Below are 109,591 nucleotides of genomic sequence, written 5' to 3' on the forward strand. Positions count from 1 at the left end.
GGTCACAACGATGACGTGCTGCCCTTCATTTCGATCCGCTTGTGGCAGCCCATCAGTGAGAATGAGACCGAAGTGTGCTCGTGGTTCGCGGTGGACTCCGCCGCACCCCCGCAGTACAAACAGGATTCCTACAAGGCGTATCTGATGTGTTTCGGTTCGACCGGCATGTTCGAACAAGACGACGTGGAGAACTGGGTGTCGCTGACCACCACCGCAGGCGGCTCGATGGCACGGCGGCTGCTGCTGAACAGCCGGATGGGCCTGCTCTCCGACGATCGCCCGGTGGTCGAGACGCTGCCCGCGGAGGCGTTTCACGGCCCGGGCCGCGCCCAGGTCGGCTACAACGAGTACAACCAGCGCGAGTTGCTCAAGCTGTGGGCCGACTATCTGCAGATGCCCCGGCCCGCCGTATCGACCGCGACGGTCTCGACATGAGCCCGGAATCATCAAGAAAAGCCTTGCCGTCGTTACCTTTTGATGACCCCCGGCATCTTCAGGCGCATCAGTTCCTGGTGGACGAGGCCTACCTGCTGGACGCCCAGGAGTACGAGGAGTGGCTGGAGACGCTGACCGACGATGTGCGCTACGTGATGCCGGTACGCGTCACGACCGCACGCGGCGCCGGGTTCGACACCTCGCCAGGGATGGCCCACTTCGACGAGGACAAGTACTCGCTGAGCCAGCGGGTCGCGCGGATGGGCACCGAGCACGTCTGGGCCGAGGACCCTCCGTCGCGGTTGCGCCACTTCATCACCAACGTCCGCACCTTCGCCTCCGACCCGGCAGAAGGGGTCGAACACCTGGTGGTCGAATCCGCCGAACTGCTGTTCCGCAGCCGCGGCGACGTCAACGAAAGCGCCCTGGTGTCCTGCGGTCGCGAAGACCTGTTGCGCTGGTGTGATGATCGATGGAAACTGGCCCGGCGCAGGATCATTGCCGACGAGTCGGTGTTACGGATGCAGAACCTGGCGGTGTTCCTATGAACGACGAACTCGAGCAGTTGATGGCGGGGGCGGTCGGCGAACCGCTCACGGTCGCAAACGAATTCACTGAAGTCGTGGTGCGCCGAGTCGACACCCGCAATGGATCAAGACTGCTGATCAGCGCGCCCAAGTCGGGGCGCTGGATCAGCCTGGACGCTCTAGAGGTGGAGGCGCTGACGTGGCAGAACCCCCGAACGATGGCGGCGATGGTGGGGAACTCCCCCGCGCCGTTGCTGCCCGACCCCGAAAACCCCCGGTAACCACCTGGTTGCACGGTAAACGTGCACTGGTCGTGGGCGGCGGATCCGGAATCGGACGGGCCGTCATCGAAGCCTTCCTCGCCGAGGGCGCCAGAGTTGCTGTGCTGGAACATGATCCCCAGAAGTGCGCCATGCTTCGGGAGCAGCTGCCCGAGCTTCGGGTGGTCGAAGGAGACGCCATCACCAGCGAGGCCAACCACCGTGCGGTCACCGCGGCGGTCGATTCCTTCGGTGGGCTCGACGTCCTGGTCAACTGCGTGGGGGTCTTCGACTTCTACAAGGGCGTAGCGGATCTCGAGGCCGACAGCCTTGCGGTCGCGTTCGACGAAATGTTCCGCACCAACGTGCTCAGCCATCTGCAGTCGGTCAAGGCGGCGGTTCCGGCGTTGCGGAACGGGACCGAACCGTCAATCGTTCTGACCGAGTCCGCGTCGTCGTACTACCCCGGTCGCGGCGGGGTGCTGTACGTGTCGTCGAAGTTCGCCGTACGCGGGCTGGTGGCGTCGTTGGCCCACGAGCTGGCGCCGCAGATCCGGGTCAACGGGGTGGCGCCGGGCGGCACGGTCAACACCGACCTGCGCGGCCTGACCAGCCTGGGGCTCAAGGACACTCGCCTCGACGACGCCCCCAACCGGGCGCGTGACATCGCCGCCCGCACGCCGTTGAACGTCGCGCTCAGCGGAGCAGACCACGCTTGGTCCTTCGTGTTCTTGGCCTCCGACCGGTCCCGAGGCATCACCGGTGAGACCATCCACCCGGACGGCGGATTCGGCGTCGGCACACCGAAAACCGAGCCCCGATGACCGACGAGCTGGACGACCAGCGCGCTGTGGTGGCCCTGGGCTGCCGGGTCGCCGCGGCCCGCGGTCTCGTCGACGGGCTGCTCGGCCATGTGAGTCTGCGCGTCGATGACGACCATCTCCTGGTCCGCTGCCGCAGCGACCCCGATACCGGCGTGGCTTTCACCCGGCCCAGCGACATCCGCCTCATCCGATTCGACGGCAGTGCAGGCGCCGACGGCGAACTCGACGGATACCGCGTGCCCAACGAACTGCCCATCCACGTCGAAACCATGCTGGCCGATTCGCAGCACCGGGCCGTCGCGCATCTGCACCCGCCGGCGGTCGTCGCCGCGGATCTCGCCGGCGTCACGATCCGGCCGATCTACGGGGCCTACGACATTCCCGGCGCCTGGCTCGCACGCGCCGGCGTGCCCGTATACGAACGCGCCGTGCTGATTCGCAGCAGCGCGCTGGGCAAGGAGATGGTGGCCGCGATGCGCGGCCGGCCGGTGGTGATCTGTCGCGGACACGGAATCACCAGTGCCGCAGCCACTGTGCCGCAGGCGGTGCTGCAGGCGATCAGCCTCGACGCCCTGGCCCGGATGTCGTTGCGAGTGCTGTCGGCCGGGGGCACGCTGCGCGATATCGACGACGCCGACTGGGCGGACCTGCCCGATCTGGGGCCCGCCTTCACCGCCGATGCGGCCTGGCGCCACGAAGTCGCCCGGCTGCGAACCGACTGAGCAGCAAGGTCACAAGTTCATATCTACCGGCCGACACCCGCCACATGTGCAACCAATCGCGGTGGCCGCGGGCTTAGCGTGCACACGTGACCGAACTGGACCGACGTCGGTTCCTGGTCGCGGTGGCAGCAACGGTCGCGGTCACTGGGATCTCGTGGTCCTCCGCTAACGGACCCAAGGAGACGGTGGCGCGCGCGGATGTTCTCGGATCCGCGCCCAACCCGGTCGCTCCCGTGCCGCCGAAGTTGTTGCCGCCACCGGGCCCGGCGTCACGTGTCCCGCTGCCCGGCGGCGCGGTCCTCAAACAGCTCCCCGGCGACGGCGATCTTTTGGCATGGACCGTCGATGACGGAGTCGATAGCGACGTGGTGCGGGCCTACACACAATTCGCCAAGGACAGCGGCGTGCGGCTCACCTATTTCGTGACTGGCGTCTTTCGCTCCTGGACGGAGAATGCCGCCTTGCTGCGACCGCTCGTTGAATCCGGGCAGATTCAGCTGGCCAACCACACCTGGACGCATCCGGACTTGACGAAACTGTCGCCGCGCCAAATCGCCGACGAACTGAAGAGCACTGACGTGTTTCTGCGGAATACCTACGGCGTGGACGGCGCGCCGTACTTCCGGCCGCCATACGGCCACCACAATGCCACGGTCGACGCGGTGGCCGCAGATCTGGGCTACCAGGTTCCCACGCTGTGGAACGGCGACCTGCGGGATTCTGCACTGCTTTCCGAAGACCAGATCGTCAGGATGGCCGACCAGTTCTTCACCCCGCAGAACATCGTGATCGGTCATCTCAACCACGCACCGGTCACCCACGTGTACGGGCAGCTGGTCGACATCATCCGGGCCCGCCGGCTGCGGACCGTCACGCTCAACGATGTCTTCCTGCGACCGGAGATCTCTTACCGGACATCGGAATCCGTCGGCTGAGGCGGCACCTCAGCCCAACTGATCGCCAATCTCCTTGGCCGCCTTGATAAGTACGGCCGCCACCGATGCGTGCTGCGCGCTGTCAAGCCGGTGGGTCGGCGCGGCGGCGTTGAGCGCGAGCCGTAGGCCGGGCGCGCGAGTAGGTATGGGCACCGCGACCGAAGCGACGCCTTCCTCGCTCTCCTCCCGGTTGATGGCGTAGCCCCGCTCGCGGATGCGCGAAAGCTCGGCCTCCAATTCGGCGCGGCTGCCGATGGAGGCAGCGGTGATGCGCTCCAACTGCTCCTGCGGCAGCAGCGCACGCAGTTCCGGTTGCGACAACTGGGCCAACATCACCTTGCCCGTCGAGGTGCAATGCGCGGGCATCGTGCGCCCCAGTCGGGAGACGACCCGGACCGCGGCCGGGCCCTCGACGGCGGCGACAAAGCGGACGTTGGCCCCGTCGAGCATCCCGACGTGAATCGTTTCCCGCAGCTGGTCGGACAGACTGCGCATGATCGGTGTGGCGGAGCCCTGAATGTCGATGCGGCTGAAGATCGCAAACGCCACACCGGTTAATGACGGGCCGGGCAGGTAGGCCTTGGACACCGGGTCCTGCCGGACGAACCCGCGGTAGGTCAGCATCGCCAGCAACCGGTGCGCGGTGGACGACGCCACTCCCAAATAGCGGGTCGCTTCGCTCAGCCGGATCTGCGGCTGCTCGCCCAGCAGGAGCAGCAGCTTGAGCGCGTTGTCGACCGATTCGATCGGATACTGCGGCGCAAGCGAATCGGCGGCCGGCTCGTTCGCGGCCTGCTTCTTCTTCTGCATGGGTTCACGGTAGTCAGTGGCTCGCCTCTGACGCTTGGAGTTTCGCCCACCGATAGTCGGCCTTGCCGGACGGTGACCGTTGCAGACGATCGCGGAAGATCACCGCCTTCGGCAGTTTGTAGCGCGCGAGATGGCGGGCGGCCTCGGCGATGATGCTGTCGGCCATTCCCTCCTGCGAAGCCTGTTCACCGTCGGCCAGCGCAACGATCGCGACGACTTCGTTTCCCCACCGGGCGCTGGGCCGGCCGGTCACCACGACGTCGTACACGGCGGGGTGCTCGGCGATCGCGGCCTCCACCTCTTCGGCGAAGATCTTCTCGCCACCGGAGTTGATCGTGACCGAATCGCGGCCCAGCAGCTCGATCTGGCCATCGGCGAACCAGCGGGCGCGATCGCCCGGCACGGAATGCCGGATCCCGTCGATGACCGGAAAGGTCCGCGCGGTCTTCTCCGGGTCGCCGAGGTAGCCCAGCGGTATCAGGCCCTGCTGGGCCAGCCAACCGATCTCGTCGTCGCCGGGCGACAAAATCCGGGTCATGTCCTCGCTGACCACGACCGCGCCCGGGTTCGGGGCGAACCGGCCGCTGGCGCCCTGCTGGCGACTGGAGGCCTGGATCATCTGGGCACCGGATTCCGACGAGCCGCCCGCGTCCAGGACCGTCAGGTGTGGCACGAGGTCGACAAATCGCTGCATGAGCGGTGCGCTCAGCGCGGCCCCGCCGGAGACCAGCACGAACAGCCCGGACAGGTCGTAATCACCGGACTCGAGTTCATCGGCCAACGGCCGCCCAAAGGCGTCGCCGACCATCGACAGCGACGTCACGCGTTCGCGGGCGGCCAAGGCCAACGCCTCGGCCGGATCGAAGTGGGTGGTCGTCGGCGGCATGACGAACGGCCGCCCACTACACAGGCTGATGAACGCCGCCCACTGCGCGGCGCCGTGCATCAGCGGCGCGAGTGTCATCGAGCCGGGCCCCTCGAGGCGCGATCGTTCGACGATCTCCTGCAGGCTCCCCACCGTCTCGCCGGTGCCCAACGTTCGCCCACCCATGGCGTTCACGTAGATGTCGTGCTGGCGCCACAGCACCGCCTTGGGCATCCCGGTGGTGCCGCCGGTGTAGAGGACGTAGAGGTCGTCGGGTGACAACGCGAGATCGAGCGGCTCATCGGACACCCCCCCGTCGTCAAAGGCCAGCAATTCCTCGTAACGCACCGCCCCGGGCAACGGATCGTTTCCGGACTCGTCGTCGACGTGGATCAGCCGCATCGGCGGCAGCTGAGATCTCTCCAGCGCCTCGGCGAGGGTCGGGGCGAACCGCGCCTGGTACATGACCGCTTCGGCGCCGGCATTGCCCAGCAGATAGACCAATTCGTCGGCAACGTAGCGATAGTTCACGTTGAACGGGGCCACCCGCGCCATGTACGCGCCGAGCATGCCCTCGAGGTACTCGTTGCCGTTGGCCATGTACAAGCCGAGGTGGCTCTGACCGGATTCGTGTGCCGCCAACTCGCGGCGTTCCCGGCGCGGGCCGAGTCCCCACGAGTGCAGCGCCCGGGCGAGCCGGCGGGCACGTGCATCAGTTTGCGAGAAGGTGAACCGTCGATGTCCAAATACGATGCAGTCGCGATCGGGGTTGGCTGCTGCCACCGCCGAGAACACTTGGGCGAGATTGAATTCCATTGACTCTCCTCATGCCGACCGGCCCGGCGACAGCCACGCTACAACAGCGTTTCAAGGCCGATGTCACGCATCAGAATTCGGATCGGGATTAGTCTCGGCATCGTGTACGGAGCTACTCGGGCCGAATACTCCAGGTACGTCGCCATCGGTGACAGCCAAACCGAAGGCCTTTGGGACGGCGACGAAACCACCGGCCTGTTGGGATTTGCCGACCGACTCGCCGTCATGCTCGATACGCTCTACCCCGGGTTGCAATATGCCAACCTCGCGGTCCGCGGCAAGAAGCTGGGCGACGTGCTCACCGAGCAAGTACCACCGACGCTCGCCATGAAGCCGGATCTGATCACGATATGCGTCGGGATGAACGACGTCATCCAGCCCGGACGACAGTTTCCCTGTGCGCTGGCCGAGCTCGATTACGTCTATGCGGCGCTGGCGAGATCGGGCGCGACGGTGGTAACCACGACGTTCCCGAACGTCGCGCAGTTCCTGCCGTTCGGCCGCATCGTGTCCAAACGGCTGGCCCGGATGAACAACGCAATCACCGTCGCCGCCGGGCGCTACGGGTTCCGGCTCATCGACCTGTACAACGCGGAGTCGATGCGCGACTGGGACACCTGGAGCTTCGACCGCGTACACGCCTCCCCCAAAGGCCATATCCTGTTCGCCGCCGCGGCCGCTGAAGCCCTCAATTTGCCTGACAGCAGCCATGATTGGGCCGCAGCGCATCCCAATCCGACACAGCTGTCAATTGCCCACGGCGGATACGGAAGGCTGCGCTGGACGCAGGACAATTTCTTCCCCTGGGTCTGGCGCCGGATGCGCGGCCTGTCCGCGGCCGACGGGCGATTTCCCAAACGCCCGGACTTGGAGCCCGTCCGCGCGCCGCACGACGCCGCGCCCACTGACGACATTGCGGCGCGGAGCCGGTATCAGTCAGGCATTCTTGACCCATGAACGTGGAGGCTTTGCTGCAGTCCATCCCGCCGCTGGCGGTCTACCTCGTGGTCGGGGGCGTGGTGGGGGTGGAAAGCCTGGGTGTGCCGCTTCCCGGCGAGATCGTTCTGGTGAGCGCGGCGCTGATGTCGTCTCATCACGACCTTGCCGTCAACCCGGTCGGTGTCGGTGTTGCCGCCGTGATCGGCGCGGTGATCGGCGATTCCATCGGCTATTCGATCGGGCGCCGCTTCGGCATGGGGCTCTTCGACAAGCTGGGCCAGCGCTTCCCGAAACACTTCGGTCCGGGGCACGTCATGCTGGCCGAGCGCCTGTTCGATCGCTGGGGAATTCGGGCGGTGTTCTTCGGACGCTTCATCGCACTGCTGCGGATATTCGCCGGTCCGCTGGCCGGCGCGCTGAAAATGCACTACCGGCGCTTCCTGGCGGCCAATGTGTCCGGTGCCATCTGCTGGGCGGGTGGCACGACCGCGCTGGTCTACTTCGCGGGGATGGCCGCCGAACGATGGTTGGAGCGGTTCTCCTGGATCGCACTCGTCATCGCCATCGTGGTCGGTCTGATCGCCGCAATCTTGCTGCGCGAGCGCACATCGCGTGCGATCGCCGAACTCGAGGCCGAACACCAGCGCAAAACCGGAACCACCGCGGCCGACGCCGCCTAACGACTCGGGCGGGCGGGCTAACCGGCCGCCTCCCCCATCTCCACGACCGCATCCGGCCGGTGTTGCTCGATCAGAGTCAGGGCCATCTTCTGGGCGCGCTGCGCGGCATTCAGGTCACCCACCGCCGCTAGCACGATGGCGCCTTTCATCAGGATGTGCCAGGACGAGGCGAAGTCCTCGACGTCGGTGAGTCCGGCCGCCAGGGCACGGCGGCGCACGATGTCGCGAACGTGGTCGATGTGCGCGATGCTCGCCTGTCCGGCGGGGTGGTCAGCGCCCAATTCGAGCAACACGTTGATGAACGAGCAGCCTTCGTAGCCGTCGCGGAGCTGAAACCAGTCGTGCATCACGTCGAAGATCGCCAGCAGCTGTTCCTCGGGTGTGGTGCCGCGCTGCTCCGACTGCGCCTCGATCAAGCCGTGGGTCCAGATCTCTTCGCGCCGCTGCAGGACGGCCAGCACGAGGTCGTTTTTGGTCGCGAAATGCCGGTACAGAGTTGCCTTGGCCACGGTGGCCCGGTCGATCACCTCATCGATGCCGACCGCATGTATCCCACGCCGGCTGAACAGGTCATATGCCGCATTCAAGATCCGCTCACGGGCAGACGGCGCGGCCGGCGCAATGTCGGAGGTTGCCATATTTCGCCTTACCGTACTCTTAGGCGCCCTAGGTAGACAGACCGCCCTGTCTCGTTATACAAATGAGGTTCGCAGTTCGAGAAAAGTCTGTCTTCAGATACCAGGACGGACATCCATCGCGGCGCCTGCGCGCCGGTCGATCAGGAGTCCACCATGAAGTCGATTGCCGAACCCGCTCCACCGATGTCAAGCCCGCGTCTGATGCTCAGCACGCGGCTGGTCTATGAACTCGGCGATCCGCACAGCACGCTGCGCGCGACCACCGATCGCCGCGGCCCGGCCGTGCTGATCTATGCGGGCGGCGAGATCGACGCCTGCAATGAGCACACCTGGCGCCACCTGGTCAGCGAGGCGGCCAACGTCGTCACCTCCCTCGGACCCTTGATCGTCGACGTCACCGGACTGGATTTCATGGCCTGCTGCGCGTTCGCGGTGCTGGCGGAGGAAGCAGAGAATCTCCGCCGTCGCGGGGTCGAACTGCGGCTGGTCAGCCGGCAGCCGGTCGTCGCCCGACTTGTCGATGCCTGCGGGCTCAGCGGCGTGCTGCCCATTTACCCGACCGCCGAGTCAGCCCTGGATCGGTAGCGACCTACCGTTGAGCCACGGTCGGCTGCACGGGTCGAAAGGTTGATTGGGCTGGATGCATCAGCTACCCACCTTCGGTGTCGAGGAGGAGTTTCTCCTTGTCGACCCCGAAACTGGCGAACCGGCCCCCTGCAATAGCGAGGTGGCCGCGGAGGCCAAGCGCCGTGGGACCACGCTGCAGCTGGAACTGAGCAGCTGCCAAGTCGAAACCACCTCCGGCGTTGCCGCGAGCAGCGCCGAACTCGGTGCCGAACTCGCACTGCTGCGGCGGACCGCGGCCCAAGCTGCCGAGGCCAGCGGGGTTCACCTGCTGGCGCTGGGGCTCCCGCCGGTCACGCCGCACGAGTTCCCGGTCACCGATACCGAGCGTTATCGGCGGATCGGTGCGCAGTTCGGGATGGTCGCGCACGAACAAGGCATCTGCGGCTGCCATGTGCATGTCGAGGTACCCGGCCGGGCGGCCGCGATCAAGGTCAGCAACTGGCTGCGACCGTGGCTGCCCTCTTTGCTTGCGTTGTCAGCGAATTCGGCGCTGTATCGCAATACCGACACCGGTTATGCGAGCTGGCGCAGCATCCTGTGGAGGCGCTGGCCGGCAGCCGGTGCGCCCCCGTTCTTCGCCTCACCGGAGCAGTACGACCGCACCGTGCGCATGCTGGTCGAAAGCGGGGTGATTCTGGATCAGAAGATGATCTATTGGGACGTGCGCCCGTCAGCGAATTTCCCGACGGTCGAGGTGCGGGTGGCCGACGTACCGGCGACCGTCGACGAAACGGTGCTGCTTGCCACCCTGATCAGGGCCGCGGTGATGACGGCGCTCGAAGCACACGGACGCGGCGACGACGGCGGGCGGCTGCCGCCGGCAGCACTGCGGGCGGCGTACTGGAAGGCCGCCCACGACGGACTGTCGGGGCACTTGCTCGACTCGCTGCCCGACCGCGGCGCGGTGCCCGCGCGTCAGCATTTGGATGCCCTGGTGCAACGGGTGCGCCCGGCACTGGATGCGCTCGGCGAATACGACCGCGTCACCGAAGAACTCGACCGCATCACGGCGCAGGGCAACGGGGCGATGCGGCAGCGCAAGGTATGGCAGGAGCGCGGCGACATGAGGGCCGTCATCGCCGATGCCGCGGCCGCCACGCGGGGCTGACTTGTTCGAAGTTCCGCGCTACACCGTGACCAGGCGATACAGCCCGATCAGGCCGACCACGATGATCGTGGCGCGCAACGTATTCGGCGACAGCCGGCGTCCGTAGCGCGCGCCTATCCATCCGCCGATCAGCGAGCCCGCCGCGATCAGTCCGGCCACCAGCCAACTGATCCGATCGAATGCCACCAACGTATAGCTAACCGCGGCAACAATATTCACCAATAGCGCCAGCAAATTTTTCGCGGCGTTCATGCGCTGCACCGACTCCGGCAGCAGCGCACCCATGACGCCGACCAGCAGGATGCCCTGTGCGGCGGTGAAGTAGCCGCCGTACACGCCAATGCCGAACGTGCCGATCACCAATACCGCCATCCGGGCCGGTGTGACGTGTTCTGGGGATCGCCCGGCCTTTTCGGCCCGTCGGCGCGCCCAGGACTGAATCCGCGGGCCGAGCAGCACCAGCAGCAGCGCCAGCACCAGCAACGCCGGCACAACCTTCACGAACACCGTTTCGGGCAAATGCAACAGCAGGAACGCGCCCAGCGCGGCGCCGACCAGCGAGGCCGGGATCTGCCAGCGCAATCGATCCCACTGACCACTCAGCTCGTCGCGATAACCCCAGCTACCCGACACGCTGCCCGCCACCAAACCGACCGCGTTGGACATGGTGGACGTGACGGGCGGATAGCCCAGGGCTACCAGGGTCGGGAACGTGATCAGGGTGCCAGATCCAACGAGTGCATTGATTGCGCCGGCGGCGAACCCGGCCAGCGTGATCCAAACCATATGGGAAGGCGACACTTCCAAAGACCTTAGTACGGTGTCAGTTTGCGCCAACAATCGCGCAGCTGAGCGGCTCTGCGTCAGGCGAGAGGCGCTTGCGGGCCGCGGTCTACGCCGGTGCGTAGCTTGACCGAGGCCGAATACGCGAGGCTGCGGAAATGCAGCACCGGGTCGTCGGAGGGTTCGATGCCGTCGGTCACCCGCATCGGGTCGAACACGACGATGTCGTCGCCGTGCTCGCGCTCGGCGTCGAGGCCGGTGATTTCCAGGGTGCCGACGGTGATCGTCTCCGCGCTCCGCCACGGCGCCGACGGGTCGATGGTCGAATCCTGTGGCCCGGCGATTTGTACGCGGTAGTCGAACCGGACCGGCCCTTGTACCAGCCGCGTATTCAGCTCGTCGGTGAGGAAGTCGGGGCTCACACCGTGGGCATCCGGTCCCGAGAGGTAGCTCTCACCCGCGGCTGGGATCAGGTGGTAGCGAACGAATCTGGAGTTGCCGTCTGCGCTGGTCCAGCGGAAAGCGTGCAGGCCGTGGTATTCGATGGTGGCGTAGCTGGCCGGCACCTTGTTCGCGTCGCGCAGCACCGGCAACGCACCGAGCAGTCGAGGATGCGTGACGAAGTATTTGGCCATGCGCAGCGGTGTCGTCGGCCCGGGTCGCATCGCCCTGAGCAGATCGACGAAGCCTTCCGGCCTGCTGGAGACGAACAGCCGGGCGGTCTGCGTCGACACATCGGTGGTGGACCCATCGGGCAGGGTGAACTTCACCGCCATCCCGCGTACTCCTGGCGAGCCGTCGGGCTGCGCGGGGTTCCCGGATCCGTTGGAGAAGCGGACCAGCGCCCGGACGTCTGTGCCGTCGAGATGTTTGGCCCGGGTGAGTTCCGCCCCATCGCGGGTGGCGGTGAACGTGCCCCGGTACAGCGTGCCTTTCGCGTGCAACGCCCGAGCGCCCGGTTGCGCTCCCCCGGTACCTCGAATCGCATCGATCGCGTCGTCAGGAGAAACAGGGCCGCCCATGGGCGAATCCTAAAGGCATCAATCAGGAAAACCGAAGAGTTTGACCACACCGTGATCGCGACCCGCCGTGTAGCCACCGTCAACGGCAATGGCCTGACCGCTGACGAACGAGGCATCAAGCGACAACAGGAAGGCCGCCATCGCGGCGACCTCCTCCGGTCGGCCGAGCCGTTGCAGGGCATGCGCCGCGGTGATCGACGCCAGCGGAGCTTCCATCCCCGGCAGGTCGAAGACATTTCGCGCCATCGGCGTATCGATGAAGCCGGGGCAGATCGCGTTCGCCCGGATGCCGCTGGGGCCGTAATCGAGAGCAATGTTCTTGGTGAGCAGCACGACACCGCCCTTGGCGGCGTTGTAGGAACTGCCGCCCGCGGTACCTTCCAGGCCCTCGATGCTGGCGACGGTCACGATCGACCCGCGCTCGCCGCCGGCCCTTTCTTGCTCGATCATCGCGGCCAGGGCGGCCTTGGCCACCAGGAACGTGCCGGTGAGGTTGATCCCAATCACCCGATCCCACTCCGCGCGGTCGAGCAGATGGACCGGGCCGCCCCCGGCGACGCCGGCGGCGTGGAAGACACCGTCCAGGCGACCGGCCACCGCCGCGAACACGGCGGCGACGGCGTCTTCGTCGCTCACGTCGGCCGTCACAAAATGGAAATTGGGACCCAGGTCGGGCGGGGAGGCCAGGTCGGCGCCGACGACGCTTCCGCCTTCGGCCAGCAGGCGCCGCGCGGTGGCAAGGCCGATACCCGACGCCGCGCCGGTCACGACGAACGTGCGAGAACGGGCACGATCAACGTCGACCATGTGAGTCCCTTCGTCATAGGGTTTGCTGAGCAATGGTTACACACGTTGTCAAAACGATTCTGCTAGGCCATGACTCCCAGTGTCGCACTACCATTTTGCCTGTGGAGCTACGTCACCTTCGTTATTTCGTAGCGGTCGCCGAAGAGCTGAATTTCGGTCGCGCCGCAAAGCGGTTATGCATTGCCGGACCGTCGCTTTCCCAGCAGATCAAGGTCCTCGAGCGGGATCTGCGGGTGCGATTATTCGATCGCGACCGTCGTTCTGTCACCCTGACAGCAACGGGTGCGGCGTTGCTTCCTTCGGCGCGCACGCTGCTGGATCAGGCGGATCAGTTGCGCCGGTCGGCAATCGGGCTATCGCTGGCCGAACCCGTGCGGGTCGGCTATGCGCAGTGGCTTCCCCCCGACTTGTCCGAACGGACCGCGGCCGTGGCAAAAATACACATCGACACGTGGGTGCTGCCGTCTCACGCCCAGGTCACCCGGGTCGCCGAGGGTGGAATCGATTTGGCGATCTGCGGGGCGCGGTCCTCCGACCTGGACAGGCATGGGCTGAACGCGCAGCTCATTGGCGCCGAACAGCTCTATGCGGTCAGCGTCGGCTCGGACACCTCCGCGGTTGATGCGGCCGACACGATCGTGCTGCTCGACGCCGACTCCGGCAGCTGGTTTTCCTGGAACCGGTACGGAGAGCAATTCGCCAGGGAGACCGGCGCTCGCACGGTGCGGATCAGCGACGGCGGTCTGGCCGCCCCGATGTTTTTCGAACACGTTCGCCGGCTGGGCCGGCCGGTGCTCGCCTCGCCCAGGGCCCAAACCGCGGCAATTCCAGCGGACCTGGTGCAGCGCCCAGTTGCCACACCCGCACCGTTCTGGACGTGGTCGCTGGTGTGGCGCCGCACCGAAAACCGCGAAACCGTGCGCGGGGTAATCGACGCGCTGACGCTCGGCGCCGAACTACCTGATCTTGACGAGGCTTGGCTGCCCTTCACCGACCCCTACCGATCGCGAATCACGCTGGCAAGTGCGTGATTACGCGGTTCACACCGTGGCGCTCATGCGCTCCGGTATGCCCAGCATCGACTTCCCGTAGACCTCATAGCCAACGGTCGCCTGCATGCCCGCGTGGCGTGCCATGGTGTTAGCGTCGCGCCAATATTGTTGCAGCAGGTTCGATTCCGCAAAGCTGCCGGCTCCGTGCGCATCGACCAGGATCGACAGCGCGTCGACGACCTGTTGGGCCGCATAACCAAGCCGGGCGCGGAATTCCGCACGGGCAGCGTAGCCGACGGTTCGCCCTTCGGCGGTGGAGGCATCGAGGGTGCCCGCCATGTCGTAGGCATGCAGCCGCGCGGTGCTGATTCGCGTCGCCGCCTCAGCGATACGTATTTGCAGCCCAACGGATTCGCGCTGCCGCGAAATCGTGGTACCGGCCAGCGGCTTGGTCTGCGCGCTGTCCACCACGAAGCGCAGCGCCGCGCGGCCAACGCCGAGCAGCGGACCCAGCGCCGGCACCATCAACGCCGGCGCCGACGGCAGCCGGTACAACGGCTCGTCGATCATCTGCGGCCAGTCTCCCTCGGCGATCGCGCCGAGGGAAACCGCCCGTTCGTCGGGGACGAAGACATCGTCCCCGATCCAGGTGTCACTGCCGGTTCCCCGCATACCGACAGTGCGCCAAGTGTTTTCCAGGGTCAGCTCAGCTGCCGGCACAGCGCACAGCATCGCCTCTTCCGGTTCGTCGGGCAGGATCGCGCCCACCAACGCCCAGTCGGCGTGATAGGCGCCCGATGCGTAGGGCCAACGCCCGGAGACGCTCAGCCCTCCTGGCACCCGCCGAGCCGTCCCGGGGTTGGTCGCCCCGGCGAACCGTGTGTCGGGGTTCGCGCCGAACATCTCCTCTTGGGCCTGCGGTGCGTACCGGGCGCCCAGCCAGCTTCCCGTCACCCCGATCACGACCAGCCAGGAGGCGGATGCGTCGGCCTCTGCCAGCGCTTCGCTCACCTCCAGCACGGTGCTGACGCCAACGGCGTACCCGCCGAACCGCTTGGGCGTCTGCAGCCGAAACAGGCCGGCCTCGGTGAGAGCCGCATTGACCGGGTCGGGTAGCCGGCGAAGTGATTCGCCTGCTGCGGCGTGCCGGCGCAAAAGCGGTTGCAAGGCGTGGGCTTGGGCGACAACTTCATCGTGTGTCGAGAGGTCGGATGCCAGGACACTACGACTCATCACAGCTGATCATTCGCCGTGCACTGTGGGTTTCGCTACGACCGGGTTGCTTCCACCATGGAGGCGTCAGCTCTCTGCGACAGGATGTGGACACGGTGGCTAGCCTTGGCTTGACTGAACCCGGGAACTTCCCCGGAGTTCGAGGAGCGGAGGAGTAATGCCACCAGCCGACCTCAGCACCGGCACAATGGAGACGCTCGTCGGAATGGTCGAGGAGCACGCCCAGCACCGGCCCGACGACATCGCGATCCACTTCGGTGAGCGGCACTGGTCGTGGGCGCAGTGGGCGTTGCGGATTCGTCAGGCGGCCGGAGCGCTGCGGGCCACCGGCCTGCAGCGTGGCCAGGTTGTGGCATTCCTGGACAAAAACCATCCCGGCTGTCTGGAAACCCTGCTGGCGGCCACCTCGATAGGCGTGGTGGCCACGATCGTCAACTGGCGGGTGATCGGAGACGAGCTCGTCCACGTGCTCAACGACAGCGGCGCACGCGTGCTTTTCGTCGGCGCCGAGCTGCAGCCCGCGGTCGAGGCGATCCGCGCGAAAGTTCCGGGCGTGGAGCGCGTCATCGTCGTGGGTGGCGCCGACGACGAATATGAACCCTTGCTCGCCGCCGCGTCACCGGTGGCCGTCGACCCCGACGTCGCCGACACCGATACTGCCCTGACGATCTACAGCTCGGGCACCACGGGACGTCCGAAAGGTGTTCTGCTGACCCAGCGTGCGCTGGTCAATCACATCGTGAACCTGTCTCCGCCGTTTCCGTTCTCTTCAGGGGACGCGAACTTGGTCGCGATGCCGCTCTTCCACGTCGGCGGTATCGCGTACGCGTTCTTCGGCATCCGGGCGGGCGTTCCCACGTTTTTGACTCGCGAGCCCGAGACCGCGACGCTGATCGGCGCCGTGAAAGCCGGTGCCACGCATGCCTTTTTGGTACCGCCGGTGATCGCCCGGTTTCTGGATGCCGGGGAGGCGGCAACCGGCGCGCTCTCGGGTCTGCGCTACCTGGTGTACGGGGCGGCTCCGATGCCGGTGCCGTTGCTGCAGCGCGCGCTTGCGGCCTGGCCCGAGATGAACTTCGTGCAGGTGTATGGGCAGACAGAGCTGTGTGGCGCGATCGCCGCGCTGGACGCCGAGGACCATCGCGATTCCAGCCGGCCCGAACTGCTGATGTCAGCCGGAAAAGCCGCGCAGGGCAACGAAATCCGGATTGTCGATCCCGAGTCGGGTGACAAGCTGCCCAGCGGCGAGCCCGGCGAGGTCTGGGTGCGCAGCAATCAGCGGATGATCGGCTATCTGAATCGCCCGGAGGCGACCGCCGACACCATCACCGGCGACGATTGGCTGCGCACCGGTGACATCGGGCGCCTCGACGCCGACGGCTACCTTTTCATCGAGGACCGGCTCAAGGACATGATCATCACCGGCGGCGAGAACGTGTACGGCCCCGAGGTGGAGAGCGTGCTCCTCGACCATCCCGGCATCGCCGACGCCGCGATCATCGGTGTGCCCGACGAGAAGTGGGGCGAATCGGTCAAGGCGATCGTGGTTGCCGGCACCGCAATGGAACCTGCCGAGGTCATCGAGTTCTGCCGCGAGCATCTGGCCGGTTACAAATGCCCGCGAACGGTCGATTTCGTGGACACGCTGCCCCGCAATGCGAGCGGCAAGATCCTGAAAAACCAGCTCCGTGAACCATATTGGAAGGATCGCGCCCGCAGGGTGTGAGACCGGCTTAACGAACCCCGACGAAAGGGCGATATGAGCAGGCCGTTCGAATCCATCAGCACCGGCGTCGCCGCCCATATCGGCAAGTACGCCGACGCGGTGCGCATACCTGCCGGCGCCGAGGTCATCTACACCTCGGGCACGCCCGGTCTGCGTGCCGATGGGACCCTGCCCACCGACTTCACCGAGGAAGCCATCCAGGCGTGGCGCAACGTCGAGGAGGCGCTGAGCCGGGCTGGAACGGTATTGGCCGACATCGTCAGCGTGCGGCAGTGGCTGATCGACGCGGCCGACATTCCCGCCTATGCCGCGGTGCGGTCGTCGGTGATCAGACATCAACCCGTGTTCATGCTCGCGGTGGTCCCGGCGCTGGTCTGGCCGGATATCCGGGTGGAAATCGAAGTCACCGCGATCCGCAGGCCGGCGATGTTATAGCCTGCTTTCGACCCGATATCGATTCTCCGCGAATGCAATCAGGGGCGACATGGGCGACGTAGTCGACGCGCAGCGACGAGACGGTTCGATCGCTGTGCTGGGTGGCCCCACCACAGTGATCGATATCGCGGGCCGCAGGATCGTGATGGACCCGACTTTCGATCCGCCCGGCCCCCATGACTACCTGACGAAGCTCACCGGTCCCGCGGTGAGCGCCAACGACCTGGGGCAGGTCGACGTGGTGCTGATCAGCCACGACCAACATCCCGACAACCTCGACGATGCCGGCCGTCAGCTAGCGCAGGCCGCACCGCTGATCGTCAGCCACCCCGGCGCGGCAGGCCGCTTCGGCCCCCCAGCGGTGGGGTTGCAGCCCTGGCAATCCTACTACCTGCCGGGCGGACCCGGACGCATTGCGGCACAAGCGGTTCCGGCCGTGCACGGTCCGGCCGACGGGATGCGCGACATGGAGGGCCACGTCAACTGCGAGGTAACGGGATTCGTGTTGTACGGACCCGGCCTGCCGACCATCTATCTCAGCGGCGACAACGCCTCGATGAGCGCGGTCGGCGAGGTGGCCGATCGTATCGGCGAAATCGACGTCGCGGTGCTGTTCGCGGGGGCCGCGAGCGTGCCGACCAAAGAGCGTGGGCGTCCGCTGACGCTGACCTCGGCGCGCGCGGCCGCGGCCGCCGAAGTCCTGGGCGCCAAGGTGGTGATACCGGCCCACGTCGACGGCTGGGCACACTTCAGCGAGGGCCCCAGTGAATTCGCCGCGGCATTCGACCAGGCGGGTATCAAGCGGGTGCTGCGCACCGCCGCACCCGGCGAGTGGATCGACCTGAGCTAGGCGGGCAACCGCATCACAGGCGTCCGGGTGTCCGCAACTCCGGATGCACCCAGTCGGGCGAGCGCCGCTCTTTGAACGCGCGGACCCCTTCGCGCGCCTCCGCGTCCGTCAGGCTGCTGGTCATGCCGATGCGGTCGTAGAGGCCGAGGTAGTTGTCGATGCTGGATTTGATGACGTTACGGGCGCGTGGTGCGGTTCGACAGCTCTGCGTAAGCAGGTCGCGGGCCACCTCGAGCAGACTTTCGTGCGGCACCAGCCTGGTCACCAGGCCCCAGTCGAGAGCTTCCTGGGCGGACAGCACCCGGCCGGTGAACATCAGGTCGCGGGTGCGTACCGGTCCGATGAGACGGACGAGCATCTGGCTGTAATAGGTATCGGCGTAGCCGCGGAACAGCTCGGGAACACGGAAGGTCGCGTGCTCGCTCACCACGGACACGTCGCTGCACAGCGCGATCTGCAGGCCGCCGCCCTGGCACAGCCCGTTGACGGCGGAGACGATCGGCTTGGCCGAGGTCCGCACGGCGTCGAACGGTGTGACGTCCATCCCCAGCGCGGCGCCGAAGGTGATCCAGTCGTCGACGCCTCCCCCGCCGGTCATGTCACCGCCGGGCGCGAAGACATCTCCGGTTCCGGTGATCAACAGCCCGGCCAGGCCGGGATCTCCGTTGACGAGGCCCACCGCATAACGGATTCCGAAGTACATCGCGGGTGTCATGGCGTTGCGCGCCTCGGGGCGGTCGATCGTGCACACCGCGATCGGTCCCTGACGCTCGAACGACAAATAGGGCGTGCCCAGCCAATCGCCCTCCGGGGGTCGGGGCGTGCTCTGCGGTGCCGGTGGGATCTGCGCCACGGGACTCCTTCCGGGTCGGCTCGCTACTGAAACTCTTACAGTATGTGCGAGGGCCGTTTTCCCTGAGCCTCCGCTACACAAAGGGCAGCGTGGCGGTCTCGAAGGTCTCCGATGAGTGCATGATCAGGTCGCGATGCTTGTCCTGCAGCGCGGTCGTGGCCTCGCTGACCGATTTGTCGCATTGCCAGCAGCGCGCGGTGAACTGGGGCTGATCCTCTTCATCCGGCCAGAATCGACGCGGGCCGATCTGAGCGCCAGGGTCATAGACGACCTGCTGATGTGGGGCTTCCTTGAGAATTCTGCCGACGGGATGGCTTTGCGGGCATTCGAGTTTCAGCGTGCCGATCCCTTCCTGGTTAACGCTCATCGTGCACTCCCTAAGGGTTTGGTCTCGCTCTCGTGCTCCCCCATTGTTGTCCTCAGGCGTTGGGCGTGAACGTGTAGGTCTCGCCGTGGGAGAGGTAGACGAATTTCGTGTTGGCCGACGAGGCCTCGGCGGCCTTCTGGAAGTCGTCCAGGCCCGACAGAAACACCGAGAAGTCGTTGTAGTGGATCGGGATCGCGGTGCGCGGTTTGGTGATCTCGACGGCCCTGACCCCTTGCTCGCCCGTCATCGTGACCACCGTGACCAGGAAGGTCGTGCCGCCGGTGTGAATCAGACCGAGGTCGATGTCGGGGTAGCGGCGCGGGATGTCCTCGAGGCTGTCGACCAGCATCGTGTCCCCGGTGATGTACAGGCGGTAAAGCTGCTCGCCGTTGCGGCTGAAGTCGAGCAAGTGGCCGTTGACCGGCATGAGCAGCTCGTTGACCGCCTCCTCGGCGGAGTGCTTGCCCGGCATCGCGGTGATCGTCAGCGTCGCGTCACCCTTGTGTACCTGCAGCGATTCCCAGGTGTCCAGCGGATGGCCCCGCTCGAAGCCGAGGGCGCCGAGCTTTCCCACCGCGTCGGCCGTCGAGACGATGGGCAGGTTCTTGTCGAGCTCCCGCGCGGCGACGTCGTCGAAATGATCGCCGTGGTAGTGCGACAACACGATCAGATCGATCGGGGGCAGGTCGGCGATCTGGCATGCCGGCTCGACCTCGCGGCGGGCCCAGATGCCATGCCCCAGAAAGACGTGCTCGCCCTTGTGCAGGAAGGCGGGATCGGTCAGCACCGTCAGCCCGCCGAACCGGATCAGTGTAGTGGCGTTGCCGATGAAGTAGACCTCGCCCTCGCTGAAATCTGCTGTCCCCGTGCTGGTTAGCTCTAAGGAAGTCATCCTGTCCTCTCCATCGCCCGGTGTGGCTTGGGATGTCGCAACTTCAGTCTGGGACAGATCGCCCGGAGTTGCTAGGGCTGAACTACTACAGGGCCGGCGTCTTCCATGCAATCAGCCGTCAACTGAGTATTTGTCGACGGTAGGCGGTCGGCGTCGTGGCCAGCCGCCGACGCGTCACGGCGGCCAGGTGCTGAGAACTGGCGAACCCGCATCGGTGCGCGATTTCGGTGACGCTGAGCGACGGGTTGGCCAGCAATTCGCATGCTCGTGCCAAGCGACGGTTCATCAACCAGCGATGCGGCGGCTGCCCCGTGCCGTGACGAAACAGATCCGCGAGGTGCGTCGTGGACAAACCCACCACCGCGGCCACATCGTCGAGACCGATATCGTCCGCCAGATGAGCTTCCAGGTAATCGATCGCGCTCCGCAGGCGCCAATCGCGATAGCCGGGGCCGCTTCTGCCGGCGAAGGCTTTTGACCCGGATACGCTGGAATGCCGCCGGACGAGGTGGATGACCAGTTGTTGGCCAAGGACGTCGGTCATCATGCGCGAACTGCCATCGCCGCGAGTCATCTCGCGAATGATCTGTCGGCAGATGGATTCCGCGAAGGGGTCCGGTGAGCCCATCGGATCAATCAGAGTCACCGTGTGAGCCCCGATCGCGCCGCTCTCCACGGCGATCCGTTCAACCATGACGTGCGGCACATACACGTGCAAGTAGGTGAACGGCTGTTCTGAAGTGAAGATCCCTCTCGGCTGCTCCTCGGCAACAACGAGATTCATATGAAAAGCGGGCAGGGCACGGGTCCATTTCAGGCGCCCGTCACCGAAGTAGGTGTGCTGGTGGCGTCCAGCGATCGCCATTCCGACGATGTCGGTGTCCTGATTTGCACAGTTCGTCAGCTCGTACAGCGACTTGTTCTGGAACCGCCAGATGGCCGCCGAAAGGCTTCCGCCCGACGCGGTGATGCGCCGTTCTGGTGCGAAACCCAGTGGAGCAGCGACGTCGTCAGCCGTCAAAACTCCCCGCGAGCTCATCACCACCTCCCGAGAGTGCGTCGGCCGACGCCATAACGGCGTGGATCAAGCATGCGTTGGGGATGACTCGCTCACCCCTGACATTGAGACGTCATTCCCACAATTAGCGCCACCGTCTCATTTCATGTGGTGGACATCACCCTTCGCTCCCGTGCAACTACACCCCACCGACCGGCAGCAATACGGCGCTGCTGCGTTCGATCCGCGTTTCACGCACACCGCCGGTCTTTCAGACACGTGGCGGTGTCCTGACTGCCATACACAGGACGTCGGCCGCGTGTCGACCAGCTTTATCTATCGAGGGGAGCAGGAATATGGCCGAATCTGGCCAAACGGCAGTAGTTCTCGGAGCAAGCATTGCCGGGCTGCTGGCGGCCCGCGTCCTGGCTGACTTCTACGGCACCGTCAAGGTGGTCGAACGTGACGTGTTGCCCGAGCAACCGGTGACCCGGCGCGGAGTGCCGCAAGGAGCTCTCCCCCACATGGCGGCAGTGGGTGGAATGCGGATCATGAGCGAGCTGTTTCCCGGTCTGCCCGAGGAGCTGCTCGCCGGTGGCGCGCGCGTCTGGAACGACGGTGACCTGTCTCGAGTATCAATGTCGTTCAGTGGCCACGTATTCCAGAACTTTGGCTCGATTCCCGATCCCGAGACCGTAGTTGTGTACTACGCGCACCGGACGTTTCTCGAGTGGAGTCTGCGCCGCAGGGTGCTTGCCATTCCCAACGTCGAGTTGCTGCAGGGCTACGACGCGGTGCGCTTGACGTCTACCCCGCAGAAGGACCGCGTGACCGGTATTGTGATGGCGCACCGCGAATCTGGTGCCCAGAGCATTGTCGCTGCCGATCTTGTTGTCGATGCCACCGGGCGTGGCTCACGGACACCGGTCTTTCTCGACCAGCTCGGCTACGGCCGTCCGCGAGTAGATGAACTGAAGGTGCACGTCACCTACGCCGGCCTGCCCGTCCGGATGCCGGCGGGCACGGTGCACGAAGTCGTCACCCTGGTCGGCCCAGCGCCCACCCGACCCCAAGCATTCGCGCTATTCGCCGGTGAGAACGACACCTACATGGTCGCGATGCAAACACTCGCGGGGCACAAAGTGCCCACTGACCATGCCGCACTGCTGGATTGCGTTGCCGACATGGCCCCCCCGCATGTGCTGGCTGCGCTACGACGCGCCGAGCCGCTCGCAGATGTCACCCAGTATCGGTTTCCGTCAAACCGGTGGCGGCGTTACGACAAATTGAAGCGCGTGCCCGGCGGCCTGATCGTCATGGGGGATGCACTGTGCAGCCTGAATCCTCTTTACGGGCACGGGATGTCAGTCGCCGCCATCGAAGCACTCATTCTTCGGGACTGCCTGCGGCAGGGAGACCGGAACCTGCCGCGGCGGTTCTTCCGCCGCTGCGCCACAAAGATTCGCGAGCCGTGGCGGGCCGCGCTGAGTGCGGACTTGGCGTTACCGCAGATCGCCGGAAAGCGAACGATGTCCGTACGAATCGGCAACGCGTATCTGGAGCGGGTGCTGAGCGCCGCCGAAAATGATCCAGTCCTGATCCAGCAATTCCTGCGAGTGATGCACCTGATCGACCCAGTCTCGAGCTTGTTCCGGCCTTCGACGATGTTGCGGGTATTCAGAAGCGATCCTTCGTCGAAGAGGTCTCCAAATGAGCTTTCCAGTAAGCAATTTCATGCAGACACCGTTAGCGCACACGACAGGAGGACCTAAATGAAGCGCAGCGAGAATGACACCTGGGATGTAGCCACGAGTGTGGGTGTGACGGCCACCATGGTCGCTTCAGTCAGGGCAGCGGCCAGCAGACAGCCGAATCCGATCATCAATGATCCGTTCGCCGAACCGTTGGTGCGCGCTGCCGGTGTCGGGATGTTCACCCGGCTGGCGAGCGGAGACCTCGAGTTCTCCGATATCGGGAGTGGTTGGTTCGTTGACTTTTTCGCTGTCCGCACCCGGTTCTTCGACGACTTCTTCCCTGAGGCGTCATCCGCGGGCATCCGGCAGGCGGTGATCGTGGCATCCGGGCTGGACTCGCGCGCCTACCGGCTGAAATGGCCCACCGGCAACGTCGTTTACGAGATCGATCAACCGGCGGTGATTGCGTTCAAGGATTCGACACTGTCCGGTCTTGGCGCGCTGCCCGCCACGGAACTGCGCTCAGTGAATACCGATTTGCGCCATGACTGGCCAACAGCATTGCGACAAACGGGTTTTGATGCCACCGCGCCCACAGCGTGGATGCTGGAGGGACTGATGATCGGCTATCTTCCCGCCGACGCGCAGAATCTCATGCTGGACCAGATCACCGCACTTAGTGCACCGGGCAGCCGGCTCATCGCCGACCACTTGCCACCTCGCTCCAAGTCCCTCGGCTCCCTGCTCCAGGCTGTCACACCGAGCTGGCGGCAGCACGGCCTCGACGTAGACTTCGGTGGCCTGACCTTTTCGCACGAAAACAATGACGCCGAAAAGCATCTGCAGGCCAGGGGATGGAGCATCACCTCCCGCAGTTTGACCGACCTCCTCAGCGCCGCCCGGGTGAAGGCCGGCGACATGGACACCGGCCCGAATGGAGCGGGAGCGATCAAATATCTGATCGCCAGTCGAAATGATCCTGATGGCTAGCAAAAGCAAGCTGCTTAGCCGGCTCTGGCTGCCCACACTGGTGTTCATCGTGGTCGTCGTGGCGGTCCTCACCATCAATGCCGCTCGCGGCATCTTCGGCTCGCAAGACCGCACTCAAAGCCCCGGCAACAAGTTCGCCATCGCCCAGTTCAATCCGAAGCGGATAAATTACGAGATCTTCGGCGATTTCGACGGATGGGGACGAGTCAGCTATTGGGACGTCAATTCCAAGCCGGTCGAAGTCGACCTGACCGCGTTGCCGTGGACACACACCGAAACGACCGTACTGACCACCGCCACAGCCGATATCACCGCGCAAGTGGCGGGCGGAAATGTCGGCTGCCGGATCACTGTTGACGGCCAGGTGCGGTCGGAACACACCGCCACGGGCGAGCACGCGGGCGTGTGGTGTCAGGTGCTCTCCGCATGACCGACACCATCAGCACCCAAAAGACGCAACGGCCGTTCTTCGCCAGGACGATCCGCAAGTTTTCGCTGTTGGTCGTGCTCGGGTGGATCGGACTCGTGGTCGTGATCAATGTGATCGTCCCGCAGCTCGAGCCGGTGACCAAAGCCAACCAACGCCCCCTGGTCCCGCTGGACGCCCCATCGGCGAAAGCCCTCATACACGTCGGAGAAGTATTCAAGGAATCCGACAGCAACAGCTTGGTGATGGTTGTCCTCGAGGGCACCCAGAAGCTGAATGAACAAGACCACGCGTTTTACGACGAGTTGGTCGCAAAACTGCAGCACGACAAGCACGTTCAATACGTCATGAACCTATGGGGCGAAGGAACGACTGCTGCGGGGGTGCAGAGCAATGACGGTAAGGCGTCTTACACACTGGTGCGAGTCGCCGGCAATCAAGGTTCGACGCAGTCAAACGAATCCATCGACGCGGTGCGAGATCTGATCTCGCACAACCAGACCCCGCAGGGACTGAAGGTTTACGTCTCGGGTTCGGCGCCCCTGTCGGCGGACATGGTCGAGGCGGGCAACAAGAGCATGTTCAAGATCATGTTCGTGACCATCGTCCTCATCACGACGATGCTGCTGATCGTCTATCGCTCGATGACCACCGCGTTGCTCATCCTGTTCATGGTGATGATGGAATTGAGCTGCGGGCGAGGCATCGTCTCCTTCCTCGTCTTTCACAAGTTCATCGGGACATCGGTGTACTCGTCGAACCTTCTGGTGTCCCTGATCCTCGGCGCGGGTACCGATTATGCGATCTTTTTGATCGGCCGCTACCACGAAGCACGCCACGCCGGCGAAGACCGGGAAACCGCTTACTATTCCGCCGTCAGCGGCGTGTCACACGTCATTCTCGGATCCGGAGTCGCGGTGGCCGGCGCGACGTTCTGCCTGAAATTCACCCGGCTCAATTACTTCAGCACCTGCGGCGTTCCCTGTGCCGTGGGCTTGCTCACCGCGGTCGCGGTTGCTCTGACCTTCGGTCCGGCCATGCTGGCGCTGGGTAGTCGCGTGGGGATTTTCGATCCGAAACGTCCCGCCGGGGTGGGAATTTGGCGGAAGGTGGGAACACTGGTTGTGCGGTGGCCGGGGCGGCTCTTGCTGGCCAGTTGCGTGGTGGTGCTAATCGGAGCGATCACGCTCCCCACCTACCGTCCCAACTACGACGACCGGATATACATCGCCGATGACATCCCGTCGAAGCAGGGGTATGCGGCGAGCGACAGGCACTTTCCCGTCAGCAGGCTGAACAGCGACATGCTCCTGGTGGAATCCGACCACGACATGCGCAACAGCACGGACATGATTGCACTGGACCGGGTGGCGCGCAATGTCTTCCACACACCGGGCGTGGGAATGGTCCAGAGCGTCACCCGACCGTTGGGCACTCCGCTCGAGCATTCGTCGTTCACCTACACCATCGGCACGATGGGAACGAAGATCAAAGAACTGCTGCCGTTTCTCACCGACCTGAACAACCGGCTCACGGACATGGCCACGATCACCGACCGCATGACCGGCCTCTTACGTCACCAACAGGAGTTGACGTCACAACAGGCCGGAGCGACGCATCTCGCCGCCGAAGCCGCCCAGGGTATGAAAGACGTCACCGATGCGTTACGCGACAACATCGCCGACTTCGACGACTTCTGGCGCCCGCTGCGCAGCTATTTCTATTGGGATAAGCACTGTTTCGACATTCCGATCTGCTGGTCGCTACGCTCGCTGTTCGACGCGACCGACAAGATCGACCAGCTGGATGAGCAAATGGACAAGAATCTGCAGGCCGCGTTGATCCAGGACGCGGTGACCCCGCAACTGGTCCAGCTGATCGGCGACAACGCTGATCAACTCGACCAGTTGCACCAGGTCATCTTGACCGAGCACAGCACCATCGCACCTCAGTTGACCGAGTTGGATGAGCTGAGTCGCCAGATGATGGATCTGGGCTATGCCTTCGACAGTTCCAAGAACGATGAGTTCTTCTACCTACCGCCAGATACGTTCAGCAACCCCTCCTTTCAGATCGACCTGAAATATTTCGTGTCCCCGGACGGCAAATCGGCCCGGTACCTGATCTATCACGACGGTGAAGCACTCACCCCCGAAGGCATCGAGCACGACCAGACGTATCTGCCCGCCGCCAAGGAGGCGCTGAAAGGCACCACGCTCGCCGGATCGCGGGTCTATCTCGGGGGCGCTGCGGCGACGTACTGGGACATTCAGGACGCGACAAAAACGGATCTGATCATCGCGGCGACAGCAGCATTCGCGTTGATTTTCCTGGTGATGTTGCTCATCACCAGGGGCGTGATCGCGGCACTCGTCATCATCGGGACCGTGGCGCTTTCCTATTCCGGTGCTTTCGGTCTGTCGGTGCTGATCTGGCAGCACTTACTCGGCATTCCGCTCAGCTGGCTGGACCTGCCGCTCAGCTTCATCGTCTTGGTGGCGGTCGGGTCGGACTACAACCTCTTGCTCATCGTCCGTTATCTCGAAGAAAGCAAAGCCGGTTTGAACACCGGTCTGATCAGAGCGGTCGCTCATTCGGGCAAGGTGGTCACCACCGCCGGTTTGGTGTTCGCCGTCACCATGATGGCGATGCTGTCCAGTGACCTGCTCTCAGTCGGCCAGATCGGTTTCATCATCGGGCTGGGTCTTCTGCTGGATACGCTCATCGTGCGTTCATTCATCACACCCGCCATTGCCCGCCTGCTCGGGCCGTTCTTCTGGTGGCCCCGGCTGATACCTTCGCGGCCGGCCCGGACGACCAAGCAACGACATGTCGCGCCGGTGCACTATGCGGAAGTTCCGTGACGTCGGACGGGGACGTACCACCTGGCTCGGGTTCCGCCGAAGCAGGACAATCGGCACCGATCAGGTATTGTTAACAAGTCGGTAATCTTGCCGGCCCTCAGGGCAGACCGTTCACGTCGCCTCCTCTGAGACTTCTCAGAGGATTTTATGTCTTCCCTTGTCAGCGGCACCCCCTATTTTCGCGCGCCCGAACAGAGCGAGTCGATCGCTCCGGCGGCTCCCTTCGAGCTGCCTGCAGGTTCCACCGCGATCGTCTACTGCGAGGGCCAGTTCGGCGAGCAGGACGGTAAGACGGCCAACGGCCTGGTCCGGCACTCGGAGAAGTACGAGATCCTCAGTGTCATCGACAGCCTCCGGGCCGGAGTCGATGCCGGCAAATACCTCGACGGCACCGCGAACGGCATCCCGGTGCTGGCGTCGCTCGCCGAGTCCATCTCGCACGCAGGCCACATACCTGACTATCTGATCTGTGGGTTGGCACCTGCCGACGGCCTGCTGTCGGACAAGCAGCGGGTCGTGCTGCTCGACGGCATCGCCCGCGGGATGCACATCATCAACGGCCTGCACGAGTTCCTCAACGACGACGCCGAGTTCGCGGCGGCAGCCGTGATCGCCGGCGTCACCATCACCGATGTACGCCGACCGAAGGCCAAACGCGACCTGCACCTGTTCTCCGGCCGGATCTTCGACGTCACATGCCCCAGGATCGCGGTCCTGGGTACGGACGGGGCGATCGGGAAGCGCACCACCGCCACCTTGTTGGTCCAGGCGCTGAATGCGCGCGGCATCAAGGCGGTCATGGTCGGCACCGGTCAGACCACCTTGATCCAGGGCGGGAAGTACGGTGTCGCGCTGGATGCGCTGGTCCCCCAGTTCTGCTCGGGCGAGGTCGAGCATCAGGTCGTCGCCGCGTTCGAGGGTGAGGACCCTGACGTGATCGTGGTCGAGGGCCAGGGCGCGCTCAGCCACCCCGCGTACATCACGTCGGCTCACATCCTGCGTGGCAGCCGCCCCGCCGGCGTGATCGTGCAGCACGCGCCGAAGCGCAAGATGCTCGGCGACTTTCCGATGGTGGCGATGCCGACCGCGGCCAGCGAGATCGCACTGATCGAGGCGTTCGTCGACACCCGCGTCATCGGGGTCACGATCAACCACGAGGAAATGACCGAGGACGAGCTGAGCGACGCGATCTCCGAACATCATTCGCAGCTCGGCCTCCCGGTCACCGACCCTCTGACGCGCCCCGCGTCGGACCTGGTCGACATGGTGCTGACGGCCTTCCCCGCGCTCGCGGTGGTGGCCGAAACGACCACCCCGGTGTGACGCTTCGGATCGAGACCGATCTCGACAAGGTTGAGCAGAACACGCGAATCCTGGTGGACCGGCTTGCCTTAGCGGGCATCCGCGTCACCGGGATCACCAAGGCCGTGTTGGGCTCGCCGGGATGCGGCGCGGCGATGCTGCGCGGCGGTGCCTGCGGCCTCGGGGATTCCCGGGTGCCGAACCTCGCTCGGCTGGCCGGGCTCGACCGATCATTACGCACGTTGATCCGCTCACCCATGCTCAGCCACGTGGCACAGGTCGTTGAGGTCGCCGACGTCAGTCTGAACACCGAGGCCGTCGTGCTGGCGGCGCTCAATCAGGCCGCGTCCCAACAGAATCGCGTACACGCCGTCGTGCTCATGGTCGAGCTGGGAGACCTACGCGAGGGCATCGCGCTCGACGACGTCCCCGAGGCCGTGCGGGCCGTTCTCGGTCACTCCTCGCTGCGGCTCGTCGGGCTCGGCGCCAACCTGGCTTGTCAGAACGGTGTCATTCCCGACGACCGGAACATGGGCATCCTCACCGCGCTCGCGGACGACATCGAGGCACTGCACGGGATCTCGCTGGACGTCGTCTCCGGCGGCAACTCGGCGAACCTGAGCTGGGCTCTGCACACCCACGACGTCGGCCGGATCAACGATCTCCGACTCGGCGAAGCCATCCTTCTCGGTGTCGATCCGCTGTACCGGACACCGATCCCCGGCCTGCACACGGACGCGTTCACCTTGACCGCCGAGGTCATCGAGGTCGCCATGAAACCGGCTCAACCCTGGGGAGACCGTGCTCAGGCGGCCTTCGGCGAGGCGCCGGTCCGCACCGGCAGCAGGACCGTGCACCAAGCAATCCTGGCCCTCGGTCGCCAGGACGTGGACCCGGACGGTCTGCAGCCACCCGAGGGCATCACGATCCTCGGGATGAGCAGCGACCACCTGGTGGTCGACCTCGGCGATCACCCTGTCGCGGTCGGCGACGAGATCGACTTCGGTGTCGGCTACGGCGCACTCGTGCGAGCGATGACCTCACCCTTCGTCACCAAGATCGAGCACCTTGGCCGTTCCGTCGCACCCGAGGCGACCCGGGTGCCAACACCGATCCGGGCGGGTGGCGACCTACCGTCCGCATCTTGAGTGCCCTGACGGCGAGGATCGCGAGATGAACCGTGCGGAGCAGCCTTGTGCCCTGCACTGATGCTTGTGGTCCCGGCTGGGATCGAACCAGCGACCTTCCGCGTGTGAAGCGGACGCTCTCCCACTGAGCCACGGGACCGGCGCCGAGAGGCGAACGAGGGTGAAGATTAGCACGTGCGGGGCGCCGAGAATACGTGCCATATGCGCCTCGCTGCACCAGCGCGATAACCTGGACACGGTCCGTGCCAAGAGATTTGTGTGGGCCCGCTTGATTGGACTATCGTCGTCCTTCGCACCGGGCGACGATCTCGTCCGTTGCGCGCGGATGTAGCGCAGTTGGTAGCGCACAACCTTGCCAAGGTTGGGGTCGCGGGTTCGAATCCCGTCATCCGCTCGAAGGTGCAAGTGGCATCAAATCCCCACGGTGGAGTGGCCGAGTGGTGAGGCAACGGCCTGCAAAGCCGTGCACACGGGTTCGATTCCCGTCTCCACCTCCAAATTTTTTCCCAGCGCGATTAGCTCAGCGGGAGAGCGCTTCCCTGACACGGAAGAGGTCACTGGTTCAATCCCAGTATCGCGCACCAGCGTTATTGCACGTCAGAGGTGGTTTTTCAAGCCTCAGCTGAAAATCGTAGACTCCCCGTGGACTCCCTGAAAAATGCGTCCAGCAACCACACGGGAGATACCTCTATGTTCAATCTGCTCATCGACGGCGACCCATCCGGCACCTAACCCACCCACGCCGCCGCCCTGACAACACTGGCCACCATCACCGAACACGTTGGCCTTCACCCCCAACACCGCCGGCTGGTCCACCGTCGGCCCCCGACACCATCGCCGCGCGAGGCACATGCGACGACACCAGCGGCGGCGAGAACATCCCCGTATGGCAGTGGGAGACCCAGCCCGCCCTAAAGGTGAGCACCGACGCGTAAGACACTCGCCGCAGTCGCCCTCACCGCCGCCTGCCTCACGCTCGCAGCACCAGCCCACGCCGACCCCGACGACGGGGACGACACCACGACACAGCAGATTTGCGGCGCATTCGATTTAGGCATCCCGCAATCCGACATCCCCGGCGACCTCGGCCGCAACGACGCACGCTGGAACTACTGGCGCGCCCAACAACGAGTCACCCAAACCATCCTCGGCGGCAGCTGCGGCTGACTCGGCTACCGGTCGAAATACAGCGAGAACGTAAGCAGGGGGCTGTCCTCATGGAGCTTCGGCATGCCAAGCGGCGTTTCCCATTCGACCCGCTCATGAACGCGATGCATGCGCGGCGGAACCCAACCACCGGTAACTTCTGGGAACGGAGACGCCGCCGCAACGGCAAGCCTTTCCTCCCGGTACTCGTATTCCTCTTGGTAGTCCGTCAGCGCCTCTTCGAACACAAACACCAGCGTCTCCCCGTCCCCGGTCATGCTGGCTTCCACGACAGTCTGTTCGTCATCCCCGTAGCTGACCCTCGCCCGAACATTGCGGGCCTCATCATCGCCCCGCTTACGCAGCAGATACCTGCCGGGCTGCCCTGGATCCCATTCACCATCCCAATGGACATCGTGCTTCTCGATCTCGCGGGCCTCACCCCGGCCCGCTATCTCATTGGCGGTCTTGGCAAATTCCTTCGCATCGCTGGCCCTCTTGACCGCGACGTGCGCGTAGATGACTGCCACCACCCCCACGACCGCACTGATGCCAGCGACACCAAGGCCAACAAGGCCGATGACGTGATCGCTCATAACTCGGAAGAATGCCACTACCGCCGGGACTGCTACGCCACTTTGACTAACTCATCACTCAGCCGAACCCGGCGGTGGAATACTGCGCTCCATGTCCCCCCAGTCCAAGCCCCTCGCCCACCACAACGACGTGCCCGAACAAGACCGCGAATACGTCAACCCCACCGAGATCACACCCGGCGACTACCTCTACGACGTTGAAACCGACCAATGGGTCACCGTCGACCGAATCGACGGCGGACCCACCGCCAACTGGTGGAAACTCGACCACGACACCGAGACCGGATGGACCTTCCGCCTCTTCCCCGACCAGTTCATCGGCGTCGAACAGACCGGCGGGGGCGTCACGGCAACAGGCAACGTCATGCGCCGCAAACACGCCTGATGGCCGCGAGCGAATGGGTAAGGACCGACGAACCGTGCGACACGTGCGGCTACGCCAAATACGTCCAGACCATCACCACACCCAGCTCCCAAATTCCACGGTCGGCCCGGACCGACTCGTATGCGTACTGCCGCAACCTGAACTGCGAACAGGGCCGAATCCCACGCTAATGTCCATAGTGTCCAATATGATAAAGTTGGACACTATGGACAAGGGCAAGCGGCAAATACAGCTCAACCCCACCACCAAACGCATCGGCGGCGGACACGTCGTCGTCGGTGTCTCCCCCAAGCGCGAACCCCAGCCGGTCGACCTCGACAGCCACCCCGTCCAACCCGAGGTGGACGCTATGGACAAGGCAGCCAACCTCCGCGCACAAGCCGCCGAACTCATCCGCCAAGCCACCCAACTCGAAAACGCCTCACGCAACACCGGCGCGGACGGCCGCACCCGACCCACATGGGACCGCTTCAACAACGACCGGACCGAACAACAGGTACGCCAGCTCCGCGAAGCCGGGCAATCGGTCCGGGCCATCTCCGAGGTACTGGGATGCTCACGAGGCACCGCACACCGAATCATCCGCAAGCTGGGCCTCTGACCCAAGCTCCCGCACGACGGGTGGCTACCGGGTTGCGGTGATGCTAGGCGCTGGGCGGAACTACCTGCGGTGTTCCGGGCGTGCCCGGCGGTTGAATAGCGACAGCGAGGGTTTCGGTCGCGGTCGCGTCCGGGAATCCTTGGACGGTCACACGCCATTCGTATAGCCCTGGGTCAAGTTGGAGGCCAGCCCCGATCGTTATTGCCAGCGGAACCCGCACCGATGAGCCACGAATAGTCCCAGCGACGCGACCAACTTCGGCTCTGGCGTTAAACCGGATGGGCTGCGGGCCGAACGGGCCAGTGGCGGTTGCCGGTTCACCGTCTTGGGTTAGCAATTCGACCGTCAAATCGTGCGGTGTGTTGGTCTGATCCCAGTCGACATCGAAAACGATGAGGATGGTGAATGCCGGCATCGGTGACGGACAGGAACGCCAGCCCAACCCTAGGGCGCTGATCTTGCCCGATGCGTCGACTTGGCCCGCATCAGCAAGGAAGACGACAGTCCTCACCCTAGGAGCACGGGTTGACGCGGTTCGAATGTCTGATGGCTCGTATCAGGTGCCTCAAGCTCATCAAACGAACCGCTCGTGCTTGGCCTTTCAATCACGTCGGGTGGTGTCCCGGTCGCGAACATGACGACGAAGTTGTTGGGGGCGGTAGGCACCACAGTCTGGACAGGCACGCTGCTTTCCCACATCGCGTCAAACTCTTCTGCGGTGGTCTCAGTCTCGTCGAACTCGAACTCTGCCTCGTCGTCGTAGTTGTCGTCGGGTGTCATCCCTGCATCTTCCCCTCGTCAGCGATCCTCGGCAATGGCTGTCTTCAGCGCCCATTTTCCCTGTTCAACGTCGACCGGGTGCAGAATGGCACGTAACAATCTGTTATCCACGGTGCGCCCCTTCACTATTAATCTCCAACCTCCATTGTTGGGGTCGTAGTTCCAGCGCGCATTGTGATCACGGCTATAGCAAACCTCCCACACCTCGAAGCGAGTGAGGCCCGGCTGCTTCGCGTTGATCTTCGCGTTGATCGCGTCCGAAATCTTGACGTCGTAGATCGCGATCGGACCCGGCGGCGGGCTTGTCACTTGCCAAGTCTGTCATGACGGGGCATGGCTTGGAGCGGCGCGAAGGCACTCCGAGCATCCTCGCCGTCGTCCAACCTGTGCGGGCCCTGATGATAACGGGTACGGGGAGCTAACCCGGAAGCCATGGACTCCCCAGTCCTCGTCTCGGGGGCCTTCCGTTTCGATCCGTGTCAACGCCTGACTGACCCCGCTCTCGGACATCTGCACGGCTTCCCCGATATCCCGCAGCGTCCACCCCTCCCGGCGCAACTCCATAATCCGGCGGTCCCTCACATGCGGTGCCAACCCCTCACCCGGCACCGGCACCTCCTCGTCAGGATCCGCATGACACCACGCACTAAACCGCTCACTGCCCCGACCGTGATCGAACAGGCTGCGAGCAGCCGCGCCAGCAGCCGACGGCAACGCCAAACACCGGTAACGCCTCAACGCACCCAACCGGCCGGCCGCCACCTCCGCCGCCGTCACACCCAGCCACGTCAAATCGGCCGGCGTCAGCAGCGCCAGGACCGGATCGTCACCCCCGCCGACCACGACCGATCCACCAGCCGGGGCGGCCGTGACAGGTGACGCCGACACCACCCGGTGCACCTTTCCCCGGTTAACGCCCAGCTCACGGGCAATCTCCCGGATCGATAACCCCTCACTCCGCAGCGCAAGAATCTGTTCCTCCATGCCCCCATCATCCGCTGTCACAGTTTGCTGATCCGCTGTCACACGCCGACCGTGACGGCACGACCTGCAGATTTAGCCCCAGCAAACATCCGACCGGCCCCGCCCGGCAATGCCGCCGTATGACACGAAAAGCCTTGGTATTGACCAACTCTCAGCAGCGCACTATCGGTGTTTGCTGCGGCCCGGTGTCGTTGCTGGCCAACGCGTCAACTTGACTACCGGGGAGGGGTAAACCACCAGCTACCGCTCAGACTCCCTCGCCACCCACAGACTTTGCAGGGCTGGCCCCAAATCGACTGTCTACCAGTGGATTTCGCTTGTTTGTGGTCGGTCGGCGACATAGACTCCAGCTACCGGCCGACGCGGATTCGTTGGTCTGGGGAACCCCATGAGATTGGAGATAGTTGTGGATTTGATGGCTTTGCTGGCGGAGACGATTGTGACGCCGAGCGGCAGTATCGAGGTGTCGTTGTTCCGGGTGACGGAGCACGGTGTCACCCGATATGAGGTCGCGGTTCGGGATTCGCGGCCGCTTGGATTCAATTCGTTCGTCGGCCGGTGGTGCACGTTGAAGACGCTGGCCGATGAGTCGGCCGCGCGGCAGGAATATGCGAAGTGGCTCGCGACCGAACTGAAATGGGCAGGGCTGGCGTCGTGATCGCGGTTGATGCCCGGCCGGGTCGCAGGGTGTTTCAGCGCGTGATGGATGACGTGGTGCTGACGGTGATCGAGCACAGCGCGTCGTGTTTCGAGGTGTTCGCGGTTGGTGGTGGTCGTTGTGGCAGCTTGGGCCGGTTTGAGAGTCGTGCGGCGGCGTTGCGGCGTGTATTGGCCGGTGACTGACCATGAGCACGCGATTCATTGCTGGAGATCGCGTCACGAATGGCTACGGGAACGGGACGGTTGTCGACCTGCCCGGCCGGAGGTTTTGCGTGCCGAACGACACGCATGTGTGGGTGTCGTGGGATTTGGAACCGTGGGACGACGGACCGCAGTTTGATTCTGTTCATGTTGACGATCTGCGAAGGATCGATGCGTGAGCGCGTCAGGAGGGTCCACGGGTGACAGGTTCACGTTCGATGACCTGAGATCGGAGCCGGTGCCGATCGAACGATTGGAAGCGTTCGGGCCGGAGTGGCAGGCGCGCCGTCGTGCGGCGCTGGCCGAGCGCGCCGCCGTGCTGGCAGCTCATGTGGCGCGCGAGCGGTCGGAAGCTGTCGCGCGGAATCTGGCCGAGTCCAAGGTTCGTGTCGCTGCTCGGCATGCGTCCAAGGCTCCTGCGGCGGTGGTCGTGACCGGTGCTGATGAGCGGGAGGTGACGGTGCCGCTCGGTGAGACGGGTCTAGAACTGTCGCTGTCGTTGCCGACGGAGGGTGAGCTGGTCTATTACGTGCGCTGTGCTGGCGACGCTGCTGTAGCGGTGACGTTCGTGCCTGATCGTGAGCGCTGGCTGGTGTGGACGTGGCGTCGTGGTGAGTGGGTCCGCATTGGTGGCGTCGTGGTGAGTGTCAACGGTTCTTGAAAATTGACCCGGCACGGTTCTCACAAAATTGACTCACCCATCGCGCGATGTTGTGGGTCTGGTCTAGCTTGAAGCACCCATAAATCGATCACCAGCTGTTGACGTGCAGCACAGTTTCGATGGCTGTGCGCGGGCCTGTCCGGAAGTCGGTGCCGAGAGTGTAGGCAGTTGGTATGAGCGCACCTTGTCGGACGCCAGCGGGGATGTTCAGGACTTCGGCCACATCTTGTTCGTAGCGCAGGTGCAGGTCTGTCCAAACGGTTCCCAACCCGCGTGCCCGTGCAGCGAGCATGTAACTCCAGACCGCAGGAAATAACGAACCCCACATCGTGGCCTGCGTCGCGTCCGGTAACACGGCGCTGCCTGGGGCGGTGATACATGCGATCAGCAAAACGGGAACACGGTGGAGGTTTTCGGCGAGGTGCTCAACGCTGCTGGCGACCCGCCGCTGCGTTGAATCGAGGTTGCCCGCGGTGGCGAATAGTTCGTCGCTGTGAACAGCGGACTGTCGGTATTCGTCGAACGCGGCTCGGTAGAGAGTGGCGATGCGGGAACGCTGATCGGTGTCGGTTATGACCAGCCAGTGCCACCCCTGCCGATTCGAGCCCGACGGTGCTTGCAGCGCAATACTTATGCACTCTTTGACCACATTCAGATCAACGGGCCGGTCGAGATCGAGCCGCCGGCGCACCGCCCGCGTCGTGGTCAACAACTCGTCCGGTGAGAGGTTCAGGGGGAACGTCATTGCTCGATGATCGCAGCCGGTGTTCGACAACGCCCGGAAGAGTGTCGGACTCCAACACGCTGGACGGCAGGCACTACTGAGCCCGCCGATACCCTGGCTGAATGACTCAGCAGGAGCCACCGCCGCGGTTGATTGGATTTGATCAGTTCGATCGGCAAGAAAAGGCGGCCTGCTTAACTGCCGTGCGGGTGCTTGAGGCCGTGCAGGCCGAAGCGTGGGACGTCGGTGGCCGTCAAAATGCAGTGGATGCGATCCTGACCCTCAAGGACGGCCGGAAAGCAGCATTCGAGGTGACGAATCTGGCTGCTGAAGGAGCGCTTCAACTCGCAGTCCTGCTCGCCAAGGACAAACACAAATGGCCACTACCGGGCAAGTGGTGGTGGACGATTGACGTCGGCTCAGTGGCAGACCTGCGGCGGCTGAAACAGTGCTACGAGAACATCATCCGGATCTGCGAGCAGGCTGGCGAGCCGTATCCCGCCCAGATCGCATGGGAGCCTTCGGCGCACCAAGACCTGCGATGGCTTGTCTACGAGTCGTCGTCGGAGATGACTGGCTACCCCGATCAACTCGCGCAGAACATGAAAAATCCTGGGGCAATGGTGGTGCCGGTGGCCGGCGGTGGCGGTGGCGGTGGGTGGATTGATGAGTCCCTGTCTGGCTTTGTCGACGCGCTGAGCAAGGCATTCCAAAGCCCGCATATCCAGTCGCACTTCCAGAAGCTCGCAAGCGCCGACGCTGACGAACGCCACCTTTTCATCCCGCTACACGGCAGCGCACTCCCGTTCAGCGTCTCCTCGGAACTCGTTTTCGAGGAGACGTTGCCACGTGATCCTCCGGCGCTTCCAGACTCCGTAACTCACCTGTGGCTGGCGCCCGATGGCTCCAAAAGAGTGCTCTTGTGGATCCAAGCCGCAGGATGGCAGAACGTTCCGACTAAATCTGGCTAGGACCGTGCGATCACGGGATCGCTCCCGAACGCGCCGGCATATCCCGGCCGGGTGCGCTGGTGGTGGGAGCGATTTACGGCTTCGGCTGCCTCCATGGTGTCAGGATCCCGGTGCCGGTTCGCTTGAGCCGGATGGGAACCATGACCCTGCCGATCTTGGCGGGGTGTTGTTCAGGCGGTCTGCGTGCTAGCGGAGTGACGGTTGCCCGGTCGTTGCTGACAAAATACGTGGGTCGAGCGCCGTGGATCTGGGACCGCATGCTTCCGTACGGGTCGATGGCAAGCCAAAACGGAGCCCGTTCGGTGGCTTGCACCCATGGGTGGTCAGGGGTGCCACTGAGATAGAACTCTGCAGCGTCGGGTCGGCTCGACCTGAGCCCTAGTAGCACTTGAATGTGCTTGTGGAATTCGGCTTCCTCCGTGGTGTCTATGGTGCCGACTAGCTGCCAGTGATCACCGAGACCGGTGCCATCGAATTGGATCTGTGACGTCGTCGTCGAGACCCATACCTGCGGAATGGTCATGCCGCCATCTTGCCCTGAGAGGCGCTTGAACCTGATTGCGGCCGAGTATGTGCGGCCGGTGATCGAATCGATCAGGGTCGTCCACCCGGAATCGTCATCGGTCAGCCCTCGACGTCGTCAACGTCGTCAACGTCGTCAACGTCACCGGGCCGCCGACCCTTCGGCGCCGCCGCCGGGCTTACAAACAGCGCTGAGTGTTTCGTTCAGGGCTCGGTGACCTTGCTGCGTGGCTTCGCGTGAGGGTTTGGACGCGACCGGGCGAGTAGTCCGAGTTTCGTCGTCGGGACGGAGCATCCGCCGAGAAAGTGAGCGTTTCAGCGGTCTTGTTGCCAGCGCGGTTGTCGCGATTGACGACTCTTGAGGTTTGATAGCGACTAAGTGATCTAAATTGAGCCGGTGCCCGCCCGGACTCCAGAGGACCGACGTGAACTCGACGCGTTATGGGCTCGGCTGAAACAGCAAAACGAGGTCGCGAGGCACACACCGCCTAAAAGGGCCGGGGCACGGATAGTGGGCTCATCCGGCGGTCACTGGCGCACACCTCAGTCGACTGTCCTGCGTTGGATACCACCCGGACGAATTCTTACTCAGTACGGCACCTTGGCTGGCGGTTTCCGGGCGGAGCCTCGGTTTGATGCATTGGCTCCGATGGTTGAGATGGATGTTTCCATGCTGCTTGGTCGGCTCGATGTAGAACAAACGGCGCGCTTCGTCACCAAACGACCGCCCAAGCCCTCTGCGGCGGTGCGCTACTTCAACAGCGACGACTTGTACCTGAATGGCTATTTGGTGACTCTTACGCCTAGTGAACGGATTCCTACTCACGTGTCCGTGCACTTCGGGCCGCCGTTCGGTATCAAGGACGTTGAACAAGCCCGCGCTAGCTGGGCAGACCCCGACCGTGTAACACTTGATTCGTTGGCACTACCGGACGACGGGAACGATCAGTGAGTACCGCCTTAAAGGGCAGACCGGACTGGTCTCGCCCGACAGGCCAAGCCCCCACTGTCTTGGCGGTATGGGACGGTGCGCCGACGCTGTTTCTCGCCCCTACTTCTCGCGGCGCCATCCTCTGGTGGGAGTTTGATGTCGATGACGACGAGTCACGGTACGTTCTCTTAGCTCATGTGACTGGGCAAGAGGCTCAGACTGTATTTGATGCTGCGCCTGGGATGGGCGCGATAGAACCGATCAGAAATTTCATGACCGACAACCGGGCGGTTATCGCACGTCGTCATCCGTCTTTTTGCACGGCGGAGCGGTTCGTCTTCATCCCTCGCCAAGGTGATGAAGAGAGCTTTACTGCCTTTCTTGACGCGGTTCATGATGAGCTTGCTCGCGAAGAGCTTCCCCATCCCGAGCATGTGAAGCGGCGCAAGCGTGCCGCAGGAACTGGGCGGCGCTGGCGTCGCTCGGATGATTCCTTGTTGGACGCCTTGGCTGCGAGCGTGGGCATTCCGGCTTAGCCGGGCCACTGTTTTTTCACTGGTCGGCCCTCGACATCGTCAAAGTCACCGCGCCGCTGACCCTTCGGCGGCGGCGTCGCCCGCAGCAACACGTACGCGCGGCCATCACCGTGCGTCCGCTTCCGCCAGATCCGGCACCGGGAACACCGCTTGCACCGGCCCACGCACACGTCAGCGTCAGCCTCTTTGTCGTAACGCTTCCAGCTGCCCCGGCAGCAGTCCCACTGGGGCGAACCGCTCGGTCAATCGTGTCCGGTAACGACGGCGGTTTCCGCGCGCGCCAACTTGGGGAAGGTGCTTGGGACGCCTTCCCAAGGGGCGCAACCCGTTTCACAGTGCCGGTGGCGATAGCCTCCACGCGCCTATGCGCGTGCCCACGTCTCGCGGGAGATCCACAAAGCGTTCACTGCGTTTCGAGAAGCGAGAACGGCCCGGTTCACGCGTTGGCCGTCGGCCCCGGTGGACGCAAGTTCGATCCCGTTGAGAGTGACGGTACGAGAATGTTTTCCGTGGACGGGTCAGGCGAGGGCCGCGCCGGCGTGTCCCAAACAGCACGCTGTACAACAGGTTTGAGGCACGACAAAGCACGGCCCCAAGACAGACAGTGCCGTCCTGGCGCCTAGGTTTTCCGGCTAGCGATTTTTGTGGCTGTCAGGGGTCATCGGGGTCCGAAGTTGGGCCAGCGGCGTGGGCGCGGTTTGGTGGCCCGGTCCACGACAGTCGATTTGCTGCCGTCGGTGGGGCGGGCCGCGTGCGCTTCCGCCTCGGTCGGGTGGTACGTCGCGGTCGCGTGATACGGATGCTGGTTCTCCCACACGAGGCACGCAAATCGCTCGGCGGGATTGATGATGATCCGCCCGTCGTCGTCGGTGTCGTCGTCGTCATCATCGGGCACCTGAGTCACATCGGGATCGGTGGCTGTTCGACACCAGCAGCGGCTGGAGTGGCGCATACGGGGCCGCTTCCAGACAAATCGGTGGATCAGGCCAGCGGTTTCCAATTCGCGGCGGACACGCGCGACGGCCATCGAATTGGTAATACCGGGAAGTTCGGTGATCGCCTTATCAGTCCGATCCGCATCCTCGATCAACGCGGCGCGGGCTGCGCGGATTTGCGCCTCCAACGTCGGTCGGTCGGTCATGGGGTTGGGCGGCTTTTCATCGATAGTTCTTCTCTCGGCGCTGCTCGGCCAGTTCCGCAGCCTGATTAAGCCAGTCGGCAAGTCTGCGCGCCTGCCACGGCGGCATATCCAACATTGCGGACGGCACCCTGTCTTCGGGATCCCACGGGCGCGGAAAGACGGTCGCATGCACCCATCCGTCATCGCCGGCTAGAACTTCAAGGCTGGTGGCGCAATCGCTGAAGCCCATGTTGCCGACCTCGCGGGTGGCGAGCCATTCGTCGTCGTCGCCGTTTTCGACGACATGCAGGTGGCGGTCGGTTGTGTCGGTCATTCGTTGGTTCTCCTTTGTTCGATCTCTTCGTTGAATTCGGCGATCCGTTCGGCGATGACCTGTTGGCGGTGTTCCCGCTGGCGGACGGCCGCGAGGTGGATCCGCAGGCACGCCTTGCACAGCGGCTCCCCGGTTCGGCCCCGCCGAATGTTGCCTTCGTCCATCATCAGATGCCCGAACCGGCAGAACAGCGCTAGTTGTTCGTTCACGGGTGACCACCGAACGACGGTGCATACCGGCGTCCATGCGCCGACGGGTATCTCGCCAGCTGCGGGTGCCGCTCCTCAGGCGGCAACGACGCCTGACAGCCGAAATGAGTCGGCCGGCTCACCCCGTCACGCTGCCCGCACACGCAAAACCGTTCACACACCAGGCAACTCGGATAACCGGTCACGGCTGACCCCCGTTGCCGTCTTGCGGACCCAAGGCCAGCCAGTCCAGCCCTTTGTCGTCTCCCGGCGGCAGCGCACCACGAGGCGGTTGAGCGCCGATCCGCTTCATGAGTTCAACGGCCCGTGTTTGCTGCTCATCGATGCTGATTCCGCCGGCCAACGCCAACGGGGCTAGCTTGGCGCGCTTTTTGCCTTGGTTGCGCGCCATCGTCGTCATGGTCGAACCGTCGCGGTTGTAAGTCATTCCGTCGTCGGTGAGCGGCCATGTGTTCCAGCGGTACCGGCGCGCCCGGCCGCAGGGATGGCAGTCGCCTTCTGTGCCGTTGGGTTGGTGCGCCGCGCAGAACTCAGACGGCGGGGTGATGCCGCCGATAGTGGGTTCGATCTGAGAAGGCACAAATCCCAGACGCACATACGGGGCGGGGGGGTCGTTTGTTTGCGTTGCTGGGATCAAGTCAGCGCTGGGGACAATCTCAGCCGGCGGCGGGGTGGGCGCGGTCTCTCGCGCGCGCCCCCCTCGGGAACTCTTATCGGGATCTTTATCGGGAAAGACGGGAACAGTGGCGTCAGTGCAACGTGCACTACCCCGATTTGCAACGTGCACTTCGCCTGATGCAACGTGCACTTCGTCGGCTGCAACGTGCACTTCGCCGGTGCACGTTGCGTCAGTGCAACGTGCTTGGGTCTCAGTGCACGTTGCGTCAGTGCAACGTGCACCGGGTAGCACGTCGAACCGAGACGCCTGATATTGGTTGCTGCGACCGAACTTCGTGACATAGCGAAGCGCCACAAGCTGTTTGATCGCCCGCCAGATCGTGGTGCGATCCAGCCCCGTCAAGTTCACGAGTTCGGTCACGCCGAGCGACGCAATACGGGAGTCGCCTCGGCACGTGTCAGCCATGATGAACAGCACTGCGAATTCGGTGAATCCGGCACCGGGGAGTCGTCCCGCGAGACGTTCTTGGCGTACCTCGGCGGTCATCTTCCAACTCATGGGCCACCCCCGTTGTTGTCGGTGGGCAGCGTTTGTCGGTGGGAGGCAGTACGATCGAGTCGAACTCGGACATGGTTCACTCTGCGATCGCCGCCCCCATGGGGCGGCATCGTCATTTCTGGGCTGCCTTGGCGGTGAAGGCAGCATCAATCTCGCCCAGATCGAAACGCATAATGCGCGGCCCGAGGTAATAACGCGTCAGGCGGCCATCTTCGGCCATCACTCGGATGGTGCGGACGGTGACGCCTAGGTAAGCGCTGACTTGTTTGGTGGTGGCCCAACGTCGCCGTGATGCTGGGGCATCGCCGTCTGGGTGCCGACGGGAGGAGCGCCGGTTAGATGGGGCAATCGTTGCGACGGTGCACAACATGAGCCAAAAGGAAATACGCAACACGAAACAGCCCTCTCACAGGGAGTTTCGTACTGGGCAAAGGTGGAATGCTGATCCGGCTCGGCACGAGAACCGGCGATAGCGGTTCGACCGCGACACTACCACAGCAGTCCGGTGAACCTCGTGCACTTTTAGGGTGTGTCGGTGACCAGCCTCGATAATGCGGCGGCGATCCGGGCATCGGCACCTTGGGCGGCGTGCTGATATCTCAGTGCTGCCGCTGGGGTCGAATGTCCAAGGCGCGCCATCAGTTCCGCCAATGTCGCGCCGGTGGCTGCCGCTAGCACCGCGCCGCTGTGACGGAGGTCGTGGAATCTCAGGTCAGGCCGTCCCGCTGCGTCCCGCGCACGGTAGTACCGCCTGTACAAGCTGGAAGGTGCGAGGTGTTCGCCGCCGGCAGCCGGGAACATCAACGCCTGCGGGCCGGGGTCGACGTGGTCCACAAGGTGGGCTTTGATCACCGGCACAAGGTGCGGCGGGATATGGACATCACGCGACCCCGCGACACTTTTGGGGGTGCCTCGCTCGAATCCGGCCTTGACGCGCACTACCCCGCGCCGCACCCGGATCACCCCGTCCTCGACATCCACGTCCTTGCGCCGTAGCTCGGTCAGCTCACCGAACCGCAGCGCGCACCACGCCGCCAGCAACACCATGGCTTTGTATTGGGGCGGTTCCATGTTGTCGACCAGCTTGGCCAGCTCGTCGATCGTGGCCGGGCGGATCTTCACGGCCCGTTCTACGCTGCCGGCGCCCCGGATGACACACGGGTTCGCGGGGATCTTCCTGTCGGTGACAGCGGTGCCCATGATGGTGCGCAGCAGCCCATACGTGTGCGCGCGCAGCGTGGGGGTGTCTTTGTCCAACTTGGCGTACCAGCTCCGTACGTCGTCGGCGGTGATCGACCGCAACGGCAGCCCACCGATTGGCTTGCCGATGATGTGATGATCGAGCAGCTTCCGATAGTGCTCGGCGGTGCGCGTCTTCAAGTCACGCTGCTCAAGCCAAGTGTTGGCGTAGGTGGTGAGCGTCAACGCCTTCGTCCCCGGCGCGGGTGCCTTGTCGTCCTCCGGCGGTAACCACTTGTTTCTCAGAATGTCCGCCTGAACCGTGGACAGCCACTGCCGCGCGGCACGCTTCGTGGTGAACGTCGTCGGCCCTTTGTACCGGTGGCCTTCCGGCCCGTAGTAGCGGGCTTGCCAGCGCCCGGACGCCAATTGACTGGCGCTACCGAACGCGCCCTTGTCTTGGGGTCTGCGACCCTTCCCCTGCGTCACTGTGCGCCTCCCAGTGCCTTCTCGGCGTGGACTCCCCGTAGACTCGATGAGGTTCCGCCAGCTTACTACGAGATTCACCGTGGTTCCGCTATGATGATGGTGTGTCCGCAGGTCAAGCAAGGATTCGCGCAGGTCAACCCATACGCCAGCAAATCGCTGGTCACTGGTTCAATCCCAGTATCGCGCACCAAGTGTTTGTGCAGGTCAAGGTATATTTTTGGCCCGCAACGCGGCGGCCGCTGCCAATACGCTGCCGATCAGGTCGGGTCGCCGGTCCAGCGTGGCGCGAGGTTGTAGCCGGTCGCCGGATCATTCGCGCCGGTCTCGTGAATCAATTTGGCGACCACGTGAGCCGCAATCGGCGGGCTATCAGGGGCGCTCGGGCTTTGACGGCTTGTGCCAACGCACATGTCTCCTGCGCACCGGTCCATTGCCGAACGCGTATGACACAACAGCGCCAAGCTCGACCACGCGTTCACCGGTAGGACGGTCCTTGACCCCGAAGCGAATCTCCTCCCCACGGTGACAGGTTCGGGGCAGCTTCTCGGTGGCAACCAAGTCAGCGTGTTTATCCGCGTCGTCATACTCCGTACCCTGGACGATTCGGGTTTTCGAGCTGGCGTCGGATTGTTGAATGCCGATGTAAGTCAGCCGAAGACCCTCGACGCTCACTGTGGCGCCGCGACACGTAAGAGCTATAGCTTCCAGCGCGGTGACCGTCTCCAGCATGTCAGCCGTCACCTGCGTGTTACCGGGCAAAACCGGCGAGCCCGCCGACGTAGTCATGTAGTTGGCCGAGACTCGAGACCATCACAGGTGCGATGTCAAACTCCACGTCAATTGAGGCTTCGGCTAACGCGAGGGTGGTCTGAGCCGCTATTCGCGAGTCTTCAGCGGCCATCCGGGCGCTGCCGGCCATCCGCTTCGTTGCGAGAGCCAACCACCATGTGACGACGGCGAGCACGACTGCCGATGACAGAGTGATCAGGGGTCCCCAGTCGTTTACCAACTTAAGAACAGTTCCTTTATCCACCCGCTGATCTTGCACTGCGAACGCAAGTGTTCCGGGCAGGTTCGTGGAGCGAACGGGGCTCAGCTGTTGCCCCGTGAAAATCTCGTTTGGGTACAGCCCATGGGTAGTGGGCCTACGGAACGCGTTTCAGTGTGGCGGTGCCGCAAAACGCCGTCCGTTCTTCATAGCATTTAGGCATGACGTACGAGAAAATCGACACCCCCCTAGGTGCCATTTTTCTGGGGTTGCTAGTGGTTTACCAACCCCCTATCGACGCTGGTATGTGTCCTATTGCTGCACCCGCGCCGCAACGTATTCCGCCGCGACAGCCACGATATTCAGATCAAGGACCACGCTGCGGCACCAGCTCCGTCGAACCCGCCCCGGACGACTTCTCAGTTGGGGTACTGCGCGTGACACGATTGGAGGCAGGCGTACCCCTGCGGCGTCGAAGCAGCGCCGTATGGTTCTCTGTCCCCGTACATCTTCTGGCACCGCTGTATGCACTGGTCAAGTTCGGGGCCGCTGCCGAGGGGCGCGGGCGGCACCCCCGCGCCGCCGCCATTGTTCGGCTCGGCTGCTGCGGGCGCTGCGAACAAGAACGCTGCTGCGGCGAAGCCCACCAAGATGCTGAGTGCATGCTTCATCTTTGATCACCTCGTGAGGCATCGGATCGTCCTCGGTCGAGGAGTGAAGCAACCATACGCGTTGCGGCGGGTTCGGTTACGCTACATACGTCAAAAATCCCGCCCCGCTGGGGATTTGTTCGGCGTCGTGTTAGTCGTTGCCCGGTCAAGAGCTGACCGCGACCGTTCGGCTGCATTCGCATACGGACAGAATCGAGAATCTCAGTGAAGAAATCCATCAGATTCGTTGTCGTTTGTGGGGCACCGCTTTTGGCAATGGGCATCGCGCTTCCGAGCGCATCGGCTGATCCAACAGACACTCCAGCCCCAAACCCAAACAATTCCAATTCCCATAAATTTCCACCACAAAGGACGCCGTTTGGACCGGGCCTAAAGGTTCTGACTGGTGGCGGGCCAGACGACGCCAACGCCTCGCCCCCCTCGGGTCAACCTAACCCCTGAGCGAACTCATTCTTAATTCGGCTGGGGCGCAACCGAACCGCTAGGGACACCTAGCAGAGACTCTAGGGCAGATCCCATTTATGAAGGTCGGGTCCTTTTCAGCCTGACTTCTTGCTCGGTGGTGCGGCTTTGGCTTCGGTGGCCCCTCCCTGCCTGATCCATTCCTGCCCAACATGGTCGGGCACGTCGGCGGCATCGCCTGGACCATAGACCACGCCGTCATGGACAACCCGGAATGGTTGCGCGACTTGGATTCATGTGTCGCCCGCATATGTGAGTGAGAGGTTGTCGACTACGCAGATCGCCGCCGGCCTCGGGCAGCGGCAAGTTCAGCGAAATCGGTTACGCACGGATCGCCCGAGGACACGAACGCGCGAAAGGCGACTGCTCCCGGATATTCGTCGCATCGACGAGCGCCTAGCCCACTTGTCGGCCGGTCACTTGAGTGGCGGCCCTTTCCATTGCTCAGCGGCTGTCTTCGCGTCGTCGGCTGTGGAGTAAGACTCCTGGACGACGTGTGTATGCACGCCATCCTCCCCGACCTCCCGAATCACCAGAATCCACGGGAGGTCTCGGCTTTGAGTTGAACCGGGGTCGTAGAAGACGTGGAATTCATGCCTGTCGCCGACCGCTCGGTTCTGCTCGTTCCACTGCAGCATGGCTACCTATCATGCCGCGATCCGCTGCATAGCGGTTGGTTAGTGCCTATCTGGGCGGCGTTGGCCCGGCAGGACCGCGTCGTTATCGAGCTTCGTCCCCAAGCGTGGAACAGCTTTGACAGCAAGCGAATGCTCCACCGATAGTCAGCTGTTTGGCGACTTGGTCGAGGCCGACGAGGCCGTGAGTTCTGTGAATTGACGGGCCTGCGGTAGTAGGGTTACACCAGCTCACAGGGGGTGGCGATGTCAGTCGATGCTGGTCTGCTGCACACCGACATGGATGTGCGCGGCGAGTCAAGGCTCCGGGCGGTGCGATGCAGCTGCGCTACATAAGCGTCCCGGCGCTGATCGGCGAAGCCGGCGGTGATCCCTGGGCGATCAACCAGACCCTCCAGGAGGGCCGACCGGCACAGATTGCCGACTTGGCGGAGGCTTTCCACGCCGCTGGGCGATGCACGACCGAGTCCAACGCGGCATTCGATGAAGCGCGCCGTCGTTTCGAGGCGTCCTGGAATCGGGAGAATGGCGAACACCCGATCAACGATGCTGCCGAGGTGCAGCGGGTGACCAAGTCGCTGGGCGCGCAGTCCTTGCAACTGCCCAAGATCGGGACCGATCTGGAAAACATCGCCGCCGCCTTGGCCGAGGCGCAGCGAACCGGTGCAGTGCTGATTTCGACGCTGGAAGGCCAACTGCAGCAGCTCGACACCGAAATCGGCCAAGCGGTGGAGTTGGAGAAAGAGCCTGACCTCACGGCGGCGGAGAGATCTACCCTTGACGCTCACATCTCTCACCTCGAACAGCAAGCCATCGACGACACTAAATCCGCTCTCGCCCAGATTAATTCACTACGAGACGGCTACTCGGATTACTTGCAGAAATCCTTGGCCACGCTGCACGCCGACGGCTACGACCAACCCCTGCTGCAGCAATTGGACGCAGATACCCGAATCCCGCCGCCGGGCAGCAAGCCCGAGGACGTGCACAAGTGGTGGACGTCGTTGACGCCAGAGCAGCGACAACAGCTGATCGCTGCGCACCCCGGGGAGATCGGCAACCTCAACGGCGTCCCGATCAGCGCGCGCAGCACCGCCAACATCGGGGTGATGAACCAGGACCTCAACCGGGTGCGTGACATCGCCGGCCGCAACGGCGTTTCGGTGGACGACGTGCTGCGCGATCCGGCGAAATACGGTCTGGCCGCCACCGACATCACCCGCTACCAAAACGCCGATCAGACCAAGCAAGGGCTCGACCATGACGCGGGCAACGACCCGGCGCACCCCAACCCGACCTTCTTGTTCGCGTATGACCCGCTGGCATTTGGCGGCAAGGGCCGCGCAGCCATCGCGATCGGCAATCCGGACACCGCCAAGAACACCGCGGTGATCGTGCCCGGTACCAGCAGCAGCGTGAAAGGCGGCTGGCTGCACGACGGCCACAACGACGCAATCAACCTGTACGAACAGGCCAACGCCGCCGACCCGAACAACCCCACCGCGGTGATCGCGTGGATGGGCTACGACGCCCCCAACGACTTCAACGACGTCCAGCGGATTTCCACCCCAGCGCTGGCCCGGACCGGCGGTCAAGCCTTGGCCCAAGATGTCAACGGCCTCTGGGCAACTCACCTGGGCGGCGGCGAGCACATCTCCGTGCTGGGCCACTCGTACGGTTCGACGACGGTGGCCGACGCCTTCGTCCTGGGTGGCATGCACGCCAACGACGCCATCCTATTGGGCTGCCCCGGAACCGATCTCGCCCCCAACGCCGGCAGCTTCCACCTTGACGGCGGCCACGTCTACGTGGGAGATGCCTCCACGGATCCCGTCGGTATGCTCGGGCAGCTCAACGGCGCGGGCAAGCACTTCTTCGGTGACGATCTCGGCGGCCAATTGCTGGGGACAGACCCCGGACTGGGGACCGACCCCGCGGCCGATGGATTCGGATCGGTGCGGTTCCGCGCCGAAGTGCCGGGCTCTGACGGCATCAACCCGCACGACCACTCCTTCTACTACCACCGCGGCAGCGAAGCCCTGCAGAGCATGGCCGACATCACCTCGGGCCACGGCGACGCCCTGGAATCCGACGGCCTGACCGCCCCGCACCGCTATCAGCCGGGCAAAGTCAACATTCCAGGCCTCGGTCCGGTCGGCATCGGCATACCGGGCACGCCGGCCGTCATCGACCCGGAGTGGCAACGCTCGCCAGGATCAATCACCGATGATCATGTCTTCGATGCCCAACACCATCACTAAGCGCCGGCGCCTGTGGCCGCGGCAAGCGCTGCTTGCCGTGGTGGCAGTCGCGGTCGTGCTGCTGGGAGGATGTGCACTAGTGCCAGATAAACCGCATTCGGCCGGTTCGACCAACCCATACGAAGATTCGGCCCACCCGCTCACCGACGATCAAGCCATGGCCCAGGTGGTCGAGCCGGCCAAACAGATCGTCGCCGCCGCTAACTTGCAGGGCGTCAGCGGTGGATTCTCGTTCGCGTCCTGCAACGACCAGGGCGAGCCGCCCTATCAGGGCACCGTCGCGGTCACGTTCCTCATCCACGGCGACCCCGATGCCTATTTCCAGCAAGTCCGCGCGGCACTGATTGCCCATGGCTGGAACGACGGCCCCCTACCGGGGCAGCACTACCACGGCACAACGTTGAACAAAGACGGCGTGACCGCCAACATGAATTTCCTGCCCTCCGACCACAGTTACGGCCAGATCATCCTCGACGGCCAATGCCGCAATACCACCGACCATCACCGCGACGGCAAGACCAACAGCATCAACATCACCGACCAGCTCAGCGCGCGCTGAAGATTCGGATCGCTGACGCAGAACTGTTCGCAGGAGCGGCGTAAAGGCTTGCGGCACACAGAGTATGAGTTGCCAGACAAATTAGTGAAGCGGCCACCGAGGGTCCTCCCGGTGGCCGCCTCGTCGGCCATTATGCGATGTTAGCTTCAGCCCGCGATTCGCGTGCCGTTTTGAGAAGTTTTTGCCGAGATCCGAAACTGCGCGCCGCAGATGCCCGCGACGGGGCAGGTCATGACCCCTCGGGTAGCCACCGTTGGTAACCGTTCGGTGGGAATTAGTTCACGTTTAACCTGGCCGAATCGTGGCATCCGCGATGCTATGAGCATGAGGATGAATCTCGCCGACGTCGTGACGAAGATGGTGGAGTTTGTGCGGGCCGGCTACCCACAAGGGGTTCCCGCGACCGATTGCTTCGCACTGCTGGCGGTCCTTCGCCGTCGGTTGACCGACGACGAGGTAGCAGCGGTGGCCGCACAGCTGGCCGCCCGCGGCGATTTGAAAATCGACACGGCTGAAATCAGCGCAGCCATCACCCGTATCACCGACCAGCCGCCGTCGTCGGAGGAGCTCGACCGGGTACAGCGCCGTTTGGAAGCCATCGGCTGGTCTTCCGACCCGGACAGTTAAACCACATGCGGACCGTGTTCCGTCAGCAGCTGGACGCGCTGAGCCAGAGCATTGCCGACATGTGCGATCTGAGCGGCACCGCGATGGCCCAGGCCACCGAAGCGCTGCTGCACGCGGACATTGTCGTGGCCGAAACCGTGATCAGCACCCACCAGGACTTCATGATCCGGGCCACGCAGGCCGAGAACGATGCCTACAATCTGCTGCTCCTGCAGGCACCGGTCGCCACCGACTTACGCGCAGTTCTGGGCAGCCTGCAAAACGTCGCCGACGTCTACCGGATGGCCGCCCTGGCCCTTCATGTCGCCGACACCGTCCGGCGCCGACACCCCTCCCCCGCGATCCCCGAGGACATGAACGGCCACTTTGCCGAAATGGGCCGCATCGCCGTGGATCTCAGCCGGACCGCTACGAAGGTTGTGCTATCGGGAAATCCCGACCAGGCCGCCAAACTCGCCCACGACGACGATGCGATGGACGAGCTACATCAACTTTTGTTCACCATGCTGATGGACCCCCAGTGGTCTCACACCGTCGCCACAGCGGTCGACGTCACTCTGCTGAGCCGCTACTACGAACGCTTCGCCGACCACGCGGTGACGGTAGGTCAACGGGTTATCTTCCAGGCCACCGGCACTCACGTCGCCCAACATCAAGTCGAGCAGAATCCCACTGAGTGACGCGGTGAGCCGCGCGTGCGGGTGGCGCAGCGACCGGCGACAGGGCATGACTAGCTTCCAGCCGTCGCGGCAAGCGGTGATCTACATCCCGACAGTTGTAACTTCACCCCTAAAACGAGCCCACAGGTATGAATTTGAACGCTTGGACAGACTTAGCGATTTATTAATAGACCCTTTTGCCGAGAGCATTGAACTACTTGGTATGGATTTCTCGATCGGGACAGACTCGAGGATTTATCAAAAATTTATTGGTTAGTTCAAACGTCGCCAATGCTGGTCAAGCTTCTTGATTTTGGTGGATTGGATGTCCTACGTTTGGGGTACTCCGCAGCTAATCAGTCAGAGTTGTAACAGGAGGCATAATGCAAACGGTTGCGCTCATGATTGTCGGGATGATTGGCGCGTTCCTGCTCGTTTTCGGTGTCGACAACATTGGCTGTTTCAGCGAGTGTGCAGGTAACGCAGGTGCAATCCACTGCACCTCATGCAGCTCACCGTCAGACGGACAGACCAAGCTGGGGTACCCGCACTAACGAACACTCCCACCAAACTGGCGGATCAAACGTACGTACTGCGAGCTGTTTTCATTAGCCGGTTTCCCATTGCAATCGCGATAGCCTACGTCTAGTCGGCACACGACCAACTAAGGGCAGCCAATCTTTAAAAGTCCTTCCAGAATCAAGATCGATTACGTCGCAATCAAGATCACTCGTTAGGGATCAAGATCAATAGTTCGTAATTGCATCGGGGAGCTATGAATTTCTCGAGGTCCACCAATTTCGCCGGTAGGCCGAGCGAAGGTCTGTGGTAAAGGAATGACCACCCAAGCCGCGTTATCAGGGACTACCCGCCGTCCGGCGTCGGGTTACGATTCCCGCGTCGTCTCGAGGTTCGGGTTCGCGATGAATGACATTCGACGTCTGTTCACCGCACCGGCCGCCGGAGCGGCGCGGGAATAGCGCGGCTGACGACAGAACAGCAGTGCGCCTAGATCGCATAGCGCACCTGGGAACGGCGGGACCCTCTACGGACTGCCGCAATAACCCTGGGGCGCAGGCAAACTCGGAGACGCAGGCCTGTGATTGCCGGAACGGCGCGCAGGCTTGCGCTCCACAGAGTTAAGAGTTGTCTGCCGAAAAATTTAGTGAAGCGGCCACTGGGGATCCTCCCGGTGGCCGCCTCGTCGGCCATTAAATGATGCTAGCTTCCGCTCGCGAATCGCGTGTCGTTTTCGCGAGTTCTTGCCGAGATCCAAAACTCACGCAACGGATGCGCGCGACGGTGCAGGTCACGGCCCCGCGGCCCAGGATGAGTTGGCGCGAACCGTGAGGCCACATGCGGACTGCGGTGCGGCTGGGCGTGTTTCAGCGGGCCAGTGGCGTGTAGAAGACCAAGCCGTTGCCCTTGTTGTCGTACACCACGGCGCGACGTTCGTGTGCGTCGTCGTACGGGCCTTTCACGATGCCGCCACCGCTGCCCTCAACCGCTTTCGCCGCGGCATCGACGTCGGCCGTCTTGATACCGACGACGACCTGTCCGGGGATGGGATGGTCCACATCCGTTGCCAATGCGAGAGTGACCGGTCCCCCGTCGAGGGCCGCGAAATGGGCGCCGTCGCGGAACTTCAGTGCCATTCCCAGGGTCTCGCTGTAAAACCGGATCGATTCATCCAAGTCGTCGGTCGACAAGATGATCATCTTTACTTCGTGCTCGCTCAACGGATGCCTCCTCTGCACTGGGTCGCTTCCACCCTAAGCAGCGATGCCACCACGTGTGCCGACGGTCAGCGGCGGAAGACCACCCATCGCATCGCGCTGTACATGTACACCGCTTCGCACATGCCCGCCACGATTCGCGACAGCTGGTATTGCACTCCGAAGGCCGACAACACGGTGGTCACCCCGAGGATGAAAGCCAGGTAGTTGACGACGACCACCACGACGTAGACCGCGACCTGCGGGCCGACGGCGCCGTGAGACTGAAAGTTGAAGGTGCGATTGAGAACGTAGCTGAGCGCGAAGGCACACGCGTACGCGACCGTGACGGCGATCGGCACCGCAAGGCCCAGCCCGCTGCGCAGTGTGGTGAGAAGCGCCAGATCGATGCTGAAGGTAAGGCCGTTGATCAAACAGAAGCCGAGAAATGTCGGAGCGATGACCGAGGCGAGCCCGAACGGGAGCCGCCTGACGACCGCTTCACAGAACTTGTGAAATCGGTCGACCGTGCGTGACGGGCTGACCCGCGATTCGGCTGGCACGCGGCTACCGTGCCATGGCCGGGTATCCGCCATGTGATCAGTTGGCCAACTTTTCGCGGACCACGCGCATGCCGGGCGCCACCACGGGCGCGGATCGGCGCCATCTTCCGCGGTTGGCCGTCAGCGATCTGCGGCCCCAGAATGGTGAGACGACTAGCACGTTATCCACCGGGAGTACCGACAATGACCATCAACAATCCGTACTGGGAGGCGGTCAGGGATTGCGTTGAGATCGAGAGCCTCGGGGGCACCGCGGTGGTCGGCTACTACAGCGTGGACCGGAGCGTCGAAGAGAACATTGCCCGCTCACCGACCCGGCTGACGCTCGTCAGGAAGTACTGCTGGACCATTCCCGATCCCGAAACGGTCGCATTCGTGGGCCGATACGCGCGGGACGGTCTGGTCGATCCCATTGCGGGTACGGGCTATTGGGCCTACCTGCTTGGGCAGATGGACGTCGATGTCGTCTGCTACGACCTGAACCCCGGGACCAGACTGGACGTCAACGGCTGGCACGGCGCCGACCTCCACGCCGAGGTCGGCGCGAAGGACTGCGCCGAGGCTGTGGCACTGCACCCCGACCGGACGCTATTTCTGTCATGGCCTCCCCATGCCCAGGATGTCGGCGCGCGCATCGTGAAGGCCTACAACGGGACACGGATCATCTACATCGGCGACGGCCGTGGCGGTGCCGCCGGCGACGATCAGATGCACGCGCTCCTCGAGACAGACTGGGCCGAAGTCGATTCCCGGCAGCCGGTGCTCTGGTGGGGCCAGCACGACAAGGTGACCGTGTACGAACGCGTCCATCCCTGAATGGCCGGCGCCTGTGCCCGTGATCGCGGCGCCACATGGTCCGCGGTCAGCAAACTTTGGCGTAAATAACATCACGGACACCAAAAACCGACGATCGGCGACCCGAAATGCCTAGATCAGCCTTGAATCCGGTGCGGCCAGTTTACGACTTGGGCGGGGTGTTGGAGTCGATATCCATGTCTGGGCAGAATGCCTCGACCGCAGCGAAGGCGATCACCTTCGTCTGCTGCTTGCTGTAGCCCAAGTTTTGAATCCGCTGCAGCGCCTGGTCCGGTGGGAGGATGTCGTTGCGCAGCTCGTTACACAGATTGGTCCCCACGTGGACGATCGTGTCGTGGCTGGAGTACTGGACGTGGTTCTTGTCGAGCACGGCGAGATACACGGGAGTGTTGTCCGGCTCAGCGTTGGCGACTGCTGGCACTGAACACAGCAGTGTGGGCAGGGCGATGAATGACGCCGCGAGTGCTGCTTTCATGGACGTGAGCATAGAATCCCGCCTGAACTTTTAAGTGAACGATGGGCAAACGGATTCCCCTCATTGCCGGGCGTGGCAAAAATTCGCACCGCGCGCCGCTGCGCCGGATCGGCCAAGGTGGCTAGAGTTCCCCAGTTAATGGCACGACTGAGAGACCTTGCCCCACTCGCGACAAGGGCGACCGTCAAGAACATCGCGGCCGGGCTCCTCTGCGCCGTCGGAGTCCCGGCGTTCGCCCGGCGGCGACACCGCGACCTGCTGGCGATCGTGATGTTCCACGGCGTGGAAGACGAACCACTGTCGCCCGCATGCTGGCATGTCCTGGACGTGGCGATGTACCGCCGTCAACTGGGATACATCCGCGAGCACTTCAACGTCCTTCCGCTCGAGGAGGCCCTCGAGCGGCTCGCCGCGGGGACATTGCCGCCGCGCGCGATGGCGATCACCTTCGACGACGGCACCCGCAACCTGGCCACGCACGCGGTCCCGCTGTTGCGGGATCTGGGACTGCCCGCGGCGGTGTTTCTGGCGACGGGTCCGATGGGCAGCGACGAAAGCCTCTGGCCCGACCGGCTTTGGCTGGCGATCGCACACACCACCGCGACCGAGGTCGATCTGGCCGCACTGGGACTGGGCGCTCGCTCGCTGGACGGGACGGCCAGCCGCGGCGCCGTCTATGCGGCCGCGGTGGCCCAGTTGAAAGACCTGCCCGACGCACAACGCGTCGCGGTGCTGGACGAGATTCTCGCCGCCCTGGGCCACCGCGACGGCGGCGACGGTGGTCCGTTCCGGATGCTGTCCTGGGACGAAGCGCGTGAGATGGCCAGCGACGGTCTGGTGACGCTGTATCCGCACACCGTGACCCACCCGATCCTGGCCCGCTGCAGCGACGACAAGGTCGAGCGGGAGATCACGGATTCGTGCGTGACGTTGCAGCATGAAACCGGCCTGACTCCAACGGTTTTCGCTTATCCCAATGGCCGGCTGCAAGATTTCGACGCCCGCGCCAAGGACGCACTGCGCCGCCGCGGGGTGCGCTGGGCGTTGTCGACGACACTGGGATTCGCCGACCGTCGCTGCGACCCGATGGCGTTGCCGCGGTTGGCCGTGGGCAGCGATTCGTCTTTCGGCTACTTCCGGCTCATGGTCTCGGGCGGGCTGCCCCGCCGCAGCGGCTGAGGGCCGGACGTCAGCGCGACGCGGCGGCCAGCCACAAGTCGTGCAGCGCCTCGCGCCAGTGGGCAATGTCGAACTCGCCGGCACGCGCGTACGCCGCCGCCGCGAGCCGATTGCGCAGCTCAACATCGAGGATCAGGGACCGCAGCGCCGCCGCCAGTTGCTCGGGCTCGCCGGGCTTGACCAGCAGACCGCTTACCCCGTCGGTAACCACTTCCGGTATCGCACCCACGGCGGTGGTCACCGGTACCGCCCCGTTGGCCATCGCCTCCAGCACCGCCATCGGAAGACCTTCGCTGTAGCTGGGCAACACGAAGATCGCCGACTCGGCCAGCAGCCGGTCCCTGTCCGCGGGCCCGACCCAGCCGACGACGTCGACGGTGTCCGCGAGTCCGTTGGCGCGGACAACCTCGCGTACCTGTTCCACATCCCCGTCGCCAGCCAGGGTGACTCGCAGGTGAGCGCGAATATCGTTGGGCAGCATGCCGATTGCACGAACGAGGTCGTAGCTCCCCTTGTTTTCGCCCAATCTGCCGAGCGCCACCGCCCGCACCGGTTGCCCGGTGCGCGGAGTCGGCGCAACGGCAGGCACCACCACGGGGTTGTAGAGGACTCGGGTGTGGGATTCGTCGAATCCGAGGCTCGCGCACGACTCCTTGACATGGAGTTGGCCGAGCACCACCGAATAGTCGGCGCGCAGCGCCAGGCGTACGGCGCGGCCCAGCGGCCGCGGCAGCTCGTCGAGCCAGGAGAAGAAGTATGTGGTGTGGCCGTGGACGATGGTCGGGACGCCGCGCAGCCGCGCGACGAACAGCGGTACGGCCTTGCGGACGATGCTGCCACGCCATGAATAGTGCACGTGGAAGACGTCGACGAAGCCGAACAAAAGCAGCGCGGATGCCTTGACCATGCCCGAAATTCCCGTCCACAGCCGCACCGCCAGCGGGGCGTCGTTGTAGGTGGGCACCAGGCGGATGTGGAACCGTGAGTCGCTGTCCTCGAGCAGCAGACGCATCATCGTCGCCATGCCGCCGCGGCTGTTCGGCCCGGCTGGGGCGTTCCCGATCGTGAGGACCCGAATCGGCAGGTGCGCTGCTGCCGTCACGTGCGTGTCACCCCGCCTACCTCCGCTCAAGCTTGCTTCACCACAGGACGCTACGGAATAGCAGGGCGTCCGCTACCAGTCCGACACCGAAGACCAGGAACAATATTCGCACCGAAATGGGGCCGTAGCGAGTGAGGCCGCGCACGATCCCGCGCTGTATCCGCACCGCTCGGGTGGTCTTCCGGGTGGCCAGAAAAAGGATCAGCATCGACGGCGACAGTGCCAGCGTCCAGTAGGCGTAAATCAGCACCGGCCACAGGGGCGGTCGTGGATGCACCGCGGCGAGCATGGCCAATCCGGTGATGTAGGGAATCGAGGTGGGCGCCTGCCCCATGCCGACCGCGGCGCCGAGAACTCCGAGCAGCCAGGGACGTTGCCGCATTGCCGCCAGCGCCCATCCCGGGGCCGACGTCTGGGCGGTCAAGGGAAAGTAGGCCAGGCACATCAGCACCACACCCAGCACCAGCTGGCCCCAAAACCGAAGCGCCGGAGTGACTTTGAAGTCGGCCCATTCCGTCAACACACCAAGACCAAGTACGGTGCAGACCCCGAAGGTGGTGGTGATCGCGAACAAACCTGCGATAAAGCTCAAGCCGCCCCGGACGGGCGATCGGCGATCGAGTCGGCTGGCGTAGACGACGGCTGAGACGACGCCCACGTTGAGGACATTCAGCGAGTCGAGGAAGGCCAGACCGGCGAGCGCCAGCAAAAGAGCTTCCATGATCGCACCGAAGTTACGGCATCCACTCGCTGACCGTTGTCAACCGGCGAAGCAAAGCGGCGTCCGTTGGGAAATTGGGGCGTGCGTTATATCAGTGGCGGCTGTAATGTTTTCTGCATGCTGACTTGTGAGACGCGGGAGTCGGCGCTGGCCCGATTGGGGCGGGCGCTGGCCGATCCGACGCGGTGCCGGATTCTGGTGGCGTTGCTTGACGGCGTGCGCTACCCGGGCGGACTGGCGTCCCAGCTTGGTCTGAGCCGGTCGAACGTTTCCAATCATTTGTCGTGCCTGCGCGGGTGCGGCTTGGTGGTGGCCACCTACGAGGGACGGCAGGTGCGTTACGCGCTGGCTGACGTGCACCTTGCCCGCGCGCTGAGTGAATTGGTTCAGGTGGTGCTCGCCGTCGATACCGAGCAGCGCTGCGTTGACGAGGCCGCACCGAGCGAGGCGGGCACGGCGCGATGAACGACAAGGAGGCCGCGAGCCGGGTCGGCCCCTCGTTACCGCTGGCCGCGCCGGCGACAGACTGCTGCAATGACGGGTGCTGCACCCCCGCTGCCACGAATTCCGTTGAGCCGCAACGCCGTGCCGTGTTGTCGCGACGAGTGCGTCTGCTCGTATCGACGACGATTACCTACAACATCATTGAAGCCGTCGTCGCGATCTCGGCTGGCACGGTGGCATCGTCGTCCGCGTTGATGGGGTTCGGGCTGGACTCGCTCATTGAGGTCTCCTCGGCCGCCGCGGTGTACTGGCAGTTCTCCGGCAGCGACCCCGAGGCCCGCGAACGTGCCACGTTGCGCATCATCGCGGTGTCGTTCTTCGCATTGGCCGGCTACGTCACGGTCGAGTCCGTTCGATCCCTGCTCGGCGGGGAGACTGCCGGATCCTCCACCGCCGGAATCGTTTTGGCGGCAGTGTCACTGGTGGTCATGCCGCTGCTGTCGTACGCACAGCGGCGCGCCGGACGAGAGCTGGGTTCGGCCAGCGCGGTTGCCGACTCCCACCAGACACTGCTGTGCACATACCTCTCCGGCGTGCTGCTGGTCGGGTTGCTGCTGAATCTGCTGTTCGGCTGGTCGTGGGCCGACCCGGTCGTCGCATTGGTGATCGCCGCCGTGGCAGTCAAGGAGGGGCGCACCGCGTGGCGGGGCGAGCACTGCTGCTGACTGATCGAAAACTCGCTGCGCTGCAGCGCTTTTCGCCGCTTAGCTGGGCAGTCCGGCCTTGATGGCCGCATCCTGCTTGCGCGCCACATCGAGAGCGACCTCCGGCGGCACCGCGTCGTTCGGCGCGCTCTCGAACTCAACCAGCGCGACGACCTTGCCCTCGCCGAAGATCACCGACGTCTTCGCCTTGGTGCCGTCAGCCGAAGGCCCGGAAATGATCGTGCCGCCGACGCCGACGTCGGCCGGTGCCGGCGTACCGCCCTTGATGGCACCGTTCTGCGGATCGACGTAGGACTTGGTCAGCGAGTCACGGTCCTTGTCCGCCGCACCGGGGTCGGGATAGACCAGCAGCGAGTCGATGACGGTGCGCGCGCCGGCCTGATTCGTGAACACACCCTCGATGCCCGGTGCCGGGTCGGTCAGCTGCCGCGTTTTGGGCCCGGTGAAGCTATCCCCCGGCACGACGATGTCGGTCGCCTTGATCAGCAAGTTGCTGTAGTCCGAAGGCTGCGCGGCACCGCTGCTCGATGTCGGTGCGGCCGACGACGGGGCCGCGGAAGAAGTCGACGTCGACGATTTCGTTGACGACGATGGGCTGGGCGACTTGTCGCTGCCACACCCCGTGACCGCCGCGCCGACCACCAGCGTGGTTGCCGCCAGACCGGCTGCCGCCACCGATACCTTCTTCACCATTGACTCCTTTGAGTGCCGTCGCGATTTGCTAGCGCCTCGCGCAACGTAGCGGAAACCCAGATGAACTGGAATGAATCACCGTAAATCATTGCCGAATTAACCAACCACACTGCGGCGCCGATTGCCACCGCGAAGGCATCGATCGCATTGCGGGAACCTGAATGACGGTTGACGGCTTGTGGCCCGTTCAGCCTCGGCGAAACCGCTCGCGCATTTGCGGATCGTTCTCCCACCACAGCCCTGCGGGCTCAGCCGCTTCGCTCGCGATCGTTTCCGTCCGGTCCAGCTCGGCATCGACCTGGACGGCCTGCGCCCGTTCATCGCGAGACAGCGCGCGCATCAACAGCAGCACGAACGGCAACCCGACCACGTCGCCGAGAATCCATAGGACGCCGGCGCCGATGGTCTGGTCGAGCCGCTGATCTGGACCCCAGGAGCGGTGCAACGCCGAGTAATACTCCGCCGCGATCAACGAGCCCTGCCAAATCACCAGCCCCAGGACTCCGTCGCCGAGGGTCTCGGCGACGGAGATCAGCAGCGAAATCAGTTGCGGGTACTTGCGGGGCACCGGGTCCGCTTGCAGCCGGGCATAAAAGTATCCAAAACCAATGACTACCAGGATAATTCGGGTAAGCGCGCCGATCCATTGGTTTTGCAGAGCGGCGGTGTACCAGGGCGTCAGGTAGAGCAGCCAGGGCGTGGCCAGCATCCCCAGCGACGTCGTCAACGGGTGCGCGAGCACTCGGGCCCATCGGCTCCCCAGTAGCCGGTCGACGCGTTCGCGGGCGCCGGGGCCCAACGCGTCGCGCCCCACGGTGATCGGCTTGCCCTGCGCGAGGAAGAACGGCACCACAAACAGCAGCAGCAGTACCTGCAGCGCGCGCACCCAGAACAGCACGTAGGCGTAACTGCCAATCGCACCGACGGTGGCCAGGGCCCACAAGACGATGCCGACGCCGAAGCATCCGGCCTGCGCCGGTTCGACAGGTTGCGCGCCGCCGCGGGTCCGCCGGTAGCACCACGCGTAGGTGCCCGCGACCACCACGATCAACGTCGCGGAAGTGAAGTCCAGATACCAGGTCTGAACCAGGGCGCCCCATGTCAGCGGGCCCGGATCAATGGGCATAGCCCCTAGCGTATTGCGGCTCGCAAGCAGCGCTTAGTCGCCGGCAGCGCCCTCGGGCTTGGGTCCCCGACCGTCGCCGGTCAGGTACTTCGGGCAATACGAGCCGGCCGCGATTGCCGTGAACTTGGCCGCGCCGGTTCCGGAGAATCCCGGATTGTGCAGCTGGAGGTTGTTGACGATTTCCTGGTCGGAATGTCCCGTGTCGACCAGTTCACACACCGTCCTGCCGGCCGATATCGCAGCGGCCGGGTCCTGGAAGGTGAGACCGGCGTCTTTGAGCTCCTTGAGGAAGGCGGCATCGGCGGCCGGGTCGGGAGCGGGGCTGGGACTGGGGCTGGGGCTGGGCGCGGCGTGCGCCGGCACCGCCAGGGCAATCGTGGCCGCGACGCTTAGCAGCATCATTGGGCGTCTCATAGCTTCCAAATTCTCCCAGAGTTGCCGACGCCACGCATCCCACCAGGTCGCCCGGGCGAAGCAAGTTCAGATGGTGTTGGCTTAGACGACGTGGCTGCCATTTTGATTGTTCTGGACGTCTTTATCGGCATCATCGCTGTGACCGGGCTGATTGCCACGGGGAATCGGCTACGGGCCCACCGCAGACGAGCGGGCGCCAAAGGCGTCGTCCTGACGATCGATCGCCTCTCGCCGCGCCGCAGGAATATCGATCGACTCGAGGTGCGCCTGCGGATGGTCGGACCGACTGTGCGCTACGAGGTGGGACTCGATCTTGAAGCCGACGGCAATCCGTTCGAGGTGTCGACGCCCAAGCCCGCGATACGTCCGTCGATGGGGTGCGAGGACGAGGAAATCTCTTGGGGCTTCGAGATTCCCGAAGACGAGCTCGACAATGTCTGGGTCATCGCCTCCTGGATGACGGCCGACAATGCCGACCTACGCATGGCGGCAATCGCCGCGCAGGTCGGCACGCCGGAAATCTACGAGTGGAGATGGGCAGCCGATTGGCGCATCTCGGGAGCCGGCCACTGGCGCAAACGTCGACGTCCGACGACTCCGCCACGCACCGCGGCAGGAATGGGCCCCCTGGAACTGGGGCGAACACCCGGCCGGGGACTGACACCGCGACCCGCCGCCGACGGACCAGAACAGGAGTAGCGCGCCGGCTCGCGGCGTTATTGGGGGCCGTTGGTGCTCGTGGTGCTCGTGGCGCGAGGCAACGCGCTGGGGCAATAGGCGGTGGCCGCGATCGCCGCGAACTTAGCGGCGTTCTCCTCGCGGAGTCCGGGGTTACGGTCTTCCACGGTCTTGACGACATCCACCATCTGCGTGCCCTGACCGACCGCCTGGCATACCCACCTGCCGGCCGCAATCGCCCGGGCCGGGTCCGGGAAGGTGACACCGGTCGCTTGCAGCGCGGCGAGGAATTGGTCATCCATGGCATCGGCATGCGCCGGCGCGGCCATGCCGATCACGGCGGCGGCGCTCGCCAGCATCAGGAGAGGTTTCATAGCCTCCTGATGGTCGCAGACCAGCGGTTAACTCGCATCCCCTTGATGCCGCGATGACGGCGACTCGGCGTGGACCTGGGCAACAGCGTCGCACACCGGACTCCCCCGCTGCCAGGATGGCTGACCAGGCGCGGTCAGGGGCCGGTCCAACCCCTCCCCTTCACCATCGCCGGTGTGCAATTATTCGAAGATGCGCCGCTGGCTGATCGTCCTGTCCACCTTGCTCATCGCCGCCGCGAGCGTCACCGGTGCCGGCGTTGCGGCTCCGCGCGCGTGGGCCGGGGACGCGCCGATCGGCCACATCGGCGACACGCTGCGGGTGGACACCGGCACCTACATCGCGGACGTCACCGTCAGCAGCGTGGCTCCCTGCGACCCGCCGCCCGGATTCGGCTACACCCGCAGCGGCGTTCCGATCAAAAGCTTTCCGGGCAGCACCCCTAACCGCGCCGACGTGACGGTCCGCGCGATCCAGGTGCCCAACCCGTTCATCATGGCAACCGCGTTCAGCTTCGACGGCGTGACTCCGTTCGCCGACGCCTACAAACCGCGGGCCACCGACGCACCCGACGCGCTGGACAACGTGCTCGTCAACGCGCCGAACGGGGCAATCGTCCGCGGCGGGGTGTATTGGGACGCCTACCGCGATCCGGTCTCCAATGTCGTACTGCTGGACCGCAAAACGGGCAAGCACCTCGCGCAGTGGAACCTCTGACACCGGCCGTCCACCGTGCCGCGACGGATTCCGTCGATGTCGTGGAGCTGGCTAGCGTTGCGGCGCAAACCTTTCCGTTGGCATGTCCGCCCACGGCAAATCCGGAGAACATCGCGTCCTTCGTCGAGGCCAACCTGTCGCCCGCCCGCTTCGGCGAGTATCTCAGCGATCCGGCGCGAGCCATTCTCACCGCGCGCTGTGACGACCGAATTGTCGGTTACGCCATGCTTGTTCGCGGCGTCTCCGATGACGCCGGCGTGCAGCACGCCGTCGACATCCGCCCGGCGGCAGAGCTGTCGAAGATGTACCTATTGCTCGACTACCACGGCAGCGGGGCATCGACGGCGCTGATGGACAGTGCGCTGGCGGTCGCGGCCGAATGGAACGTACGTTGCGTGTGGCTGGGCGTCAGCAAGGCAAACCAACGCGCACAACGCTTTTACGCCAAGAGCGGATTCAGGATCAACGGCACCAGGACGTTTCAAGTGGGTGCTCACCTCGAAAACGACTATGTCATGGTTCGCGAGGTTGGTTAGCCCCGGCCGTCAGCGCCAATAACCTTGAGGTGGCCCGCAAATACTTTTTTCGGTAGCCGCCGGCCAGCATCTCCTCGCTGAAGACGGTGTCCAGCTTCGCCCCGGACGCCACCACCGGGATGCCGGCGTCATACAGGCGATCGGTCAGCGACACCAGCCTCAGCGCGACGTGCTGATCCTCGATGCCATGCACACCGGTCAAAAACACCGCCGTCACACCCTCGATCAGCGTCAGATAGCGCGACGGGTGCATGGTCGCCAAATGCGCACACAGCGCATCGAAGTCGTCGAGCGTCGCCCCGTCCACACCCGCGGCGCGGGCGACAACCTCCTCGTCCGACAGTGGCTGCGGCGCGGGCGGCAAGCCGCGGTGCCGATAGTCCGGGCCATCGATGCGCACAGTGGTGAAAATCCCTGCCAGCGTGTTGATCTCACGCAGAAAGTCCTGAGCGGCGAACCGGCCTTCGCCAAGTTGCTCGGGCAGCGTGTTGGAAGTGGCGGCCACCGACACGCCTCGCTCGACCAACGACGACAGCATCCGCGAGATCAGCGTGGTGTTGCCCGGGTCGTCGAGTTCGAACTCGTCGATGCACACCACCGTGTAGTTGGCCAGCAGATCGATGCATTCGGCGAAGCCGAACACCCCGGCCAGCTGAGTCAGCTCCCCGAACGTCGCGAACGCCTTGGGATGAGTGTTGGGAGGGGTCGAAGCGTCCGGAGCTCCGTCGGGCCCCGGGCCCGGCAACTGGTAGTAGGCCGAGGCCAGCAGATGCGTCTTGCCCACCCCGAATCCGCCGTCCAGGTAGATGCCCACACCGGGCAACACCGCCCGTTTGCCCCATAGTTTCCGCCGGCCCGCGCGCCGCTGGACGGCCTGATCACAGAAGTCCTGGCAGGCCGCGAGCGCGGCGGCCTGAGTCGGTTCCGCGGGATCGGGCCGATAGGTCGCGAAGCTCACGTCGGCGAACGTTGGCGGCGGCCGTAATTGGGCGATCAGCCGTTCTGGCGACACGCTCGGATGCCGATCCACCAGATGCCCCACGCGACCGGAGCCGGCCGGGATATCCCCGGAGGTGGACCCGTGCATGCGAAAACTCTAACGGCGTGCTGCAATCGTCCTCATGCCCGACTCCGGCACCGGCAGACCCGCCGAGACCTCGTTGACCTTGCTCGGATCGGGGCGCGAGCTCGACGACGGCGAGCTCCCTGCGCTCTACGCCTACCCGGACGAGGACAAGACCTGGGTGCGGGCGAACTTCATCACCAGCATCGACGGCGGGGCCACCGCCGAAGGTAAGACCGGCCCGATGGCCGGCCCCGGTGACCGATTGATCTTCTTTCTGCTGCGCGAACTCGCGGACGTCATCGTCGTCGGTGCGGGCACCGTGCGGGTCGAGGGGTACTCGGGCGCGCACGCGGGCGTCGCCGAGCGCCAGCGCCGCCAGGCCCGCGGGCAAAGTGAAGTCCCGCAATTGGCCATCGTCACCAACTCCGGTCGCCTGGAACGGGATCTGGGGGTGTTCACCCGGACCGAGGTGCCACCCCTGGTGCTCACCTGCACGGCCACGGCCGGCGAGACCCGCCGCCACCTCGGCGACCTGGCCGAGGTCATCGACTGTTCCGGCAGCGACCCCGCCAAGATCGACGAGGGCGCGCTGCTGGCGCTCCTGCGGGCTCGCGGATTGCGCCGCATTCTGACCGAGGGCGGGCCGATGCTGCTCGGCTCGTTCATGGAGCGCGACATGCTCGACGAGCTGTGTCTGACGATCGCGCCGTACGTCGTCGGCGGGCTGGCCCGGCGCATCGCGACGGGTCCCGGTCAGGCGCTGACCCGCATGGACTGCACCCACGTCCTGACCGACGACGCCGGCTACCTGTACACGCGCTACGTGCGGGCTCGAACCTCTTAAGCCCGGCGAAACGACATGGGTTGGCTACTGTGGTCGGCATGAGTCGGCACATCAGGTCCGCGACGACCCTGGTCGCCGTGACCGTGCTGCTGACCGGCTGCGTTCCGGGTCTGGGCGCGGACCCGCGCTTCGCGACCAATGCCGGCGCCCGACCGCAGGGTGCGGCCACAACGAAACCCGCGCCCAGCGGGCCGCCCCCGATCGCCGCCCCCAAGAACGACTTGTCGTGGCGCGACTGCACGTCGAAGGTGTTCACCGACGCCGGCGTCCGCCCGGCTCCCGGCGGTGTCCAGCTGGATTGCGCGAACTACGACGCCGACCTGGACCCGGTCAACGGCGGGTCGGGGACCGTGACCATCGGCGTGGTGCGCGCCCGGTCGAATCAGACTCCAAAGGACGCGGGCCCCGTCGTCTTGACCACGGGCTCCGACGTGGCGTCCTCGACGCAGTTGCCGGTGTGGCTTTCCCGGGCGGGCACCGATCTCTTGCAGGCCCATCCGATCGTCGCCGTGGACCGCCGCGGCATCGGCATGTCGAGCCCGATCGACTGCCGGGATCACCTCGACCGCCAGGCGATGCGCGATCAGGCGCAATTCCAGAGCGGCGACGACCCGGTCGCCAATCTGTCCGACATCGCCAACACCGCCACAACTAACTGCACCGACGCCATCGCGCCCGGTGACAGCGCCTACGACAACTCACACGCCGCCTCCGACATCGAGCGACTGCGCAGTCTGTGGGACGTACCTCAGGTCGCGCTGCTCGGCATCGGCAACGGCGCCCAGGTCGCGCTGGCCTACGCAGCGTCGCGGCCCGACAAGGTCGCCCGGCTGATGCTCGACTCCCCGATTGCGTTGGGGGTCAACGCCGAAGCGGCCGCCGAGCAACAGGTCAAGGGCCAGCAGGCCGCACTCGACGCGTTCGCCGCGCAATGCGTCGCGGTGAACTGCGCGCTGGGTCCCGATCCCAAGGGCGCCGTCAGCGCGCTACTGGCCGATGCCCGCGCCGGTAGGGCGCCCGGCGGCGCGTCGCTGGCCGAAGTCGTCAACGCCATCACCGTCGCGTTGGGCTTCCCCTCCGGCGGCCGCGTCAACGCCACGACGAGTCTGGCCAACGCGCTGGCGGCCGCCCGGTCCGGCGACGCCAACCAGCTGACCAACCTGATCAACCACGCCGACGCCACCCAGGACACCGACGGTCAGTTCGTCAATTCCTGCAGCGACGCGATCAATCGTCCGACCCCGGACCGGGTCCGCGAACTCGTGGTCGCCTGGGCCAAGCTTTATCCGCAGTTCGGCACCGTCGCCGCACTCAACTTGATCAAGTGCGTGCACTGGCCGACCATCTCGCCGCCGGCGCCGCCCAAGGACGTCAAGGTCGACGTCGTGTTGCTGGGCGTGCAGAACGACCCGATCGTGGGTTCCGAAGGCGTCGCCGCGACCGCGGCCACGATCATCAATGCGAACGCGGCCAGCCGGCGGGTGATGTGGCAGGGCATCGGCCATGGCGCCAGCATCTACACACCTTGCGCCGTCCCGCCCATGGTCGGCTATCTCAACAGCGGCAAGCTGCCCGCAACCGACACGTACTGTCCCGCCTGACACTTCGGGGCCGGCGCCGGTGTACGGTGCGCTGGTGACGGGAGCTGACTCGACTCGATCCGGCTTGCGCGACTCGTTGCTGGCCGCATTCGATCCCCGGACCGGGCCGCCGAGTACGGCGACAATCCTGCGGTCGGCGCTGTGGCCGCTGGCCATTCTCTCGGTTTTGCACCGCAGCATCGTGCTCACGCTCAACGGCAACATCACCGACGACTTCAAGCCGGTCTACCGGGCGGTGTCGAACTTTCGGCACGGCCTGGACATCTACAACGAGCACTTCGATTACGTGGACCCGCACTACCTGTATCCGCCCGGTGGCACGCTGCTGATGGCGCCGTTCGGATACCTGTCCTTCACGCCGTCGCGCTACCTATTCATCGGAATCAACACCGTGGCGATCCTGATCGCCTGGTACCTACTGCTGCGGCTGTTCAACTACACGCTGTCCTCGGTTGCCGCCCCGGCCCTGCTGCTGGCCATGTTCTGCACGGAAAGCGTGACCAGCACGCTGGTGTTCACCAACATCAACGGCTGCGTGCTGCTGGCCGAAGTGCTGTTCTTGCGGTGGCTGCTGGACGGGAAAGTCGGGCACCAGTGGTGGGCCGGCCTGCTAATCGGGCTCACCTTGACGCTCAAACCCGTGCTCGCACCACTGCTGTTGCTGCCCCTGCTCAATCGCCAATGGCGGACGCTGGTACCGGCCATCGCGGTCCCCGCCGTCGTCAACCTGGCCGCGTGGCCATTGGTCAGCGACCCGATGGACTTCGTCACGCGGACGCTGCCGTACATCGGGGGCACCCGGGACTATTTCAACAGCTCGATCGAGGGCAACGGGGTGTACTTCGGCCTGCCCACCTGGCTGATCGTGTCCCTGCGAATTCTGTTCATCCTGATTGCGATCGGCGCGCTCCGGCTGCTGTACCGCTACTACCGAACCCGGGACCCGCTGTTCTGGTTCACCAGCTCATCGGGTGTGCTGCTGCTGTGTTCCTGGCTGGTGCTGCCCCTGGCCCAGGGCTACTACTCGATGATGCTGTTCCCGTTCCTGATGACCGTGGTGCTGCAGAACTCGCTGATCCGCAACTGGCCGTCCTGGCTGGGGATCTATGGCTTCCTGACGCTGGATGACTGGCTGATTTACCGGTGGATGCGGTACGGCCGCGGGCTGCACTACCTCAAGATCACCTACGGTTGGTCGCTGCTGCTGATCGTCGTATTCACCGTGCTGCTCTTCCGCTACCTGGACGCCAAGTCCGAGAACCGGCTGGAAGACGGTATCGATCCGGTCTGGCTGCCAGCTAAGCCAGAGCGAGCTACCGTGGACCGATGAGTTCCCCCGACCTGTCGCAGCCCAAGGTGCAGCTATCTGACGACGAGTGGCGCAAGAAGCTCAACCCGCAGGAGTTCCAGGTGCTGCGTCGCGCCGGCACCGAGCGGCCGTTCGTCGGTGAGTACACCGACACCAAGACCCAGGGTGTTTACGAGTGCCGGGCCTGTGGCACTGAATTGTTCCGCAGCACGGAGAAGTTCGACTCGCACTGCGGCTGGCCGTCGTTCTTCGATCCGGCTAACTCCGACGCGGTGATCCTGGTTCCCGACCACTCGCTCGGGGCGACCCGCACCGAGGTGCTCTGCGCGAACTGCCACAGCCACCTCGGACACGTGTTCGCCGGTGAGGGTTACCCGACGCCGACGGATCAGCGGTACTGCATCAACTCGATCTCGCTGCGCCTGGTTCCCGCCGCGGGGTAACCCCGTCACCAGCCGCGACACTTAAACCACGCACAAGACACGCCGGAAGGCATCGCACCGCTTTAAGTCTCGGCGCCAGGGTGTCGGCCGGTCATGACAAATTCTGCCCATGGACGACGCATTTGTGGGTAGCGAGGCCGTGCGACGGGGAATGCTGAGCCCGTATCGACTCCGAACCGGGTTCCGTGCGATCTATCCCGACACTTACGTGGCGCATTGTGCAGCGCCGCCGCTGCGAACACGTTCGGTTGGGGCGTGGTTGTGGTCGGACCGACGCGGCATCCTGGCCGGACTTGCCGCAGCGGCGCTGCACGGATCGCAGTGGATCGATGACGACGAGCCCATCGAGTTGATCTGGCGTAACCCGCACCCGCCGATCGGCGTGATCACGCGAAATCAGCGAGTCGAGCCAGACGAGGTCACCCGCGTTGCCGGCCTTCCGGTGACCACTCTCACGAGGACAGCGTTTGACTTGGCACGGCACCTGCCCAGTGGCGAGGCAGTGGCACGGCTCGACGCGCTGATGCGCGCGACGCCGTTCTCCAGCGAGGATGTGCTGCTGCTGGCCAAGCGATACCCCGGAACGCGCGGGCTACGGAGGCTGCGGGCGGCTTTGCCGCTGATCGACGGAGGCGCCGCGTCCCCCAAGGAGACATGGCTGCGCTTGCTACTGATCGGTGCGGGCCTACCCATTCCCGCCACACAAATACCAGTGCAGGAGAAGTGGCAACTGGTTGCCTGCATCGATATGGGCTGGGAGAAATACATGGTGGCCGCCGAGTATGACGGCGACCATCATCGCGAGAACCGGCACCAGTACGCGCGCGACCAGGATCGGCTACGCAAGCTCGAAGAACTGGGCTGGATCGTTATCCGGGTGATCGCCGAGGACAAGCCCCTCGACGTGGTGCGACGTGTGCGCGGTGCGCTCATCCGCCGGGGATACCGCGACGGGAGGCGACGCCGTGGGTAAAACTCAGTCCGCCCGGGTGGCGTGGACTTCCCAGAACGGCGCGTGCACCCGGCCGTCGACCAGCCACGGTTCCATCGCGTGGAACCGTGCCAGCATGTCCTCCACCTGATCGGCCATGTCGGGATTGCGCGCGGCCATCATCTCGATGGTCTCGGCGCTCATGTTGACCTGGTAGGTGGTCGTGCCCAGATAGCTGATCTCCCACCCGCCGAGCGGAAGCACATCACGAAAGTCCTTCTCGGACAACGAGCGCAGCATTTTGAAGCCGTTGACGTTGTGCTCGCCGAACTCGAACATGTACAGCCGCGCGCCCGGCTTGGTCGCCCGGTGCAGCGCCTGTGCATAGGACTTCTGCAGCTCGGGTTCGGTGCTGAACGTGTGGTAGAAGGCGCAGTCGACGACGGTGTCGAACCGGTTCTCCAGCCCTTCCAGCTTGGTGGCGTCGGCCAGCTCGAAATTCACCGATACCCCGGCCTTTTGGGCGTTTTCCCGGGCCCGCTCCAACGCGCCCGCCGACCCGTCGATGCCGGTGGCCGAGTAGCCCTTGGACGCGTAGTAGATCGCGTGGTGCCCGGGGCCGGTGCCCGGGTCGAGCACCTCACCTTTGATCGCGCCGAGCGCGACCAGTTGCTGAACCACCGGTTGCGGTCCGCCGATGTCCCATGGCGTGGCGGCGGGCAGGCCGTTGGCCAACCGGTCATCGCGATACATCTGCTCGAAACGGGTGGGGTCGGTCGGGTCGAATTGTGTTGTCATGGCAGAGCATTCACCAGCTGCTCGACCGGCACCCGCGGCCCGGTGAAGAACGGTGTCTCCTCGCGGGTATGTCGGCGGGCGTCGGTGGCGCGCAGTTCACGCATCAGGTCGACGATGCGGTGTAGTTCGGGCGCCTCGAAGGCCAGAATCCATTCGTAGTCGCCGAGCGCGAAGGCCGGCACGGTGTTGGCGCGGACATCCTTGTACTCGCGGGCGGCCATGCCGTGCTCGGCGAGCATGCGGCGGCGTTCCTCGTCGGGCAGCAGGTACCACTCGTAGGACCGCACGAAGGGATACACGCAGATGTAGGCGCCGGGTTCCTCGCCGGCCAGAAACGCCGGGATGTGGCTCTTGTTGAACTCCGCCGGCCGATGCAACGCCACGCTGCTCCACACCGGCGCGCTGACTCGCCCCAGCGTGGTGGTGCGGCGGAAATCGGCATAGGTGGCTTGCAAAGCCTCGACGTGCTCGGCGTGCGTCCAGATCATGAAATCGGCGTCGGCCCGCAAACCTGCGACGTCGTAGAGGCCGCGCACCACGACACCGCGTTCTTCCTGTTGCTTGAAAAACCGGGTCGCTTCATCGATTACGGCGTCGCGCTCCTCCCCGAGCTCGCCGGGCTCCACCGAGAACACCGAGAACATCAGGTAGCGAATCGTCGAGTTCAGGGCATCAAAGTCGGGTTTGGCCATAAGACCTATCGTGCCACTTCCGCGTCCGAAGCCTCGATGGCCCTGATCACACGCTCGACTGCGCGCCCGGCCGCTCCGATACACGCCGGAACGCCGATCCCGTCGAGGTAACTACCTGCCACCGCCAGGGTCGGTGGCAGGCCGGCGCGGATCTGCGCGACCACGTCGGCGTGGCCCGGCCCGTACTGGGGCATCGCGTCGATCCACCGCTGCACGCGCGCCTCCACCGGTGCTACGGCCAGCCCGAAGACGGTGGCCAGGTCGTCGACCGCCCAGGCCAGTAGTTCCTCATCGGATGCGCTGGCGGCCAGATCGTCGCCGAATCGTCCGAACGACAGCCGCAGGAATTGCAGATCGCCGCGCACGCCCCACTTGCGGGAAGACAGCGTGATGGCCTTGCTCCGCAACTGCTCGCCGCTGGCCACCAACACCCCGGAGTATTCCGGGAACGCCGTGTTGCCCGGCACCGCAAGCGCGACCACCACCGACGACGCGCTCGTGATCCGGCTCGCCGCGGCGAACATCTGCGGCGCCACATCCTCGATCAGACGGGCCAGCCGCGGGGCGGGGATGGCCAGGATCACCGCATCGGCATTCCATCCCGTGCCGGTGTCATCGCGCAGCGCCCAGCCGCCTTCGGCCCGGTCGAGGCCTTTCACCCCGGCCCGGACCCACCGCACCCGGCTGCGCTCGACGAGCTCGTCGATCAGCACCCGATAGCCGCCGTCCAGCGCACCGAACACCGGCGCGCCCGTCGCCGGCGGCAATCCCTGCAGGACCGCATCGGTCAAGCTGGTGGCACCGCGATCGAGAGCCGCCGCCACGCTGGGGGCCGCCGCGCGCAGCCCGATCGTGGCCGCCGAGCCCGCATACACCCCGCTCAGCAGCGGGTCCACCGATCGCGCCACGGTTTGCTCGCCGAATCGGTCACCCACCAATTCGGCCGCGGCGGGATCGCTTCCGGGTTGCCAATCCAGCGGGCGGCCCGGCTCGGCGTGGATGCGCGCAACCGTGGCGTCGTCCACCAGCCCGGCCACCGACGCCGCCGAAGACGGGATTCCGACGACCGTGGCGGCCGGCAGCGGGTGCAGCTCTCGCTGGCTGTAAATCAACGGCCGGGCGCCGGTGGTGCCCAGTTGACGGTCGGACAGACCCAGCTCGGCCAGCAGCGCCGGCATCTCGGGCCGGCGCAACACGAATGCCTCGGCGCCCAGGTCCATCGGCCGCCCGCCGACCGATTCGGTGCGCAATATCCCGCCGAGCTTGTCCCCCGGATCGAACAGCGTGATGATTGCGTCGTCGCCGGCAGTCATCCGCAGCCGATAGGCCGCCGTCAATCCGGAGATCCCGCCGCCCACAACGCAATACGAGTGGGGGGTCATAGCGAGTGGACCAGTGACACCAGATCGGTCAGCACGCCCGGGTCGGTCTCGGGCAGCACTCCGTGACCGAGATTGAAGACGTGGCCCGCGGCGCCGGCGTCGACCGCACGGCGCCCATCGTCGACGACAGCGTGCGCGGCGCGTTCCACCACCGGCCAGCCCGCCAGCAACACCACCGGGTCGAGGTTGCCCTGCAGCGCCGTGCCGGGCTCGACACGGGCGGCGGCGTCGGTGAGTGTGGTTCGCCAATCCACGCCGACGACAACGTTTTTCGCGGGTTTGAGGGCCACTGACATCGCGCCCAGCAACTCGGCCGTCCCGACCCCGAAATGCGTCATCGGTAGTCCGTGTTCGGCCAGCGTCGCGAATACCCGGGAGCTGTGCGGCAGCACGTATTGGCGGTAATCGGCCAGCGAGAGGGTTCCCGCCCACGAGTCGAACACCTGGATCGCGTCCACACCGGCGTTGATCTGGCCGCGCAGGAATTCCACGGTGAGATCGGTCAGCTTCGACATCAGCGCGTGCCAGCTCGCCGGTTCGGCGAGCATCATCGCCTTGGTGCGGGCATGGTTACGGCTGGGGCCGCCTTCGACCAGATAGGACGCCAGCGTGAACGGCGCACCGGCGAAACCGATCAGCGGGACACTGCCGAGCGCGTCAACCAGTAGCGAAACCGCCCGGCATACCGGCTGAATTGCTTGCGGGTCAAGAGGTTTCATCGCATCGACATCGGCGCCCGTGCGGATCGGGTGCGCGATCACCGGTCCGACGTCGGCGACGATGTCCAAGTCGATGCCCGCGGCGCGCAGCGGTACGACGATGTCGGAGAACAAAATCGCCGCATCGACGTCATGGCGCCGGATCGGTTGCAGGGTGATCTCGCAGACGACCTCGGGCTCGAAGCACGCCGCCAGCATGCTCGTTTGTTGGCGCAGCGCCCGGTATTCGGGCAGCGAACGCCCGGCCTGCCGCATGAACCAGACCGGCACCCGGCCGGGTTTGCGACCAGTGACAGCCGCCAGATAGGGCGACTCGGGAAGTTCGCGACGGATGCTCATTGGACTCAATGCTGCCACGGCTGCCCGGCGGCACCCCTGGAGCACCTGGCGCCGCTGGGTAACATCAACCCAGTGTCAGTTGCACCAGTCCCAGTCAATTACGACGAATTCCCCAGCCTCCGCTTCGAACCCGGCGACAACGGCGTGCTCACGGTCGTTCTCGATGCACCCGGACTGAACTCGGTCGGGCCACAAATGCACCGCGATCTCGCCGATGTCTGGCCGGCCATCAACCGCGACCCCGACGTGCGGGTCGTCCTGATCCGCGGTGAAGGCAAAGCATTCTCCTCCGGCGGCAGCTTCGACCTGATCTCGGAAACCATCGGCGACTACGAAGGACGGCTTCGCATCATGCGCGAGGCCCGCGACCTGGTGCTCAACATCGTCAACTTCGACAAGCCGATGGTCTCGGCGATCCGGGGCCCCGCCGTCGGCGCCGGTCTGGTGGTGGCGTTGCTGTCCGACATCTCGGTGGCCGGGCGGACCGCCAAGATCATCGACGGGCACACCAAGCTCGGAGTGGCGGCGGGCGACCACGCCGCGATCTGCTGGCCACTGCTGGTCGGCATGGCCAAAGCCAAGTACTACCTACTCACCTGCGACACCTTGCTGGGCGAAGAAGCCGAGCGCATCGGCTTGGTATCTGTCTGCGTCGACGATGACGACGTGCTCCCGACAGCAACCCGCATCGCCAATGATCTGGCCCATGGGGCGCAAAACGCGATCCGCTGGACCAAACACAGCCTCAACCACTGGTACCGCATGTTCGCGCCCGCCTTCGAAACGTCGCTCGGCCTGGAATTCTTGAGTTTCAGCGGCCCCGACGTGCAGGAAGGCCTCGCCGCGCACCGCGAGAAGCGCCCGGCACGATTTAACGGCTGAACAGCCCCTGAGCTGGCTCAACGCCGTTAGATCACGATGTGACACGACCTGATAACAGCTCGGTCGCGACGTGTTTGAAAACGGCGCGCCTGTCGCGGCGTGTCGGGCGATAGGTCTAGCGTCGAACGTTGTGACCTCAGTCGAACCGGCCCCATTCCGCGAGGCGGTGGCGGCAATGAACGCCGTCCACGCCCGGCCGGAGATCGAGCTGGGCCCGATCCGGCCCCCGCAGCGCCTGGCACCCTTCAGTTACGCGCTGGGCGCCGAGGTCAAGCATCCCGAGATCGAGATCGTGCCCGAGCGGTCGGAGGGCGACGCGTTCGGCCGGCTGATCCTGCTGCACGATCCGGACGGCGCCGACGCCTGGGACGGCACGATGCGCCTGGTCGCTTACATCCAGGCCGACCTGGACCCCAGTGAGGCCGTCGACCCCCTGCTTCCGGAAGTGGCGTGGAGCTGGCTGCTCGAGGCGCTGGAGTCCCGGACCGACCAGGTCACCGCTCTGGGCGGGACCGTCACCGCCACCACTTCGGTGCGCTACGGCGACATCTCCGGACCGCCACGCGCCCACCAACTCGAGCTGCGGGCCTCGTGGACGGCGACCACGCCCGCCGTTGGCGTGCATGTCGAGGCCTTTTGCGAGGTGCTGGAGCACGCCGCAGGCCTACCGCCGGCTGGGGTCACCGACCTGAGCTCGCGGTCACGCGCCTGACATGTGCGAACCGGCGGCCTCTGGGCCCGACGGCACCGCGCCCGGCAACACCGAACCCGCGCCCACTCCGCTCCTGCACCCTGCTGACGGAGTACCTGAACTTTCGGTGACCGTCGACCAGATCGCCGACGCCGCGCGACTCCTGGACGGCGGCCATGGGCCGTTCGCGGTGGACGCCGAGCGGGCGTCGGGTTTCCGCTACTCCAACCGCGCCTACCTGATCCAGATCCGGCGGGTCGGCGCCGGCACGGTGCTTATCGACCCGGTCAGCCACGGCACCGATCCGCTGACGGCACTGCGGCCCATCGCCGAGGTGCTCAACCAAGACGAATGGATCCTGCACGCGGCCGATCAGGATCTGCCCTGTCTGGCCGAGGTCGGCATGCGACCGCCGGCGCTGTATGACACCGAGCTCGCCGGGCGGCTGGCCGGATTCGAGCGGGTGAACCTCGCGGCGATGACCGAGCGGCTGCTGGGTCAAGGACTGGTCAAAGGCCATGGCGCGGCCGACTGGTCCAAGCGCCCACTGCCCGCGGACTGGCTCAACTACGCGGCGCTCGACGTGGAACTGCTCGTGGAACTGCGCGCGGCGATCTCGGCGACCCTGGCCGAGCAAAACAAAACCGATTGGGCTGCACAGGAATTCGACTATCTGCGGGCCGCGGAAAGCAGAGCGGTCGCGCCGCGGCGCGACCGCTGGCGACGAACGTCGGGCATCCATCGGGTGCGCGACCGCCGCGGCCTGGCGGCGGTGCGCGAATTGTGGACGACACGCGACAACATCGCCCAACGCCGCGACATCGCGCCACGGCGCATTCTGCCGGATTCGGCGATCATCGACGCCGCGCTCGCCAATCCGAAGACGGTCGAAGACCTGATCGCACTGCCGGTGTTCGGCGGGCGCAACCAGCGGCGCAGCGCAGCGACGTGGCTGGCGGCGCTGCAAACGGCTCGCGAGAGCCAGGATCAGCCGGAAGATACCGAGCCGCCGAACGGGCCGCCGCCGCCGGCACGGTGGAGCAGACGCAAACCGGAGGCGGCCGCGCGGCTGGAGGCGGCCCGGGCCGGGCTATCGGAACTGTCGGAGCGGGTGAACATTCCGGCCGAGAACTTGGTTTCGCCCGACCTGGTGCGACGGCTGTGCTGGGACTGGGCGGACGCGGCAGACCCGCTGGAGGCCGTCGAAGAATTCTTGTGCGCGGGCCACGCGCGGGCCTGGCAGCGCGAACTCGTGGATCCCGTTTTGGCAACCGCGCTGCAGCCGCCGCCCCCGGCCGAGAGCACCGACAGCTAGTCGTCGCGTCAGCCACGGGCCTCGCGGGCAAAGCGGCCGGGAGACGATCCGACGGCTGCCTGAAACGCTCGGCTGAAGGCAGAGACCGACGAGTAACCCACGGCCTCGCTCACGCTGGCCACAGAACGGCCCGACGTACGTAATAGGTCCGCCGCGCGCATCACCCGCACCCACGTCACGAACTCCGCAATCGTGGTCCCGGTGTATTGCCGGAACCGTCTGACCAGCGTCGCCCGCGACACGTGACAGAGCCGCGCCAGCTCTTCGACGGTCCATTTCTCGCCAGGATTGGCAACGACCGCTTCGATGACCAATGTCAATTCGGGATCGCTGACGTTAAGAAGGCTCGGTCCCCCATCCGCCGGGGAAGCCTGCAGCGCCAGTACAAGAAGCACCTGGGCGAGTGAGTCGAGCATGACCGACGCACCCAAGTCGATGCTTTGTGCAACCGATCGCAACAGTGATGTCAAATGGATGGCATCGCTCTTCAACGGCTCAAAGAGATTCACGTGGAGCGGATCGGGAATGCTGGCCAAAAAGATGCGCCCTGCGCCGAATCCAAACGAATAGCATCCGCAGAAAAGATCAACTGCCGGGGCCGCCCCGACCACCGTCGCATGCGTGACAGCGTGGCCGTAGTCCATCGATATCGGCGCGGCCTGCGCGGTCGGATTTTTGTCGCTAGAAATTCGCACCTCATGCTGTTGCCCCCGGGGCAGCAGCAGAAAATCTCCTTCACGCATTTCGACGACACGGTCGGTCAGGTGGATGTTGCACTGACCTTCGACGACCAGATGAAACGGGGCGCGGGCATCGGCCGTCGAGTCGTTGAAGATGCGCGCGCCGCGCGGGAGTAGGCACCGAGTATCAAGTCTTGCGCCGGGCCGGGCCTGCGTGAGGAGGCTGCTCACCCAATCCATGGAGGACATCCCTCTCAGTGAGTCGATGGAGCACGTTTCTGAGCTGATTATGCCTTGTCCACTCAGACTGTCACCGGAAGACTCAGGACGTCGGAACACGAAATAGCTACCGCAGGAAAGGAATTCGATCGATGGAGCTTCTCTACCGACTTGTGGAGCAAGTCGGCAAACTCGACCGCCTCGCCGCGCTGATGACAAGAGCAGGGCTGGTGCTTGTCACGGTGTGGATCGGCGGTTTGAAGGTGACGCATTACGAATCTGAGGGCGTCGTGCCGTTCGTGGCCAACAGCCCATTTCTTCGCTGGACGCTGAATACGCCCGGCGATTACCCAAAGCATCGGACTGCGGAGGGCGCACTGAACGCCGCCAATGAGAGCTGGCATAACGCGAACGGCACATACGTGACAGCCCTGCTCCTGGGGATTGTCATCGTGGCGATCGGGATATTGATCGCCCTTGGTTTCGCTTATCCCCTTTGCGGTGTCATCGGCGGAATCCTGCTCGCCGGAATGAGTGTCACCACGCTGTCGTTTCTCATCACTACGCCCGAGGTCTGGGTTCCCACTAACGGTGCGAGCACTCACGGATTTCCGTATTTGGCGGCCCCGGGGCGCCTTGTGGTGAAAGACGCGATCATGCTGGGCGCTTCGCTGTGGTGCGCCGCAGATTCTGCAAAGCAGTTCGTGGCCGGACGGGTCCACCATCGAAACGCCACGGATTCAGCGATGCACACCCTGCGTGAGCGTTCCCCGCAACGACCGTGAGGCGTTGGTAACAGCCGAACGGCTAGTCGAGGTGCTCGCGGATCTCCGCTTCGGATTCGCTACTGCCCAGCGCGGCAACCCAACCGGTGACCCGGCGGGCCACGTCCTGGGCGGTCAGCCCGAGATCGGCCAGCACCTCACCGCGTGAGGCGTGGTCGTAGAACTCCTGGCGCAGTCCGACATCGCGGCACGGCAGGTCGATCTCCGCCCGCCGGAGCGCGGCCGATATCGCTGATCCCACACCGCCATTGACGCCGTTGTCCTCCAGCGTGACGAGCAGCTTGTGCTGCACCGCCAATTCGAGAACACCGTCGGACACCGGCAACACCCACCGCGGATCGATCACGGTCACACCGATCCCCTGCTTGTGCAGCCGCTTGGCCACCCCCAACGCCATCGGGACGAACGCACCGACGGCCACCAGCAGCACGTCGTGGTTCAGCCCACCGGCGGGCACCGCGAGCACATCTACTCCCGACCGCCGCTCGAGGGCCGGAATATCTTCGCCCACATCGCCTTTGGGGAACCGTATCGCCGTCGGACCATCGTCGACGTCAAGCGCCTCACCGAGTTCCTCGCGCAGCCGGGTGCCGTCCCGGGGTGCGGCCACCCGGATGCCGGGCACGATGCCCAGCAGCGACAGATCCCACATGCCGTTGTGGCTGGGGCCGTCGGAACCGGTGACCCCGGCGCGGTCGAGCACGATGGTGACGGGCAGCTTGTGCAGCGCGACGTCCATCATGATCTGGTCGAACGCCCGGTTGAGGAAGGTCGAGTAGATCGCCACCACCGGGTGCATCCCGCCCATCGCCAGCCCGGCCGCCGACGTCATCGCATGCTGTTCGGCGATGCCGACGTCGAACAACCGATCCGGGAAACGCTGTCCGAACGGCGTCAGTCCGGTGGGACCGGGCATCGCCGCCGTGATCGCCACGATGTCGCGACGCCTTTTCGCGTATTCGATGAGTGCGTCGGAGAAGGTCGTCGTCCAGCCCGGGCCCGGGATCTTGGTGGCCTGGCCGGTCGCGGGGTCGATCACGCCGCAGGAATGCATCTGTTCGGCTTCGTCGTCTTCGGCGGGGGCGTAGCCCATCCCCTTGCGGGTGGCGACGTGCACGATCACCGGGCCGCCGAAGCCGCGGGCATGGCGCAGCGCGGCCTCCACGGCGCGTTCGTCGTGACCGTCGACCGGGCCGACATATTTCAGCCCCAGGTCGGTGAACAACAGCTGCGGTGACAGCGAGTCCTTGATGCCTGCCTTGACGCTGTGCATGAAGCGGTAGGCGATCTTGCCGAAAAGGGGCATCGAGCGGACCACATCGCGGCCCTTTTCCAGCATCTGTTCATAGGCCGGCTGCAACCGCAGCGAAGCCATATGGTCGGCCACCCCGCCGATCGTCGGTGCATAGCTGCGGCCGTTGTCGTTGACCACGACGATCACCGGGCGCTGGGAGGCTGCGATGTTGTTCAGCGCCTCCCAGCACATCCCGCCGGTCAGCGCGCCGTCACCGACGACCGCGACGACGTGCCGGTTGCGGTGCCCGGTCAGTTCGAAGGCCTTGGCCAGGCCGTCGGCGTAGGACAGCGCCGCGCTGGCATGGCTGGACTCCACCCAGTCGTGCTCGCTTTCGGAGCGTGACGGATATCCCGACAGCCCGCCCTTTTTGCGCAGGGTCTCGAAGTCCTGGCAGCGTCCGGTCAGCATCTTGTGCACGTAAGCCTGGTGGCCGGTGTCGAAGATGATCGGATCGTGGGGCGAGTCGAACACCCGGTGCAGCGCCAGCGTCAGCTCGACGACGCCGAGGTTCGGTCCCAGGTGCCCCCCGGTCGCAGCCACCTTGTGGATCAGGAACTCGCGAATCTCCTGGGCCAGATCGCGGAGCTGCTGCTGAGAAAGGGGCTGCAGATCAGCAGGGCCGCGGATCTGTTCCAGCATCCCGATAGTCTACGCAGCGACGGCCGGATCACTACTGATCACTGCGACCGACAGGCGGCCGGCCTACGAGGGGCCGAACAGGTCGGCAAGGGCGTCATGAAGTTCGGGATCTGCCAGGACGACGACTTCGTCGCCGGCCTCAAGTTCGGTGTCGCCCCGCACCGGGACCAGGCCGGTGGTGCGCACGACGATGCTCACCCAGATATCTCCGACACGATCACCGAGACGCTCGACAGTGCACCCCTCGGCAGCCGACCCCGCGGCAACGTGAAGACGATGGACGCCCTCGGGTTCGTCCTGCAGCCGGACACCGATCTCCCATGGCTGTGTCTCGACGGTACGCATGGGCAGGTGCAACAGTTTTGCGAGACCAGGCACCGAGCTGCCCTGCACCAGAACTGAGAAGACGACGACGACGACCACGATGCCGTACAGACGCTCGGCGTCGGCGACGTGGGCGGCCCGCAGGAATTCGCCCAACAGGATCGGCACCGCACCCTTGAGTCCGGCGGCGAGAATGAAGATGCGCTCGTTTCGCTCCAGCCGGACAGGAATCAGGCAGGAGCCGACCGCCAACGGCCGAATCACCACTGTCAGGGCCACCCCGAGGACGAGTCCGGGGATCCATACGTCGGAATGGGTAAGTACGTTGAGGTCGACCGTCAAACCCAGAACGGCAAACGCGACGATTTCGGCCAGACCGGCCAAAGCCGCGTGGAATCGCTTGATGTCCGGCTTGTAGGGCGCGCGAGCGTCGCCGATCACGATGCCGGCGACGAAGACCGCCAAAAATCCCGAACCGTGCGCAAGTGTGGCGATGCCATACAGCATCAGGCTGGATGCCAACGTCCGTAGCGCGTAGAGGCCTTCGCTCGGCAACGCCACGCGGCGCATGAACACGAGCAGGGCACGGCCGCCGATCACCCCGACGGCCAGGCCAATCGCCATTTGCAGAACGAATTCGGTTCCTACCCTGGCGAAGCCGGCTGCGCTCAGGCCACCGGCGGCGATCAGGCCGCCCATCAAGGAAATGCCCACCGGATCATTGGCACCCGACTCGCCCTCCAGGATGGTGCTACTGCGACCGGCAATCTCGCGTTTGCCCAGGACAGAGAAAACTATGGCCGGGTCAGTCGGAGCTACCGCGGTGGCCACGAGCACCGCGGGGTACCAGCTGATTCCGCATGCGTAATGCAGCATCAGCGCCGCGCCGGCAGCGGTGAGGGCGGTGCCCACGACGCCGACCGACAGGATGGGGGCAACCGCCGCGCGGAAGCGTGCCGGCCCGATGTGCATTCCGCCGTCGAACAACACCAACACCAGCGCGATGGTGAGGACGCGCTCCACGGTCCGCTCGGACGGCGGCTGCACCGCGGGCAGGATGTGCGCCGCCACGGCAGCTCCGGCCAGCACGAGCAGGGCCACTGGGATTTTCACCCGCTCGGTGAGCCGGTTCGCCAGGACTGCAACCAAACCGACGGCACTGGAGAACAAGACGATCAGCGCGTAGTGCGCAGTTTCGTTCACGATTGTGGCCTCACCCCAGCCTTTCGATCGGTCGACAACGCCATCTACTTCCTAGCGGGTCAGCAGCGCCACGCATTCGGTGTGATGGGTCAGCGGAAACGCATCGAACACTCTGATCTTCTCGACCGCATAACCGTGACCGAGGTACAGGCCGATATCGCGAGCGAAAGACGCTGCCTCGCAACCGATATGCACCACACGCGGGACCCCGGCGGCGGCCAGCAGGTCGATGACCTCACGCCCTGCGCCCGAGCGCGGCGGATCCAGCACCGCCAGGTCGGCGCCGGTTCGTTGCATCGACACCACGCGGCGCACCGAATCGGTGACGACATCGATCTGCGGCAAATCAACCAGCGCGGCCCGCGCCGCCCGCGTCGACGCCCGCGAGGTGTCGACGGTCAGCACCCGCCCGGACTCCCCCACCGCATCACACAGTGTTGCGGCGAAAACCCCCACGCCGCCGTAGAGATCCCAGACGGTCATGCCGGCACCGGGCTGGGCCCAATCGGCGACCAGAGCGCTGTAGACCCGCGCCGCGTCTCGGTGCGCCTGCCAGAACGCAGTCACCGGCACCTGCCAGCTGCGCGGCCCCACCCGTTGGGTTGCCTCGTAGTTACCCTGCACCACATTGGCCGTCGTCCGCCCGCCCCGGCGCAGGGTGCGCACCACATGGCGCCGGCCGTCATCGTCGACGGCTACGTGCAGCTGCGCGGTCGGCGTCAGGTCGGCCGCCGAACACGCTTGCACCAGTCCGTCCAGCATTCCGGGCGCCAACTGCGCGCACCGCAAATCGGTCACCAGCTCGTCGCTGTGGTAGCGGTGAAAACCGGGACGAGCGTCGGCGCCCACCTCCAGGCGCACCCGGGTACGCCAGCCGATGGCGCCGGAATCCGAAAGCGGCTCCGCCTCACCGCTCCAGGGATGCCCGCCGAGCCGTTCCAGCTGATTAGCCACGATCTCGGCCTTGAGTGTCCGCACCGCCTCCGGGGCAGCGAATGCCAGATCGCAACACCCGGCGCCGTCTACCCCGGCGATCGGGCACAGCGACTCGGTCCGATCCGCCGATGGCTCGAGGACCTCCACAACCTCTGCGTGCCAATACGATCCGCGGTCCGCGGTGACCCGCACCCGCACCCGTTCGCCAGGTAGGGCATAGCGCACGAACACCACTCGCCCCTCGTGGTGCGCCACACAGCTGCCGCCGTTGGCGGGTGCGCCGGTGACCAGCGTCAGCTCGCCGCCAGCAGGTGACGCCTCGGCACTCACTATGCATTCCTCGTTGACGCGCTTAGTCGAAGATTCCGCGACGGGCATCACCTGGCGCCGCGTGCGGCTGCAGCGTCTGCAGCCGCTCCGACGAATTCAATTGCCAGGGAACCGAAGTCACCATCACGTTGGGCATGAACAGCAATCTGCCCTTGAGCCGCAGTGCACTTTGATTGTGCAGCACCTGCTCCCACCAATGGCCGACGACGTACTCCGGAAGAAACACCGTCACCACCGTGCGCGGCGATTCCTTACTGACCCGTTTGACGTAATCGAGTACCGGGCCGGTGATTTCGCGGTACGGCGAGGCGATGACCTTCAGTGGCACGCTGATCTCGCTGTGCTCCCACGCGTGTACCAGCGCACGGGTTTCCACGTCGTCCACGCTGACCGTGACGGCCTCGAGCGCATCCGGACGGGTCGCACGCGCGTAGGCCAAGGCGCGCAGCGTGGGCAGGTGCAACTTCGATACCAGCACCAGGGCGTGATTGCGGCTGGGCAGCACCACATCATGTTGGGCAGCGGCTTGTTGCTCCAGCTCCCGGCCGACGGTGTCGTAGTGCTTGCGGATCAGCTTCATGATGACGAACAGTGCACTCATCGCCACGATGGCGATCCACGCCCCGGCGAGAAATTTGGTGATCAGGACAACGAACAACACCGTGCCGGTGGACAGCAAGCCGACGGTGTTGACCACCCGCGAGCGCATCATCTTGCGCCGCACCGGCGGATCGGTCTCGCTGCGCAACAACCGCGTCCAGTGCCGGACCATCCCGATTTGACTCAGGGTGAACGAAATGAACACGCCGACGATGTAGAGCTGAATCAGCGCGGACAGCTCCGCGCGGAAGGCAATGATCGCGGCCAGGGCCGCGGCCGACAGGAACAAGATCCCGTTGGAGAACGCCAATCGGTCTCCGCGCGTGTGCAATTGGCGTGGCAGGTAACTGTGCTGCGCCAGCACCGAGCCCAGTACCGGGAACCCGTTGAACGCGGTGTTGGCCGCCAGCACCAGGATCAGTGCGGTCACGGTCGCGATCAGCAGGAATCCGAGATGGAAGTTGCCGAACACCGTTTGGGCCAGCTGGGTGACGAGGGTCTTCTGGTAGTAGTTCGCCGGGGCGCCGCCCAGCTGGGCCGCGGGATCCTCGACGAGCTGGACCCCGATCTTCTGGGCCAGCACGATGATGCCCATCAGCAGGGCCACCGCGATGGCGCCCAGCATCAGCAGGGTGGTCGCCGCGTTGCGCGACTTGGGTTTTTCAAACGCGGGCACCCCGTTGCTGATCGCCTCGACACCGGTCAGTGCCGCGCAACCCGAGGAAAACGACCGCGCGAGCAGGAACGCGAAAGCGAAACCGACGATCTGGCCGTGCTCGGCGTGCATCTGAAAACCGGCGGATTCGGCCCGCAGCGGATTACCCAGCGCGTAGATCCGGAACAGACCCCAGCCGATCATGATGACAACCCCGACGATGAACGCGTAGGTGGGAATCGCGAACGCCGCGCCGGATTCGCGAATCCCCCGCAGGTTCAACGCCATCACGATCAGGATCGCGACCACACAGAACCACACCTTGTTTTGAGCCACGATCGGGATGGCTGAGCCGATGTTCGACATCGCCGAGGCCGTCGAAACGGCAACGGTCAGAACGTAATCCACCATTAAGGCACTGGCGACGACAAGACCGGCGGTATCGCCGAGGTTGGTGGTGACCACCTCGTAGTCGCCGCCGCCCGACGGGTAGGCATGCACGTTCTGCCGGTAGCTGGCCACCACGACCAGCATGACCGCGGCCACCGCAAGTCCGATCCACGGGGTCAGCGCGTATGCGGCCGCGCCGGCCACCGAGAGCATCAGAAAGATTTCCTCGGGCGCATAGGCCACCGAGGACAATGCGTCGGAGGCAAACACCGGCAAGGCGATGCGCTTGGGCAGCAAGGTGTGGCTCAGCCGGTCGCTGCGTTGCGGCCGACCAATCAGCAACCGGCGCGCTGCGGTTGAAAGTTTGGACACGAGAGCCAAGAGTAAGCGCAACAGGCCGTGCCGGTAGCGTTCCGTGGACGAGAATATTCCCGAGCGAAATCGGCTGGCCAACCGAGGTTGCCGAGCGAGTAACACATACAGGACCCATCCGAGAGGACCTGACGTGCGGGTGGTTGTGATGGGATGCGGCCGGGTCGGCTCGTCCTTGTCCGACGGGCTATCCCGAATCGGACACGACGTTGCGGTGATCGACCGCGACAGCTCGGCGTTCAACCGGCTGAGCCCCGAGTTCGCCGGCGAGCGGGTCCTGGGCCAGGGTTTCGACCGCGATGTACTGCTGAAAGCGGGTATCGAGGGATCCGACGCGTTCGCCGCGGTGTCCTCCGGCGACAACTCCAACATCATCTCGGCCCGGTTGGCCCGCGAGACTTTCGGTGTCAACCGCGTGGTCGCCCGGATCTACGACGCCAAGCGCGCCGAAGTCTACGAACGCCTCGGGATCCCCACGATCGCCACCGTGCCATGGACCACCGATCGCCTGCTCAACGCGTTGACGCGGGAGAGCGAAACCGCCAAGTGGCGAGACCCCACCGGCACGGTCGCCGTCGCCGAGGTCATCCTGCACGAGGACTGGGCGGGGCACCGCGCCACCGATCTGGAGCAGGCCACCGGCGCACGCGTGGCGTTTTTGATCCGGTTCGGCACCGGCGTGTTGCCGGAGCCCAAGACTGTCATCCAGGCCAGCGATCAGGTCTACATCGCGGCGATATCCGGCCGCGCGGCCGAAGCGGTGGCCATCGCCGCGCTGCCGCCCAGTGAGGACCTCGATTCGGGAGCGAGCCGATGAACCCGGACCGCTCGACCGCGACTAAGGAGCGGCGCACATGAAGGTAGCCGTCGCCGGGGCCGGCGCGGTCGGCCGCTCGGTCACCCGCGAACTCATCGAGAACAACCACGACGTGACCTTGATCGAACGCAACCCCGACCACGTCGACGTCGACGCCATTCCGGCCGCGCACTGGCGTCTTGGGGATGCTTGCGAACTGAGCCTGCTGGAGTCGGTGCACCTCGAGGGTTTCGATGTGGTGGTCGCCGCGACCGGTGACGACAAAGTCAACGTGGTGCTCAGCCTGCTGGCCAAGACCGAGTTCGCGGTGCCGCGGGTGGTGGCCCGAGTCAACGACCCCCGCAACGAATGGCTCTTCACCGACGCCTGGGGTGTCGACGTATCGGTGTCGACCCCACGAATGCTGTGTTCGCTGATCGAGGAGGCCGTCACCGTCGGTGATCTGGTGCGGCTCATGGAGTTCCGGCGGGGTCAGGCCAACCTGGTCGAGATCACCCTGCCCGACGACACGCCGTGGGGCGGCAAACCGGTACGCCGACTTCAGCTGCCGCGAGATACCGCGCTGGTGACCATCCTGCGCGGGCCGCGGGTGATCGTGCCGGAGGCCGACGAGCCGCTGGAAGGCGGGGACGAGCTGCTGTTCGTCGCCGTGACCGAGGTCGAAGAGGATCTGCGCAAGCTGCTGCTGCCGGCCGCCGCGCCGCCCGCCAACTAGTCGCCGACGGTGTCGGCGTCGATCTGCACGACAGCCGGCCCGAAAACATCGCCGGCGCCGGCCATCGCACGCTGAGCGGCCTTGATGGCCGCATAGGTCACCAGCGCGGCCAGCGCGGTCAGTGGCCAGCCCATCCCGATTCGCGCCGCGGCTAACCAACCGGTCTGATTGGCGTCGTACAGGAGTCGCTGAACCACGAACCGCGCACCGAATACCAGCACCCAGCACAGCGTGGCGACATCGAACGCGAAGACGGCCCGCGGCACGGTGCGCCAGTAGCGGTCACGTCCGGTGGCCCAGCTCCAGGCGTAGCCGACCAGCGGCCGGCGGATGACGACAGACACCGTGAAGACCACCGCCCACAGCAGCGAGATCCAGATGCCGAGCAGGAAGTAGCCCTTGGATTCCCCGACGATGTAGGCGATCACCGCGCAGACGGCGACGCCCGCAAACCCGGAGAACGCCGGCTGCGTGGAATCTCGCCGAATCAGCCGCCACACCAAGACCAGTGCGGACACACCCAGTGCCGCTCCGATCGCGGGCAGTAGGCCCAACAGGTGGGACATCGCCACGAAGGTCACGACCGGCAGCGACGAGTAGATGACACCACTCACCCCGCCTAGCTGGCGCAGCAGGCGTTCTGGATTGATGCGATTGGACGTGTTACTGGGAAGAGTCAACGCTGAATTTCGTAGTGCGGGTTGTAGATGGCCTTGGTTCCGTTCTCTAGCTTGCCCATCCGGCCGCGTACCCGCAAAGTGCGCCCGGAGTCGATGCCGGGGATGCGGCGCTGGCCCAGCCACACCAGTGTCACGGTGTCGCTACCGTCGAACAGCTCGGCACGAACGCCGCCCGCACAGCCCTTGCCGTTACATTCCACGCTGCGCAGCGTGCCGACCATCGTGACCTCCTGGCCACGTTCGCAATCGATCACGCGCTGAGCGCCCGTGCTGGCGACCTCGTCGGACAACTCCTCGGAGTCGCGCTCTTCCGGGTCCTCCGTCAACCGACGGGTGAGGCGGCGCAAATAACCTTGAGCCCCCATGGCCACTCCTGACAGTGCCGATAAAGCTGCGGTGCTTCCATCCATGCCAACGGATAACGTAGACCTGTTGGTTCCCCGGCGCCAACCGGATCAAACCGTGATTTTGGACCGCCCGTCGTGGCCGGGCAGTATCGAGGCGTGGCTGTCGATCTGCGCGGTGTCACGACCGTGCTGCTGCCCGGAACCGGATCCGACGACGTGTATGTCAATCGGGCGTTTTCCGGGCCCTTGCGCAACGCCGGCGCACGAGTGGTGACGCCGGCGCCAACACCGGAACGCTTGGTCGAGGGCTATCTGGCCGCCTTGGATGACGCCGCGAGCGAGGGCCCCATCGCCGTCGGCGGGATCTCGATCGGTGCCGCGGTGGCAGCCGCGTGGGCACTCGCAAATCCCGGCCGCACCGTCGCCGTTCTGGCCGCGCTGCCGGCCTGGGCCGGGCCACCCGGGTCGGCGCCGGCCGCTCTCGCGGCGCGGTATTCGGCGTCCCAGCTGCGCGCCGATGGTCTGGCCGCGTCGACCGCCCAGATGCGAGCGTCCAGCCCCACCTGGCTTGCCGAGGAGCTGGCCCGGTCGTGGCAAGCCCAGTGGCCGCTGTTGCCCGACGCCATGGAAGAAGCGGCCGCCTACATCGCGCCAAGTTGTGACGAACTCCACAGGCTGGCCGCTCCGCTCGGGGTGGCCGCCGCGGTCGACGATCCGATTCATCCGCTCCAGGTCGGTGTCGACTGGGTGGCCGCCGCACCGCATGCGGGCCTGCGGACGGTGACGCTCGATCAGATTGGCGCGGACAGCGCCGCGCTCGGGTCGGCCTGCCTGTCCGCGCTCGCCGACGCGTAGCCGTCCCGGGGCCGGGCTAGCCGCCGGTGGTGGTGCGCAATTGCTGCATGGCCGATCCCTCCGCGCTGCGGCGCGCGGTCGGCTCGTCGGACGGCTGTTGGGCGCCGGGTTGTGCGTCGGTTTGTACGCCGGTTTGCTCGGAGGCCTCCTGTTGCGCCTCGGCCTGCTGCACGGCGGCCTGACGTAGCTGGTCGGCCATCGGCTCGGGCAGCTGCACGGCCAACGGCGTCCGCACCGGCATGGGGGTGTCACCGCGGCGAACCACGGTATCGGCCAACGCCGCACGCGCCTCCTGCTCCAGCGCCTCCATGGTCTCGTGCGGGCCGTTGATGACGCAGCGGATCATCCAGCGGAAGCCGTCGACCCCGATGAAACGGACCACTCCAGAGGCGGTGCCGATCACTTCCCGGCCCCATGGGCCGTCCTTGATGCTGACTTCGGCCGAGTCCTTGCGCAGCGAGTCGGCGAGCTCGCCGGCCACCTCACGCCACAGGCTGCCCGTCTTGGGCGCGGCGTAGGCGGCAATCGTGAAACGGCCATTGGGCGTGACGACCCACACCGCGCTCGGGACGCCGGTCTCGGTCAGCTCGACCTGCAGCTGGCCGGCCTCCGGCATCGGGATGAGCACCGAACCCAGATCGAGCCGGGCCAGCTCCGCGACCGCCGGGTCGTCGAAGTCCTCGATGTCGAACGGGCCCTCCACCTCTTCGTCGGATTGCTCGGCCGAGGCCTGGGTGTCGACTGGCGTCTTGACCGGGTCGTCGCCGGTGGGACCGGCGGAAGTGTCTTCGCTGTCGTCTTTGCCTGAACGTCTACCGAATGCCATCACAAACTCGCATGTCCGCCGGAGGAACCGTGACCACCATCGCCACGGGATGTTTTGGCCAGCCCGGCCTCGTCGAACGACGCGACCTCGACTAGCTCGACTAACTCGACCCGCTGCACCAGCAACTGGGCGATGCGATCGCCCCGGTGCACCACGATCGGCTCGGCCGGGTCGAGGTTTATCAGCGCAACCTTGATTTCGCCGCGATAGCCTGCGTCGATGGTACCCGGACTGTTGACTATCGAAAGTCCAACCCGCGCAGCCAGTCCCGAGCGGGGGTGGACCAACCCGACCATCCCGAAGGGGATGGCGACCGCGACACCGGTTCGGACCAGGGCGCGTTGCCCCGGGTCCAGCGTGACGTCTTCTGCGCTGTAGAGATCAACCCCCGCGTCGCCGTCGTGTGCACGGTTGGGCAGCGGGAGCTCGGGGTCGAGGCGGACAACTTTCACTTCAAGGCCAGACTGGTCGACACGGGGCCACAGACTACCCTTGACCGCGTGTCCGGAACGCGCGTCGCGCCGCACAGCGTGCGATATCGCGAGCGACTGTGGGTTCCGTGGTGGTGGTGGCCACCGGCCTTCGCGCTGGCGACGTTGATCGCTGTCGAAGTCAACCTGGGTGTCAAGGCCCTACCCGACTGGCTGCCGTTTGTGACGCTGTTCATCGTGGCCACCGGAACGCTGTTGTGGATGGGCCGCGTCGAGATCCGAGTCACCGCGGCCGACGACGGCTCGGTGCAACTGTGGGCCGCCGAAGCCCATTTGCCGGTCACCGTGGTCGCCCGATCCGCTGAGATCGCGCCGTCGGCGAAGTCGGCGGCGCTGGGACGTCAGCTCGACCCGTCGGCCTATGTGCTGCATCGCGCATGGGTGGGACCAATGATTTTGCTCGTCCTCGATGACCCAGACGACCCGACGCCGTACTGGATGGTGAGCTGCCGTCACCCGGAGCGGGTGCTGTTGGCCCTGACAAGCTAGGTGCAGCTATCAGGCTGCGCAGTCGGTACAGATCATCACGCCGTTTTTCTCGCTGGCGAGCCGGCTGCGGTGCTGCACCAAAAAGCAGCTCGAGCAGGTGAACTCGTCGGCTTGTTTCGGAATGACCCGAACCGAGAGTTCCTCGCCAGACAGGTCGGCGCCAGGCAGTTCGAAAGACTCGGCGGATTCGGTTTCGTCCACGTCGACAACAGCCGACGCCGCTTCGTTCCGTCGAGCTTTGAGCTCCTCCAGCGAGTCCTCCGAAACGTCGTCGGTTTCGGTACGCCGTGGAGCGTCGTAGTCGGTAGGCATTGTCCAATCCCCTCACATGCCTGCATTACCTCAGGCAACGCTTTGTACCAGCGTCGAACGCATCCACCAAATGATTCGTGCCCGTATTGCGGTTCATTAGGTTGTGATTTACCTCACATCCCCGAATTGACCCTCGTATTTGCCTTCAAACAGTGGATTTAGCGGGCGACTAGAGTGCAGCTGTGGTCGCACAAATCACCGAGGGTACCGCGTTCGACAAGCACGGTCGTCCCTTTCGGCGGCGCAATCCGCGACCTGCCATCGTCGTGCTGGTTTTCCTGGTGTTGGTGACGGGCGTGGCGTGGACTGTGACGCTGACGCGACCCGCGAAAGTTCGCGAAATCGAAGCGTGCAACCCACCCCCGCAGCCGCCGACCGGATCGGCACCCGCCCAAATCGGCGAGCAGATGTCGCGCAGTGCGATGGCCGACGTGACGCCCGCCAAACTCAGCGACACCAAGGTCCGCGTCCTCAACGCCAGCGGCCGCGGCGGCCAGGCCGCCGACGTGGCCGGCGCAATGAAGGATCTGGGTTTTGCGCAGCCGACCGCGGCCAACGACCCGATTTACGCCGGCACCCGCCTGACGTGCCAAGGCCAGATCCGCTTCGGTACGGCCGGACAAGCCACCGCCGCGGCCGTGTGGCTGGTCGCCCCGTGCACCGAACTGTTCAACGACAACCGCGCCGACGACTCCGTCGACCTTGCTGTTGGCACGGAATTCAGCGGGCTGGCCCACAACGACGACATCGATTCGGTGCTCGCCATCCTGCGTCCCGGTGCCACCGGGACGTCAGATCCCTCGCTGCTGTCGAAGATTCACGCCAGCACCTGCTGAGTCAGTCCGGGATCGGCGCTAAGCCGTTGAACCGCTGAAGGGCCGCCAACAGTTGGTCGGCAATTCCGGGTGCGGCCGCGACCACCAGTCCGGCGCCGCCGACGGGACCGTCCGGCGGCGGCACCACCACACGGGCCCCGGCCTCGGCCGCGATCAGCGCGCCCGCCGCGAGATCCCACACCTGCAGCCCGTGCTCGTAGTAGGCATCCAGCCGCCCCGCAGCGACCATGCACAAGTCCAGCGCCGCGGAACCGATGCGACGCACGTCTCGAACCAACGGCAGCAGCTGCGCCAGCAACGCGGCCTGGGTGGCACGCCGCCCGACCGCATATCCAAATCCGGTGCCCAGCAATGCCATCGACAAATCGTCGACGTCGGCGCACCGCAACGCGTGCGTCCCGTGCTCGTCGATGAAATGCGCGCCGAGATCTTTTGCCGCCGAATAGATCCGGCGCCCGACGACGTCGGCGACCGCGCCGGCCACCGACACGCCGTTAACCTGCACCCCGACCGACACCGCGTAGGCCGGGATGCCGTAGACGAAATTCACCGTGCCGTCGATGGGATCGAGCACCCAGGTGACCGCGTCGGCAGACGCGGCCTGGTGAGCGGGTCCGCCGCCCTCTTCGCCGAGAATCGGGTCGCCAGGCCGTAATTCGGCCAGCCGATCGCGAAGCAAGCGTTCGGTCTCGGTGTCGACCACCGTCACCGGATCGGTCGGTGTGCTCTTTGAGCGCACCGCGCCACTGTCGGTCGTGCCCGCGTGGGCGCCGAACACCTCGGCGCGGCGAGACCTGACGAACTCGGCGGCTTCGGTGGCTAGCGTTTCGGCTACGGAGCGCAGCCGCGCGGGCTCGTCGTCGGGTCGCGTCACCGTTCCATCGCATCACAGTTGCCCACGGCGGCGGAGACCGCGGCGGCGCCAGCTAAGGTGTGAAACAGCCCAAATCTCGCCAAGGAGATGTCGATGACCAGCACCGACTCGGCCACGGATACACCCGGTACCGAGGCAGCCTCCGGCACGCCGCAGCGTCGTGGATTCGGCATCGACGTCGGCGGCAGCGGAATCAAAGGCGGAATCGTCGACCTGGACACCGGACTGTTGGTCGGCGACCGGGTCAAACTGCTGACACCGCAACCCGCCACGCCGTCGGCCGTCGCCAAAGCCATCGCCGCCGTCGTCAAAGAATTCGGCTGGACCGGCCCACTCGGGGTGACCTATCCCGGAGTCGTCACCGACGGCATCGTCCAGACGGCAGCCAACGTGGACCGCGCCTGGATCGGGACCAACGCGCGGGAGGTGATCAGCGCCGAGCTGGATGGCCAGCAGGTCACCGTTCTCAACGACGCCGACGCGGCCGGACTCGCCGAAGAGCGCTACGGGGCGGGCAAGGACAAAACCGGATTGGTGGTGTTGCTGACCTTCGGGACCGGGATCGGGTCCGCCCTGATTCACAACGGGACGCTGATACCCAACACCGAGTTCGGCCACCTCGAAGTCGGCGGTAAGGAGGCCGAGAAACGCGCGGCATCGTCGATCAAAGACAAGAACGAGTGGAGCTATAAGCGCTGGACCAAGGAGGTGACCAGGGTGCTGATCGCCATCGAGAACGCGATATGGCCCGACCTGATCATCGCCGGCGGTGGCATCAGCCGAAAGGCCGACCAATGGGTGCCGCTGCTCGAAAACCGCACCCCGGTGGTGCCGGCGGCGCTGCTCAATACCGCGGGGATCGTGGGTGCCGCGATGGCCTCGACCGCGAACGTAACGCGCTGAATTTTCCCCGCTAGGGCGGTACAAGCGCACACTGTCGTTACAATGGACCACGGCGACCGCCCGACAGATAGCGTGCTAGACGTCACGCTGATACCAACGCCGACATTCGACATAGCAGACACTTTCGGTTTCACCATGCCCAGACCCACCGAAAGTGAGTAACCGAAGGGGTGTAAGTGGCAGCGACCAAGACCAGTCCGGCGACCGATGAGCCGGTGAAGCGCACCGCCACGAAGTCTCCCGCCAAGCGTCCGGCGGCGAAGATCGCGAATGGCGCCGCGCCGGCGAAACGGGCGACGAAGCCGGACACCACGTCCGCTGACGAAACCGAGGCGACCGCCGAGGGCGGCGCGAAGAAGAGCCGCACCCCCGCCAAGGCCGGCGCGGCCAAGGCGCCATCGGGTCGCGGGACAAAGACCGCATCCCCAGGTGGCGAGGACGACGAGACCGTGGAGGGCGTCGACGAGATCGCCGCCGAGGAAATCGACGGCGAGCCCGACCTCGAAGCTGAACCCGTCGAGGAAATCGACGTCGCCGACCTGAGCCTCGACGACCTGGAAGAAGACGCCGCGCCCGAGGCCGACGCCGAACCCAGTGACGGCGACGACGAGGCCGAGGCCGCCCCGGTCGCCAAAAAGGCGAAGGCGCCGGCCGATGAGGACGAAGACATCTCCGAGCCCACCGAAAAGGACAAGGCATCCGGCGATTTCGTCTGGGACGAAGACGAATCCGAGGCCTTGCGGCAGGCTCGTAAAGACGCCGAGCTCACCGCGTCCGCGGATTCGGTTCGCGCCTACCTCAAGCAGATCGGCAAGGTGGCGCTGCTTAACGCCGAGGAAGAGGTCGAGCTGGCGAAGCGGATCGAAGCCGGCCTGTATGCCACGCAGCTGATGACCGAGCTGGTCGAGCGGGGCGACAAGCTGCCCGCCGCCCAGCGCCGCGACATGATGTGGATTTGCCGCGACGGCGACCGCGCGAAAAACCATCTGCTGGAAGCCAACCTGCGGCTGGTGGTTTCGCTGGCCAAGCGCTACACGGGCCGCGGCATGGCCTTCCTCGACCTGATCCAGGAAGGAAACCTGGGTCTGATCCGCGCGGTCGAGAAGTTCGACTACACCAAGGGATACAAGTTCTCTACCTACGCGACGTGGTGGATTCGGCAGGCGATCACCCGCGCGATGGCCGACCAGGCCCGCACCATCCGCATCCCGGTGCACATGGTCGAGGTGATCAACAAGCTCGGCCGTATCCAGCGCGAGCTGCTGCAGGACCTGGGCCGCGAGCCCACGCCCGAAGAGCTCGCCAAGGAAATGGACATCACGCCCGAGAAGGTGCTCGAGATCCAGCAGTACGCGCGTGAGCCGATCTCGCTGGACCAGACCATCGGCGACGAGGGCGACAGCCAACTCGGTGACTTCATCGAGGACTCCGAGGCCGTGGTGGCCGTCGACGCGGTGTCGTTCACGCTGCTGCAGGATCAGCTGCAGTCGGTGCTCGAGACACTCTCGGAGCGCGAAGCCGGCGTAGTACGGCTGCGCTTCGGTCTCACCGACGGCCAGCCTCGTACCCTCGACGAGATCGGCCAGGTCTACGGCGTGACGCGCGAGCGCATCCGCCAGATCGAATCCAAGACCATGTCGAAGTTGCGTCACCCCAGCCGCTCCCAGGTCCTGCGCGACTACCTGGACTGAGAAGCAGGCGCGGGCGCCTGCCCCAGACTTGTTGCCGCACAAGTCAAATCGACTACTGCACCGGTCCGGCCGCCGCCGCGCACCGGAAATCCGGTTCGACACACGGGAATCGAGCGGCGCGGGCCATGCCGCCGTCGTACGGTGACCGCATGACAGCCAACCGAAAGCTCGTCTCGTCAGAATCCGACTTCGAATCGGCGGTCGGCTATTCGCGCGCGGTGCGAGTGGGCCCGCATGTGGCGGTCGCCGGCACCACCGGCACCGGGCCCGCAGGTGATATCGCCGCTCAAGCTCAAGACGCCTTGCGCCGCATCGAGATTGCGCTGCAACAGGCGGGGGCTTCGCTGACCGACGTGATCCGCACCCGCATCTACGTGACCGATATTTCACGGTGGCGCGAGGTCGCAGCGGTGCATGCCCGGGTCTTCGGACGGATACGTCCCGCGTCGACCATGGTCGAGGTTTCGGCGCTGATCGCACCCGAGCTGCTGGTGGAGATCGAAGCCGACGCCTACGTGGAATCGCCGGAAGAGTCCGCAGGACCTGCGACCGGCGCAAACGTTCCCCCGGGACCCGGCAAATAATCGGTGACCCTTTTCACCGCGGCGACTGGCAGCGGCCCGTACAGATGCGGGAACAGCATCGCCTCGGGATCGGTTGGCACGCCGGGTTCCCAGCGCACAGGCGAGTCCAGCAAATTCGGGTCGATGTGCAGCAGGACGAGGTCTTGGCGACCGTGGAAGAGCCGGTTGGCCGGCAGATGGACCTGCTCGGGCGCCGACAGATGGATGAACTGAGCACCGCCCGGGCCGGGCGGCGGGGGGTGGATCGCCCCGCGATCGCGGGCACGCGACCACTCGTCGACCCCGCACAGATGCACAAGTACGTCAGTAGCTGAAGCCACGTTCGGTCACCTTAAGGGGCCTGCCCGAAAGGTGCGACAAATCCGTGAGAAACGACACACCTGATAACGATCGGGGAACAACGCGAAAACGCCAAACGTCTGAGAAAGTGGATACACGAGAACGGAGAAGCCAATGAACGCAACTCTGACAAGTCCCGAGCTGACTAGAGCTGACCGCTGCGATCGCTGCGGTGCCGCAGCTCGCGTACGCGCCAAGCTGCCTTCTGGTGCTGAACTTCTCTTCTGCCAACATCACGCTAACGAGCACGAAGCCAAGCTTGTTGCGCTCGCCGCAGTGCTGCAGGTCAGCGAAAGCTAGGTTCCAGCAGAACTCACCCATTCACAATGTGAGGTGTGGGCGTATTCATCGGTAATGCTGGACCGGTATGAGCGAGCAGACCGCCAAGCCGTCACGCCATCACATCTGGCGAATCATGTTGAGGACTCTGACCAAGAGTTGGGACGACTCGATCTTTGCCGAGTCCGCGCAAGCGGGCTTCTGGTCGGCGCTTTCGACGCCTCCCCTGCTGTTGGGAATACTGGGCAGCCTGGCGTACGTGGCACCCCTTTTCGGCGCGGACGCGCTGCCCAGCATCGAGCACAGCGCAATCTCGGCGGCCCACAGCTTGTTCTCGGCCAGCGTCGTCAACGAGATCATCGAACCCACCGTCCGCGACATCACCGCGCACGCCCGTGGCGAGGTGGTCTCCCTCGGGTTTCTGCTGTCACTGTGGGCAGGATCGTCGGCGATCTCGGCATTCGTCGATTCGGTGGTCGAGGCGCATGACCAAACGCCGCTGCGCCATCCGGTGCGGCAGCGACTGTTCGCGCTGTTCCTCTACGTGGTGGGACTGGTAGCCGCGGTCGTGACCGCGCCGGTAGTGGTCGTCGGCCCGCGCAAGGTGTCCGAACACATCCCGGACGCGCTGGCCAACGCACTGCACTACGGCTACTACCCGGCGCTGATCCTCGGATTGATGTTCGGGGTCATCGTTTTGTACCGGGTGTCACTGCCGGAACCACTGCCGACGCATCGGCTGGTCTTCGGCGCCATGCTGGCCACCGCGGTGTTCGTGATCGCGACGCTGGGCCTGCGGGTCTACCTGCGGTGGATTACCAGCACCGGTTACACCTACGGCGCGTTGTCCACGCCCATCGCGTTTTTGTTGTTCGCGTTCTTCGGCGGTTTCGCGATCATGATCGGCGCCGAACTCAATGCCGCGATCCAAGAAGAATTCCCCGCGCCCCGGACCCACGCCCACCGGCTGCGCAGATGGCTGTTTGCGCGTTCGCCCACCCTCAAGCGGACGATGGAGTCGTTATCGAATCCCGTGACGACGAACCCGGCGACACAGCAACGCGATGCCGAGCCGGCCGAGCCGCCGACCTGATCAACTGTTCTTGAGCTTCTCGTAAATCTGTTTGCAATCCGGGCAGACCGGTGACCCCGGCTTGGCCGCCCGCGTGACGGGAAAAACCTCACCGCACAACGCAACCACGTGGCTGCCCATCACCGCGCTCTCGGCGATCTTGTCCTTCTTGACGTAGTGGAAGAACTTCGGGGTGTCGCTGTCGGTCCCGTCGTCGACGCGTTCGTCGGTGTCGGTGCGTTCGATCGTCTGGGTTCGCATACCTCATATTGTGCACGCTCGGCATCGCCGCAAAACCGGCTGAGCCGGAATCGATCACGTGTGGGACAGTGGAGAGATGAAGCGCGGCTCCGATCCGGAGTTCGACGACAAGTTTGACGACTTCGACGGCCACAAGGCCCGGCCGGTGCTGATTACTGCCGCCGAGCCCTCGTACGAAGAGCAGCATCGCGCCCGGGTCCGTAAGTACCTGACGATCATGTCGTTCCGGATTCCCGCGCTGATCCTTGCGGCCCTGGCCTATGGCGCCTGGCACAACGGCCTGATCTCGCTGGCGATCATCGCCGTGTCCCTGCCGCTGCCCTGGATGGCCGTGCTGATCGCCAACGACCGCCCGCCTCGCCGCGTCGATGAACCTCGCCGCTTCGACGATGCCCGGCGGCGCACTCCGCTGTTCCCGACGGCCGAGCGGCCGGCACTCGAGGCGCCGCGCCCACGGCAGCCGCAACCCGGTTCGCCAGGTCGCGGGTACGACGCCGGTTCCGGCTAACTGGCCGTTAAGCGCACTTCTCAGGACATTCTCAGGTCAGCGGCACATTTGTGCACGTCAAGGCGTGTGAGATGGCGGCGCCGTGGGAACTCTCAGGGCTGATCTGTCGTTAAACACCATGACAGTTACAAGCCAATCGGGAGGCCGCCATGGCGAGCGCCATCACAGGCAGGTTTGACAGCGATCTAGATGCTCAGAGCCCCGCAGCGGACCTGGTGCGCGTATATCTGAACGGCATCGGGAAGACGGCGTTGCTGACCGCCGCGGACGAAGTCGAGCTGGCCAAGCGCATCGAGGCCGGGCTATATGCCGAGCATCTGCTCGCAACTCGTAAGCGCCTCGGCGACAACCGCAAACGCGATCTAGCGACCGTCGCACGTGATGGCCAGGCAGCGCGCAGCCACCTGCTGGAAGCAAACCTACGTCTGGTGGTGTCGCTGGCCAAGCGCTACACCGGTCGGGGGATGCCGTTGCTGGACCTGATCCAGGAGGGCAACCTCGGGCTGATCCGTGCGATGGAGAAGTTCGACTACTCAAAGGGATTCAAGTTCTCGACGTACGCCACGTGGTGGATCCGTCAGGCCATCACCCGGGGTATGGCGGACCAGAGCCGCACCATCCGGCTACCGGTTCACCTCGTCGAGCAGGTCAACAAGCTGGCCCGGATCAAGCGGGAGATGCATCAGAACCTCGGCCGCGAGGCCACCGACGAGGAACTGGCCGAGGAGTCGGGCATCCCGGAGGAGAAGATCGCCGATCTGCTGGCCCACAGCCGCGACCCGGTCAGCCTGGACATGCCGGTCGGTTCTGAGGAAGAAGCCCCGCTGGGCGATTTCATCGAGGACGCCGAGGCGATGTCCGCGGAGAACGCGGTCATCGCCGAGCTGCTGCACACCGACATCCGCAGCGTGCTGGCCACTCTCGACGAGCGTGAGCACCAGGTGATCCGGTTGCGTTTCGGTCTGGACGACGGCCAGCCGCGGACCCTGGACCAGATCGGCAAGCTGTTCGGTCTGTCCCGCGAGCGGGTCCGCCAGATCGAGCGCGACGTGATGGCCAAGCTGCGCAACGGAGACCGCGCCGAACGGCTGCGCTCCTACGCGAGTTGAGCCGCCGCCGAAGGCAGCCCACTCAGCCAGGTAGCAGGACAGTATGCCCGCCGCGAATCCGCGGCGGGCATACTGCTTGCCTAGGGAGCGTTAGACCCATTTCGGCAGCTGGCCAAGTAGACTCGGCGTCAATGAAGGGTGCTGGATGAACGACCTGGTTGATACCACCGAGATGTACCTGCGGACCATCTACGACCTCGAGGAAGAGGGCGTGACGCCGCTGCGTGCCAGGATCGCCGAACGGCTCGACCAGAGCGGGCCGACAGTCAGCCAGACCGTCTCCCGGATGGAGCGGGACGGATTGCTCCACGTGGCCGGTGATCGGCACCTGGAGCTCACCGACAAGGGCAGGGCGCTGGCCATCGCCGTGATGCGCAAGCACCGCCTCGCCGAGCGTCTGCTCGTCGACGTCATCGGGTTGCCGTGGGAAGAAGTGCACGCCGAGGCATGCCGGTGGGAGCACGTGATGAGCGAGGATGTCGAGCGTCGGCTGGTGAAGGTCCTCGACAACCCGACGACTTCCCCGTTCGGCAACCCGATTCCGGGTTTACTGGACCTGGGCGTGGGCCCGGATTCCGGCGCCGAGGGCTTCAACCTGGTCCGGCTGACCGAGCTGCCGGCGGGATCGCCGGTCGCGGTCGTCGTCCGCCAGCTCACCGAGCACGTTCAGGGCGACATCGATCTGATCACGCGGCTCAAGGACGCCGGCGTGGTGCCCAACGCGCGAGTGACCGTCGAAACCGGTACCGCTGGGGTCACCATCCTGATACCGGGGCATGAGAAGGTCACCTTGCCGAATGAGATGGCGCACGCGGTCAAGGTCGAGAAGGTCTGACCCACCATTACCCCGCACGGCGGCCGAACGCCCGCTGCGGCGGCAACCGCACGCCGAGTCGCTTAGCCAGTCGGTAGCCGGTCACCGCGAGTTCACGGATCTGTTCCGGTCGCAGCCCCGACTGCAAGGCAGTGTCGAGCATCCCCGCCATGCGATGGTCCGGGTCGCAGCGCAGCGCGGCCTCCAATGACACCCCGGCCAGTGGGCCGTCGCCGCGCACGTACGCGCTGAACGCGAGCAACACCAGTGCTTCGACGCGCCACGGCACCGGTAGGCCGCGCGCCAGCAACGCCCACAATGTCTCGGCTTCCCCGGCGGTCTCGCCGATCGCCAGGGCGTACAACGTGTCGCGCACCTGCACGTCATGCAGGGCGCAGCCCAGCATGGCCAGCTCGGCGTCGGACAGCGATTGGCCGCCGGCAACGCGGGCAGCGGCGGCCATCGCGCTTTCCACGTCACGGCGCCCGCAGTCCGCGGGATCGGCACCATGTGCCTGCGCGCGGGTGGCCGCCTGTCGGGTGAGCACGCCGGCCAGCTCGGCGCTGCGGGCCGGATCCTCGACGGCCACGACCGCCTGCAGGTCGGCGCGGCGCGGATAGAGCCGCCGGCCCTCCAGCACCGCCGCGGCGGCCAGCGGCGACGCCGACGGATCGTCGACCGTGCCACTCGAGCCGCAGCCGTCCGCACAATGCCAGCGCCCACCGAGGGCCACCCGGTCCACCACGTGCGCCGCCCACAGCTCAATGTCGTGCTGCGACAACGACTCTGTGAGCATTGCGCACAGCTGCCGGTACTCCTCGTTGCAGACCGGGCAGTCTGCGCCGTCCTGGTCGACGATCACGGCGATCACGGCCTCGGGCTCCGCCGCGGCGGCAACCTCGACGAGGTGTCCGATCCGGTCGACGAGTTCCTCGGAGAGGTCGACCCTCATCACCGTGCCCAGCTCGCCACCGGTCAACGACACCAAGACCAATGAATTCTCCGGAACGAAGCCGAGTACGGCCGGTAGCGCGGCGACCAGCGCGCCGGGGCGGTTCAGTTCAAAATCGGGCGTATGCGGCGTCATGAGCCCCAACGGTGCTGGCCGCCACCGTCAGACCGCGCTCGCGCAACGGGATTGAGCGTCGTCTTGTGGAGAAAGTCTCGACTGTGGGCTCTATCGTCTATCCATGGGTTCGATGCAGGAATACGACATTGTCGTGATCGGTACGGGGCCGGGCGGCCAGAAGGCCGCGATCGCCTCGGCGAAGCTCGGCAAGTCCGTGGCCATCGTCGAACGCGGCCAAATGCTCGGCGGCGTTTGTGTCAACACCGGCACCATCCCGTCAAAGACGCTGCGCGAAGCGGTCCTCTACCTCACCGGCATGAACCAGCGTGAGCTGTACGGCGCGAGTTATCGCGTCAAGGAAAAGATCACCCCGGCCGACCTGCTCGCCCGCACCAAGCACGTGATCGGCAAGGAAGTCGACGTGGTGCGCAATCAGCTGATGCGCAACCGCGTCGACCTCCTGATCGGGCACGCCCGGTTCGTCGATCCGCATACCGTTGAGGTCGAAGACCCCTCCCGACGCGAAAAGCTAACCGTCAGCGGCAAATACATCGTCATCGCCACCGGCACCAGGCCGGCACGGCCGTCCGGGGTCGAGTTCGACGAGGACCGGGTGCTCGACTCCGACGGAATCCTCGACCTCAAGTCGCTGCCCGGCTCGATGGTCGTCGTCGGTGCCGGTGTGATCGGCATCGAGTACGCCTCGATGTTCGCCGCGTTGGGCACCAAAGTGACTGTGGTGGAAAAGCGCAGCGACATGCTGGACTTCTGCGACCCGGAAGTCGTCGAGGCGCTGAAGTTTCACCTGCGCGATCTGGCGGTGACATTCCGGTTCGGCGAGGAGGTGACCGCCGTCGACGTCGGTTCTGCCGGCACTATCACCACCCTGGCCAGCGGCAAGCAGATTCCCGCCGAGACGGTGATGTATTCCGCGGGACGCCAGGGGCAGACCGATCACCTCGATCTACACAACGCCGGGGTGGAGGTCGAGGGCCGCGGACGGATCTGGGTCGACGACAAGTTCAGGACCAAGGTTGAACATATCTACGCCGTCGGCGATGTCATCGGGTTTCCCGCCCTGGCCGCGACGTCGATGGAGCAGGGCCGCCTGGCGGCCTACCATGCGTTCGGCGAAGCGTGCGACGGCATTACCGACCTTCAGCCGATCGGCATTTACTCGATTCCCGAGATCTCCTATGTCGGCGCCACTGAAGTGGAACTGACCAAGAGCTCGGTCCCCTACGAGGTGGGCGTGGCCCGCTACCGGGAGCTCGCCCGCGGCCAGATCGCCGGAGACTCCTACGGGATGCTCAAACTGCTGGTGTCCACCGACGATCTCAAGCTGCTCGGGGTACACATCTTCGGCACCAGCGCGACGGAGATGGTGCACATCGGGCAGGCCGTGATGGGGTGTGGCGGCACCGTCGAGTACCTGGTCGACGCGGTGTTCAACTACCCGACGTTCTCCGAGGCCTACAAGGTGGCCGCGCTCGATGTGATGAACAAGGTGCGGGCGCTCAACCAGTTCCGCCGCTGACTTCAGCGGCGATCACGAGCGCGGCGACGCCGGGCGAAGCGGGTCGCCGTCATCGGATCTAGCAGGTGTCGTCCAAGTCGACCGGCACCGGATCGCCCGGGCCGCCGGCTTCGGCGCGGGCCAAGAGCTGGGCGATGTGGTCGTCGAACGGCGCAGAATAGGACACGTTCTCGGCGCATCCGCCGCGTTCGAGTCCACCGATCAGCCCGGTCACGGCGGTACCACTGACCCACGGCGCGCCGCTGGTGCCGCCAACCAACCCTTGGCATACCAATGAGGGAAATCCCCCGTCGGTCAGCGCGGTGCTGCCCTGACAGCCGATCGGCGAACCACCCACGCCACTCGGATAACCCACCACGCTGACGTGGCTGCCGGGAGACGGAGTCGTGCCCAGGGTCAGCGCCAAGCCGGCCTGCGACTCCACCGAACCAGCGTGGTCGTTGATGACTCGCGCGATAGCGTAATCGGCGTGCGGATCTTTGCTGGACACCCAGCGTGGATCCAGGTAGACGCTGTTAGCGGTCCAGAGGTCGGGCGGTGGCCCATCGCCGGACAAACCGGGCGCGAAGGTGATCTGGGCAGCTCCGGCCAGGCAATGCGCGGCGGTCAACACCAGGTTGCCAGCCTTGGAATGCAGCACCGAGCCCGTGCACACGTGCTGGGTGCTGCCGTCCAGATAGATTGCTCCCACCCGCCGATCCGGGTCCACCGGAGCCGCCACCGCGCCCGGTCCGGGCTGGCTGAGGCGCTGTACCGAGCTACTCGTCTTCGGTGCCGGCGTGGTCGTGGATCCCGACACGTGCAGCACCGGACGGCCGCACGACGCCAGTAACGTCGCCAGGCCGACCATCGGGCATAGCAGCAGCATCGGGACGCGCATCGATTCCCATCATGCCTGACCGCATAGGCGGACGCGGAATTCGACGCATCGCGCGGCGACGGTAGATTTGCGGCAGATCCGGTGCCCCACGGAGTTGTTCCAGCCGGATTACGTTCCCGCGTCATCTTGTTTCGACTATTGGTGCCTATCGAATCGGGGGACACTGGTTAGGGCACCCTGGAGGAACTCCCGAGAGGAGGCAAACCCAAATGGCCGACGAGCGCAAAGACGACGACCTGTACTACCAGCCCGGCCAATCCGGCATGTACGAGCTGGAGTTTCCGGCGCCCCAGTTGGTGACCTCGGACGGCCGCGGCCCGGTGCTGGTGCACGCTTTGGAGGGCTTCTCGGACGCGGGCCATGCGATCCGGTTGGCCGCCACCCACCTGAAAGCCGCCCTGGATACCGAGCTGGTCGCGTCGTTCGCGATCGACGAACTGCTGGACTACCGCTCCCGGCGACCGCAGATGACCTTCAAGACCGATCACTTCACCCACTACGACGACCCCGAGCTCAGCCTGTACGCGCTGCGCGACAGCGTCGGCACCCCATTTCTGTTGCTGGCCGGCATGGAACCGGATCTCAAGTGGGAGCGATTCATCACCGCGGTGCGTCTGCTGGCCGAGCGGCTAGGGGTACGGCAGACCATCGGCCTGGGCACCGTTCCGATGGCGGTTCCGCATACCCGGCCCATCACGCTGACCGCGCACTCCAACAACCGTGAATTGATCACCGCGTTCCAGCCGTGGATCTCGGAGATCCAGGTCCCGGGCAGTGCGTCCAACCTGCTGGAATATCGGATGGGTGAGCACGGCCATGAGGTTGTCGGGTTCACCGTCCACGTCCCGCATTACCTGACGCAGACCGACTACCCCGCCGCCGCACAAGCGTTGCTCGAGCAGGTGGCCAAGACCGGCGCGCTGGACCTACCGGTGGCGGCGCTGACCGAGGCAGCGACAGAGATCCGGGCCAAGATCGACGAGCAGGTCGAGGCGAGTGCCGAGGTCGCTCAAGTGGTGGCCGCACTCGAGCGCCAGTACGATGCGTTCATCGACGCTCAGGAGAACAGGTCGTTACTCACGCACGACGAGGACCTGCCTAGCGGCGACGAGCTTGGCGCCGAGTTCGAGCGATTCCTGGCCCAAGAGGCGGACAAGAAGCGCGAGAACGACGACCCGGCTTAAACGCCCCGAGCCGGCGCGACAACAAGGGTGGCGAGATGACTGAGCGGAAGCGCAAGAGCAATCTTCGCCCGGTGCGTGAAGTGACCACCCCCAGGCTCGAGTACCGCACCATCCACGGGTACAAGCGGGCGTTCCGCATCGCGGGCTCCGGGCCGGCCATCCTGTTGATCCACGGGATCGGCGACAACTCCACGACCTGGAATACCGTGCAAGCCAAGCTCGCCCAGCGGTTCACTGTGATCGCCCCGGATCTGCTGGGGCACGGGCAGTCCGACAAACCACGCGCCGATTACTCGGTCGCCGGCTACGCCAACGGGATGCGCGATCTGCTTTCCGTGCTCGATATCGAGCGCGTGACCATCGTCGGTCATTCGCTGGGCGGTGGGGTGGCGATGCAATTCGCCTACCAGTTCCCGCATCTGGTGGAACGGCTGATCCTGGTCGCCGCCGGCGGCGTCACCAAGGACGTCAACGTCGCCTTCCGGCTGGCCTCGTTGCCGATCGGCAGCGAGGCGTTGGCGCTGCTGCGGCTGCCGCTGGTGCTTCCGGCGGTTCAGCTGGCGGGTCGGTTAGCCGGCCTGGCGATCGGGTCGACCGGCCTGGGCCGCGATCTGCCGAACGTGCTGCGAATCCTCGACGACCTACCGGAGCCGACCGCCTCATCGGCTTTCAGCAGGACCTTGCGGGCCGTGGTGGACTGGCGCGGGCAGATCGTCACGTTCCTGGATCGATGTTATCTGGCCGAAGCCATCCCGGCGCAGATCGTCTGGGGCACCAAGGATGTGGTGGTCCCCGTTCGGCACGCGTGGATGGCACACTCCGCGATGCCCGGCTCGCGCCTCGAGATCTTCGACGGCTCGGGCCACTTCCCGTTTCACGACGATCCGGCCCGCTTTATCGATGTCGTCCAGCGCTTCATCGACACCACCGCGCCCGCCGAACACGACCAGGCCGCGCTGCGTAGCTTGCTTCGCACGGGCAGAGGCGAAGCGACGGTCACCGGCTCGGCCGACACTCGCGTCGCGGTGCTCAACGCCATGGGATCCGACGAGCGCAGCGCTACCTGATCACCGGCCGGCTTTGACCGGGGCCGTACAGTCGGGCCATGGGTATCGACGTGACGGTGTTGCGAGTCTTCACCGACCAGGACGGTAAGTTCGGCAATCCGCTGGGCGTGGTCGACGCCAAGCAGGTTGATCCCGCCGATCGCCAGCACGTGGCAACTCAATTGGGTTACAGCGAAACGGTATTCGTCGATCTTCCCGCCGCGGGCGCAACCACCGCGCAGGCCGCCATCTACACTCCGCGCACCGAACTTCCGTTCGCCGGACATCCGTGTATCGGCGCATCGTGGTGGCTGCGCGCGAACGGCACGCCGATCAACACGCTTGCGGTGCCGGCCGGCATTGTGCAGGTGCACTACGAGGGTGATCTGGTCGGCATCAGCGCCCGCTCGGAATGGGCTCCCGAGTTCGCTGTGCACGAATTCGATTCCGTAGATGAGCTTCTCGCGGCCGACCCGACCGAATTTCCCGACGACACCGCGCACTACCTGTGGGCCTGGATCGATCAGTCCGCCGGGGCGCTGCGCTCCCGGATGTTCGCCGCGAATCTCGGTGTGCCCGAAGACGAAGCAACCGGCTCCGCGGCGATGCGGATTACCGACAATCTCAGCCGCGGCCTGAGCATCACTCAGGGCAAGGGATCGATACTAGAAACCGCCTGGAGTGCCGAGGGCTGGGTCCGGGTCGCCGGCCGTGCCGTCAACGACGGTGTGACACAACTGGATTGATCGCCGACCGGGCCGATCCGGCACCCGTGGCGATTCAGGGCTTGCGCTGTAACACCGCGGCGAGATGATGCTGCAGGGGTTGCCCGACTGCACCCATCTGTACCGAATATGAAAGCTGGTCGCCCTCGATGCGGAAGGAACGACCCAGCGCGGACACCTCTTTGGCGGTCGGGGTCAATCCGATCGACGTCGTGGCCAGCTCGATGTCGATGACGTCGCCGGCCACCCGGTAGGAGCCCACCTCAATTTCGGTGACGCCGCTGGGGTGAGCCACAACCAGCTCGACGCGACCGGGTTCCGGCACCCGAAGGTAGCCGGTCTCGGCGTGCAGTGGTTTGCCGTCGGCTACCGCTTTGGTCTTCTGCGCGTACGCCAGAAATGGTTTGCCCACATGGGAAAACACAACTTCCTCGAGATACTCGAAGGGCTGGATCGTCGGATACTCGCCCGCACCACGACCAGCCCAGGTGCCGAGCAGCGGCGCGAGCGCCCCGAGATCGGGATGCAAGTCGCTGGACATGAAATCAGCCTAGCCCGGTGGCGACGTATGCCGATCGGCTCGAGCCGCACGGCATACCGTCAGCTGGGCGTCGATACCTTGCGATGCGCACGAAGCGCCTCGATCTCGCGTTCGAAATCGTCGGCTGAAGAAAAGGATCGGTACACCGAGGCGAAGCGCAGGTAAGCCACTTCGTCCAGGTCGCGCAACGGGCCGAGGATCGCCAGGCCGACCTCGTGACTGGGAACTTCCGGTGAGCCCGCGGCACGCACGGTGTCTTCGACCTGCTGGGCCAGCAGATTCAGCGCATCCTCGTCCACCTGACGGCCCTGGCACGCGCGGCGGACTCCTTTGATGACCTTTTCACGGCTGAACGGCTCGGTGACGCCGCTGCGCTTGACCACGGCCAGAACCGCGGTTTCTACCGTGCTGAACCGCCGTCCGCACTCCGGACATGAGCGGCGCCGCCGAATGGCTTGGCCTTCATCGGTTTCCCGCGAGTCGATCACCCGCGAATCGGGATGACGGCAGAACGGACAATGCATGACCGCTCCTTCGCTGTGCCGGCATCTCGCAGAACACTCCGAGCGTACCTGTGCGCTCCCCCACCGGGCCAATGCAACCGCGACCCGTCTGCGCGCATCGAAACGAGAACTGAAGAGCCCTGGCGTAGAGCGGCTTTCGCGATGGACCGTGGCGGCGTCAGCCGACCGGCGCGATCAGGGTCTGGCCCGCGGCCAGCATCGGCGAGTGCAGATTGTTGAGTTCGCGGATCCGGTCGGCGACCTGGCGGGCCGGCGCCTCCGGCGCCACCCGGTGTGCCACGTCCTGCAGGGACTCACCCGGCTCGACCTGCACGACCGAAAGCCTGTCCGGCACGGGCGCGGCCGAACTGCTGGAGTCACCGTTGGCTATCTGCCCCAGATTCGCGACCAGGCCGAGCCAGAGCGTGATGATCCCGGCCATCAGGGCCAGACCGACCGTCGTCCCCAGCGTGACCGGACGCCGACGATGCGGAGTGACCGACCTCGCGACGCCGGCACTGCGGTAGCGCATCGGCGCACCGCTGGGGCGTACCTGCCCGGGCCGGCGGGATCGCAGCTCGCGTTCCAGGTCGTAGCGAGGCCGTGCGACCAGCCCGTCGCTCGAGCGCCGCATGCTGCTGGTGCGGGGCGAGACTGTGTGCATGAGCGTCATGTGCGTTCCTCCGGTCGACTAAATCCTCGCTCGTGTGTTCGACACTATCGCTCGTGTGTTCGAAATCCGAACATTTGAGCGAAGCGTGTCGCACGAACAAAACGCTAGACCACGCCACCGACAACCTCCGTCGGTCGCTACCACTGCCATGCAGCACATGTACCCGGTCTTTTCGAGAGTTACACCATTGTGATTCGCCAAGTGCCGCGGATCACTTTCCGGTAACTGCCGAAACCCGACACGCTAGTCGAACACATGTTTGATTCTTGCGCGTCAGGCGGCTACATTCAGTGCCATGAGCGACAGCAACGACACCTTCGCCACCGGCACTGAAGCCCGGTTGCATTCCGTGGATTCATCGCTTACCCAGCGGCAACGCACCATCTTGAAGGTCATTCGCGAGTCGGTGTCCACCCGCGGATACCCGCCGAGCATCAGGGAGATCGGCGACGCCGTCGGCCTGACGTCGACATCCTCAGTCGCTCACCAGCTGCGCACCCTCGAGCGCAAGGGGTTCCTCCGTCGCGACCCGAACCGCCCCAGGGCCGTCGATGTCCGCAGCGCCGAGGACGTCGCAGCGGCGAACGCGCCGGTTACCGATGTCGCCGGCTCCGACGCCTTGCCGGAACCCACATATGTTCCTGTGCTCGGGCGCATCGCGGCCGGTGGACCGATCCTTGCCGAAGAAGCGGTCGAAGACATCTTCCCGCTGCCCCGCGAGTTGGTCGGCGAGGGCACGCTCTTTCTGCTCAAAGTGGTCGGCGAATCGATGATCGAGGCCGCGATCTGCGACGGGGACTGGGTTGTGGTGCGGCAGCAGAACGTCGCCGACAACGGAGACATCGTCGCCGCCATGCTCGACGGGGAGGCCACCGTCAAGACGTTCAAGCGCGCCGGCGGTCAGGTGTGGCTGATGCCGCACAACCCGGCATTCGATCCCATCCCCGGCAACGAGGCGACGGTGCTCGGCAAAGTCGTCACGGTGATCCGCAAGGTATAGACGCCGGACCGCAACGCCGGAAAGTCCGGCGGCTAGTCGGCCTTGATGAAGCCGTTGACCAGCGCGGCTTCCTCGCTGGAGAACCAGACTTCGGCGAGCGTGTCGTGGTAGAGGTCGCTGTCCGGGGTGTAATACAGGCCGAAGCGAGGGCTCGCCTTGATGGGATAGCCGTCGGGCATCTGGTAGGGGTCGTCCAAAGGCAGGTGAATCGTCGGACGCCCGGCCTGCCCAAGTGCCCCGGTGGCCACTGTCGGCGCGAAGTCCGACTCGTCGTCGGCATCTGCCGCTGCATGCCGCCCACCCTTGGGCGCGGCGCCGACCGCGGCCACGAGGCCGGATGCGGCTCCACCCCCGGCCGCAGCACCGCCGGCGGCAGCAAAATCCGGAGACGTATGCGGCACCGCGACATCGGGATACGCGGCATCCGCCGCCTGCGGCGTTTCGACGGGATAGGCGGCATCGGGATGGGCGGCGTCCGGTGGGGCGTGCGGCACGGCAACGTCGGGATAGGCCGCCTCCTCATGCTCAGCACCCGGATAGCTCGCCTCCGGATAAGCCGCGTCCTCGTCAGCGACATCCAAGTAGCCGTCCTCGGCGCCCTCTGGGTAGGCGGCTTCCGGGCCGGCCGCATCGAGGTAGTCGGCGTCCGCGACCACATCCGGATAAGCCGGCACCTCGGCGGCTTCCGGGTGGGCGGCTGCCGGGAGCTCGTCGTCATAGCCGGCCTCGAACAGATCATCCGCCGAGACCAGGGGAATGGAGTCGGTGTCGACGGTGTCGGGATCATCCTCGTCGACCCCCAGCTGATCCCACTCCTCCTCGGACTCGGGCAGGGCTTCGTCGCCATATCCGGCATCGTCGGCCAGTTCGGCCGTTTCGGGTCCGTGCGGCCACCTGACGCGCGGCGGGTCATCGGCGTCCTCGTGTTCCGGTGAGTGCACGTCGCCGTACGACAAGTGCTCGGTCGTGGCGTCGGCGTAATCGGGCCCCCAATGCGGCTCACCCGAGTCGTCGTAACCGCCGACGTCGACGTCGCGGTCAAGGTCGTAGGGCGCGGTGTTGCGGCCAGCGCGGCGGCGGCGCCACCGCAAGGCCACGAACACCACCAGCAGGACCAAGATGACCAGCGGAATGAGAGCTAACAGGTACCACCAATGCCAGGAGAGCCACCCCTTGGCGTGCGGAGACGATGCCGTGGCGCTCGGCTGGTTCTGGCCCGACACCTGCAAGCCGGACAACAAGGGCGCCAGGTTGGCCGGGTCGGTGGAGAAGGTGTT

121 protein-coding genes and 4 tRNA genes (2 of these 125 running past the window's edge) are annotated in these 109,591 nt (G+C 65.1%); 68 read left to right on the plus strand and 57 right to left on the minus strand.

What is annotated here, in order from left to right; translation table 11 throughout:
* The 6 genes from ACTXG5_RS22650 to ACTXG5_RS22675 all read left to right on the plus strand — a co-directional run.
* Window positions 1-435, plus strand: the 3' end of a protein-coding gene (locus ACTXG5_RS22650; protein WP_445164552.1) for a Rieske 2Fe-2S domain-containing protein. Its footprint begins 897 nt before the window's first position; the window shows 435 of its 1,332 coding nt (coding positions 898-1,332); the start codon falls outside the window, past its left edge; it ends in the stop codon at window positions 433-435.
* Window positions 432-983: a 3-phenylpropionate/cinnamic acid dioxygenase subunit beta gene (locus ACTXG5_RS22655; protein ID WP_445160918.1), complete on the plus strand. Its 552-nt coding sequence runs from the start codon at window positions 432-434 to the stop codon at window positions 981-983. Before ACTXG5_RS22650 ends, ACTXG5_RS22655 begins: the two co-directional genes overlap by 4 nt.
* Window positions 980-1,243: a dihydrodiol dehydrogenase gene (locus ACTXG5_RS22660; RefSeq protein WP_445160919.1), complete on the plus strand. Its 264-nt coding sequence runs from the start codon at window positions 980-982 to the stop codon at window positions 1,241-1,243. Before ACTXG5_RS22655 ends, ACTXG5_RS22660 begins: the two co-directional genes overlap by 4 nt.
* An 8-nt stretch (window positions 1,244-1,251) precedes the next feature.
* Window positions 1,252-2,046, plus strand: a complete 795-nt coding sequence (gene hcaB, locus ACTXG5_RS22665) for a 3-(cis-5,6-dihydroxycyclohexa-1,3-dien-1-yl)propanoate dehydrogenase (RefSeq protein ID WP_445160920.1) — start codon at window positions 1,252-1,254, stop codon at window positions 2,044-2,046.
* On the plus strand, window positions 2,043-2,768 hold the full coding sequence (locus tag ACTXG5_RS22670; RefSeq protein WP_445160921.1) for a class II aldolase/adducin family protein: 726 nt from the start codon (window positions 2,043-2,045) through the stop codon (window positions 2,766-2,768). Before hcaB ends, ACTXG5_RS22670 begins: the two co-directional genes overlap by 4 nt.
* A 95-nt stretch (window positions 2,769-2,863) precedes the next feature.
* The gene (locus tag ACTXG5_RS22675; protein ID WP_445164553.1) at window positions 2,864-3,703 is read left to right on the plus strand and encodes a polysaccharide deacetylase family protein; all 840 of its coding nucleotides are present in this window, start codon (window positions 2,864-2,866) and stop codon (window positions 3,701-3,703) included.
* A 9-nt stretch (window positions 3,704-3,712) separates the two neighbouring features.
* Here ACTXG5_RS22675 and ACTXG5_RS22680 read toward each other — a convergent pair whose 3' ends face one another.
* Both ACTXG5_RS22680 and ACTXG5_RS22685 read right to left on the minus strand, forming a co-directional pair.
* Entirely contained in the window at window positions 3,713-4,513 is an 801-nt protein-coding gene (locus ACTXG5_RS22680; protein ID WP_445160922.1) for an IclR family transcriptional regulator, read from the minus strand.
* Between the two features lie 13 nt (window positions 4,514-4,526).
* Entirely contained in the window at window positions 4,527-6,194 is a 1,668-nt protein-coding gene (locus ACTXG5_RS22685) for an AMP-binding protein (RefSeq protein ID WP_445160923.1), read from the minus strand.
* 102 nt (window positions 6,195-6,296) lie between these two features.
* On the opposite strand from ACTXG5_RS22685, the gene ACTXG5_RS22690 reads away from it, so the two are divergent.
* Together ACTXG5_RS22690 and ACTXG5_RS22695 are read left to right on the plus strand one after the other, a co-directional pair.
* Window positions 6,297-7,151, plus strand: coding sequence for an SGNH/GDSL hydrolase family protein (locus ACTXG5_RS22690; RefSeq protein WP_445160924.1), 855 nt, complete (start codon window positions 6,297-6,299; stop codon window positions 7,149-7,151).
* On the plus strand, window positions 7,148-7,813 hold the full coding sequence (locus ACTXG5_RS22695; protein WP_445160925.1) for a DedA family protein: 666 nt from the start codon (window positions 7,148-7,150) through the stop codon (window positions 7,811-7,813). The genes ACTXG5_RS22690 and ACTXG5_RS22695 overlap by 4 nt, the downstream gene beginning before the upstream one ends.
* A gap of 17 nt (window positions 7,814-7,830) precedes the next feature.
* On the opposite strand, the gene ACTXG5_RS22700 is transcribed toward ACTXG5_RS22695, so the two are convergent.
* Window positions 7,831-8,451: a TetR/AcrR family transcriptional regulator gene (locus tag ACTXG5_RS22700; RefSeq protein ID WP_445160926.1), complete on the minus strand. Its 621-nt coding sequence runs from the start codon at window positions 8,449-8,451 to the stop codon at window positions 7,831-7,833.
* A gap of 201 nt (window positions 8,452-8,652) precedes the next feature.
* Here ACTXG5_RS22700 and ACTXG5_RS22705 point away from each other — a divergent pair, with 201 nt between their 5' ends.
* Window positions 8,653-9,036, plus strand: coding sequence for an anti-sigma factor antagonist (locus ACTXG5_RS22705; RefSeq protein WP_445164554.1), 384 nt, complete (start codon window positions 8,653-8,655; stop codon window positions 9,034-9,036).
* Between the two features lie 55 nt (window positions 9,037-9,091).
* Complete coding sequence (locus ACTXG5_RS22710) at window positions 9,092-10,186, plus strand: glutamate--cysteine ligase 2 (protein WP_445160927.1); 1,095 nt, start codon at window positions 9,092-9,094, stop codon at window positions 10,184-10,186.
* An 18-nt stretch (window positions 10,187-10,204) separates the two neighbouring features.
* Here the strand turns inward: ACTXG5_RS22710 and ACTXG5_RS22715 are convergent, their stop codons facing one another.
* The 3 genes from ACTXG5_RS22715 to ACTXG5_RS22725 form a co-directional block, all read right to left on the minus strand.
* Window positions 10,205-10,987, minus strand: coding sequence for a sulfite exporter TauE/SafE family protein (locus ACTXG5_RS22715; RefSeq protein ID WP_445160928.1), 783 nt, complete (start codon window positions 10,985-10,987; stop codon window positions 10,205-10,207).
* 62 nt (window positions 10,988-11,049) lie between these two features.
* Window positions 11,050-11,991, minus strand: a complete 942-nt coding sequence (locus ACTXG5_RS22720; protein ID WP_445160929.1) for a catalase family peroxidase — start codon at window positions 11,989-11,991, stop codon at window positions 11,050-11,052.
* An 18-nt stretch (window positions 11,992-12,009) separates the two neighbouring features.
* The gene (locus tag ACTXG5_RS22725; protein ID WP_445160930.1) at window positions 12,010-12,798 is read right to left on the minus strand and encodes an SDR family NAD(P)-dependent oxidoreductase; all 789 of its coding nucleotides are present in this window, start codon (window positions 12,796-12,798) and stop codon (window positions 12,010-12,012) included.
* 101 nt (window positions 12,799-12,899) lie between these two features.
* Between ACTXG5_RS22725 and ACTXG5_RS22730 the strand changes: the two genes are divergently transcribed.
* Window positions 12,900-13,829 (plus strand): LysR family transcriptional regulator, encoded by a 930-nt coding sequence (locus ACTXG5_RS22730; RefSeq protein ID WP_445160931.1) that lies wholly within the window; start codon window positions 12,900-12,902, stop codon window positions 13,827-13,829.
* 9 nt (window positions 13,830-13,838) lie between these two features.
* Here ACTXG5_RS22730 and ACTXG5_RS22735 read toward each other — a convergent pair whose 3' ends face one another.
* Window positions 13,839-15,023, minus strand: coding sequence for an acyl-CoA dehydrogenase family protein (locus ACTXG5_RS22735; RefSeq protein ID WP_445160932.1), 1,185 nt, complete (start codon window positions 15,021-15,023; stop codon window positions 13,839-13,841).
* Window positions 15,024-15,180: 157 nt separating this feature from the next.
* On the opposite strand from ACTXG5_RS22735, the gene ACTXG5_RS22740 reads away from it, so the two are divergent.
* The 3 genes from ACTXG5_RS22740 to ACTXG5_RS22750 are packed head-to-tail and all read left to right on the plus strand — an operon-like array spanning window position 15,181 to window position 18,034.
* Complete coding sequence (locus tag ACTXG5_RS22740; protein ID WP_445160933.1) at window positions 15,181-16,749, plus strand: long-chain-fatty-acid--CoA ligase; 1,569 nt, start codon at window positions 15,181-15,183, stop codon at window positions 16,747-16,749.
* Between the two features lie 33 nt (window positions 16,750-16,782).
* Complete coding sequence (locus ACTXG5_RS22745) at window positions 16,783-17,184, plus strand: RidA family protein (RefSeq protein ID WP_445160934.1); 402 nt, start codon at window positions 16,783-16,785, stop codon at window positions 17,182-17,184.
* Between the two features lie 49 nt (window positions 17,185-17,233).
* A complete protein-coding gene (locus ACTXG5_RS22750; RefSeq protein ID WP_445160935.1) occupies window positions 17,234-18,034 on the plus strand; it encodes an MBL fold metallo-hydrolase in 801 nt (266 codons plus the stop codon).
* A gap of 13 nt (window positions 18,035-18,047) precedes the next feature.
* Here ACTXG5_RS22750 and ACTXG5_RS22755 read toward each other — a convergent pair whose 3' ends face one another.
* From ACTXG5_RS22755 to ACTXG5_RS22770, 4 genes are all read right to left on the minus strand, one after another.
* Entirely contained in the window at window positions 18,048-18,887 is an 840-nt protein-coding gene (locus ACTXG5_RS22755; protein ID WP_445160936.1) for an enoyl-CoA hydratase/isomerase family protein, read from the minus strand.
* 73 nt (window positions 18,888-18,960) lie between these two features.
* Window positions 18,961-19,254, minus strand: a complete 294-nt coding sequence (locus tag ACTXG5_RS22760; RefSeq protein ID WP_445160937.1) for a hypothetical protein — start codon at window positions 19,252-19,254, stop codon at window positions 18,961-18,963.
* Window positions 19,255-19,306: 52 nt separating this feature from the next.
* The gene (locus ACTXG5_RS22765) at window positions 19,307-20,146 is read right to left on the minus strand and encodes an MBL fold metallo-hydrolase (protein ID WP_445160938.1); all 840 of its coding nucleotides are present in this window, start codon (window positions 20,144-20,146) and stop codon (window positions 19,307-19,309) included.
* A 118-nt stretch (window positions 20,147-20,264) separates the two neighbouring features.
* Entirely contained in the window at window positions 20,265-21,185 is a 921-nt protein-coding gene (locus ACTXG5_RS22770; protein ID WP_445160939.1) for a helix-turn-helix domain-containing protein, read from the minus strand.
* 314 nt (window positions 21,186-21,499) lie between these two features.
* Between ACTXG5_RS22770 and ACTXG5_RS22775 the strand changes: the two genes are divergently transcribed.
* The 6 genes from ACTXG5_RS22775 to ACTXG5_RS22800 all read left to right on the plus strand — a co-directional run bounded on the left by ACTXG5_RS22775 (window position 21,500) and on the right by ACTXG5_RS22800 (window position 29,568).
* Complete coding sequence (locus ACTXG5_RS22775) at window positions 21,500-22,915, plus strand: FAD-dependent oxidoreductase (protein WP_445160940.1); 1,416 nt, start codon at window positions 21,500-21,502, stop codon at window positions 22,913-22,915.
* On the plus strand, window positions 22,916-23,827 hold the full coding sequence (locus tag ACTXG5_RS22780; protein ID WP_445160941.1) for a class I SAM-dependent methyltransferase: 912 nt from the start codon (window positions 22,916-22,918) through the stop codon (window positions 23,825-23,827).
* Entirely contained in the window at window positions 23,820-24,257 is a 438-nt protein-coding gene (locus tag ACTXG5_RS22785) for an MmpS family transport accessory protein (RefSeq protein ID WP_445160942.1), read from the plus strand. Before ACTXG5_RS22780 ends, ACTXG5_RS22785 begins: the two co-directional genes overlap by 8 nt.
* Window positions 24,254-27,118, plus strand: a complete 2,865-nt coding sequence (locus ACTXG5_RS22790) for an MMPL/RND family transporter (protein WP_445160943.1) — start codon at window positions 24,254-24,256, stop codon at window positions 27,116-27,118. The genes ACTXG5_RS22785 and ACTXG5_RS22790 overlap by 4 nt, the downstream gene beginning before the upstream one ends.
* 147 nt (window positions 27,119-27,265) lie before the next feature.
* Window positions 27,266-28,441, plus strand: coding sequence for a DUF1611 domain-containing protein (locus ACTXG5_RS22795; protein ID WP_445160944.1), 1,176 nt, complete (start codon window positions 27,266-27,268; stop codon window positions 28,439-28,441).
* Entirely contained in the window at window positions 28,438-29,568 is a 1,131-nt protein-coding gene (locus ACTXG5_RS22800) for an alanine/ornithine racemase family PLP-dependent enzyme (RefSeq protein ID WP_445160945.1), read from the plus strand. Before ACTXG5_RS22795 ends, ACTXG5_RS22800 begins: the two co-directional genes overlap by 4 nt.
* A 67-nt stretch (window positions 29,569-29,635) precedes the next feature.
* Here ACTXG5_RS22800 and ACTXG5_RS22805 read toward each other — a convergent pair.
* Window positions 29,636-29,707: transfer RNA gene (locus ACTXG5_RS22805), tRNA-Val, on the minus strand.
* A gap of 182 nt (window positions 29,708-29,889) precedes the next feature.
* On the opposite strand from ACTXG5_RS22805, the gene ACTXG5_RS22810 reads away from it, so the two are divergent.
* The 3 genes from ACTXG5_RS22810 (at window position 29,890) to ACTXG5_RS22820 (ending at window position 30,152) form a co-directional block, all read left to right on the plus strand.
* Window positions 29,890-29,962, plus strand: a tRNA-Gly gene (locus tag ACTXG5_RS22810).
* Window positions 29,963-29,991: 29 nt separating this feature from the next.
* Window positions 29,992-30,065 (plus strand) — tRNA-Cys (locus tag ACTXG5_RS22815).
* 12 nt (window positions 30,066-30,077) lie between these two features.
* Window positions 30,078-30,152, plus strand: a tRNA-Val gene (locus ACTXG5_RS22820).
* Window positions 30,153-30,740: 588 nt separating this feature from the next.
* Here the strand turns inward: ACTXG5_RS22820 and ACTXG5_RS22825 are convergent.
* Complete coding sequence (locus ACTXG5_RS22825) at window positions 30,741-31,310, minus strand: hypothetical protein (protein ID WP_445160946.1); 570 nt, start codon at window positions 31,308-31,310, stop codon at window positions 30,741-30,743.
* A 91-nt stretch (window positions 31,311-31,401) separates the two neighbouring features.
* On the opposite strand from ACTXG5_RS22825, the gene ACTXG5_RS22830 reads away from it, so the two are divergent.
* Window positions 31,402-31,695 carry a hypothetical protein gene (locus ACTXG5_RS22830; protein WP_445160947.1) on the plus strand — a complete coding sequence of 98 codons (294 nt, stop codon included), beginning with the start codon at window positions 31,402-31,404 and terminating at the stop codon, window positions 31,693-31,695.
* Between the two features lie 187 nt (window positions 31,696-31,882).
* A complete protein-coding gene (locus ACTXG5_RS22835; protein WP_445160948.1) occupies window positions 31,883-32,296 on the plus strand; it encodes a helix-turn-helix domain-containing protein in 414 nt (137 codons plus the stop codon).
* A 507-nt stretch (window positions 32,297-32,803) separates the two neighbouring features.
* On the opposite strand, the gene ACTXG5_RS22840 is transcribed toward ACTXG5_RS22835, so the two are convergent.
* Entirely contained in the window at window positions 32,804-33,076 is a 273-nt protein-coding gene (locus ACTXG5_RS22840) for a hypothetical protein (protein ID WP_445160949.1), read from the minus strand.
* Window positions 33,077-33,094: 18 nt separating this feature from the next.
* Complete coding sequence (locus ACTXG5_RS22845; protein ID WP_445160950.1) at window positions 33,095-33,385, minus strand: hypothetical protein; 291 nt, start codon at window positions 33,383-33,385, stop codon at window positions 33,095-33,097.
* Window positions 33,386-34,466: 1,081 nt separating this feature from the next.
* Here ACTXG5_RS22845 and ACTXG5_RS22850 point away from each other — a divergent pair.
* A complete protein-coding gene (locus tag ACTXG5_RS22850; RefSeq protein ID WP_445160951.1) occupies window positions 34,467-34,718 on the plus strand; it encodes a hypothetical protein in 252 nt (83 codons plus the stop codon).
* 378 nt (window positions 34,719-35,096) lie between these two features.
* The gene (locus ACTXG5_RS22855; protein ID WP_445160952.1) at window positions 35,097-35,582 is read left to right on the plus strand and encodes a hypothetical protein; all 486 of its coding nucleotides are present in this window, start codon (window positions 35,097-35,099) and stop codon (window positions 35,580-35,582) included.
* An 88-nt stretch (window positions 35,583-35,670) separates the two neighbouring features.
* Here the strand turns inward: ACTXG5_RS22855 and ACTXG5_RS22860 are convergent, their stop codons facing one another.
* Window positions 35,671-36,327, minus strand: coding sequence for a nitroreductase family protein (locus ACTXG5_RS22860; protein ID WP_445160953.1), 657 nt, complete (start codon window positions 36,325-36,327; stop codon window positions 35,671-35,673).
* Window positions 36,328-36,428: 101 nt separating this feature from the next.
* Between ACTXG5_RS22860 and ACTXG5_RS22865 the strand changes: the two genes are divergently transcribed.
* On the plus strand, window positions 36,429-37,277 hold the full coding sequence (locus ACTXG5_RS22865; protein ID WP_445160954.1) for a hypothetical protein: 849 nt from the start codon (window positions 36,429-36,431) through the stop codon (window positions 37,275-37,277).
* A gap of 73 nt (window positions 37,278-37,350) precedes the next feature.
* On the opposite strand, the gene ACTXG5_RS22870 is transcribed toward ACTXG5_RS22865, so the two are convergent.
* A complete protein-coding gene (locus tag ACTXG5_RS22870) occupies window positions 37,351-37,800 on the minus strand; it encodes a hypothetical protein (protein ID WP_445160955.1) in 450 nt (149 codons plus the stop codon).
* Between the two features lie 648 nt (window positions 37,801-38,448).
* Here ACTXG5_RS22870 and ACTXG5_RS22875 point away from each other — a divergent pair.
* Both ACTXG5_RS22875 and ACTXG5_RS22880 read left to right on the plus strand, forming a co-directional pair.
* On the plus strand, window positions 38,449-38,751 hold the full coding sequence (locus ACTXG5_RS22875) for a hypothetical protein (protein WP_445160956.1): 303 nt from the start codon (window positions 38,449-38,451) through the stop codon (window positions 38,749-38,751).
* Window positions 38,752-38,810: 59 nt separating this feature from the next.
* Complete coding sequence (locus tag ACTXG5_RS22880; RefSeq protein ID WP_445160957.1) at window positions 38,811-39,266, plus strand: hypothetical protein; 456 nt, start codon at window positions 38,811-38,813, stop codon at window positions 39,264-39,266.
* A 658-nt stretch (window positions 39,267-39,924) separates the two neighbouring features.
* On the opposite strand, the gene ACTXG5_RS22885 is transcribed toward ACTXG5_RS22880, so the two are convergent.
* The 7 genes from ACTXG5_RS22885 to ACTXG5_RS22915 all read right to left on the minus strand — a co-directional run bounded on the left by ACTXG5_RS22885 (window position 39,925) and on the right by ACTXG5_RS22915 (window position 46,533).
* Complete coding sequence (locus ACTXG5_RS22885; RefSeq protein WP_445160958.1) at window positions 39,925-40,407, minus strand: hypothetical protein; 483 nt, start codon at window positions 40,405-40,407, stop codon at window positions 39,925-39,927.
* Window positions 40,408-40,423: 16 nt separating this feature from the next.
* Complete coding sequence (locus tag ACTXG5_RS22890; RefSeq protein ID WP_445160959.1) at window positions 40,424-40,720, minus strand: hypothetical protein; 297 nt, start codon at window positions 40,718-40,720, stop codon at window positions 40,424-40,426.
* Window positions 40,717-40,929, minus strand: a complete 213-nt coding sequence (locus ACTXG5_RS22895; RefSeq protein WP_445160960.1) for a hypothetical protein — start codon at window positions 40,927-40,929, stop codon at window positions 40,717-40,719. Before ACTXG5_RS22895 ends, ACTXG5_RS22890 begins: the two co-directional genes overlap by 4 nt.
* A 181-nt stretch (window positions 40,930-41,110) precedes the next feature.
* Window positions 41,111-41,509, minus strand: a complete 399-nt coding sequence (locus ACTXG5_RS22900; protein ID WP_445160961.1) for a hypothetical protein — start codon at window positions 41,507-41,509, stop codon at window positions 41,111-41,113.
* Between the two features lie 709 nt (window positions 41,510-42,218).
* Window positions 42,219-42,476 (minus strand): helix-turn-helix transcriptional regulator, encoded by a 258-nt coding sequence (locus tag ACTXG5_RS22905; RefSeq protein WP_445164555.1) that lies wholly within the window; start codon window positions 42,474-42,476, stop codon window positions 42,219-42,221.
* A gap of 152 nt (window positions 42,477-42,628) precedes the next feature.
* Window positions 42,629-43,774 (minus strand): site-specific integrase, encoded by a 1,146-nt coding sequence (locus ACTXG5_RS22910; RefSeq protein ID WP_445160962.1) that lies wholly within the window; start codon window positions 43,772-43,774, stop codon window positions 42,629-42,631.
* 2,537 nt (window positions 43,775-46,311) lie between these two features.
* Window positions 46,312-46,533: a hypothetical protein gene (locus tag ACTXG5_RS22915; RefSeq protein WP_445160963.1), complete on the minus strand. Its 222-nt coding sequence runs from the start codon at window positions 46,531-46,533 to the stop codon at window positions 46,312-46,314.
* 314 nt (window positions 46,534-46,847) lie between these two features.
* Between ACTXG5_RS22915 and ACTXG5_RS22920 the strand changes: the two genes are divergently transcribed.
* The 4 genes from ACTXG5_RS22920 to phoU all read left to right on the plus strand — a co-directional run bounded on the left by ACTXG5_RS22920 (window position 46,848) and on the right by phoU (window position 50,657).
* Window positions 46,848-48,791, plus strand: a complete 1,944-nt coding sequence (locus ACTXG5_RS22920; RefSeq protein WP_445160964.1) for a putative alpha/beta hydrolase — start codon at window positions 46,848-46,850, stop codon at window positions 48,789-48,791.
* Entirely contained in the window at window positions 48,772-49,350 is a 579-nt protein-coding gene (locus ACTXG5_RS22925) for a hypothetical protein (protein ID WP_445160965.1), read from the plus strand. The genes ACTXG5_RS22920 and ACTXG5_RS22925 overlap by 20 nt, the downstream gene beginning before the upstream one ends.
* 324 nt (window positions 49,351-49,674) lie before the next feature.
* A complete protein-coding gene (locus ACTXG5_RS22930; protein WP_445160966.1) occupies window positions 49,675-49,977 on the plus strand; it encodes a DUF3349 domain-containing protein in 303 nt (100 codons plus the stop codon).
* Between the two features lie 5 nt (window positions 49,978-49,982).
* Complete coding sequence (gene phoU, locus ACTXG5_RS22935; RefSeq protein WP_445160967.1) at window positions 49,983-50,657, plus strand: phosphate signaling complex protein PhoU; 675 nt, start codon at window positions 49,983-49,985, stop codon at window positions 50,655-50,657.
* A gap of 1,364 nt (window positions 50,658-52,021) precedes the next feature.
* On the opposite strand, the gene ACTXG5_RS22940 is transcribed toward phoU, so the two are convergent.
* Both ACTXG5_RS22940 and ACTXG5_RS22945 read right to left on the minus strand, forming a co-directional pair.
* Window positions 52,022-52,375, minus strand: a complete 354-nt coding sequence (locus ACTXG5_RS22940; RefSeq protein ID WP_445160968.1) for a VOC family protein — start codon at window positions 52,373-52,375, stop codon at window positions 52,022-52,024.
* 65 nt (window positions 52,376-52,440) lie between these two features.
* A complete protein-coding gene (locus ACTXG5_RS22945) occupies window positions 52,441-52,947 on the minus strand; it encodes a GtrA family protein (protein ID WP_445160969.1) in 507 nt (168 codons plus the stop codon).
* A gap of 150 nt (window positions 52,948-53,097) precedes the next feature.
* On the opposite strand from ACTXG5_RS22945, the gene ACTXG5_RS22950 reads away from it, so the two are divergent.
* Window positions 53,098-53,730: a hypothetical protein gene (locus ACTXG5_RS22950; RefSeq protein ID WP_445160970.1), complete on the plus strand. Its 633-nt coding sequence runs from the start codon at window positions 53,098-53,100 to the stop codon at window positions 53,728-53,730.
* Between the two features lie 142 nt (window positions 53,731-53,872).
* Here the strand turns inward: ACTXG5_RS22950 and ACTXG5_RS22955 are convergent, their stop codons facing one another.
* A complete protein-coding gene (locus ACTXG5_RS22955) occupies window positions 53,873-54,205 on the minus strand; it encodes a DUF732 domain-containing protein (protein ID WP_445160971.1) in 333 nt (110 codons plus the stop codon).
* A 138-nt stretch (window positions 54,206-54,343) separates the two neighbouring features.
* Here ACTXG5_RS22955 and ACTXG5_RS22960 point away from each other — a divergent pair, with 138 nt between their 5' ends.
* Entirely contained in the window at window positions 54,344-55,384 is a 1,041-nt protein-coding gene (locus tag ACTXG5_RS22960; RefSeq protein WP_445160972.1) for a polysaccharide deacetylase family protein, read from the plus strand.
* Window positions 55,385-55,394: 10 nt separating this feature from the next.
* On the opposite strand, the gene ACTXG5_RS22965 is transcribed toward ACTXG5_RS22960, so the two are convergent.
* Entirely contained in the window at window positions 55,395-56,486 is a 1,092-nt protein-coding gene (locus ACTXG5_RS22965) for a glycosyltransferase family 4 protein (RefSeq protein WP_445160973.1), read from the minus strand.
* 37 nt (window positions 56,487-56,523) lie between these two features.
* Entirely contained in the window at window positions 56,524-57,207 is a 684-nt protein-coding gene (locus ACTXG5_RS22970; protein ID WP_445160974.1) for a GAP family protein, read from the minus strand.
* A gap of 117 nt (window positions 57,208-57,324) precedes the next feature.
* On the opposite strand from ACTXG5_RS22970, the gene cmtR reads away from it, so the two are divergent.
* Complete coding sequence (gene cmtR, locus ACTXG5_RS22975; protein WP_445160975.1) at window positions 57,325-57,672, plus strand: Cd(II)/Pb(II)-sensing metalloregulatory transcriptional regulator CmtR; 348 nt, start codon at window positions 57,325-57,327, stop codon at window positions 57,670-57,672.
* Complete coding sequence (locus ACTXG5_RS22980; RefSeq protein WP_445160976.1) at window positions 57,669-58,376, plus strand: cation transporter; 708 nt, start codon at window positions 57,669-57,671, stop codon at window positions 58,374-58,376. Before cmtR ends, ACTXG5_RS22980 begins: the two co-directional genes overlap by 4 nt.
* Before the next feature lie 39 nt (window positions 58,377-58,415).
* On the opposite strand, the gene ACTXG5_RS22985 is transcribed toward ACTXG5_RS22980, so the two are convergent.
* From ACTXG5_RS22985 to ACTXG5_RS22995, 3 genes are all read right to left on the minus strand, one after another.
* Window positions 58,416-59,066: a hypothetical protein gene (locus ACTXG5_RS22985; RefSeq protein WP_445160977.1), complete on the minus strand. Its 651-nt coding sequence runs from the start codon at window positions 59,064-59,066 to the stop codon at window positions 58,416-58,418.
* 190 nt (window positions 59,067-59,256) lie between these two features.
* Entirely contained in the window at window positions 59,257-60,195 is a 939-nt protein-coding gene (locus ACTXG5_RS22990) for a cytochrome c oxidase assembly protein (RefSeq protein WP_445160978.1), read from the minus strand.
* 33 nt (window positions 60,196-60,228) lie between these two features.
* Window positions 60,229-60,609: a DUF732 domain-containing protein gene (locus ACTXG5_RS22995; protein ID WP_445160979.1), complete on the minus strand. Its 381-nt coding sequence runs from the start codon at window positions 60,607-60,609 to the stop codon at window positions 60,229-60,231.
* 90 nt (window positions 60,610-60,699) lie between these two features.
* Between ACTXG5_RS22995 and ACTXG5_RS23000 the strand changes: the two genes are divergently transcribed.
* Window positions 60,700-61,308, plus strand: coding sequence for a hypothetical protein (locus ACTXG5_RS23000; RefSeq protein WP_445160980.1), 609 nt, complete (start codon window positions 60,700-60,702; stop codon window positions 61,306-61,308).
* Between the two features lie 17 nt (window positions 61,309-61,325).
* Here ACTXG5_RS23000 and ACTXG5_RS23005 read toward each other — a convergent pair whose 3' ends face one another.
* Window positions 61,326-61,661 (minus strand): DUF732 domain-containing protein, encoded by a 336-nt coding sequence (locus tag ACTXG5_RS23005; protein ID WP_445160981.1) that lies wholly within the window; start codon window positions 61,659-61,661, stop codon window positions 61,326-61,328.
* 190 nt (window positions 61,662-61,851) lie between these two features.
* Between ACTXG5_RS23005 and ACTXG5_RS23010 the strand changes: the two genes are divergently transcribed.
* Together ACTXG5_RS23010 and ACTXG5_RS23015 are read left to right on the plus strand one after the other, a co-directional pair.
* Window positions 61,852-62,376: a hypothetical protein gene (locus ACTXG5_RS23010; RefSeq protein WP_445160982.1), complete on the plus strand. Its 525-nt coding sequence runs from the start codon at window positions 61,852-61,854 to the stop codon at window positions 62,374-62,376.
* On the plus strand, window positions 62,364-62,912 hold the full coding sequence (locus ACTXG5_RS23015; RefSeq protein WP_445160983.1) for a GNAT family N-acetyltransferase: 549 nt from the start codon (window positions 62,364-62,366) through the stop codon (window positions 62,910-62,912). Before ACTXG5_RS23010 ends, ACTXG5_RS23015 begins: the two co-directional genes overlap by 13 nt.
* Here the strand turns inward: ACTXG5_RS23015 and zapE are convergent.
* On the minus strand, window positions 62,890-63,999 hold the full coding sequence (gene zapE / locus ACTXG5_RS23020; protein WP_445160984.1) for a cell division protein ZapE: 1,110 nt from the start codon (window positions 63,997-63,999) through the stop codon (window positions 62,890-62,892). The two genes, ACTXG5_RS23015 and zapE, sit on opposite strands and share 23 nt — an antisense overlap.
* A gap of 34 nt (window positions 64,000-64,033) precedes the next feature.
* On the opposite strand from zapE, the gene ACTXG5_RS23025 reads away from it, so the two are divergent.
* The 5 genes from ACTXG5_RS23025 to ACTXG5_RS23045 all read left to right on the plus strand — a co-directional run bounded on the left by ACTXG5_RS23025 (window position 64,034) and on the right by ACTXG5_RS23045 (window position 69,148).
* Window positions 64,034-64,822, plus strand: a complete 789-nt coding sequence (locus ACTXG5_RS23025; protein WP_445160985.1) for a pyrimidine reductase family protein — start codon at window positions 64,034-64,036, stop codon at window positions 64,820-64,822.
* A 20-nt stretch (window positions 64,823-64,842) separates the two neighbouring features.
* Window positions 64,843-66,423 (plus strand): alpha/beta fold hydrolase, encoded by a 1,581-nt coding sequence (locus tag ACTXG5_RS23030; protein WP_445160986.1) that lies wholly within the window; start codon window positions 64,843-64,845, stop codon window positions 66,421-66,423.
* A gap of 19 nt (window positions 66,424-66,442) precedes the next feature.
* The gene (gene aftC / locus ACTXG5_RS23035) at window positions 66,443-67,753 is read left to right on the plus strand and encodes an arabinofuranan 3-O-arabinosyltransferase (RefSeq protein ID WP_445160987.1); all 1,311 of its coding nucleotides are present in this window, start codon (window positions 66,443-66,445) and stop codon (window positions 67,751-67,753) included.
* Window positions 67,750-68,175, plus strand: a complete 426-nt coding sequence (gene msrB, locus ACTXG5_RS23040; RefSeq protein ID WP_445160988.1) for a peptide-methionine (R)-S-oxide reductase MsrB — start codon at window positions 67,750-67,752, stop codon at window positions 68,173-68,175. Before aftC ends, msrB begins: the two co-directional genes overlap by 4 nt.
* Window positions 68,176-68,284: 109 nt before the next feature.
* Complete coding sequence (locus ACTXG5_RS23045) at window positions 68,285-69,148, plus strand: hypothetical protein (RefSeq protein WP_445160989.1); 864 nt, start codon at window positions 68,285-68,287, stop codon at window positions 69,146-69,148.
* 3 nt (window positions 69,149-69,151) lie between these two features.
* Here ACTXG5_RS23045 and ACTXG5_RS23050 read toward each other — a convergent pair whose 3' ends face one another.
* Genes ACTXG5_RS23050 through hemE form a run of 4 tightly spaced genes read right to left on the minus strand, consistent with a single transcriptional unit; the run spans window position 69,152 to window position 73,036 of the window.
* Window positions 69,152-69,904 (minus strand): class I SAM-dependent methyltransferase, encoded by a 753-nt coding sequence (locus tag ACTXG5_RS23050; RefSeq protein WP_445160990.1) that lies wholly within the window; start codon window positions 69,902-69,904, stop codon window positions 69,152-69,154.
* Complete coding sequence (gene hemQ, locus ACTXG5_RS23055) at window positions 69,901-70,596, minus strand: hydrogen peroxide-dependent heme synthase (RefSeq protein ID WP_445160991.1); 696 nt, start codon at window positions 70,594-70,596, stop codon at window positions 69,901-69,903. Before hemQ ends, ACTXG5_RS23050 begins: the two co-directional genes overlap by 4 nt.
* Before the next feature lie 5 nt (window positions 70,597-70,601).
* Window positions 70,602-71,978, minus strand: a complete 1,377-nt coding sequence (locus ACTXG5_RS23060; RefSeq protein WP_445160992.1) for a protoporphyrinogen oxidase — start codon at window positions 71,976-71,978, stop codon at window positions 70,602-70,604.
* On the minus strand, window positions 71,975-73,036 hold the full coding sequence (gene hemE / locus ACTXG5_RS23065; RefSeq protein WP_445160993.1) for a uroporphyrinogen decarboxylase: 1,062 nt from the start codon (window positions 73,034-73,036) through the stop codon (window positions 71,975-71,977). Before hemE ends, ACTXG5_RS23060 begins: the two co-directional genes overlap by 4 nt.
* A gap of 72 nt (window positions 73,037-73,108) precedes the next feature.
* On the opposite strand from hemE, the gene ACTXG5_RS23070 reads away from it, so the two are divergent.
* From ACTXG5_RS23070 to ACTXG5_RS23080, 3 genes are all read left to right on the plus strand, one after another.
* On the plus strand, window positions 73,109-73,918 hold the full coding sequence (locus tag ACTXG5_RS23070; protein WP_445160994.1) for an enoyl-CoA hydratase/isomerase family protein: 810 nt from the start codon (window positions 73,109-73,111) through the stop codon (window positions 73,916-73,918).
* A gap of 175 nt (window positions 73,919-74,093) precedes the next feature.
* Window positions 74,094-74,630, plus strand: coding sequence for a DUF3000 domain-containing protein (locus ACTXG5_RS23075; protein ID WP_313865168.1), 537 nt, complete (start codon window positions 74,094-74,096; stop codon window positions 74,628-74,630).
* Between the two features lies 1 nt (window position 74,631).
* The gene (locus ACTXG5_RS23080; protein WP_445160995.1) at window positions 74,632-75,924 is read left to right on the plus strand and encodes an HRDC domain-containing protein; all 1,293 of its coding nucleotides are present in this window, start codon (window positions 74,632-74,634) and stop codon (window positions 75,922-75,924) included.
* Between the two features lie 8 nt (window positions 75,925-75,932).
* Here the strand turns inward: ACTXG5_RS23080 and ACTXG5_RS23085 are convergent, their stop codons facing one another.
* The gene (locus ACTXG5_RS23085; RefSeq protein WP_445160996.1) at window positions 75,933-76,844 is read right to left on the minus strand and encodes a cupin domain-containing protein; all 912 of its coding nucleotides are present in this window, start codon (window positions 76,842-76,844) and stop codon (window positions 75,933-75,935) included.
* 131 nt (window positions 76,845-76,975) lie between these two features.
* On the opposite strand from ACTXG5_RS23085, the gene ACTXG5_RS23090 reads away from it, so the two are divergent.
* Window positions 76,976-77,608 (plus strand): DUF417 family protein, encoded by a 633-nt coding sequence (locus tag ACTXG5_RS23090; RefSeq protein WP_445160997.1) that lies wholly within the window; start codon window positions 76,976-76,978, stop codon window positions 77,606-77,608.
* A gap of 22 nt (window positions 77,609-77,630) precedes the next feature.
* On the opposite strand, the gene dxs is transcribed toward ACTXG5_RS23090, so the two are convergent.
* The 4 genes from dxs to ACTXG5_RS23110 form a co-directional block, all read right to left on the minus strand.
* The gene (dxs, locus tag ACTXG5_RS23095) at window positions 77,631-79,544 is read right to left on the minus strand and encodes a 1-deoxy-D-xylulose-5-phosphate synthase (RefSeq protein WP_445160998.1); all 1,914 of its coding nucleotides are present in this window, start codon (window positions 79,542-79,544) and stop codon (window positions 77,631-77,633) included.
* 63 nt (window positions 79,545-79,607) lie between these two features.
* Window positions 79,608-81,071, minus strand: coding sequence for a cation:proton antiporter domain-containing protein (locus tag ACTXG5_RS23100; RefSeq protein ID WP_445160999.1), 1,464 nt, complete (start codon window positions 81,069-81,071; stop codon window positions 79,608-79,610).
* A 51-nt stretch (window positions 81,072-81,122) separates the two neighbouring features.
* The gene (locus ACTXG5_RS23105; RefSeq protein ID WP_445161000.1) at window positions 81,123-82,337 is read right to left on the minus strand and encodes a class I SAM-dependent RNA methyltransferase; all 1,215 of its coding nucleotides are present in this window, start codon (window positions 82,335-82,337) and stop codon (window positions 81,123-81,125) included.
* A gap of 22 nt (window positions 82,338-82,359) precedes the next feature.
* Window positions 82,360-84,354, minus strand: coding sequence for an APC family permease (locus tag ACTXG5_RS23110; RefSeq protein ID WP_445161001.1), 1,995 nt, complete (start codon window positions 84,352-84,354; stop codon window positions 82,360-82,362).
* Window positions 84,355-84,487: 133 nt separating this feature from the next.
* Here ACTXG5_RS23110 and ACTXG5_RS23115 point away from each other — a divergent pair, with 133 nt between their 5' ends.
* Entirely contained in the window at window positions 84,488-85,171 is a 684-nt protein-coding gene (locus ACTXG5_RS23115) for a potassium channel family protein (RefSeq protein ID WP_445161002.1), read from the plus strand.
* Between the two features lie 37 nt (window positions 85,172-85,208).
* Window positions 85,209-85,886, plus strand: coding sequence for a potassium channel family protein (locus ACTXG5_RS23120; RefSeq protein ID WP_445161003.1), 678 nt, complete (start codon window positions 85,209-85,211; stop codon window positions 85,884-85,886).
* On the opposite strand, the gene ACTXG5_RS23125 is transcribed toward ACTXG5_RS23120, so the two are convergent.
* The gene (locus ACTXG5_RS23125; protein WP_445161004.1) at window positions 85,883-86,566 is read right to left on the minus strand and encodes a DUF3159 domain-containing protein; all 684 of its coding nucleotides are present in this window, start codon (window positions 86,564-86,566) and stop codon (window positions 85,883-85,885) included. The two genes, ACTXG5_RS23120 and ACTXG5_RS23125, sit on opposite strands and share 4 nt — an antisense overlap.
* Window positions 86,563-86,931: an OB-fold nucleic acid binding domain-containing protein gene (locus ACTXG5_RS23130; RefSeq protein WP_445161005.1), complete on the minus strand. Its 369-nt coding sequence runs from the start codon at window positions 86,929-86,931 to the stop codon at window positions 86,563-86,565. Before ACTXG5_RS23130 ends, ACTXG5_RS23125 begins: the two co-directional genes overlap by 4 nt.
* A 138-nt stretch (window positions 86,932-87,069) precedes the next feature.
* On the opposite strand from ACTXG5_RS23130, the gene ACTXG5_RS23135 reads away from it, so the two are divergent.
* The gene (locus tag ACTXG5_RS23135) at window positions 87,070-87,768 is read left to right on the plus strand and encodes an alpha/beta hydrolase (RefSeq protein ID WP_445161006.1); all 699 of its coding nucleotides are present in this window, start codon (window positions 87,070-87,072) and stop codon (window positions 87,766-87,768) included.
* A gap of 16 nt (window positions 87,769-87,784) precedes the next feature.
* Here ACTXG5_RS23135 and ACTXG5_RS23140 read toward each other — a convergent pair whose 3' ends face one another.
* Window positions 87,785-88,597 (minus strand): DUF3710 domain-containing protein, encoded by an 813-nt coding sequence (locus ACTXG5_RS23140; RefSeq protein WP_445161007.1) that lies wholly within the window; start codon window positions 88,595-88,597, stop codon window positions 87,785-87,787.
* Complete coding sequence (dut, locus tag ACTXG5_RS23145; RefSeq protein ID WP_445161008.1) at window positions 88,594-89,046, minus strand: dUTP diphosphatase; 453 nt, start codon at window positions 89,044-89,046, stop codon at window positions 88,594-88,596. The genes ACTXG5_RS23140 and dut overlap by 4 nt, the downstream gene beginning before the upstream one ends.
* A gap of 48 nt (window positions 89,047-89,094) precedes the next feature.
* Here dut and ACTXG5_RS23150 point away from each other — a divergent pair, with 48 nt between their 5' ends.
* On the plus strand, window positions 89,095-89,574 hold the full coding sequence (locus ACTXG5_RS23150) for a DUF3093 domain-containing protein (protein WP_445161009.1): 480 nt from the start codon (window positions 89,095-89,097) through the stop codon (window positions 89,572-89,574).
* 9 nt (window positions 89,575-89,583) lie between these two features.
* Here the strand turns inward: ACTXG5_RS23150 and ACTXG5_RS23155 are convergent, their stop codons facing one another.
* Window positions 89,584-89,886 (minus strand): DUF4193 domain-containing protein, encoded by a 303-nt coding sequence (locus ACTXG5_RS23155; RefSeq protein ID WP_445161010.1) that lies wholly within the window; start codon window positions 89,884-89,886, stop codon window positions 89,584-89,586.
* A gap of 182 nt (window positions 89,887-90,068) precedes the next feature.
* On the opposite strand from ACTXG5_RS23155, the gene cei reads away from it, so the two are divergent.
* On the plus strand, window positions 90,069-90,722 hold the full coding sequence (cei, locus tag ACTXG5_RS23160; protein WP_445161011.1) for an envelope integrity protein Cei: 654 nt from the start codon (window positions 90,069-90,071) through the stop codon (window positions 90,720-90,722).
* Between the two features lies 1 nt (window position 90,723).
* Here the strand turns inward: cei and ACTXG5_RS23165 are convergent, their stop codons facing one another.
* On the minus strand, window positions 90,724-91,596 hold the full coding sequence (locus ACTXG5_RS23165) for an inositol monophosphatase family protein (protein ID WP_445161012.1): 873 nt from the start codon (window positions 91,594-91,596) through the stop codon (window positions 90,724-90,726).
* Between the two features lie 93 nt (window positions 91,597-91,689).
* Between ACTXG5_RS23165 and ppgK the strand changes: the two genes are divergently transcribed.
* From ppgK to ACTXG5_RS23180, 3 genes are all read left to right on the plus strand, one after another.
* Window positions 91,690-92,499 (plus strand): polyphosphate--glucose phosphotransferase, encoded by an 810-nt coding sequence (gene ppgK / locus ACTXG5_RS23170; protein ID WP_445161013.1) that lies wholly within the window; start codon window positions 91,690-91,692, stop codon window positions 92,497-92,499.
* 176 nt (window positions 92,500-92,675) lie between these two features.
* On the plus strand, window positions 92,676-94,190 hold the full coding sequence (locus ACTXG5_RS23175; RefSeq protein ID WP_445161014.1) for an RNA polymerase sigma factor: 1,515 nt from the start codon (window positions 92,676-92,678) through the stop codon (window positions 94,188-94,190).
* A 149-nt stretch (window positions 94,191-94,339) separates the two neighbouring features.
* The gene (locus tag ACTXG5_RS23180) at window positions 94,340-94,774 is read left to right on the plus strand and encodes a RidA family protein (protein ID WP_445161015.1); all 435 of its coding nucleotides are present in this window, start codon (window positions 94,340-94,342) and stop codon (window positions 94,772-94,774) included.
* Here the strand turns inward: ACTXG5_RS23180 and ACTXG5_RS23185 are convergent.
* Entirely contained in the window at window positions 94,702-95,094 is a 393-nt protein-coding gene (locus ACTXG5_RS23185) for a DUF952 domain-containing protein (protein ID WP_445161016.1), read from the minus strand. The two genes, ACTXG5_RS23180 and ACTXG5_RS23185, sit on opposite strands and share 73 nt — an antisense overlap.
* 133 nt (window positions 95,095-95,227) lie before the next feature.
* On the opposite strand from ACTXG5_RS23185, the gene ACTXG5_RS23190 reads away from it, so the two are divergent.
* Together ACTXG5_RS23190 and ACTXG5_RS23195 are read left to right on the plus strand one after the other, a co-directional pair.
* Window positions 95,228-95,413 carry a DUF7455 domain-containing protein gene (locus ACTXG5_RS23190; RefSeq protein WP_445161017.1) on the plus strand — a complete coding sequence of 62 codons (186 nt, stop codon included), beginning with the start codon at window positions 95,228-95,230 and terminating at the stop codon, window positions 95,411-95,413.
* Between the two features lie 67 nt (window positions 95,414-95,480).
* Window positions 95,481-96,485 (plus strand): YihY/virulence factor BrkB family protein, encoded by a 1,005-nt coding sequence (locus ACTXG5_RS23195; protein WP_445161018.1) that lies wholly within the window; start codon window positions 95,481-95,483, stop codon window positions 96,483-96,485.
* On the opposite strand, the gene ACTXG5_RS23200 is transcribed toward ACTXG5_RS23195, so the two are convergent.
* Window positions 96,486-96,725, minus strand: a complete 240-nt coding sequence (locus ACTXG5_RS23200) for a DUF3039 domain-containing protein (RefSeq protein ID WP_445161019.1) — start codon at window positions 96,723-96,725, stop codon at window positions 96,486-96,488.
* Between the two features lie 58 nt (window positions 96,726-96,783).
* Between ACTXG5_RS23200 and ACTXG5_RS23205 the strand changes: the two genes are divergently transcribed.
* From ACTXG5_RS23205 to ACTXG5_RS23215, 3 genes are all read left to right on the plus strand, one after another.
* Window positions 96,784-97,233, plus strand: coding sequence for a DUF3099 domain-containing protein (locus ACTXG5_RS23205; protein WP_445161020.1), 450 nt, complete (start codon window positions 96,784-96,786; stop codon window positions 97,231-97,233).
* Between the two features lie 149 nt (window positions 97,234-97,382).
* Complete coding sequence (locus ACTXG5_RS23210; RefSeq protein WP_445161021.1) at window positions 97,383-98,342, plus strand: sigma-70 family RNA polymerase sigma factor; 960 nt, start codon at window positions 97,383-97,385, stop codon at window positions 98,340-98,342.
* 145 nt (window positions 98,343-98,487) lie between these two features.
* Window positions 98,488-99,177: an iron dependent repressor, metal binding and dimerization domain protein gene (locus ACTXG5_RS23215; RefSeq protein WP_445161022.1), complete on the plus strand. Its 690-nt coding sequence runs from the start codon at window positions 98,488-98,490 to the stop codon at window positions 99,175-99,177.
* 7 nt (window positions 99,178-99,184) lie between these two features.
* On the opposite strand, the gene ACTXG5_RS23220 is transcribed toward ACTXG5_RS23215, so the two are convergent.
* Window positions 99,185-100,243, minus strand: coding sequence for a DUF4192 domain-containing protein (locus ACTXG5_RS23220; RefSeq protein ID WP_445161023.1), 1,059 nt, complete (start codon window positions 100,241-100,243; stop codon window positions 99,185-99,187).
* A 112-nt stretch (window positions 100,244-100,355) separates the two neighbouring features.
* Here ACTXG5_RS23220 and sthA point away from each other — a divergent pair, with 112 nt between their 5' ends.
* Window positions 100,356-101,762: a Si-specific NAD(P)(+) transhydrogenase gene (sthA, locus tag ACTXG5_RS23225; protein ID WP_445164556.1), complete on the plus strand. Its 1,407-nt coding sequence runs from the start codon at window positions 100,356-100,358 to the stop codon at window positions 101,760-101,762.
* 58 nt (window positions 101,763-101,820) lie between these two features.
* Here sthA and ACTXG5_RS23230 read toward each other — a convergent pair whose 3' ends face one another.
* The gene (locus ACTXG5_RS23230) at window positions 101,821-102,642 is read right to left on the minus strand and encodes a trypsin-like serine peptidase (RefSeq protein ID WP_445161024.1); all 822 of its coding nucleotides are present in this window, start codon (window positions 102,640-102,642) and stop codon (window positions 101,821-101,823) included.
* A 209-nt stretch (window positions 102,643-102,851) separates the two neighbouring features.
* On the opposite strand from ACTXG5_RS23230, the gene ACTXG5_RS23235 reads away from it, so the two are divergent.
* From ACTXG5_RS23235 to ACTXG5_RS23245, 3 genes are read left to right on the plus strand one after another with little or no spacing between them, the layout of a single operon-like run.
* Complete coding sequence (locus ACTXG5_RS23235; RefSeq protein WP_445161025.1) at window positions 102,852-103,826, plus strand: proteasome assembly chaperone family protein; 975 nt, start codon at window positions 102,852-102,854, stop codon at window positions 103,824-103,826.
* A 35-nt stretch (window positions 103,827-103,861) separates the two neighbouring features.
* On the plus strand, window positions 103,862-104,893 hold the full coding sequence (locus tag ACTXG5_RS23240; RefSeq protein ID WP_445161026.1) for an alpha/beta fold hydrolase: 1,032 nt from the start codon (window positions 103,862-103,864) through the stop codon (window positions 104,891-104,893).
* Between the two features lie 38 nt (window positions 104,894-104,931).
* Window positions 104,932-105,618: a PhzF family phenazine biosynthesis protein gene (locus ACTXG5_RS23245; RefSeq protein ID WP_445161027.1), complete on the plus strand. Its 687-nt coding sequence runs from the start codon at window positions 104,932-104,934 to the stop codon at window positions 105,616-105,618.
* 34 nt (window positions 105,619-105,652) lie between these two features.
* Here ACTXG5_RS23245 and ACTXG5_RS23250 read toward each other — a convergent pair whose 3' ends face one another.
* The 3 genes from ACTXG5_RS23250 to ACTXG5_RS23260 all read right to left on the minus strand — a co-directional run bounded on the left by ACTXG5_RS23250 (window position 105,653) and on the right by ACTXG5_RS23260 (window position 107,314).
* Complete coding sequence (locus tag ACTXG5_RS23250) at window positions 105,653-106,138, minus strand: peroxynitrite isomerase (protein WP_445161028.1); 486 nt, start codon at window positions 106,136-106,138, stop codon at window positions 105,653-105,655.
* Between the two features lie 59 nt (window positions 106,139-106,197).
* Window positions 106,198-106,662 (minus strand): transcriptional regulator NrdR, encoded by a 465-nt coding sequence (nrdR, locus tag ACTXG5_RS23255; protein WP_445161029.1) that lies wholly within the window; start codon window positions 106,660-106,662, stop codon window positions 106,198-106,200.
* Between the two features lie 157 nt (window positions 106,663-106,819).
* Entirely contained in the window at window positions 106,820-107,314 is a 495-nt protein-coding gene (locus ACTXG5_RS23260; protein WP_445161030.1) for a LysM peptidoglycan-binding domain-containing protein, read from the minus strand.
* A 295-nt stretch (window positions 107,315-107,609) separates the two neighbouring features.
* On the opposite strand from ACTXG5_RS23260, the gene lexA reads away from it, so the two are divergent.
* The gene (gene lexA / locus ACTXG5_RS23265) at window positions 107,610-108,314 is read left to right on the plus strand and encodes a transcriptional repressor LexA (protein ID WP_445161031.1); all 705 of its coding nucleotides are present in this window, start codon (window positions 107,610-107,612) and stop codon (window positions 108,312-108,314) included.
* A gap of 32 nt (window positions 108,315-108,346) precedes the next feature.
* Here the strand turns inward: lexA and ACTXG5_RS23270 are convergent, their stop codons facing one another.
* Window positions 108,347-109,591, minus strand: the 3' portion of a protein-coding gene (locus ACTXG5_RS23270; protein ID WP_445164557.1) for an LGFP repeat-containing protein. 1,122 nt of this gene lie beyond the right edge of the window; the window shows 1,245 of its 2,367 coding nt (coding positions 1,123-2,367); its start codon lies off the right edge, out of view; the stop codon is at window positions 108,347-108,349.

The organism is Mycobacterium sp. Dal123C01 (genome assembly GCF_052566995.1).

What these genes read in the sequence shown, in the direction of transcription:
- ACTXG5_RS22760 (WP_445160937.1), bottom strand. Translation starts at nt 19,254, where the DNA reads ATGAGCGTTAACCAGGAAGGGATCGGCACGCTGAAACTCGAATGCCCG.
- ACTXG5_RS22670 (WP_445160921.1), top strand. Translation starts at nt 2,043, where the DNA reads ATGACCGACGAGCTGGACGACCAGCGCGCTGTGGTGGCCCTGGGCTGC.
- ACTXG5_RS22980 (WP_445160976.1), top strand. Translation starts at nt 57,669, where the DNA reads ATGAACGACAAGGAGGCCGCGAGCCGGGTCGGCCCCTCGTTACCGCTG.
- ACTXG5_RS23120 (WP_445161003.1), top strand. Translation starts at nt 85,209, where the DNA reads ATGAAGGTAGCCGTCGCCGGGGCCGGCGCGGTCGGCCGCTCGGTCACC.
- hemQ (WP_445160991.1), bottom strand. Translation starts at nt 70,596, where the DNA reads ATGGCCAAACCCGACTTTGATGCCCTGAACTCGACGATTCGCTACCTG.
- ACTXG5_RS22780 (WP_445160941.1), top strand. Translation starts at nt 22,916, where the DNA reads ATGAAGCGCAGCGAGAATGACACCTGGGATGTAGCCACGAGTGTGGGT.
- ACTXG5_RS22740 (WP_445160933.1), top strand. Translation starts at nt 15,181, where the DNA reads ATGCCACCAGCCGACCTCAGCACCGGCACAATGGAGACGCTCGTCGGA.
- ACTXG5_RS23230 (WP_445161024.1), bottom strand. Translation starts at nt 102,642, where the DNA reads ATGCGCGTCCCGATGCTGCTGCTATGCCCGATGGTCGGCCTGGCGACG.
- phoU (WP_445160967.1), top strand. Translation starts at nt 49,983, where the DNA reads ATGCGGACCGTGTTCCGTCAGCAGCTGGACGCGCTGAGCCAGAGCATT.
- dxs (WP_445160998.1), bottom strand. Translation starts at nt 79,544, where the DNA reads ATGCTGGAACAGATCCGCGGCCCTGCTGATCTGCAGCCCCTTTCTCAG.
- nrdR (WP_445161029.1), bottom strand. Translation starts at nt 106,662, where the DNA reads ATGCATTGTCCGTTCTGCCGTCATCCCGATTCGCGGGTGATCGACTCG.
- ACTXG5_RS22785 (WP_445160942.1), top strand. Translation starts at nt 23,820, where the DNA reads ATGGCTAGCAAAAGCAAGCTGCTTAGCCGGCTCTGGCTGCCCACACTG.
- ACTXG5_RS22745 (WP_445160934.1), top strand. Translation starts at nt 16,783, where the DNA reads ATGAGCAGGCCGTTCGAATCCATCAGCACCGGCGTCGCCGCCCATATC.
- ACTXG5_RS22970 (WP_445160974.1), bottom strand. Translation starts at nt 57,207, where the DNA reads ATGGAAGCTCTTTTGCTGGCGCTCGCCGGTCTGGCCTTCCTCGACTCG.
- ACTXG5_RS23240 (WP_445161026.1), top strand. Translation starts at nt 103,862, where the DNA reads ATGACTGAGCGGAAGCGCAAGAGCAATCTTCGCCCGGTGCGTGAAGTG.
- ACTXG5_RS22840 (WP_445160949.1), bottom strand. Translation starts at nt 33,076, where the DNA reads ATGACACCCGACGACAACTACGACGACGAGGCAGAGTTCGAGTTCGAC.
- ACTXG5_RS22950 (WP_445160970.1), top strand. Translation starts at nt 53,098, where the DNA reads ATGACCATCAACAATCCGTACTGGGAGGCGGTCAGGGATTGCGTTGAG.
- ACTXG5_RS22775 (WP_445160940.1), top strand. Translation starts at nt 21,500, where the DNA reads ATGGCCGAATCTGGCCAAACGGCAGTAGTTCTCGGAGCAAGCATTGCC.
- ACTXG5_RS22835 (WP_445160948.1), top strand. Translation starts at nt 31,883, where the DNA reads ATGATAAAGTTGGACACTATGGACAAGGGCAAGCGGCAAATACAGCTC.
- ACTXG5_RS22920 (WP_445160964.1), top strand. Translation starts at nt 46,848, where the DNA reads ATGCAGCTGCGCTACATAAGCGTCCCGGCGCTGATCGGCGAAGCCGGC.
- ACTXG5_RS22700 (WP_445160926.1), bottom strand. Translation starts at nt 8,451, where the DNA reads ATGGCAACCTCCGACATTGCGCCGGCCGCGCCGTCTGCCCGTGAGCGG.
- hemE (WP_445160993.1), bottom strand. Translation starts at nt 73,036, where the DNA reads ATGAGCATCCGTCGCGAACTTCCCGAGTCGCCCTATCTGGCGGCTGTC.
- ppgK (WP_445161013.1), top strand. Translation starts at nt 91,690, where the DNA reads ATGACCAGCACCGACTCGGCCACGGATACACCCGGTACCGAGGCAGCC.
- ACTXG5_RS22795 (WP_445160944.1), top strand. Translation starts at nt 27,266, where the DNA reads ATGTCTTCCCTTGTCAGCGGCACCCCCTATTTTCGCGCGCCCGAACAG.
- ACTXG5_RS23200 (WP_445161019.1), bottom strand. Translation starts at nt 96,725, where the DNA reads ATGCGAACCCAGACGATCGAACGCACCGACACCGACGAACGCGTCGAC.
- ACTXG5_RS23045 (WP_445160989.1), top strand. Translation starts at nt 68,285, where the DNA reads ATGGACGACGCATTTGTGGGTAGCGAGGCCGTGCGACGGGGAATGCTG.
- ACTXG5_RS23220 (WP_445161023.1), bottom strand. Translation starts at nt 100,243, where the DNA reads ATGACGCCGCATACGCCCGATTTTGAACTGAACCGCCCCGGCGCGCTG.
- ACTXG5_RS23260 (WP_445161030.1), bottom strand. Translation starts at nt 107,314, where the DNA reads ATGACGCTCATGCACACAGTCTCGCCCCGCACCAGCAGCATGCGGCGC.
- ACTXG5_RS23250 (WP_445161028.1), bottom strand. Translation starts at nt 106,138, where the DNA reads ATGTCCAGCGACTTGCATCCCGATCTCGGGGCGCTCGCGCCGCTGCTC.
- ACTXG5_RS23130 (WP_445161005.1), bottom strand. Translation starts at nt 86,931, where the DNA reads ATGGGGGCTCAAGGTTATTTGCGCCGCCTCACCCGTCGGTTGACGGAG.
- zapE (WP_445160984.1), bottom strand. Translation starts at nt 63,999, where the DNA reads ATGCACGGGTCCACCTCCGGGGATATCCCGGCCGGCTCCGGTCGCGTG.
- ACTXG5_RS22960 (WP_445160972.1), top strand. Translation starts at nt 54,344, where the DNA reads ATGGCACGACTGAGAGACCTTGCCCCACTCGCGACAAGGGCGACCGTC.
- ACTXG5_RS22660 (WP_445160919.1), top strand. Translation starts at nt 980, where the DNA reads ATGAACGACGAACTCGAGCAGTTGATGGCGGGGGCGGTCGGCGAACCG.
- ACTXG5_RS23210 (WP_445161021.1), top strand. Translation starts at nt 97,383, where the DNA reads ATGGCGAGCGCCATCACAGGCAGGTTTGACAGCGATCTAGATGCTCAG.
- ACTXG5_RS22825 (WP_445160946.1), bottom strand. Translation starts at nt 31,310, where the DNA reads ATGAGCGATCACGTCATCGGCCTTGTTGGCCTTGGTGTCGCTGGCATC.
- ACTXG5_RS22735 (WP_445160932.1), bottom strand. Translation starts at nt 15,023, where the DNA reads ATGAGTCGTAGTGTCCTGGCATCCGACCTCTCGACACACGATGAAGTT.
- lexA (WP_445161031.1), top strand. Translation starts at nt 107,610, where the DNA reads ATGAGCGACAGCAACGACACCTTCGCCACCGGCACTGAAGCCCGGTTG.
- ACTXG5_RS22770 (WP_445160939.1), bottom strand. Translation starts at nt 21,185, where the DNA reads ATGAGCTCGCGGGGAGTTTTGACGGCTGACGACGTCGCTGCTCCACTG.
- ACTXG5_RS23060 (WP_445160992.1), bottom strand. Translation starts at nt 71,978, where the DNA reads ATGACCCCCCACTCGTATTGCGTTGTGGGCGGCGGGATCTCCGGATTG.
- ACTXG5_RS23180 (WP_445161015.1), top strand. Translation starts at nt 94,340, where the DNA reads ATGACAGCCAACCGAAAGCTCGTCTCGTCAGAATCCGACTTCGAATCG.
- msrB (WP_445160988.1), top strand. Translation starts at nt 67,750, where the DNA reads ATGAGTTCCCCCGACCTGTCGCAGCCCAAGGTGCAGCTATCTGACGAC.
- ACTXG5_RS22860 (WP_445160953.1), bottom strand. Translation starts at nt 36,327, where the DNA reads ATGACGTTCCCCCTGAACCTCTCACCGGACGAGTTGTTGACCACGACG.
- ACTXG5_RS22915 (WP_445160963.1), bottom strand. Translation starts at nt 46,533, where the DNA reads ATGCTGCAGTGGAACGAGCAGAACCGAGCGGTCGGCGACAGGCATGAA.
- ACTXG5_RS22830 (WP_445160947.1), top strand. Translation starts at nt 31,402, where the DNA reads ATGTCCCCCCAGTCCAAGCCCCTCGCCCACCACAACGACGTGCCCGAA.
- ACTXG5_RS22680 (WP_445160922.1), bottom strand. Translation starts at nt 4,513, where the DNA reads ATGCAGAAGAAGAAGCAGGCCGCGAACGAGCCGGCCGCCGATTCGCTT.
- ACTXG5_RS23050 (WP_445160990.1), bottom strand. Translation starts at nt 69,904, where the DNA reads ATGACAACACAATTCGACCCGACCGACCCCACCCGTTTCGAGCAGATG.
- ACTXG5_RS23080 (WP_445160995.1), top strand. Translation starts at nt 74,632, where the DNA reads ATGTGCGAACCGGCGGCCTCTGGGCCCGACGGCACCGCGCCCGGCAAC.
- ACTXG5_RS22905 (WP_445164555.1), bottom strand. Translation starts at nt 42,476, where the DNA reads ATGTTGTGCACCGTCGCAACGATTGCCCCATCTAACCGGCGCTCCTCC.
- ACTXG5_RS22885 (WP_445160958.1), bottom strand. Translation starts at nt 40,407, where the DNA reads ATGACCGACCGACCGACGTTGGAGGCGCAAATCCGCGCAGCCCGCGCC.
- ACTXG5_RS22990 (WP_445160978.1), bottom strand. Translation starts at nt 60,195, where the DNA reads ATGCCCATTGATCCGGGCCCGCTGACATGGGGCGCCCTGGTTCAGACC.
- ACTXG5_RS22655 (WP_445160918.1), top strand. Translation starts at nt 432, where the DNA reads ATGAGCCCGGAATCATCAAGAAAAGCCTTGCCGTCGTTACCTTTTGAT.
- ACTXG5_RS22995 (WP_445160979.1), bottom strand. Translation starts at nt 60,609, where the DNA reads ATGAGACGCCCAATGATGCTGCTAAGCGTCGCGGCCACGATTGCCCTG.
- ACTXG5_RS23245 (WP_445161027.1), top strand. Translation starts at nt 104,932, where the DNA reads ATGGGTATCGACGTGACGGTGTTGCGAGTCTTCACCGACCAGGACGGT.
- ACTXG5_RS23010 (WP_445160982.1), top strand. Translation starts at nt 61,852, where the DNA reads ATGCGCCGCTGGCTGATCGTCCTGTCCACCTTGCTCATCGCCGCCGCG.
- sthA (WP_445164556.1), top strand. Translation starts at nt 100,356, where the DNA reads ATGCAGGAATACGACATTGTCGTGATCGGTACGGGGCCGGGCGGCCAG.
- cmtR (WP_445160975.1), top strand. Translation starts at nt 57,325, where the DNA reads ATGCTGACTTGTGAGACGCGGGAGTCGGCGCTGGCCCGATTGGGGCGG.
- ACTXG5_RS22955 (WP_445160971.1), bottom strand. Translation starts at nt 54,205, where the DNA reads ATGAAAGCAGCACTCGCGGCGTCATTCATCGCCCTGCCCACACTGCTG.
- ACTXG5_RS23075 (WP_313865168.1), top strand. Translation starts at nt 74,094, where the DNA reads ATGAACGCCGTCCACGCCCGGCCGGAGATCGAGCTGGGCCCGATCCGG.
- ACTXG5_RS23155 (WP_445161010.1), bottom strand. Translation starts at nt 89,886, where the DNA reads ATGCCTACCGACTACGACGCTCCACGGCGTACCGAAACCGACGACGTT.
- ACTXG5_RS23195 (WP_445161018.1), top strand. Translation starts at nt 95,481, where the DNA reads ATGAGCGAGCAGACCGCCAAGCCGTCACGCCATCACATCTGGCGAATC.
- ACTXG5_RS22720 (WP_445160929.1), bottom strand. Translation starts at nt 11,991, where the DNA reads ATGGGCGGCCCTGTTTCTCCTGACGACGCGATCGATGCGATTCGAGGT.
- ACTXG5_RS22875 (WP_445160956.1), top strand. Translation starts at nt 38,449, where the DNA reads ATGGTTGAGATGGATGTTTCCATGCTGCTTGGTCGGCTCGATGTAGAA.
- ACTXG5_RS22865 (WP_445160954.1), top strand. Translation starts at nt 36,429, where the DNA reads ATGACTCAGCAGGAGCCACCGCCGCGGTTGATTGGATTTGATCAGTTC.
- ACTXG5_RS22725 (WP_445160930.1), bottom strand. Translation starts at nt 12,798, where the DNA reads ATGGTCGACGTTGATCGTGCCCGTTCTCGCACGTTCGTCGTGACCGGC.
- ACTXG5_RS22870 (WP_445160955.1), bottom strand. Translation starts at nt 37,800, where the DNA reads ATGACCATTCCGCAGGTATGGGTCTCGACGACGACGTCACAGATCCAA.
- ACTXG5_RS22695 (WP_445160925.1), top strand. Translation starts at nt 7,148, where the DNA reads ATGAACGTGGAGGCTTTGCTGCAGTCCATCCCGCCGCTGGCGGTCTAC.
- ACTXG5_RS23190 (WP_445161017.1), top strand. Translation starts at nt 95,228, where the DNA reads ATGAACGCAACTCTGACAAGTCCCGAGCTGACTAGAGCTGACCGCTGC.
- ACTXG5_RS22890 (WP_445160959.1), bottom strand. Translation starts at nt 40,720, where the DNA reads ATGACCGACACAACCGACCGCCACCTGCATGTCGTCGAAAACGGCGAC.
- ACTXG5_RS22710 (WP_445160927.1), top strand. Translation starts at nt 9,092, where the DNA reads ATGCATCAGCTACCCACCTTCGGTGTCGAGGAGGAGTTTCTCCTTGTC.
- ACTXG5_RS22930 (WP_445160966.1), top strand. Translation starts at nt 49,675, where the DNA reads ATGAGGATGAATCTCGCCGACGTCGTGACGAAGATGGTGGAGTTTGTG.
- ACTXG5_RS22685 (WP_445160923.1), bottom strand. Translation starts at nt 6,194, where the DNA reads ATGGAATTCAATCTCGCCCAAGTGTTCTCGGCGGTGGCAGCAGCCAAC.
- ACTXG5_RS22945 (WP_445160969.1), bottom strand. Translation starts at nt 52,947, where the DNA reads ATGGCGGATACCCGGCCATGGCACGGTAGCCGCGTGCCAGCCGAATCG.
- ACTXG5_RS23090 (WP_445160997.1), top strand. Translation starts at nt 76,976, where the DNA reads ATGGAGCTTCTCTACCGACTTGTGGAGCAAGTCGGCAAACTCGACCGC.
- ACTXG5_RS22925 (WP_445160965.1), top strand. Translation starts at nt 48,772, where the DNA reads ATGCCCAACACCATCACTAAGCGCCGGCGCCTGTGGCCGCGGCAAGCG.
- ACTXG5_RS22705 (WP_445164554.1), top strand. Translation starts at nt 8,653, where the DNA reads ATGCTCAGCACGCGGCTGGTCTATGAACTCGGCGATCCGCACAGCACG.
- ACTXG5_RS23005 (WP_445160981.1), bottom strand. Translation starts at nt 61,661, where the DNA reads ATGAAACCTCTCCTGATGCTGGCGAGCGCCGCCGCCGTGATCGGCATG.
- ACTXG5_RS23235 (WP_445161025.1), top strand. Translation starts at nt 102,852, where the DNA reads ATGGCCGACGAGCGCAAAGACGACGACCTGTACTACCAGCCCGGCCAA.
- ACTXG5_RS22790 (WP_445160943.1), top strand. Translation starts at nt 24,254, where the DNA reads ATGACCGACACCATCAGCACCCAAAAGACGCAACGGCCGTTCTTCGCC.
- ACTXG5_RS23215 (WP_445161022.1), top strand. Translation starts at nt 98,488, where the DNA reads ATGAACGACCTGGTTGATACCACCGAGATGTACCTGCGGACCATCTAC.
- ACTXG5_RS23085 (WP_445160996.1), bottom strand. Translation starts at nt 76,844, where the DNA reads ATGGATTGGGTGAGCAGCCTCCTCACGCAGGCCCGGCCCGGCGCAAGA.
- ACTXG5_RS22765 (WP_445160938.1), bottom strand. Translation starts at nt 20,146, where the DNA reads ATGACTTCCTTAGAGCTAACCAGCACGGGGACAGCAGATTTCAGCGAG.
- ACTXG5_RS22750 (WP_445160935.1), top strand. Translation starts at nt 17,234, where the DNA reads ATGGGCGACGTAGTCGACGCGCAGCGACGAGACGGTTCGATCGCTGTG.
- ACTXG5_RS23025 (WP_445160985.1), top strand. Translation starts at nt 64,034, where the DNA reads ATGCCCGACTCCGGCACCGGCAGACCCGCCGAGACCTCGTTGACCTTG.